At 61.9% G+C, this 100,724-nt stretch carries 87 protein-coding genes and 1 pseudogene (1 of these 88 cut by a window edge); 73 read left to right on the top strand and 15 right to left on the bottom strand.

What is annotated here, in order from left to right:
• Nucleotides 1-222 precede the first annotated feature (222 nt).
• From H7C19_RS13800 to H7C19_RS13760, 9 genes are all read left to right on the top strand, one after another.
• A complete protein-coding gene (locus H7C19_RS13800) occupies nt 223-615 on the top strand; it encodes a cupredoxin domain-containing protein (protein WP_185143228.1) in 393 nt (130 codons plus the stop codon).
• Nucleotides 616-648: 33 nt separating this feature from the next.
• On the top strand, nt 649-1,170 hold the full coding sequence (locus tag H7C19_RS13795) for a hemerythrin domain-containing protein (protein ID WP_185143227.1): 522 nt from the start codon (nt 649-651) through the stop codon (nt 1,168-1,170).
• Between the two features lie 272 nt (nt 1,171-1,442).
• Complete coding sequence (locus H7C19_RS13790) at nt 1,443-1,988, top strand: DoxX family protein (RefSeq protein ID WP_185143226.1); 546 nt, start codon at nt 1,443-1,445, stop codon at nt 1,986-1,988.
• 87 nt (nt 1,989-2,075) lie between these two features.
• Entirely contained in the window at nt 2,076-2,561 is a 486-nt protein-coding gene (locus H7C19_RS13785) for a hemerythrin domain-containing protein (protein ID WP_185143225.1), read from the top strand.
• A gap of 190 nt (nt 2,562-2,751) precedes the next feature.
• Nucleotides 2,752-3,396, top strand: coding sequence for a molybdenum cofactor guanylyltransferase (gene mobA, locus H7C19_RS13780; RefSeq protein ID WP_185143224.1), 645 nt, complete (start codon nt 2,752-2,754; stop codon nt 3,394-3,396).
• A complete protein-coding gene (locus H7C19_RS13775; RefSeq protein WP_185143223.1) occupies nt 3,393-3,827 on the top strand; it encodes a universal stress protein in 435 nt (144 codons plus the stop codon). Before mobA ends, H7C19_RS13775 begins: the two co-directional genes overlap by 4 nt.
• A 55-nt stretch (nt 3,828-3,882) precedes the next feature.
• Nucleotides 3,883-4,053, top strand: coding sequence for a cytochrome c oxidase subunit 2A (locus tag H7C19_RS13770; RefSeq protein WP_246469485.1), 171 nt, complete (start codon nt 3,883-3,885; stop codon nt 4,051-4,053).
• 18 nt (nt 4,054-4,071) lie between these two features.
• Nucleotides 4,072-4,542: a cytochrome c oxidase subunit II gene (locus H7C19_RS13765; RefSeq protein WP_185143222.1), complete on the top strand. Its 471-nt coding sequence runs from the start codon at nt 4,072-4,074 to the stop codon at nt 4,540-4,542.
• A gap of 11 nt (nt 4,543-4,553) precedes the next feature.
• A complete protein-coding gene (locus tag H7C19_RS13760) occupies nt 4,554-6,188 on the top strand; it encodes a b(o/a)3-type cytochrome-c oxidase subunit 1 (RefSeq protein WP_185143221.1) in 1,635 nt (544 codons plus the stop codon).
• Nucleotides 6,189-6,303: 115 nt separating this feature from the next.
• On the opposite strand, the gene H7C19_RS13755 is transcribed toward H7C19_RS13760, so the two are convergent.
• The 3 genes from H7C19_RS13755 to H7C19_RS13745 all read right to left on the bottom strand — a co-directional run bounded on the left by H7C19_RS13755 (nt 6,304) and on the right by H7C19_RS13745 (nt 8,418).
• Nucleotides 6,304-6,675, bottom strand: a complete 372-nt coding sequence (locus tag H7C19_RS13755) for an ArsR/SmtB family transcription factor (protein WP_185143220.1) — start codon at nt 6,673-6,675, stop codon at nt 6,304-6,306.
• Nucleotides 6,676-7,101, bottom strand: a complete 426-nt coding sequence (locus H7C19_RS13750) for an SRPBCC family protein (RefSeq protein WP_185143219.1) — start codon at nt 7,099-7,101, stop codon at nt 6,676-6,678.
• A gap of 153 nt (nt 7,102-7,254) precedes the next feature.
• Nucleotides 7,255-8,418, bottom strand: a complete 1,164-nt coding sequence (locus tag H7C19_RS13745) for a conserved virulence factor C family protein (RefSeq protein ID WP_185143218.1) — start codon at nt 8,416-8,418, stop codon at nt 7,255-7,257.
• Nucleotides 8,419-8,876: 458 nt separating this feature from the next.
• Here H7C19_RS13745 and H7C19_RS13740 point away from each other — a divergent pair, with 458 nt between their 5' ends.
• The 4 genes from H7C19_RS13740 (at nt 8,877) to H7C19_RS13725 (ending at nt 14,201) form a co-directional block, all read left to right on the top strand.
• Nucleotides 8,877-9,851: an MBL fold metallo-hydrolase gene (locus H7C19_RS13740; RefSeq protein WP_185143217.1), complete on the top strand. Its 975-nt coding sequence runs from the start codon at nt 8,877-8,879 to the stop codon at nt 9,849-9,851.
• Complete coding sequence (locus tag H7C19_RS13735; protein ID WP_185143216.1) at nt 9,848-11,467, top strand: ABC-F family ATP-binding cassette domain-containing protein; 1,620 nt, start codon at nt 9,848-9,850, stop codon at nt 11,465-11,467. Before H7C19_RS13740 ends, H7C19_RS13735 begins: the two co-directional genes overlap by 4 nt.
• Before the next feature lie 331 nt (nt 11,468-11,798).
• Nucleotides 11,799-12,878, top strand: coding sequence for an NAD(P)H-dependent flavin oxidoreductase (locus tag H7C19_RS13730; protein ID WP_185143215.1), 1,080 nt, complete (start codon nt 11,799-11,801; stop codon nt 12,876-12,878).
• A 255-nt stretch (nt 12,879-13,133) separates the two neighbouring features.
• Nucleotides 13,134-14,201, top strand: a complete 1,068-nt coding sequence (locus H7C19_RS13725; RefSeq protein WP_185143214.1) for a C40 family peptidase — start codon at nt 13,134-13,136, stop codon at nt 14,199-14,201.
• 620 nt (nt 14,202-14,821) lie between these two features.
• Here H7C19_RS13725 and H7C19_RS13720 read toward each other — a convergent pair.
• Nucleotides 14,822-15,958 carry an MGDG synthase family glycosyltransferase gene (locus tag H7C19_RS13720; RefSeq protein WP_185143213.1) on the bottom strand — a complete coding sequence of 379 codons (1,137 nt, stop codon included), beginning with the start codon at nt 15,956-15,958 and terminating at the stop codon, nt 14,822-14,824.
• Between the two features lie 178 nt (nt 15,959-16,136).
• Here H7C19_RS13720 and kapB point away from each other — a divergent pair, with 178 nt between their 5' ends.
• The 11 genes from kapB (at nt 16,137) to H7C19_RS13665 (ending at nt 30,466) form a co-directional block, all read left to right on the top strand.
• Entirely contained in the window at nt 16,137-16,508 is a 372-nt protein-coding gene (gene kapB / locus H7C19_RS13715) for a sporulation phosphorelay system protein KapB (RefSeq protein ID WP_185143212.1), read from the top strand.
• A 116-nt stretch (nt 16,509-16,624) separates the two neighbouring features.
• Entirely contained in the window at nt 16,625-17,218 is a 594-nt protein-coding gene (locus tag H7C19_RS13710; RefSeq protein WP_246469484.1) for a TetR/AcrR family transcriptional regulator, read from the top strand.
• A 92-nt stretch (nt 17,219-17,310) separates the two neighbouring features.
• Nucleotides 17,311-19,425 carry a YhgE/Pip domain-containing protein gene (locus tag H7C19_RS13705; protein WP_185143211.1) on the top strand — a complete coding sequence of 705 codons (2,115 nt, stop codon included), beginning with the start codon at nt 17,311-17,313 and terminating at the stop codon, nt 19,423-19,425.
• 100 nt (nt 19,426-19,525) lie between these two features.
• Nucleotides 19,526-19,702 carry a YjfB family protein gene (locus H7C19_RS13700; RefSeq protein WP_185143210.1) on the top strand — a complete coding sequence of 59 codons (177 nt, stop codon included), beginning with the start codon at nt 19,526-19,528 and terminating at the stop codon, nt 19,700-19,702.
• Between the two features lie 882 nt (nt 19,703-20,584).
• On the top strand, nt 20,585-22,843 hold the full coding sequence (locus tag H7C19_RS13695) for an Ig-like domain-containing protein (RefSeq protein WP_185143209.1): 2,259 nt from the start codon (nt 20,585-20,587) through the stop codon (nt 22,841-22,843).
• A 241-nt stretch (nt 22,844-23,084) separates the two neighbouring features.
• On the top strand, nt 23,085-24,932 hold the full coding sequence (locus H7C19_RS13690) for a sensor histidine kinase (protein ID WP_185143208.1): 1,848 nt from the start codon (nt 23,085-23,087) through the stop codon (nt 24,930-24,932).
• Nucleotides 24,913-25,956: a response regulator gene (locus H7C19_RS13685; RefSeq protein WP_185143207.1), complete on the top strand. Its 1,044-nt coding sequence runs from the start codon at nt 24,913-24,915 to the stop codon at nt 25,954-25,956. The genes H7C19_RS13690 and H7C19_RS13685 overlap by 20 nt, the downstream gene beginning before the upstream one ends.
• Nucleotides 25,957-26,203: 247 nt before the next feature.
• Nucleotides 26,204-27,604, top strand: a complete 1,401-nt coding sequence (locus H7C19_RS13680) for an ABC transporter substrate-binding protein (RefSeq protein ID WP_185143206.1) — start codon at nt 26,204-26,206, stop codon at nt 27,602-27,604.
• Nucleotides 27,605-27,685: 81 nt separating this feature from the next.
• Nucleotides 27,686-28,570: a carbohydrate ABC transporter permease gene (locus tag H7C19_RS13675; protein WP_185143205.1), complete on the top strand. Its 885-nt coding sequence runs from the start codon at nt 27,686-27,688 to the stop codon at nt 28,568-28,570.
• Nucleotides 28,567-29,391 (top strand): carbohydrate ABC transporter permease, encoded by an 825-nt coding sequence (locus H7C19_RS13670; protein WP_185143204.1) that lies wholly within the window; start codon nt 28,567-28,569, stop codon nt 29,389-29,391. Before H7C19_RS13675 ends, H7C19_RS13670 begins: the two co-directional genes overlap by 4 nt.
• Nucleotides 29,392-29,431: 40 nt before the next feature.
• Nucleotides 29,432-30,466, top strand: coding sequence for a Gfo/Idh/MocA family protein (locus H7C19_RS13665; RefSeq protein WP_185143203.1), 1,035 nt, complete (start codon nt 29,432-29,434; stop codon nt 30,464-30,466).
• Between the two features lie 113 nt (nt 30,467-30,579).
• On the opposite strand, the gene H7C19_RS13660 is transcribed toward H7C19_RS13665, so the two are convergent.
• Nucleotides 30,580-30,852, bottom strand: coding sequence for a hypothetical protein (locus H7C19_RS13660; RefSeq protein ID WP_246469483.1), 273 nt, complete (start codon nt 30,850-30,852; stop codon nt 30,580-30,582).
• A 170-nt stretch (nt 30,853-31,022) separates the two neighbouring features.
• Nucleotides 31,023-31,376 (bottom strand): hypothetical protein, encoded by a 354-nt coding sequence (locus H7C19_RS34280; RefSeq protein WP_221469240.1) that lies wholly within the window; start codon nt 31,374-31,376, stop codon nt 31,023-31,025.
• Between the two features lie 399 nt (nt 31,377-31,775).
• Here H7C19_RS34280 and gltB point away from each other — a divergent pair, with 399 nt between their 5' ends.
• Complete coding sequence (gene gltB, locus H7C19_RS13655) at nt 31,776-36,380, top strand: glutamate synthase large subunit (protein ID WP_185143202.1); 4,605 nt, start codon at nt 31,776-31,778, stop codon at nt 36,378-36,380.
• A 525-nt stretch (nt 36,381-36,905) separates the two neighbouring features.
• Here the strand turns inward: gltB and H7C19_RS13650 are convergent.
• Complete coding sequence (locus H7C19_RS13650) at nt 36,906-37,277, bottom strand: helix-turn-helix domain-containing protein (RefSeq protein WP_185143201.1); 372 nt, start codon at nt 37,275-37,277, stop codon at nt 36,906-36,908.
• A 288-nt stretch (nt 37,278-37,565) separates the two neighbouring features.
• On the opposite strand from H7C19_RS13650, the gene H7C19_RS13645 reads away from it, so the two are divergent.
• The 25 genes and pseudogenes from H7C19_RS13645 (at nt 37,566) to H7C19_RS13530 (ending at nt 65,124) form a co-directional block, all read left to right on the top strand.
• Nucleotides 37,566-38,033 (top strand): hypothetical protein, encoded by a 468-nt coding sequence (locus H7C19_RS13645; protein ID WP_185143200.1) that lies wholly within the window; start codon nt 37,566-37,568, stop codon nt 38,031-38,033.
• Nucleotides 38,034-38,248: 215 nt separating this feature from the next.
• Nucleotides 38,249-39,364 carry an LCP family glycopolymer transferase gene (locus H7C19_RS13640; RefSeq protein WP_185143199.1) on the top strand — a complete coding sequence of 372 codons (1,116 nt, stop codon included), beginning with the start codon at nt 38,249-38,251 and terminating at the stop codon, nt 39,362-39,364.
• A gap of 294 nt (nt 39,365-39,658) precedes the next feature.
• Entirely contained in the window at nt 39,659-40,684 is a 1,026-nt protein-coding gene (locus H7C19_RS13635; RefSeq protein WP_185143198.1) for a glycosyltransferase family 4 protein, read from the top strand.
• A 370-nt stretch (nt 40,685-41,054) separates the two neighbouring features.
• Nucleotides 41,055-42,224 (top strand): glycosyltransferase, encoded by a 1,170-nt coding sequence (locus tag H7C19_RS13630; RefSeq protein WP_185143260.1) that lies wholly within the window; start codon nt 41,055-41,057, stop codon nt 42,222-42,224.
• A gap of 30 nt (nt 42,225-42,254) precedes the next feature.
• Nucleotides 42,255-43,586 (top strand): UDP-glucose dehydrogenase family protein, encoded by a 1,332-nt coding sequence (locus H7C19_RS13625; protein WP_185143259.1) that lies wholly within the window; start codon nt 42,255-42,257, stop codon nt 43,584-43,586.
• A 77-nt stretch (nt 43,587-43,663) separates the two neighbouring features.
• Complete coding sequence (locus H7C19_RS13620; RefSeq protein ID WP_185143197.1) at nt 43,664-44,422, top strand: YveK family protein; 759 nt, start codon at nt 43,664-43,666, stop codon at nt 44,420-44,422.
• A complete protein-coding gene (locus H7C19_RS13615; RefSeq protein ID WP_185143196.1) occupies nt 44,391-45,086 on the top strand; it encodes a CpsD/CapB family tyrosine-protein kinase in 696 nt (231 codons plus the stop codon). The genes H7C19_RS13620 and H7C19_RS13615 overlap by 32 nt, the downstream gene beginning before the upstream one ends.
• Nucleotides 45,087-45,099: 13 nt before the next feature.
• Nucleotides 45,100-46,119, top strand: coding sequence for a polysaccharide pyruvyl transferase family protein (locus H7C19_RS13610; protein WP_185143195.1), 1,020 nt, complete (start codon nt 45,100-45,102; stop codon nt 46,117-46,119).
• Nucleotides 46,067-47,137: a glycosyltransferase family 2 protein gene (locus tag H7C19_RS34275; RefSeq protein ID WP_221469239.1), complete on the top strand. Its 1,071-nt coding sequence runs from the start codon at nt 46,067-46,069 to the stop codon at nt 47,135-47,137. The genes H7C19_RS13610 and H7C19_RS34275 overlap by 53 nt, the downstream gene beginning before the upstream one ends.
• Nucleotides 47,028-47,813, top strand: coding sequence for a glycosyltransferase family 2 protein (locus H7C19_RS34760; RefSeq protein WP_313731631.1), 786 nt, complete (start codon nt 47,028-47,030; stop codon nt 47,811-47,813). Before H7C19_RS34275 ends, H7C19_RS34760 begins: the two co-directional genes overlap by 110 nt.
• Entirely contained in the window at nt 47,810-48,898 is a 1,089-nt protein-coding gene (locus H7C19_RS13600) for a glycosyltransferase family 4 protein (protein WP_185143194.1), read from the top strand. Before H7C19_RS34760 ends, H7C19_RS13600 begins: the two co-directional genes overlap by 4 nt.
• Complete coding sequence (locus tag H7C19_RS13595; RefSeq protein ID WP_185143193.1) at nt 48,895-50,091, top strand: glycosyltransferase family 4 protein; 1,197 nt, start codon at nt 48,895-48,897, stop codon at nt 50,089-50,091. The genes H7C19_RS13600 and H7C19_RS13595 overlap by 4 nt, the downstream gene beginning before the upstream one ends.
• Nucleotides 50,048-51,310, top strand: a complete 1,263-nt coding sequence (locus tag H7C19_RS13590; RefSeq protein WP_221469238.1) for a hypothetical protein — start codon at nt 50,048-50,050, stop codon at nt 51,308-51,310. The genes H7C19_RS13595 and H7C19_RS13590 overlap by 44 nt, the downstream gene beginning before the upstream one ends.
• Nucleotides 51,291-52,334, top strand: a complete 1,044-nt coding sequence (locus tag H7C19_RS13585; RefSeq protein ID WP_185143191.1) for an acyltransferase family protein — start codon at nt 51,291-51,293, stop codon at nt 52,332-52,334. Before H7C19_RS13590 ends, H7C19_RS13585 begins: the two co-directional genes overlap by 20 nt.
• Nucleotides 52,335-52,354: 20 nt before the next feature.
• Complete coding sequence (locus tag H7C19_RS13580; protein WP_185143190.1) at nt 52,355-53,626, top strand: hypothetical protein; 1,272 nt, start codon at nt 52,355-52,357, stop codon at nt 53,624-53,626.
• 58 nt (nt 53,627-53,684) lie between these two features.
• Nucleotides 53,685-55,151: an MOP flippase family protein gene (locus tag H7C19_RS13575; RefSeq protein WP_185143189.1), complete on the top strand. Its 1,467-nt coding sequence runs from the start codon at nt 53,685-53,687 to the stop codon at nt 55,149-55,151.
• Between the two features lie 2 nt (nt 55,152-55,153).
• Nucleotides 55,154-56,662, top strand: coding sequence for a right-handed parallel beta-helix repeat-containing protein (locus tag H7C19_RS13570; protein ID WP_185143188.1), 1,509 nt, complete (start codon nt 55,154-55,156; stop codon nt 56,660-56,662).
• Between the two features lie 464 nt (nt 56,663-57,126).
• Entirely contained in the window at nt 57,127-58,017 is an 891-nt protein-coding gene (gene galU, locus H7C19_RS13565; protein WP_185143257.1) for a UTP--glucose-1-phosphate uridylyltransferase GalU, read from the top strand.
• A gap of 12 nt (nt 58,018-58,029) precedes the next feature.
• Complete coding sequence (locus tag H7C19_RS13560) at nt 58,030-58,701, top strand: sugar transferase (RefSeq protein WP_246469482.1); 672 nt, start codon at nt 58,030-58,032, stop codon at nt 58,699-58,701.
• 31 nt (nt 58,702-58,732) lie between these two features.
• Nucleotides 58,733-59,707 (top strand): GDP-L-fucose synthase, encoded by a 975-nt coding sequence (fcl, locus tag H7C19_RS13555; RefSeq protein WP_185143255.1) that lies wholly within the window; start codon nt 58,733-58,735, stop codon nt 59,705-59,707.
• Nucleotides 59,704-60,666, top strand: a pseudogene (gmd, locus tag H7C19_RS13550) (GDP-mannose 4,6-dehydratase); the annotation flags it as partial. The gene fcl and the pseudogene gmd, both read left to right, overlap by 4 nt.
• Before the next feature lie 76 nt (nt 60,667-60,742).
• A complete protein-coding gene (locus H7C19_RS13545; RefSeq protein WP_185143186.1) occupies nt 60,743-62,068 on the top strand; it encodes a glycosyltransferase WbuB in 1,326 nt (441 codons plus the stop codon).
• Nucleotides 62,055-62,687 carry a putative colanic acid biosynthesis acetyltransferase gene (locus H7C19_RS13540; protein ID WP_246469481.1) on the top strand — a complete coding sequence of 211 codons (633 nt, stop codon included), beginning with the start codon at nt 62,055-62,057 and terminating at the stop codon, nt 62,685-62,687. The genes H7C19_RS13545 and H7C19_RS13540 overlap by 14 nt, the downstream gene beginning before the upstream one ends.
• Nucleotides 62,684-64,108, top strand: a complete 1,425-nt coding sequence (locus H7C19_RS13535; protein ID WP_185143184.1) for a sugar phosphate nucleotidyltransferase — start codon at nt 62,684-62,686, stop codon at nt 64,106-64,108. Before H7C19_RS13540 ends, H7C19_RS13535 begins: the two co-directional genes overlap by 4 nt.
• Before the next feature lie 62 nt (nt 64,109-64,170).
• The gene (locus H7C19_RS13530; RefSeq protein WP_185143183.1) at nt 64,171-65,124 is read left to right on the top strand and encodes a GNAT family N-acetyltransferase; all 954 of its coding nucleotides are present in this window, start codon (nt 64,171-64,173) and stop codon (nt 65,122-65,124) included.
• 110 nt (nt 65,125-65,234) lie between these two features.
• Here the strand turns inward: H7C19_RS13530 and H7C19_RS35700 are convergent, their stop codons facing one another.
• The 5 genes from H7C19_RS35700 to H7C19_RS13505 all read right to left on the bottom strand — a co-directional run bounded on the left by H7C19_RS35700 (nt 65,235) and on the right by H7C19_RS13505 (nt 71,881).
• Nucleotides 65,235-66,239: an acyltransferase family protein gene (locus tag H7C19_RS35700; protein WP_185143182.1), complete on the bottom strand. Its 1,005-nt coding sequence runs from the start codon at nt 66,237-66,239 to the stop codon at nt 65,235-65,237.
• A gap of 209 nt (nt 66,240-66,448) precedes the next feature.
• Entirely contained in the window at nt 66,449-67,603 is a 1,155-nt protein-coding gene (locus H7C19_RS13520; RefSeq protein ID WP_185143181.1) for an SGNH/GDSL hydrolase family protein, read from the bottom strand.
• An 11-nt stretch (nt 67,604-67,614) separates the two neighbouring features.
• Nucleotides 67,615-68,973 (bottom strand): DUF4910 domain-containing protein, encoded by a 1,359-nt coding sequence (locus H7C19_RS13515; RefSeq protein ID WP_185143180.1) that lies wholly within the window; start codon nt 68,971-68,973, stop codon nt 67,615-67,617.
• 20 nt (nt 68,974-68,993) lie between these two features.
• Nucleotides 68,994-70,577, bottom strand: coding sequence for a hypothetical protein (locus tag H7C19_RS13510; protein WP_185143179.1), 1,584 nt, complete (start codon nt 70,575-70,577; stop codon nt 68,994-68,996).
• On the bottom strand, nt 70,574-71,881 hold the full coding sequence (locus H7C19_RS13505; RefSeq protein ID WP_185143178.1) for a DUF4910 domain-containing protein: 1,308 nt from the start codon (nt 71,879-71,881) through the stop codon (nt 70,574-70,576). The genes H7C19_RS13510 and H7C19_RS13505 overlap by 4 nt, the downstream gene beginning before the upstream one ends.
• A gap of 220 nt (nt 71,882-72,101) precedes the next feature.
• Here H7C19_RS13505 and H7C19_RS13500 point away from each other — a divergent pair, with 220 nt between their 5' ends.
• From H7C19_RS13500 to H7C19_RS13395, 22 genes are all read left to right on the top strand, one after another.
• Nucleotides 72,102-72,890 carry a cytidylyltransferase domain-containing protein gene (locus tag H7C19_RS13500; protein ID WP_185143177.1) on the top strand — a complete coding sequence of 263 codons (789 nt, stop codon included), beginning with the start codon at nt 72,102-72,104 and terminating at the stop codon, nt 72,888-72,890.
• Nucleotides 72,887-73,807 carry an aldo/keto reductase gene (locus H7C19_RS13495; protein ID WP_185143176.1) on the top strand — a complete coding sequence of 307 codons (921 nt, stop codon included), beginning with the start codon at nt 72,887-72,889 and terminating at the stop codon, nt 73,805-73,807. The genes H7C19_RS13500 and H7C19_RS13495 overlap by 4 nt, the downstream gene beginning before the upstream one ends.
• Before the next feature lie 20 nt (nt 73,808-73,827).
• Nucleotides 73,828-75,258: an aminotransferase class III-fold pyridoxal phosphate-dependent enzyme gene (locus H7C19_RS13490; RefSeq protein WP_185143175.1), complete on the top strand. Its 1,431-nt coding sequence runs from the start codon at nt 73,828-73,830 to the stop codon at nt 75,256-75,258.
• A gap of 95 nt (nt 75,259-75,353) precedes the next feature.
• On the top strand, nt 75,354-76,145 hold the full coding sequence (locus tag H7C19_RS13485; RefSeq protein WP_185143174.1) for a YveK family protein: 792 nt from the start codon (nt 75,354-75,356) through the stop codon (nt 76,143-76,145).
• On the top strand, nt 76,120-76,755 hold the full coding sequence (locus tag H7C19_RS13480) for a CpsD/CapB family tyrosine-protein kinase (RefSeq protein ID WP_185143173.1): 636 nt from the start codon (nt 76,120-76,122) through the stop codon (nt 76,753-76,755). The genes H7C19_RS13485 and H7C19_RS13480 overlap by 26 nt, the downstream gene beginning before the upstream one ends.
• Nucleotides 76,756-76,891: 136 nt before the next feature.
• The gene (gene pseB / locus H7C19_RS13475) at nt 76,892-77,866 is read left to right on the top strand and encodes a UDP-N-acetylglucosamine 4,6-dehydratase (inverting) (protein WP_185143172.1); all 975 of its coding nucleotides are present in this window, start codon (nt 76,892-76,894) and stop codon (nt 77,864-77,866) included.
• A complete protein-coding gene (pseC, locus tag H7C19_RS13470; protein ID WP_185143171.1) occupies nt 77,863-79,056 on the top strand; it encodes a UDP-4-amino-4,6-dideoxy-N-acetyl-beta-L-altrosamine transaminase in 1,194 nt (397 codons plus the stop codon). The genes pseB and pseC overlap by 4 nt, the downstream gene beginning before the upstream one ends.
• On the top strand, nt 79,053-80,171 hold the full coding sequence (gene pseG, locus H7C19_RS13465) for a UDP-2,4-diacetamido-2,4,6-trideoxy-beta-L-altropyranose hydrolase (RefSeq protein WP_185143170.1): 1,119 nt from the start codon (nt 79,053-79,055) through the stop codon (nt 80,169-80,171). Before pseC ends, pseG begins: the two co-directional genes overlap by 4 nt.
• Nucleotides 80,150-80,803 carry a formyl transferase gene (locus H7C19_RS13460; RefSeq protein WP_221469237.1) on the top strand — a complete coding sequence of 218 codons (654 nt, stop codon included), beginning with the start codon at nt 80,150-80,152 and terminating at the stop codon, nt 80,801-80,803. The genes pseG and H7C19_RS13460 overlap by 22 nt, the downstream gene beginning before the upstream one ends.
• A 5-nt stretch (nt 80,804-80,808) precedes the next feature.
• Nucleotides 80,809-81,858 (top strand): pseudaminic acid synthase, encoded by a 1,050-nt coding sequence (gene pseI, locus H7C19_RS13455; protein ID WP_185143169.1) that lies wholly within the window; start codon nt 80,809-80,811, stop codon nt 81,856-81,858.
• Nucleotides 81,859-81,860: 2 nt separating this feature from the next.
• The gene (locus H7C19_RS13450) at nt 81,861-82,379 is read left to right on the top strand and encodes a VanZ family protein (RefSeq protein WP_185143168.1); all 519 of its coding nucleotides are present in this window, start codon (nt 81,861-81,863) and stop codon (nt 82,377-82,379) included.
• A complete protein-coding gene (locus H7C19_RS13445) occupies nt 82,376-83,509 on the top strand; it encodes a glycosyltransferase family 4 protein (RefSeq protein WP_185143167.1) in 1,134 nt (377 codons plus the stop codon). Before H7C19_RS13450 ends, H7C19_RS13445 begins: the two co-directional genes overlap by 4 nt.
• Nucleotides 83,510-83,515: 6 nt before the next feature.
• Entirely contained in the window at nt 83,516-84,451 is a 936-nt protein-coding gene (locus H7C19_RS13440; protein ID WP_185143166.1) for a glycosyltransferase family 8 protein, read from the top strand.
• A gap of 42 nt (nt 84,452-84,493) precedes the next feature.
• A complete protein-coding gene (locus H7C19_RS13435) occupies nt 84,494-85,648 on the top strand; it encodes a polysialyltransferase family glycosyltransferase (RefSeq protein ID WP_185143165.1) in 1,155 nt (384 codons plus the stop codon).
• Between the two features lie 20 nt (nt 85,649-85,668).
• Entirely contained in the window at nt 85,669-86,835 is a 1,167-nt protein-coding gene (locus H7C19_RS13430) for a glycosyltransferase family 4 protein (RefSeq protein ID WP_185143164.1), read from the top strand.
• Between the two features lie 15 nt (nt 86,836-86,850).
• Complete coding sequence (murJ, locus tag H7C19_RS13425; RefSeq protein WP_185143163.1) at nt 86,851-88,422, top strand: murein biosynthesis integral membrane protein MurJ; 1,572 nt, start codon at nt 86,851-86,853, stop codon at nt 88,420-88,422.
• 34 nt (nt 88,423-88,456) lie between these two features.
• Entirely contained in the window at nt 88,457-89,635 is a 1,179-nt protein-coding gene (locus H7C19_RS13420) for a glycosyltransferase (protein WP_185143162.1), read from the top strand.
• A 42-nt stretch (nt 89,636-89,677) separates the two neighbouring features.
• On the top strand, nt 89,678-91,066 hold the full coding sequence (locus H7C19_RS13415) for an O-antigen polysaccharide polymerase Wzy (RefSeq protein ID WP_221469236.1): 1,389 nt from the start codon (nt 89,678-89,680) through the stop codon (nt 91,064-91,066).
• Nucleotides 91,038-92,780, top strand: a complete 1,743-nt coding sequence (locus H7C19_RS13410) for a glycosyl hydrolase family 28-related protein (protein WP_185143160.1) — start codon at nt 91,038-91,040, stop codon at nt 92,778-92,780. The genes H7C19_RS13415 and H7C19_RS13410 overlap by 29 nt, the downstream gene beginning before the upstream one ends.
• A 139-nt stretch (nt 92,781-92,919) precedes the next feature.
• Nucleotides 92,920-94,776 carry a hypothetical protein gene (locus tag H7C19_RS13405; RefSeq protein ID WP_185143159.1) on the top strand — a complete coding sequence of 619 codons (1,857 nt, stop codon included), beginning with the start codon at nt 92,920-92,922 and terminating at the stop codon, nt 94,774-94,776.
• Nucleotides 94,777-95,042: 266 nt separating this feature from the next.
• The gene (locus H7C19_RS13400) at nt 95,043-95,966 is read left to right on the top strand and encodes an ABC transporter ATP-binding protein (RefSeq protein ID WP_185143158.1); all 924 of its coding nucleotides are present in this window, start codon (nt 95,043-95,045) and stop codon (nt 95,964-95,966) included.
• Nucleotides 95,959-96,765 (top strand): ABC transporter permease, encoded by an 807-nt coding sequence (locus tag H7C19_RS13395; protein ID WP_185143157.1) that lies wholly within the window; start codon nt 95,959-95,961, stop codon nt 96,763-96,765. Before H7C19_RS13400 ends, H7C19_RS13395 begins: the two co-directional genes overlap by 8 nt.
• Nucleotides 96,766-97,169: 404 nt before the next feature.
• Here the strand turns inward: H7C19_RS13395 and H7C19_RS13390 are convergent, their stop codons facing one another.
• Together H7C19_RS13390 and H7C19_RS13385 are read right to left on the bottom strand one after the other, a co-directional pair.
• Nucleotides 97,170-97,595, bottom strand: coding sequence for a bactofilin family protein (locus H7C19_RS13390; protein ID WP_185143156.1), 426 nt, complete (start codon nt 97,593-97,595; stop codon nt 97,170-97,172).
• A gap of 5 nt (nt 97,596-97,600) precedes the next feature.
• Entirely contained in the window at nt 97,601-98,575 is a 975-nt protein-coding gene (locus H7C19_RS13385) for a peptidoglycan DD-metalloendopeptidase family protein (protein ID WP_185143155.1), read from the bottom strand.
• Nucleotides 98,576-98,784: 209 nt separating this feature from the next.
• On the opposite strand from H7C19_RS13385, the gene cls reads away from it, so the two are divergent.
• The gene (gene cls, locus H7C19_RS13380; protein WP_185143154.1) at nt 98,785-100,212 is read left to right on the top strand and encodes a cardiolipin synthase; all 1,428 of its coding nucleotides are present in this window, start codon (nt 98,785-98,787) and stop codon (nt 100,210-100,212) included.
• 97 nt (nt 100,213-100,309) lie between these two features.
• Here the strand turns inward: cls and ligD are convergent, their stop codons facing one another.
• Nucleotides 100,310-100,724, bottom strand: the final stretch of a protein-coding gene (ligD, locus tag H7C19_RS13375) for a non-homologous end-joining DNA ligase (protein ID WP_185143153.1). 482 nt of this gene lie beyond the right edge of the window; only the last 415 of its 897 coding nucleotides appear in the window; the start codon falls outside the window, past its right edge — the gene reads right to left on this strand; its stop codon occupies nt 100,310-100,312.

The raw sequence follows: 100,724 nt of genomic DNA, 5'->3' as shown, positions 1-100,724 counted from the left end.
GTCGCATGCACGCTCCGTTCGATGCTGTAACGATACTTTTTATCGTTACAGGTCGCATGCACGCTCCGTTCGCCGTTGTAACGATACTTTTTATCGTTGCAGGGCTAGCCCCCGACTTATGTCCGTTCTGTGGCATCGCCGCGCGCTGTGACGGATGTCACAGTGGGGCCGCCTGTCTCGCCGGTATGATGGACGCATATCGAATCCGAGGAGGATGCAGACATGAAGAGATGGGGATACGCAAGCGCGACGCTGCTCGCGGCGGTAGTGATCGCGTCCGGCTGCGGCGGAGGCGGCAAGGCGAAAGACGACGCTTCGGGGCCTGCTGAGAGTCCGACTGTCGACGCGGGAGCGGCGAACGTCATCACGATCAACGCCAAAAACTTTGAATTCGACCAGAAGGAAATCAAGGTCAAGCACGGCGAAGAGGTCACGATCAAGCTGGTTAACGGCCAAGGCAACCATGCGATCCGGATCGACGGCTACGACAAAGAGATCAAGGGCAATCAGGCCGTCACGTTCAAGGCCGATCAAGCGGGCGAATTCAAATTCGCATGCTCGGTGATGTGCGGCAAGGGCCACGCGGAGATGACCGGCAAGCTCATCGTCGAATAACGCCCGCGCCGGGCGGAGAGGAGGAGGAGGCAGATGGGCGGACAGCAAACGATCGACCGAATCCTGGCATCCGGGGGGAGCGCCGCCAGCCTTGCCTTGAACGAGACTGTCGTCCGGGCGAAGCTGGAGCGCGACCTGCTCGAGATGGAGCTGCAAGACCTGTACGCGCAGGCATGCACCGTTCGTCTGGATGAGGACGCGGCGCGGCTCAACCGGGAGATCCGGGAGCTGCGCGAGGCGGTCCGACATTTCCTGGCCGAATGGAGCGCCCACGTCGCCTGGGAGCAGTCGGAGCTGTTCCCGTGCGCCGCCTGGTGCCTGGCCGAGGAGCCGAGCCTGTTCGCGTCGATGAAGGAGGACTACCGACGGGCGGAGCGGTTCGTCCGCGACTTCCTGCATGCGATGGAGCAAGCGCCGCTTCCCGTCTCGCGGGAGCAGGCGAAGAAGCTGGCCGCCGGTCTGCTGCAAGCCTATGCCTGCCTGAAGAACCGGCTTCGCGAGGAAGAAGAGATCGTGATGTCGTTGGAGGACCGGGTGAATGTCTTTCGCGAGTGAGCGCCGGTTTGCTTTTTCGCAACAAGTGCCTATATTCACAAAGTATTCACCGGCCGTGTGACGAATCTCACATTCAGCGCGGTGCGAACGCTCCATACTGAAGGTGCAAGGCGATCTTCAAACGGGAGCTGCAAGGCGATCTTCAAACGGGAGCTGCAAGTCGATCTTCAAGCGGAGCTGCAAGCGATCTTCAAGCGGAGCCGCAAGACGAACTTCAAACGAATGTTGCAAGGCGATGTTCAAACCCCCATTTCCGAAGGGAGATGACCCTCATGGTCATGAGATGGTTCAAAGAAAACGTATGGGCGGCAGTCGCGATCACGCTGTTGCGGATCTATGTCGGCTGGCAATGGATCGATGCGGGCTGGCACAAGCTGACCGGAGGCTTCAATGCGACGGGCTTCCTCAAAGGCGCGACGACGAAGCCGGTGACGGACCATGCGACGCAGGCGGTGATCTTCCCGAACTACACCTACTTCCTGGAGCACTTCGCGCTGCCGAACGCCAAGCTGATCAACGTCCTCATCCCGCTCGGCGAGTTCCTGATCGGCATCGGGCTGATCGTCGGGGGACTGACCTTGACGGCCGCGTTCTTCGGCATGATGCTGAATCTCCTGTTCCTCTTCGCAGGCACCGTAAGCACGAACCCTTGGCTGCTGCTGCTCGCCTTCGTCATCTTTACGGCCGGCGCCAATGCAGGACGCTTCGGACTGGACGCCTATCTGCTGCCTTGGCTCGCCAAGGGCTGGACGAAGCTGACCGGCCGCGAGACCAAACCGAAGACCGGCGGCATGAACGGCAAGATTCTGCCGCATTGAACCGGCCGCACCGCTCGAACCGATCGCACCGATCGAATCGAGAGCCGCGCGCCAGCTGTTTCCAAGTTCATCGAGGAGAGTGTGCCTATGAGACCGAGCAACCCGCCGCTGCTGGAGTGGTACCTGTCGCACGATCAATGGCGCGAAGAGCATGAAGCGCTCCGGGACCGCTTGCTGGAGCTGTGCCGTATGATGAAGTGGAATCCGGCCAACTACGACTACCCCGATTGGGAGGCTCACCATCTCGCGGTGAGGGAGAAGTTCATCCCGTTTATGCGCGATTGGCTGCGGCACCTGGCCATGGAGCGGCGAACGGTCTATCCCGTAGCCAGGACCGCGATCTGCGGAGGACGAATCGGACCGGTGTCCGTCCTCGAGCAGGACGAACGAATCGCGGGGCAATTCTACGATGCGTATCTGCAAGCCGCCGGGCGGGACGCCTCCCCGGAGGATGCGTTGTCCCACCTGCTGCAGGTGCTGATCATCGTCGCGGAGCACTTTCGCGTCGAGGAGGAGCTCGTCATGCCCGCCGCGGAACGGCTCATGGAGGAGATCGAGTACAGCGGTTCGTAAAGGCCGGCCGACGGCAGCGAATCGCGACTGGCGAAAAAGGCGTTGCAACGACCGTCCGGGGGCGCTATGCGTACCGGCGTTTGCGGAAGGTCGGGCCGGGGCATACCGGCCATGCGGACGGGGCAGGATGGAAACCGGGGCCTTCCGTGCCATGCAACGGAAGGTCTCCGCGCGATGAGGGGGGAGAGGCATGACGAACCCGGCGATCACGGGCGCGATTCTGGCGGGAGGCCCCGGCACCGGCATGCCGGGCGTGTTGAAGCCGCTGCTCCGTATGGATGGCGAGACGCTGATCGAGCGGCAGGTTCGCCGCATGAGGGAACTATGCGCCGAGATCATCGTCGTCACGAACGCGCCGAAGCCGCTCTTCGCCGTTCTGGACGCCGACGTACGGATCATCACCGATTACTTTCCCGATAGCGGGCCGCTGGGCGGCATGCACGCGGCGCTGCGGCTCGCCAAGCATCCATGGGTATGGATCGCGGGGAGCGACATGCCGTTCGTCTCGCCCGAAGCGGCTAGCCGGCTGCGGCTCGGCCGGACGGAGCCCTGCCGGGCGGCGATTCCGCTCCTGGACGGCCAGCCGGTCGTCCTGCACGGCCTCTACGATGCGCGGTGCGCCGAGACGGCCGGCCGTCTGCTCGCCGGCGGCGAGCGCGGGCTGGAGGCGTTCCTGGGCCGACTGCGTTGGCAGGGCGTACCGGCGGACGCGTGGCTGGACGAAGCCGGCATGCGGCATTTCGCGTACAAGATCGACAAGCAAGCCGATTATGAGCGGGCGCAGGCGTTGTTGGCGCAAGAGAGAACCTCGCCCAAGGAGGAAACAGCAAGATGAGCTATCATCGCATATTGGCCGCCTTCGACGGCTCGGAGCTGGCGGAGAAAGCCCTTCGCCATGCGGTCGACCTGGCGGAGCGCAAGCCGGGCACCCACTTGACCGTCGTGCACGTCCGGCAGCGTCCCGTCGTCTTCGGCGCAGCCGGTTACGGGTTCGTTCAGCCCGAGGGGCTCGAACAGGAGATCGCGGCTCACGAGTCCGCGCTGCTCGCCCGGATCCAGCAGTGGACCGAGCCGCTGGCTTACGCGGAGATCGCCGTGCTGACGGGGCTGCCCGCGCCCGCGATCCTGGCGCACGCCGCGGCGCGCAACTGCGATCTCATCGTGATGGGCAGCCGCGGACTGACGACGCTGAAGGAGATCATGCTGGGCAGCGTCAGCCACCATGTCGTGCAGCGGGCCACCGTGCCCGTGCTGGTCGTGAAATAACCGGGGCCGGGCGCGGCGTCGATCGATCATTCTAAGCTGGACAGGAGGAATCGGTATGCCGGATCTGCATCCTCGAACGGAACAGCCGGAGGCACGGCGCGAGACGGGCAAAAACGCGGAACATGAGCCCGTCCTTACGGGTACGTTCGTCTCCGTGCTGCTGGTCGGCGCGGTCATCACGGCCTGCTGGCTGGGCGTGCTCTACTTATTCATTTCGCGCAATTAAGGAGGGGGATTGGCCCGGATGCATCTTCACCGTCTCGAGAAAACCTGGCTCGGCATCGGCATCACCATGCTGGCCCTATTTCTGGCCATACTCGGCACGATGGCGTTCAGCATGGGGATGGCGCCGCCGAGCGAGCATCATCATACGGTCGATCCGCGGAAGGTCGCCGAGACGGCGCCTTTCGACCGGCCGGGCATCACGCAGGTCGGCGACAAGCACTACGAAGCCGTGATGGTCGCCTACGCCTTCGGCTACGAGCCGGAGAAGCTGGAAGTGCCGGCAGGCTCGAAGATCGACTTCACCATGACGAGCTCCGACGTCGTCCACGGCTTCGAGATCGTAGGGACGAACATAAATCTGATGGTGCTGCCGGGCGAGGTGAGCCATATCAGCCACACGTTCGACCAACCCGGCGAGTACTTGATCCTGTGCAACGAGTATTGCGGCACGGGCCATGAATATATGAAAACGACCATCGTCGTCAAGTAGGAGGAAGAGGCATGATACCGACTTTCGACCGCAAGGACGGCAAGCTGGTGCTCGCCCATGTGCTGTTCGCGTTCGCGGCGCTGCTGGTCGGCGGCATCGCCGGCCTGCTGCAAGGCTTGGTGAGAGGCGGCATGGTGACGCTGCCCGCGAACATCGGGTATTACGAGCTGCTCACCGCGCACGGCGTCCTGATGGCGCTGATCTTCACGACGTACTTCATCATCGGCTTCCTCTATTCGGGCGTGTCCCATACGCTGGGCGGACAGCTGCGCCCCGCCGCGCGGAAGCTCGGCTGGACCGGATATCTCGTCATGTCGGCCGGCACCGTTCTCGGGGTCATCGTCATTCTGTCAGGCAAAGCTAGCGTGCTTTATACCTTTTACGCGCCGATGAAGGCGTCCCCCTGGTTTTACGTGGCCTTGGCGCTCGTCGTCGTCGGCAGCTGGCTCAGCGGGTTCGGCGTCTTCTGCCAATACCGGCGCTGGCGCCGCGAGCATCGCGGCAAGCTGTCCCCGCTGTTCGCATTCATGGCTGTCGTAACGCTGCTCATGTGGCAGATCGCCACGATCGGCGTAGCGGCGGAGGTCGTCGTGCAGCTGATCCCATGGTCGTTCGGCTGGGTCGATTCCGTCAACGTCGTGCTGAGCCGCACGCTGTTCTGGTACTTCGGCCATCCGCTCGTCTACTTCTGGCTGCTGCCCGCCTACATCTGCTGGTATGTAGTCATTCCCAAGATCATCGGCGGCAAGATCTTCAGCGACGCGCTGGCCCGGCTCGCCTTCATCCTGTTCCTGCTCTTCTCGATACCGGTCGGCTTCCACCATCAGCTGATGGAGCCCGGCATCGGCGGCTTCTGGAAGTTCCTGCAGGTCGTGCTGACGTTCATGGTCATTATCCCTTCGCTCATGACCGCGTTCTCGATGTTCGCCACGTTCGAGATGAACGGCCGCGCCAAAGGCGCGAAAGGCTTGTTCGGCTGGCTGCGCGTATTGCCCTGGAAGGACGTTCGCTTCTTCGCCCCGTTTATGGGCATGCTCGTCTTCATCCCCGCGGGGGCCGGCGGCATCGTCAATGCGAGCAATCAGATGAACGCGGTCGTGCACAACACGCTCTGGGTCACCGGACACTTCCACCTGACGGTGGCGACCAGCGTGGCGCTGACCTTCTTCGGCATCGCCTACTGGCTCATTCCCACGGTGACCGGCCGCGTCCTGACGCCCCGGCTGAATCGGCTGGGCATCATCCAGACGCTCGTGTGGTGCGTCGGAATGCTGTTCATGTCGGGGCCGATGCACATCGTCGGACTGATGGGCAGCCCGCGCAGGACCGCATACACGACCTACGGCGACCATCCGGATGCGATCCTCTGGATGCCGTACCACGTGGCGATGGCGATCGGCGGCACGATTCTGTTCGCCGGCGTCCTCCTGATCGTCTACAACGTCATCGCCCTGATGCGCGCGCCGAAGGGGGAGACGGTCTATCCGATCGGCGAGGTCGCGGAGGCCGCCGAAGCGACGCCGCGCTATCTCGAGCGCTGGAGCGTCTGGATCGGCATCGCGGTCGCTCTCATCCTGTTCGCGTACACGATCCCGCTCATCGACATGTTCCGCGGCGTCACCTCGCCCGGCTTCGTCACCTGGTAGAGGTGGCCCGGCGCCCGGCGTTGCCGCTCCTTCGCGTCCGGTCGCCTGATCGGCAGCCCTCCGGAAAGACAAGCAACCCTGCCCCGGCGTCAGCCGGGACAGGGTTGCTTCTTGTCTATTCGCGCCGTTCGTCCAGCGGCCGCGGACCTTTCGGCAAGCTTGCCGGATCGTCGCTCTCCACCAGCAGCTTCAAGGCGGCGAGCTTGTTGTTCCAGTAGCGCTCGAAGTAGCCGAGCCAATCGCGGAGCTCCTGCAGCGGCTCGGGCTGCAGGCGGTAGCGCGTCTCCCGGCCGACCTTCTGCTCCGCCACCAGTCCGGCCTCGGAGAGGATGCGCAGGTGCTTGGAGACGGCGGTACGGCTCATCGGGAAATGGCTGCTGAGCGCTGTCACGGGCATCTCTTGCTCCGACAGCAGGCCGAGCAGCTTGCGGCGGGTCGGGTCGGCGATGGCTTGGAAGACGTCGTGCTTGGGCGCCGCCTCCGCCATTTAGCCCTCGACGTAGCCGCGCAGCTTCGCGCCGATGCCGGTCCAGCCCTGAGCCATCCGGTCGCGCACGATGCGGTGGGATTCGCCGAATTCGGTCAGGACGTCCTCGCTCCAGCCGCCGTGGATCAAGGTGAATTCGGTGCGTCCGCCGTCCAATTCCTTTAATTCGAACGTGAGCGTCCAGTCTTTGCCCCAGTTGAATCTCAGGCGGCTCGGCGGATCCAGCTCCGTCACCTTGCAGGGCGACATGCCGAACGGGCCGGCGTTCAGCTCGAACTCGCGGCCGACGACCGGCTCGAAACCGATGACCGGCATGAACCATGCGCCGATGCTCTCCGCCGTGGAGACGGCGTTCCACACTTTTTGGATCGGGGCATTGAATTCGAGCGTCTGACGGATATCGGGAAGGGTTGCGTTTTGCGACATGCGAAGGACCTCCAAAAGTTAAAATGAGAAACCAAATGGTTTCGTGTTGATTATACGAAACCATTTGGTTTCATGTCAATGGCCGCCGCCGATCCTTTAATTGGAGTGCCAGACTTGCAGCCGCATCCGCCGCCGTTAAGGGCGATCGCGTGCTTACTTGGCGCCTTGTCCGTCCTGTTGCTCGCGCATCCGCGTCATTTGCTGCCACACCGAGCCGGCCGCTTCCTCGCCGCTCCGGATACGCGCGACGGCCATCTCCGCCTGCAGCTTCACCTCGAATTCCTGCTCCGTCGCCGCGACGCGCTCCAAGGCTTCAAGCGCCGTCTCGTCGCCGGCTTCGTAGAGGAACCGGGCCGCGCGCCAGCGCACCAGCTTGTTGCCGTCGCCGAGCGCCTTTACCATCGGTCCGATCGCGGCGGGGTCGCCGATATCGGACAGCGTGTCGCCCGCCGTCCGGCGCACGGACGCCGACGAGTCCTGCAGCGCGCCGAACAGCGGCGGCAGCGCCTCCGGGATGCGCAGGTCGCCGAGGTAGACGACGGCGAGCCGGCGCACCGATACCTGCGTGTCGCGCACGGCCTGCGCGAGCAGGGGCAGATGCGTCGACTCCGGCTTCAGCCGGGCGAGCGCCGCGTAGCGCGTCTCCCAATCGGGCGCTTGCAGCCGCTCGGCCAGCTCCTCCAGCGTCAGCTGCGCCGGCGGTTCCGGCGGCGCGGCTTCCTCGCCCGCCTGCGCGCCCATCGCCTGCGCCTGTTCGATCAGCGACCGCAGACGGTCGTCCGGGTACGCCGCGTTCAGCTCCCGCTTCACTTCCTCCAGGATGTCCTGGGGGTCGCCGTAACGGACGCCGAACTCCTCGAGCTTCCGCTCGCGGATCATCGAGGAGCCCGCCGCTTCGGACACCGCCTTCGCGAACTTGTCGGGCAGCGCGGCCCGGGCTTCCTGCCCCCCGCTCTGCACGCGGATCTGCATCGGGATGCCGCGGTACATCTGCACGAGCACCCGCGCCTCCCCGAAGCCGTAGGCGTCCGGAGACGCACCCGCGGCGTCCGCGACGCTGTCGGCCCCGAACAGATCGCGGACCGCCCCGAGAATGACGGCCCAATCGGCGTTCGGCTTGCGGTCCACCGCGATGAAGTCGGCGGCGCGGAATACCGCCTTCACGCCCGCAATGCCCAGCAACCGGTGGTAGAACGGCGGAACTTGGTCCCGTTGGGCCAAGGTATACGTATAGCGCTCGTGAGACGCGAGCTTCTCGTCCACGTTCAGCTTCATGGAATTCGGACTAGGCGTCGGTTCAATCGATAACAGCTTCATAGGTCATCCTCGCTCTCCGGGAGTCTTTTCCTTTCATCATACCGAATGGATCCTTTCGCGTCACGTCCGTCCCTTCCCGAAGGCTCTCCGATCGGAACGCGTCTCCCGACTCCGGCAAGCCGGCGAAGCCGCTCGCGCCAGCCTCGCGCCGAACGTCGCGGACGGCCAAAAACGGGTACATATTCAAATGGACCAACGCGGCCGCCAAGCCGCCGCGTTCATAGCACGAATTAAGACGGATGAAGCCGCTAACCCGGCTCCGCTTCTTCCCCAAAGAAGGCGCGGCCAGGCTTGCCGGAGCGATTCGGAGAGGGTGCGTTCGCGCCTCCTTTTCCGAATCGTCTCCGATAAAACCGTATTCGCCGCTTCAAAAAAGAGGCGCAGGCGGTTGTTACTTGTTTGGTACAATCGCGCTTTTCCTGCTATAGTATGAAGGAGTACATCCACGGAGGGGTTTCATGCGCAAAAGTCGCTACGGCAACCTGGATTCCATACGCGCCGGGAGCGCGGGTAGACACCAGTTCGCACGATGGCGCCAAGAACGGCTGCAGAAACTGATGAACAAGGAATACCAGGATTGTGTTCCCAGCGTCGCTCCCGACTTGTCCTTTTTGCAGCACAACCGCCAAGAGCCGTCCATTACCTGGATCGGCCACTCCACGTTCCTGATCCAGATGGGCGGCCTGAATATCGTCACCGACCCGGTCTGGGCGCGCCGAATGGCGCTGCAGAAGCGTCTGGCGCCGCCCGGCGTAGAGTTGTCGGACATGCCGTCCGTCGACGTCGTGCTCGTCTCCCATTCCCACTACGATCATCTCCATTTCGGCTCGCTGCGGCGGCTGAGAGGCCCCAAGCGGCTCTTCGTGCCCGCCGGACTCAGCCGGAAGCTGGAGCTGCGGGGATTCCGCCAGGTGCAGGAGATGCACTGGTGGGAAGACATTTCGCTCCACGGCGTCAAGTTCTCGTTCGTGCCGGCGCAGCATTGGACCCGGCGCAATCCTTGGGACATGAACAATTCCCACTGGGGCGGCTGGGTGATGGAGATCTACGGCGGCCCGACGATTTATTTCGCCGGGGACAGCGGGTACTTCCGCGGCTTCGCGGAGATCGGCCGCCGCTTCGATATCGACGTGGCCCTGATGCCGATCGGCGCCTACGATCCCGAGTGGTTCATGGCCGCCCAGCACGTCAGTCCCGAAGAAGCCCTCAAGGCGTATCTCGATCTCGGCGCGGACTTCTTCGTCCCGATGCACTACGGGGCGTTCAAACTGTCCGACGATACGCCGAAGCAGGCGCTCGAGCGGCTAGAGTCCGAACGATCCCGTCTCGGCATTTCCCGCGATAAGTTATTTTTGCTGCATCATGGCGAAACCATGCGTTTCACGCAGAGCCATGTCACCGATAATGAAGCAAAGGATGGATTGGATTCATGATTACAGTTAACAACGTCAGCCTCAGATTCGGGAAACGCCCGCTGTTCGAGGATGTCAACATCAAGTTCACCCCGGGGAACTGCTACGGCCTGATCGGCGCCAACGGCGCCGGCAAGTCGACGTTCCTCAAGATTCTGTCCGGCGAAGTCGAGCCCTCCAGCGGCGAAGTCTTCATCACCCCGGGCGAGCGCATGGCCGTCTTGAAGCAGAACCACTTCGAGTACGACGAGTATACCGTGCTCGAGACCGTCATCATGGGCTACGAACGCCTGTACAAGGTGATGAAGGAGAAAGACGCGATCTATCTCAAGGAAGACTTCTCCGACGAAGACGGCATGCGCGCGGGCGAGCTCGAAGCCGAGTTCGCCGAGATGAACGGCTGGGAAGCCGAGAGCGACGCCGCGGAGATGCTGAACGGCCTCGGCATCACGACCGACCTGCACGACAAGAAGATGGCGGAGCTCGGCGGCAACGAGAAGGTCCGCGTCCTGCTCGCCCAGGCGCTGTTCGGCCAGCCGAACATCCTGCTCCTGGACGAACCGACCAACCACTTGGACCTCGAGTCGATCAACTGGCTGGAAGAGTTCCTGTCCCGCTACACGGGCACCGTCATCGTCGTATCCCATGACCGGCACTTCCTGAACCAGGTCTGCACGAACATCGCCGATATCGACTTCAGCAAGATCCAGATGTACGTGGGCAATTACGACTTCTGGTACGAGTCGAGCCAGCTCGCCACGCAGTTGATGCGCGACCAGAACAAGAAGAAGGAAGACAAGATCAAGGAGCTCCAAGCGTTCATTCAACGCTTCTCCGCCAACAAGTCCAAGGCGAAGCAAGCGACGAGCCGCCGCAAGATGCTCGACAAGATCTCGCTGGACGACATTCGTCCTTCGAGCCGGAAGTATCCGTTCATCCAGTTCAAGCCGGAGCGCGAAGCGGGCAAGCAGATCGTGACCGTAGACAACGTGACGCTGACCGTCGAAGGCGAGAAGGCGCTGGACGGCGTCTCCTTCGTCGTGAACAAGGGCGACAAGATCGCGCTCGTGGGCCCGTACGGCCAAGCGAAGACGGCGCTCTTCCAGGTCATGATGGGCGAAGCGACGCCGGATTCGGGCTCGGTCAACTGGGGCGTAACGATCACGCCGGCCTACTTCCCGAAGGACAACTCCGCCTACTTCGACGGCGTCGAGACGTCGCTCGTGGACTGGCTGCGCCAGTACTCCAAGGATCAGGACGAGTCGTTCATCCGCGGCTTCCTCGGCCGGATGCTGTTCTCCGGCGACGAAGCGCTGAAGAAGGCTTCGGTGCTGTCCGGGGGCGAGAAGGTGCGCTGCATGCTGTCCAAGATGATGCTGACCGGCGCGAACACGCTGCTGCTCGACGAGCCGACCAACCACTTGGACCTCGAGTCGATCACCGCGCTGAATAACGGCCTCGTCGATACCGAAGAGACGATGATCTTCACGTCGCATGACCATCAATTCATCCAGACGATCGCCAACCGCATTATCGAGATCACGCCGAACGGCTTGATCGACCGGATGACGACGTACGACGAGTACCTCGAGAGCCCGGAGATCAAGGAGCTGCGCGCGCGCATGCTGCCGGCTTAACCGGCGTTTCTCCGGCCCCGTCGCGCTTCGGCGCGGCGGGGTTTTTGCCGTTCGCGAACCGGACTCGACCGGGGGGAGGAGGGCCTGCGCGGATGCGCCCAACTTTGTAACACAATTGTAATATTGGAGCTGTTTCAATCCCCGCCGATTTGTACAAGGTATGAATGACCCCCCTTTTCAATATAATCATTTCCTTGGAGCTCCAGGCCGACGGCCTCGGGCTCGCTTTTTTTGAGACGCGGGGTCATGCCGCGCAACTCTCGGACGCTACCGCGCGTCTAAGGGACAACAGCCAGAAACGGGATGACGGAGAAGGAAAGCGGGTAGCGAGATGAAAACGAAGTTAAGCACGGTCCTCTGCGAGCGATTGGGAATCGAATATCCGATCGTGCTCGCGGGCATGGCGGGAGGACCTTCCACGCCGGCGCTCGCCGCCGCGGTGTCCCGCGCGGGCGGGCTCGGTACGCTGGGCGCCGCCTACATGGCGCCGGCGGACATCCGCGAAGCGATCCGGACCGTCCGGCAGCTGACGGATCGGCCGTTCGCGGTCAATCTATTCGCGGTCGACCTTAGGGACGACAATTCGAATATCGAACAAGTCCAACGGCAGTTGGACCGGGCCAGGGCGGACTTGGGATTGCCGCCCGCCGCGGAGGGGCCGCTCAAGACCGCGGACCGCTTCGAAGAGCAGCTGGCGGTCGTTCTGGAGGAACGGGTGCCCGTCCTGAGTACGGCCTTCGGCCTGCTCCCGGCATCGGCCGCTCTGGCCGCGCGTTCGGCCGGCATGAAGATCCTGGCGATGGCCACGACGGTGCGCGAAGCGGTCTTGGCCGAGCAGGCCGGATGCGACGCGGTCGTGGCTCAGGGCGGGGAAGCGGGCGGTCACCGCGGCACCTTCGATGTCGCGGAACATCCGATGGGGGCGAACGTAGGCACGTTTGCGCTGATTCCGCAAGCGGTCGACAACGTCCGCATCCCGGTGATCGCGGCCGGAGGCGTCATGGACGGGCGCGGGCTGGCCGCCGCGATACTGCTCGGGGCCCAAGGGGTTCAGATGGGGACGAGGTTCCTTGTCGCCGCCGAGTCCGGGGCGCACGAGGCATACCGGCAGGCGCTGCTGGACAGCGACGAAGAGAGCACCGTCCTTACCGCAGCGTTCTCCGGCCGTCCGGCCCGGGGCATCCGCAACGCGTTCATCCGGCAATGGGAAGACGGAGGCACGGCGCCGCTTCCGTTCCCCACGCAGAATACCGCGACGAGAGATATCCGGAACGCCGCCGCCCGGCAGAGCCGTTCGGACTATATGTCCTTATGGGCGGGGCAAGGAACCCGTCTGCTGAAAGAAGGCCAGCGCGCCGAGGAGATCGTCGCCGAGACGGCCCGTCAAGCCTTGTCCTTGCTGGGCGGATAAGGGAGGCCGTTCCGGCTTGGGAAAGCGCCCTTTGGGTTGGTAAATAATTGAAAGCGGGGAGCGAAAGTCCTTCGGGGACAACGCTCCCCGTTCTTTTTGCCTATTCGCGTGCGGAACTGTCTTCCTAGAGAGGAAAGGCCGACTAAGCCGTCCGTCTGATGGAAGGGGCGGGCGTCCGAACTATAATGGACCCGTGGGATTGTTTGTTTCGACAAATTTCCACAAAATCCATCGTTAGGAGGATGTCTTATCCCCATGAAACGCGGAGTTATCGGTCTCTTGTCCTCGTTGTTGTTCGCTTCCGCCATCCCGGGTCTCGCCTCGGCCGCAACCGCGAGCGCGGGCACGGCGGACGTCGTCGCGACGGTCAGCTTCCGGGACCAGCCCAGCACCTCATCCAACGTCATCCGTTATCTGAAGCAAGGCGATCCGATCACCCTCTTGCAGAAGGTCAACGATTACTGGTATAAAGTCGAAGATCGCACCGGCAGCGTGGGGTACGTCTCTTCGAGCGCCAAATACATCCGCGTCGGACAAGCTCCAGCCAGTCCTGCGCCGGGCGGGAACGCCTCCATCGTTAGCTCCGTCAACTTCCGCCAAACGCCGTCGGCCAGCGGCGCGCAGATCCGCTTCCTGAAGAAGGGCGAACGCGTCACCGTCACCGGCCAGCCCAACAGCTACTGGTACGCCGTGACGGACGCCAACGGCGTGTCGGGTTACGTGAGCGCTTCGTCGCAATACATAAAGCTGGAAGGCTTGGCGACGCCGACACCAACGCCAACGCCAAAGCCGATACCGACGCCGAAGCCGACGCCCGCGCCAACGCCGATGCCAAAGCCGACGCCAACGCCGACGCCGGCGCCAACCCCCGCTCCGTCCGCCAACGCGAGCGCCGAGAAGGCGATCTCGGCCGGCATGAAGTATCTGGGCACGCCGTATGAATTCGGCTCGGATCGCAACTCCACCAAGACATTCGATTGTTCGGCCTTCATCCGCCAAGCGTTCAAGGACGGCCTCGGCATGACGCTGCCCGCCGATTCCCGGCAGCAGGCCGCCTACGTGAAGGGCAAAGGCAACGCCACGACCGACTGGCATAAGCTGAAGCGCGGCGATCTGATGTTCTTCATGGATTACAAGGGGACCAAGGCATCCAACTACGCCGGTAAATCGCCTTTCGGCGAGCGGGTCTCGCACGCGGCCATCTATCTCGGCAACGGTCAAGTGCTCCATACGTACTCCAAGGCGTCCGGCGGCGTCCGCGTGGACAGCATCGAAGGCAAGCATTGGGAGTACCGCTTCCTATACGGCGGCAGCGCGCTCTGATCGCAGGGCGATCGCCGATGAATCAAAAGGAAGGGCCGGACAGCGGTATGCTGACCGGCCTTCTTGTCGTTTGAGGATGGAGGCGGGCAGCGTGACTAGAAAAGTCGACATTGAGATGCAATGCGCGATTGCATGCGGGGAGATCGTCGATAAAATCGACCAACGCGCGCTTCCAGGCGGACGAATGCAGGGAGATGGTCGATAAAATCGACCAACGCGCGCTTCCAGGTGGCCAAGTGCAGGGAGATGGTCGAAAAAATCGACTAACGCGCGCTTCCAGGTGGCCAAGTGCAGGGAGATGGACGATAAAATCGACTAACGCGTGCTTCAAGGTGGCCAAGTGCAGGGAGATGGTCGATAAAATCGACTAACGCGCGCTTCAAGGCGGCCAAGTGCAGGGAGATGGTCGATAAAATCGACGAACGCACGCTTCAAGGTGGCCGATTGCAGGGAGATCGTCGATAAAATCGACGAACGCGCGCTTCCAGGCGGCCGAATGCAGGGAGATCGTCGATAAAATCGACTAACGTCAACGTTTGCTGTCACGTACCGCCGTCCAGTTTCCTAACCGAAACAAGCCTCCCGCATGCGAGCGAGAGGCGTTTCTTTTCCGCGATAAGTCACTCGACGGCTGTGAGATCGTCCTTCAGCAGCGCGAGGATCGCTTCGGCGCACTTGGTCGGATGGTATTCGGCGTTGCGCAAGGCGAGGAGCGTGTCCCGGTGCTGATATGCCGCGTACGGCACCTGGATGAGCTTGAACCAGCGGTCGATCGTCTCGGTAGAGGTGAGGAGCTCGCCGAAGCCGTGCGCGACGAAGTAGTCGAGGTTCTCCTCCTCCTGTCCGGGGATCGGCTCGTAGAACAGCATCTGGATGCCCTTCGCCATGCCTTCGGTGCAGGTCATGCCGCCCGGTTTGGTCACGAGGAGATCGGAGACGTCCATCAGCTTGCTGATCTCCTTGGTGAACCCGAGCACCTTGACGTTCGGATGCTGGAAGCGCGGATCGGCCAGCAGCTTCTCGCGCGCCTTCTCGTTGCTCCCCATGCACAGGATGAGCTGAACGCGGTCGGCGAACGTCGTCATGTACTCGACCATCTGCTCCCCGGCCATGAGTCCCCAGCCGCCGCCCATGATGAGCACGGTGGGCATGTCCGACAGTTCGAACTGGGACAGGATCTCGGCCCGGTCGTGCGGATGCCAGAAGTTCGGATGGACGGGAATGCCCGTCACCTCGACCCGGGAAGGGGGCACGCCTTGGGAGACGAGCTTGTTCAGCACCGTCGGGGAACTGACGAGGTACGTCGTGACCTCCGGGTTCGTCCAGGTGGCATGCGCATCGTAATCGGTAATCAGGGTATACAAAGGGACATCCAGTCCCAGCTGCTTCAGGCGGCTTACGACCGCGTTCGGGAACGGATGGGTGCAGACGATCATGTCGGGCTTCAGCTGGCGCACCACGTCGGAGACCTGATTGTAGAACAGGCGGTGCAGCGCGAACCGGGTGAGCCGATTGAGCGATTTATGATAGTGACCCTTGTATAGTTTGCCGACAAGCTTCGGTTGTTTGCTTACGGTCTTGCGGTAAGCGGACAAGATCAGCGGCCCGATGACGGGATTGAGGAACGTCCCCAGCTCGATGACGCGGGTCTGGACGCGCGGAGACAGCTGGCGCAGCCCGACGGACAGCGCGTACGCGGCCTGCGTATGTCCGGTGCCGAAGCCTTCCGAAAGCAGTAAAATTCGTTTTTTACGCATCGCAAAAGATCCCCCACTTTACCTACTTCCATATTACGCGGTTCGAAGGCCGGGGACAAGTGCGAGGGGGATTTTTTACAAGGAATTGACAGCCTTGGCCGATTGCTGTGTGTGCCCGTGCAAACCGGTAGCCGCATGTTGTAGAATGCAGGTAGATCAAGGACGGGAGGCGCATGAAATGGAGACGGAGCAATCGATCGTCAGGGCGGAGTACAAGACGGGACAATATATCGGACGGGTCGTGGAGACGGACGGCCGCCGGACGCTGGTGGAGGTGCTAGCCGTGCTGCGGCATCCGACGCAGGGAGACCTGCACAGCTCCTTCAATCCGGACGCGGCGCTGTTCCACGAGCGCCGGGCATCGGCTTATCGGGAGAAGGTGTGGGCGCTGTCCCACGAGGTCAAGCCGTACGGCGGCGAGATCCCGGAATACCGGGAGTCGCTGGCCGCGGCGTTCGGCGCGGAGGCGGAGCGGATCGACCGGATGAAGCGCTGGGCGGAGCGTTGTCAGACGCAGCTGGACAGTCTGAAGGCGGACTACGGCATCTAACTATTGAAACGAAAGCCGCGATGTGTTATCGTGTGTTAGAACGAACTGACCGAATTGTTATTTTGGTCAGTTCACGACAGTCTTCCGCGACGCGGGCAACGGGAGGAGAGCCGCTCATGACCCTCATGGAGCGCAGAACGCCGGATCGGCGCAAACAGGTGATCGAAGCGGCTTCCCGCTCGTTCGCCGCGTTCGGCTACAAGGCGACGACGATGGATCAGGTCGCGAAGGCCGCCGGCGTCGGCAAAGGGACGATCTACACCTTTTTCGCCAACAAGGAAGAGCTGTTCGAAGAGATTCTGAAGGATCTGATCCGCGAGCTTCGCGCGGTAGCCGAGGAGACCGTGGATCATTCGCTGCCGTTCGCCGACAACCTTATGCAGGTGCTGCAGCGCGTGCTCGGCTATCGCGACCGCCATGCGCTGATCGTCAAGCTATCGCAGGAGGTGCGCGATCTCGGGACTCCGATGGCCAAGGAAGGACTCGAGACGGTAGAGCGGTCGATCATCGCCTACATCGCCGGCCACCTGCGGGAACCGATGGACAAGGGCGAGATCCAGCGGGCCGATCCGACGCTCACCGCGTACATGATGCTGAAGATGTATTTGGCGCTCACGTCAGAGGGCAGCCACCTGCACGAGCCCTTAAGCGCGGAGGAAGTGCTGACGAACTTCCGGTTCTACTGCATCGAAGGTTTGGCGGTCCGTTGATCGCTTCTTTTTTTGCTCTGAATTGACCAAATGAGGGAAATGGTCAATAAGTATTGAAGCAAGGCGGATAGGGATAAAGGAGAGAGATGAACATGGCAAAATCAAGCAAAGCTCCCGGCGTCGTCGCGGGGGAATTCCGGCGGCTCTCGCGCAGCAAGATGGCGATGCTGTCGATCGTCGGCCTCATGGTCATTCCGCTGCTCTATAGCGGGATGTTGATCGGCGCCTTCTGGGATCCGTACGGCAAGCTCGGCGATCTCCCCGTGGCGGTCGTGAACGAGGATGCCGGCGCGACGATGAAGGACCGGCAGCTCGCGATCGGCAGCGATCTGGTCGACGAGCTGAAGAAGAAGGACGACTTCAAGTGGGCGTTCACGAACGCCAAGGATGCGATGGAGGGGTTAAAGGATCACCGCTATTCGCTGGCTTTCGTTATTCCCGAGGATTTCTCGAAAAAGACGGCGACGCTGCAGGACGAGACGCCGCAGCAGGCCGACATCCAATACTACGTCGACGACGGTTGGAACTACCTGACTTCGCGGATTGGAGAGCAGGCTTCGGAGAAGCTCAAGACGGACGTGGCGCACGAAGTCACCAAGGCGTACGCCGATGCCGTCTTCTCCTCGGTCGGCGAAGCCGCGAACGGCTTCGGCGAAGCGAGCGACGGGGCGTCGAAGCTTGCCGACGGCGCGAAGGACGCCAAAGACGGCGCGCAGCAGCTGCACGACAACCTGGCGAAACTGGCCGACGGCACGATTAAGCTGCAGCAAGGGGTCGGCCAGCTCGCGGGCGGCGCGGCCAGCTTGACGAGCGGCGCGCAGTCGGCCGCGAAGGGCGCGGCTTCGCTCGCGGACGGTCTGAAGCAGTTGGGTGCCGGCGAAGCGCAGCTCGAAGCCGGCGCGGCGCAAGCCGACGCGGCGGCCGGTCAAGTGGCCGCGGGCGCCGGGAAGCTGGCGGAGAGCGGCAAGACGCTGGCCGCCGGTGCGGAGCAGACGCAGACGGGCGTCGCCGCGGTCGCGGACGGCGCCGGGAAGCTGGCGGCCGGGCTGAAGCAGTACGCCGAGGCGCACAAGGACGATGCGGATGCCGCGGCGCTGCAGCAGCTGCTGGCCTCCGCGCAAGCGGTAGCCGCGGGCGCGGAGCAGGCGCACCAAGGCGCGGCCGCGGTAGCCGACGGCGCAGGTAAGCTCTCCGCCGGTCAGCAGGACCTCGCGTCCGGCGCGGCGCAGCTGCAAGCCGGGACGGCGAAGCTGCGGCAGGGGCTCGGCACGTTCGGCGCCAAGCTGGGCGCGGCGCAGATCGGCGCGTCGGATCTGGCCGCAGGCGCCGGGAAGTTGGCGGCGGGCGCGGGCACGCTGCAGCAGGGCTTGACCGACGCCGGCAAGGGCGTGGGTACCGTCAAGAGCGGCGCGACGCAGCTCGCCGACGGTACGGTGAAGCTGCAGGATGGACTCAAGCAGCTGCAGGACGGCTCGGGCGAGCTGTCGAGCAAGCTGGGCGATGCGTCCAAGCAAGCCTCCGACCTGAAGTCGGGCGACAAGCAGACCGAGATGTTCGCCGATCCGATCGGCGTCACCGAGCACAAGCTCACGGACGTGCCGAACTACGGCACGGGCATGACGCCGTACTTCCTCGCCCTCGGCTTGTACGTCGGAGTGCTCATGTCCACCGTCATCCTGCCGCTCCGCGACGCGGCCGGCGTAGTGAAGAGCGGCTGGTGCTGGTACCTGTCCAAGCTGCTGCTGTTCGCGCCGATCGTCGTGCTGCAGACGGTGCTCGTGGACACGGTGCTGATCGCCGGCCTCGGCTTGAAGGTGCCGCACGTGGCCGCATTCTACGGCATCACCGCCGTCATCGGGCTGACCTTCATGGCGATCGTGCAGTTCCTGGTTACATTGGCCGACACGATCGGGCGGTTCCTCGCGATCGTGCTGCTCACGCTACAGCTGGCCTCCAGCGCCGGCACGTATCCGACCGAGCTGCTCCCGGCTTGGCTGCAGCACATCAGCGGCTGGATGCCGATGACGCACGCGATCGAAGCGCTGCGAGTGGCCTTGTCGAACGGCCCTGCCTCGCGGATCGGCGAGCAGCTGCTGCTCATGGCCGTTTACGCCGTGGCGTTCGCGGCGTTCACGGTCGTCCTGTTCGCCGTACGCCGCCGCCGTGCGGCATCGGACGAAGGTTCCCTCTATCTCGCGCAGGGATAATGTGGTAGTCTGGGCTTGTTCGATCAAAACGTATCGCCCTCTTCTGAGAAGACGGCGAAACCGTTTTTGTTTTCCTAATACCGCATGAGGAGGTCTGTTGATGAGCGCCATTAGCGGAGTGACCGCGGTTGCGACCGCCGCACTCAAGCAAGAGGTCGGCATCGCCGTGCTGGCCAAAGCGAAGGATCAGTCGGAACAGCAAGGCCAAGAGCTCGTCCGCATGATGCAGCAGAGCGTTCAGCCGCATCTGGGCGGGAACGTCGATCTCTCGGTTTGACCTTGCGAGCGGACGGAAGCGCCCCACCTGCAGAAGTTTCTGCGGGCGGGGCGCTTTCTGTTTGTCGGGGAAAGGAAGCGCGAAGGGCACCTCTGGGGGAGGCGTGCTCGGCGCTGTGTAGCTTGAAGTAACCGCCTATTGCGGTTATCGCGCCCCGCTCAGCCCAATGTAGCCTCGAGATAACCGTATGTTGCGGGTATCGTGGTCTGTTCGGCCGTGTTTAGCCTCGCGATAACCGTATGTTGCGGGTATCGTGGTCTGTTCGGCCGCGTTTAGCCCCGAGATAACCGCTTTTGGCGGTTATCGTGCCCCGCTCAGCCCTATGTAGCCGGAGATAACCATCTTTGGCGGTTAACGTGGCCTGTTCGGCCCTGTTTAGCCTAGAGATAACCGTTTGTTGCGGTTATCGTGGTCTGTTCGGCCGCGTTTAGCCCCGAGATAACCGTCTTATGCAGTTATCGCACCCCGCTCGGCCCTGTGTAGCCTCAAACTAGCCTCCTTTTGCGATTATCGCGCCCCTCGCCTCTCGCCTCCAGACTATCACGCACTCGAATATACGCCGCAAATCCGACTTGCACGGTTACTTCTACCCGCCCGCCATTCACAGTTAACGCGCCCCCTCGATACTCGCCCCTCGGCTCCTCCCGCGCCCGAGTGTCCGACACCTTTGCTCCCGTCTTTTCCAGCCTTCCAACCCGAAGTTCAATCACATCCCCTCGGCACATAGCCGCTTTCCATGAGGAAGCGTAGTCTTGATGAATTGCGACTTATGTCCCGTTTTTTCGTCATTTTCTTCATTTTCCCAGCGCGGATGCCGTTACTAACGTTAGGACTGACCCTGGAAATCCAAAGAATTCGTGCCTTAGGAGGAACACTCGAACGATGATCAGCATCCGCAACGCAAGGAAACAGCCCGCTAGCACACGTCCCTCTTCGATCTTGACGCGCCTGACGGCGGTCTTCTTGTTCGCGATTCTGCTCTGGCTCCCGATCGGGGAATCGGGCATCGCCTCCGCCGCGACGACGGTATCCAGCGTGCGACTGGACGAGCTGACGCCGGACGAGAAGACGCTGTACGTCGAAGACGGCTCCCTCGCCCTGCTGCTGTGGGCGAACTTGAGCGTGGACGGCTCCGCCAGAACGGACAATGTCACCAACGACGCGACGTGGATCTCTTCCAATTCGGCGGTCACCGTCAACAAAGGCGTCGTGACGGCAAACGGCGAAGCGACCAACGTCGTCATCACGGGCAAATATCAAGGCTACTCCGCCAGCGTGACGCTGAACGCCCGCTACCGCTACTCCGGCTTGACGCTGAAGCGCCACGGCCTGACCGAAGCGGCGCCGGACAAGCTCGACGTGCAGCTCGGCGAATCGCACAGCCTGGACGCGTTCGGCGTCGACGGCGGCGCGGAGACGGACCTGACCGCCAAGGCGAGCTGGACTTCTTCGAACGAAGCGGTCGCGACCGTCGACAAAGGCGTCGTCACGCTTGTCGCCGCCGGCAAGACGACGATCACCGCGAAGTATCAAGGCCGAACGGATAAGATCGAATTTAACGTAACGCTGCCCTACAAGACGCTGGCGATCCAGTCGTCCGACGGCAAGGCCGGCCCGTTCGAGATGCAGGTCGGCGAAGCCGATCAGCAGCTGAAGGCCATGGCGACCAAGTCCGGGGGCGGCAAGGAGAACGTCGCTTCTCTGGCCACCTGGAAAAGCAGCAACGAAGCAGTAGCGACCGTCGACGAGAAGGGCAAGATCAAGGCGGTCAGCCCAGGCACGGCTACGATCACGGCAACGTACATGGGCTCGGTCGGCACGGCTACCCTGGCAGTACGCGCGCCCTATGAGGCGCTGCAGCTGTCGCCTAACGAAGCCCAATACCTGTCGCTTCAAGGCGAGCCCTTGCCCGTGACGGCGAAGGCCGTGAACGGCGCGTCGACGGATCCGGACCTGATCGGAGCGGTATGGGAATCGGCCAATCTGCTCGTCGCCTCGGTGAGCGGTAACGGCGGCACGGCGACGATCACGCCGCGCGGCGAAGGCACGACCAAGATCAAGCTGACCTACAAGGGCGTCTCCAAAGAATTGTCCGTGACGGTCTACCCGACGATCGAGAAGATGGAGCTCGGGAAGACGAAGCTGGACGTCTATGTGGACGACAAGGGCGATCTCCCGTCGGTCAAGGGAACCTCGATTAACGGCGGCGCCGTCGATCTCGGCAAGGCCGTGACCTGGACCTCTTCGGACGAAGGGATCGTCAGCCTCGACGAAGACGGCAAATGGAAGGCATTGGATGTCGGCACGGCCACGCTGACGGCGAAGATCGTGAACGGCGCCGGCGGCGAGATCGCGAAGTCGCTGGAAGTGAACGTGACCAAGAAGGCGCTGACGCTCATCGCGGACAACGACAACGTGAGCATCGTCATCGGCAAGGAGGTCGACCTGCCCAAGATTCGGGTCGTCTATGAGGACGGCAACGAGGAAGACGTGACGGACAAGGTCACTTGGAAGTCATCCTCGACCAACCTGGTCGTGAGGGAGAAGACGCTGAAAGGTCTGCTTCCCGCCAAGGTAACGCTGACGGGCACGTACTCGAACAAGACGGTTCGCGTCCAAGTAACGGTGGAGGAAGAGTACGCGAGCTTCGTCATCGAACCGGCCGCCGTCTCGCTGACTTTGAACAAGTCCCAGTCGATCAAGGTGACCGGCAACACCAAGTCGGGCAAAAAGGTAACCCTCAGCACCCGCGTCGAATGGCAAGCTTCATCGAATACGCTCCTCACGGTGAAGGGCAGCATCGTCAAGTCGCTCGCCGAGGAAGGCAGCGGCAAGCTGACCGCCTCCATCCAAGGCAAGCAGTTGGAGGTTCCGGTCACGGTCAAGGCGAAGCTGAGCAAGCTGACCGTGTCGGAGCCGTCCCTGACGTTGGCGCCCGGCGCGTCGGAGAAGGTCGTCGTGACGGCCGTCTACGAGAACGGCAGAACGCTCGACGTCACTTCGTACTCGGCCTATACGGCGCCGTCCGCCAAAGTCGCCAAAGCGACGAACGGCACGGTCACGGCGGTTGCCAAAGGCAGCGTCACGATCAAGGCGGCCTACGGCGGCAAGACCGTCAGCATCCGCGTGAAGGTCAAATAAAAACGGCCTCCGCAAACGCGCTTCGAACATCAAATCCCGCCGAATCGGCGGGATTTTTTGATCATCCGGCATTTATAAGTTTCACGCCTATCCCAATTCGCATGACCTCCGATAAAAACGTGTCGCCGCGTAAGAAGACGGCAAAGCCGTTTTTACTTGCGCGGTCGCGAACTTGGTCCGCACGGACAAGCATGATGTACCAGCGGCCCAAGGGATGAAATAAGGCGGAGGTTCCGTTAGAATGGACTCAAATGCCGCGGAAGCGCTTCAGCAGCCGAGAACCGACAGAGAGGGGGAGCGCCGCATGGACTGGATCGTCAAGCTGATCATGAACCGCAAGTTTTTCACCAAGATCTTCATCTCCATCTCGATCGTATCGTTCATCGGCGTGTTCGGCATGGCGTTCGTCTACCAGCGCTACTTCAAGGAAGTGCTGACGAACAACGAGATCTACCGGGTGCAGCGCTCCATCGACCAGACGGCGCTCAATCTGGACAACCAGCTCTACCGGATCGTGAACAATGTGCACTACTTCTTCGAATACTCGGGCAACGGGAACCGGCTCATGGCGACCTCCACCGCGGACGGGACTTCCGAAGCGCGCCGGGACCGGACTTGGGCCGAGAACGCGCTCGGCGCCTTCCGCCTGCAGTATTCGAGCGAGCTCGAATCGGTGTTTTTCCTGCTCCGGGACCACGCGGACGGGGACAAGGAGACGCTGTTCTACGATTCGGAGCTGACGCCCGTGCCCGAGATGGATTACCGCGCCCAGAGCTGGTACCGGGACTTCATCGCGGGGCGGAGCAACTTCTGGTCGCAGCCGACGGAGGAGCTGCTCTTTTTCCAGGACCGCTCTTTGAAGACGATCTACCTCACGCTGAGCCGATATGACGCCCAAGGGCGGGACGGCATCCTCGTCGTGCGCCTCAACGGCAAGATGTTCAGCGACGCCTTCCGCCTGCTCGCGACCGCCGACCTGAACCTTGAGCTGCGCAACGCGGCAGGCGAGATCGTGTACGCGTCGCCCACTTCGCGCGAAGACGTCGATCCGGTACGCGATATCCGGATGGAGTCGAACCTCGGCCAGTCGGGGTTTCAGGTACAGGCGCACATCAAGCAGACGTTCATCGACCAAGCGGTTCGCAAGGTCCGGAGCATTCAGCCCTACATTATCGTCGCGATCGCGCTGATCACGCTGTTCATCTCGCTGATTCTGTCGCTGTCGCTGGTCCGGCCGGTCAAGAAGCTGCTGCGGCTCATGAAGAAGGCGGAGCTCGGCGATCTGGACGTGCGGTTCAACGGCAAATTCGCCGACGAGGTCGGGATTCTGGGCAACGGCTTCAACCGGATGCTGGAGAACATGACCCAATCGATCGACAAGGCCCACGACGCCGAGATGAAGAAGCTGAACGCGGAGATGAAGCAGAAGGATGCGACGCTGCTCGCGATGCAGAACCAGATCAATCCGCACTTCCTGTACAACACGCTGGAAGTGATCAACTGCCAGGCGATCATCCACGAGGTGCCGAGCGTCAGCCGCATGAGCAAGGCGCTAGCCGACTTCTTCCGCTATTCGATCGGCCACCCGAAGGCGGAGGTGCCCCTGGCCGTCGAAGCGGCCCACGTGCGCACGTATTTGGACATTCAGCACGAGCGCTACCCCGAGCTCGAGATCGATATGGACGGCTTGGCGGCATACGGCCGTTACCCGATCGTCAAGCTGACGCTGCAGCCGATCGTGGAGAACGCGTTCAAGTACGCCTTCACGGGGCAACGCGACTACTATCTGCGGCTCTATGCCGAAGACGTGGACGACCGCAGCTATGTCATTCATGTCGAAGATAACGGAGAAGGCATGGAGGAGGAACGGCTGCTGCGGATGAACGAGCTCCTGCAGGTCGCAGGCGAGGGGAGCGGCGCCGGAGAAGACGCGCCGTCGGGCATCGGCCTGCGCAACGTGCAGAACCGCATCCGGCTCCGCTACGGCGCGCCGTACGGGCTGAACGTGCAAGAATCGATGTCGGGCGGCGTGGACGTAGCGATCCTGCTGCCGAAGAGGGGGAACGGCGATGAAGATCTTGATCGTTGACGACGAGCCGGTGATCCGCAAAGGGGTCATGAAGCTGCTGGAGAACAGCCATATCGCGATCACGGAGATGCGGGAGGCGAGGAACGGCGAAGAAGCGCTGCTTGCGATCGCGGAGAGCAAGCCCGACCTGATCGTGACCGATATCGAGATGAACGTGATGGACGGGCTGGACCTGATCGAGCGCATCCGGGAGATGCATGCGGATATCGAGCTGATCGTCCTGACGGGCCACGCGGACTTTCACTACGTGCAGCGCGCGCTGAGGCACCAGGTGGCGGACTACCTGCTGAAGCCGATTACCCAAGAGAGCCTGAACCAAGTGCTGTCCAAGACGCTGCTCAAGGATCCGGCCAAATGGACCTCGCTCATGGACTTCGACAGCATCCGGGCGATGACGGGGATCGTCGGGGCGTTAGCCCGCGACGTCATGGGCGAGCACGAGCGCGAGTCGCGGGAGCATCTGGGGCAATGGTTCGGCTTCTGCGCGGACAAAGGCTATTCCTGGACGGAGCTGAAGCGGATCATGGGACACTTCGAGCTGCTGTTCCGTTCGGAGCTGTACTTGCTGCTCAAGGGATACCCCAAGGCGCAAGCGGCGGAGGAGCTGCGCGTGGCCGGCTCCGTCGATGAGATGCGCGCCAATTGGGAACAATATCTGGACGCGCTGATCGCCTCGATCTCGGACAAGCGGTCCCCGCGCAACAAGCGCGTCGTCGACGAAGCGGTCCGCTTCATCGAAGCGCGCTACGGGGACAAGGAACTGAACCTTCAAGCGATCGCGGCGAACGCCAAAGTGAGCCCGGCGTACATGAGCAAGATGTTCCGCGAAGTCATGGCGAAGCCGATCACCCAGTACTTGAACGACTATCGCTTGGAGAAGGCCAGCGCCTTCCTGCTCGCGCAGACGGACGCCAAGATCGCGGCCGTAGCCGACGCGTGCGGGTTCAACGACTACCCTTATTTCTCGAAGGTGTTCAAGAAGCATTACGGCGTCTCCCCGCTGGAATATAAAGAGAAGCATTAGACGCCGTCGCCATAACAATGTCATGAACCTTGACATCAAGGTTCATTTTTTTATGGAATGCAAGCGATTTAGTTTTTTGAAGACAAGATTCGGTGTCAGGATACATTGCTGAAAGCCTTTGCAAGTCTTAGAATTTGGATTGTTACCTCAAGTGACATGTCAGGTTTAACGGGGGATCGGCTAGCGCAGCCGAGTTGGAAAAAGGATAGAGAAGTCCATAGGACAACCAGAGAAGGAGTGTACGCTTGTGGCTAAAAAAATCATGCAAATCGCGGTCGCATCCGTTCTGACCGCTTCGCTCGCGGCTTGCTCGAGCGGAAACGGCGGGAGCAACGCCTCGAATTCGCCAAGCCCGTCGGCATCGTCTTCCGCCTCCGGCGGGGCATCCGGCTCGGTCGGCACTTTGGCCGATTGGGGCCAGACGATCAAGAGCAAGTACGACGGCACGGAGATCAACCTCGCCTTCGCGAGTCACCCTTCGACCGACTCCTTCCAGAAGATGACGAAGGAATTCGAAGCGTTGACCGGCATCCACGTCAAATGGGAGGTCATGGAGGAAGGCTACCTGAAGAACAAGCAGCTGCTCGACTTCACCGGTCGCACCGGGACGTACGACGTGCTCATGGTCGACGGCTTCTGGATGAGCGAATACGGCGCGAAGAAAGTCGTCGAACCGCTCGACAAGCTGATCGCGGACAAGACGCTGACGCCGGATTGGTTCGACTACGAGGATATCGTCCCGGCTTACCGGAACGGCATCAGCAAGTACGAAGGCAAGACGTACGGCATCCCGACGGCGGGCGAGACGCGGTTCATCGCCTACCGCAAGGATCTGTTCGACAAGTACGGCAAGCAGCCGCCGAAAACGATGGACGAGTTCCTCGAGCTCGCGAAGTTCTTCAACGGCAAGGAAGACGGCCTGTACGGCGTGTCGATGCGCGCCCAGCGCGGCACGCACGCGGCCTCCGGCCTGCTTAGCCTGATGTACAACTTCGGCGGGGGCTTCATTGACCAGAAGACCGGCAAGGCGACGATGACCGATCCGAAGACGATCCAGGCGATGCAGTTCTACGTCGATCTGCTCCAGAACGCGCCGAAGGACGTCGCCTCCTATACGCACGAGGAAGCGCTGTCCGCCTTCACGACGGGCAAAGCGGCGATGTGGCTCGACGCCACCGCGCTCGCGAACCGGATCCTCGATCCGAGCGGCTCCCAAGTCGCGGACAAGGTCGGGTTCGTGCCGACGCCGGAAGGCCCGGCAGGCCGCGCCAGCGCGCTCGCCGGCTGGAACATGTCGATCTCCTCGCTGTCCAAGAAGCAAGAAGCCGCATGGGCCTTCATCGTGTATATGAACAGCAAGGAAAAAGCGAAAGAATACGTGCAAGGCGGCGGGGTTCCCGTACGGACCTCGGTCTACAAGGACGAGGAGCTCGCAGCCAAGAACATCTCGTATCCGGTTCAGCTCGAAGCGCTTAACGACGCGAACGTGCTGGTCGAGAAGGGCATCTCCTGGATCCCGCCGAGCCCGAAGCTGGGACAGATCCTCGACCGCGTCGGCTACTACGTCAGCGCCGCCATGTTCGACAAGATGACCGTCCAGGAAGCGGCGGAAAAAGCGCAAAAAGAAGTGGAAGACATCACCGGGTAAGTCGGGCAAGACGGTCCGGATCGGCCGGACGGCGCCTCGCGCGCCGTTCGGCCGGCCGCTCCGGAAAGGAGATGAAACGAATTGCTGCGCAACTACTTGCATAAGCGGCCCCACCTGGTCTACATCATGCCGGCGATTCTCATCCTCGGCATCCTTACTTTTATCCCAACCGTATTCCTGTACGGCCTTAGCCTCACGAACTACGAGCTGGGCTATCAGGACTTCAAGTTCGTCGGCCTCGACAACTTCATCCGGCTGTTCTCGGGTCAGGATGCGGAATTCTGGTATTCGATGCGGATCAGCATCGGCTTCATGGCGATCGTCACCGTCGTGGAATTGCTGCTCGGCTTCTGGCTCGCCGTCCTGCTGGACCGGGAGTTCAAGCTGAAGCCGCTGGTGTTCGCCTGTCTGATCATCCCGATCGCGATGACGCCGAGCATCACGGGACAAATTTGGAAGCTCATGCTGAACGCGGAGAACGGCGTCGTCAATTACCTCCTTCACTTTTTCGGAGGCAAGGTGATCTGGCTGTCCGCCGAGAATGCCTTCCTGTCCACCGTCCTGGTCGACATCTGGCAGAACACGCCGTTCGTCGCATTGATCATATACGCGGGCATGCGCTCGCTGCCTTCGGAACCCTATGAGGCGGCGGCGATCGACGGTGCGAACCGGGTGCAGATCTTCCGCTACGTGACGCTGCCCCTGCTGCTGCCGATGATCCTGCTGGCCGTCGTGTTCCGCGCGATCGATTCGCTGAAGACGTTCGACATTCCCTATTCGCTGACGCAAGGCGGCCCGGGCAGCTCGACCGAGTTCCTGAGCATGCACGTCTACCGGCTCGGATTCGCGCAGACCGGTTGGGTCGGCCGCTCGGCCGCGGTGTCGGTCATTCTGCTGATCCTGATTACGGTCATTAGCTGGCTGCTCATTCGGGCTTACCGGAAAGGGGTGGAGAACCGGGGATGAATACGCACGGCAACAAAAAAGTCGGATTCGGAACGGGCATCGTCCTCCTCGTCGTGTGCTTGCTCTGCATGTTCCCGATGTTCTGGATGATCCTCGTCAGCCTCAAGTCCAAAGCGCTCACGTACGATCCGAGCGTCTGGTTCTTCTCCCCGACGCTGGAGAACTACAAGGCCGTCTTCGAGAACCGGGACGCGGTCGGCTACTTGAAGAACAGCGCCATCGTCGTCGTCCTGACCACGATGATCTCCATCTTTATCGGCGGCATGGCCGCGTACGGGTTCGCGCGGTTCGAGTTCAAGAAGAAGGAGAACCGCGCCTTCTGGGTGCTGAGTCTGCGGATGCTGCCCCCGATGGCTTCCGTCATTCCGCTGTTCGTCATGGCGAGCCTGGTCGGGGTGCTCGATACGCATCTGGTCCTCATCGTCGCTTATATGCTGTTCAACATCCCGTTCACCATCTGGATGATGCGCAGCTTCTTCGAGGAGATCCCGGTCGCCTTGGAGGAAGCGGCGTTCGTCGACGGGGCGTCCCGGTTCCGGGTATTCGTGCAGATCATTCTGCCGCTCGCCGTGCCCGGACTGATCGCGACCGCCATCTTCTGCATCATCAACTCGTGGAACGAATTCGTATTCGCGCTGTTCCTGACGAGCGCGCACGCCAGCACGCTCCCGACGACCGTCACCCTGTTCCTGTCGGTGTCCGGCGTCGCGTGGGGCGAGATGTCCTCCATCGGAGTCGTCACGATCCTGCCGATGCTCGTCTTCGCCATGATCGTTCAGAAATACATGATCCGGGGGCTCACCTTCGGGGGCGTCAAATAATCATTCATTCACTTCTTAATGGGGAAAGGCGATGGACAACATGTCGAAAATCAAAATGGGGATCGTCGGCGCCGGCACTTGGGGCGAAACGCATGCCTTCATCTATAACGATCATCCGAACGCCGAATTCGCGGCGATCTGCGATCTGAACGGGGAGCGCGCGCGGGCGCTGGCGGCCAAGTTCAACTTGCCGGCGTCCGCCGTGTTCACGGATCACCAGGAGATGCTGCGCGCGGCGGATATCGACGCCGTCGCGATCGTCACCCCCGACTTCGCCCATACCCGGGTCGCCGTCGATTGCGCGAACGCGGGCAAGCACTTCATCATCGAGAAGCCGCTGACGACGACGAAGGAGGAAGCCGACGAGATCGTGGCCGCGGTCGAACGCAACGGCGTGCGTATGATGGTCGACCTGCACAGCCGGTGGAGTCCGCTGTTCGCGCTGCCGAAGCAGTCGATCGCGGACGGCGAGATCGGCGAACCTTACAGCGCCTACTATCGCTTAAACGACATCAAGTGGGTCGCCACCGACCTGCTGCCTTGGGCCGCCAAGTCCTCGATCCTGTGGTTCCTCGGCTATCATAGCGTGGACGTCCTGCGCTGGCTGTTCGACGACGAGGTGGCGCGCGTCTACTCGGTCTCCCGCGCGGGCGTGCTGAAGGATCTGGGCGTCGATACGACGGATATCTACCAGACGATCCTCGAGTTCCGCAAGGGCGGCATCGCGACGATGGAGAACGGCTGGATCACGCCGAACGCGAACCCGAACGTCAACGACATGAAGCTGAACATCACGGGCACGAAGGGCATGTTCAACGTCGATCCGACGCACAGCCAGATGCTGGAGCGGTTCACGGAGACGAAGGCCGACCGTCCGGATCTCCTGGTGCGACACTTCATCCACGGCAAGCCGAAGGGCTTCGCCTACGAGAGCATCCGCCACTTCGTGGATCAGTTGATCAGCGGCGAGCCGTTCCTGGTCACGATGGAGGACGCCTACAACACGACGATGGTCATCCTCGCGATCATGGAGTCCGCGCGGACGAGAATGCCGGTCGAGGTGCGCTACGGCTAAGCGGATCGGCATTCGGCGGATCCGCGAGAATCGCGCCGCATACCAAAAGGCTGAGCAGAGATCGATCTCTGCTCAGCCTTTTGTTTATGGGGGCAAGAACCGCCGGCATCCCGTTATCGGGCGGCGTAATCCTTGTTCGCTTGATCCAGCATGCCCTGCCAATCCTCGAAGTCCGTTTCTCTCTTCACGTGGCGGTCTAGAAGCTCGCCGGCGACGTTGCGGACCTCATCGAGCGAGCGCGCCGCGAAGTTGCCCTTCGCAAGGAAAGCCTGGAAGCTGTCGAAGGACGAGTGCTTGGTCATGAAGGACGCCGGAAACAAGGCTTCCAAGGTCACTTGCTGTTGATCGTTCTCGCTTGCGTTCTTGCCCTGTAGTTCTTGAAGCAATGCTTCGAAGGAGAGGGGTTTGTTTTTTTTCAGCACGTTCACTCCCGAATGTATAGTGGTTCTCTCAAAGATAACACATGACCCGCAGAATGGCTAATCCTGAAAGGGATCGGGCCCCTAAATGGGCATGCTATGCCATAGATGGAATCCGGACGCGTATGCTTGCATGATTATGCATAAATATTCACGCTATCGCCCAAACGCCAGCGGCATCTCCCGCAACCGTTCCCCTTGGCGACGGCTTGATCCGGAACTTCGCGATTCGCGTCCAAGACGATTTGCTTCCGGCAGGCGGGGTTCCGCAGCCTCGAACGAACCGTGGGGAGCGCCCGTTTGGCACGCTCGGCGAAGGGGGACGCGCGCTGCCGATCGGAGAGAACGGCACCTTCGGTCCGCGCCGGCGGCAGGGTTGACCTGCGATCCTCCTGCCGTCCGGACCGCCGCTCCATTCCCGAGACCGCCCGGACAAGCCAGAGCAGGACTGCGTTCTCGGGAATGCGCTGCCGCAAATCGGCCAATCTCATCGGTATTTCCGGATACGTATCCGGCTAGGCATCGCGGGCGGACATCTCGCTCCGGAAGGCGGAAGGAGGGAGAACATCGATCCTCGGTTCGTCTAACGCGTAGCCGCGCTAAAGCAAAACAATAATTATCGGCTTCATAAAAATATTAAATTGCCATAAAACGCGCGTTGGTGTTAAAATGATATAATAATTTGAATGAATAATTATAAGTTTTCGACGGATTTTCCGCCGGTTTCGAGAATTCATCGGTCCATTCCTCGCCGTATCCGACGATGACGTCCCTTCATTCATCCCTTATTGTAGCAGAACGCGTGCCCTATCGCATCCGCCTGCCATGACCGACCGTCGTCCCCGAGCTATCCGATAACCACATTTTTCTTATAGAAAGGTTGCGCTTCAATGAAAGATATCGTGAACGGATTGCCCCCGAAGCAGGGACTCTACGATCCGCAGTACGAGCGGGACGCCTGCGGGATGGGATTTGTCGCCCACATCAAAGGCCGGAAGTCGCACGAGATTATCGAGCAAGCGCTCAGCCTGCTCATTAACATGGAGCATCGCGGCGGCCAAGGCAGCGAGCCGAACTCCGGCGACGGCGCCGGCATTCTGCTGCAGATCCCGCATGCGTTCTTCGCGAAGGAAGCGGCCAAGCTGGGATTCTCGCTGCCCGATGCGGGACAGTATGCCGTCGGCATGGCGTTCCTGACCCAGGACGAAGGGAACCGCGCGAAGCACGAAGAGATCTTCGCGAACATCGTCGCCGAGGAAGGCCTGTCGGTCATCGGCTGGCGTACGGTGCCGACGAACGACGAGAAGCTCGGCGTCTCCGCGAAGCGCGTCAAGCCGTTCGTCCGCCAGGTGTTCATCGCACGCGCGGCCGCGCTCTCCGACGACCTCGCGTACGAACGCAAGCTGTACGTCATCCGCAAGCGCGCGGAGAAGGCGATCCGCTACGCCGACATCCCGGACGGGGAGATGTTCTACTTCCCGAGCTTATCGAGCAAGAAGATCATCTACAAAGGGATGCTGACGACCGAGCAAGTCGGCAGCTTCTATACGGAACTGCACGATCCGGAGCTGGTGACGGCCATCGCGCTCGTCCACTCGCGGTTCTCCACGAATACGTTCCCGAGCTGGGAACGCGCGCATCCGTTCCATTATCTCATTCACAACGGCGAGATCAACACGCTGCGCGGCAACGAGAACTGGATGCACGCCCGCCAGACGCTGTTCGAGTCCGAGCTGTTCGGCGGCGATCTCGAGAAGGTCAAGCCGATCATCAATCATGACGGTTCCGACACGGGCAAGTTCGACAATACGTTCGAGTTCATGTACCTGGCCGGCCGTCCGCTGGCGCACTGCGCCATGATGATGGTGCCGGAGCCGTGGCAGAACGACGAGCACATGGACGACGACAAGCGGGCGTTCTACGAGTACCATAGCACGCTGATGGAGCCGTGGGACGGCCCGGCCGCCATGGGCTTCACCGACGGCGTGCAGATCGGCGCCGTGCTCGACCGCAACGGCTTGCGCCCGGCGCGCTACTACGTGACGAAGGACGACCTGATCGTCATGGCTTCCGAAGCCGGCGTCATCGAGATTCCGCCGGAAGACATCGTGCTGAAGGACCGGCTGCGTCCGGGCCGCATGCTGATGGTCGATACCAAGGAAGGCCGCATCATCTCCGACGAGGAGCTGAAGAAGGCGATCGTCTCCGAGCATCCGTACCGCGAATGGCTGAACGACCACCTCGTCGACCTGGAGGATCTCCCGGAAGCTTCGGAGCTGCCGGAGCCGGATCACGCGACGGTCCAGAAGCGCCAGCTCGCCTTCGGCTACTCGTTCGAGGACGTGCGCAAGATCATCGAGCCGATGGCGACCGCCGGCGTCGAGCCGCTCGCTTCGATGGGCTACGACGCGCCGCTCGCGGTACTGTCCGAGCGTCCGCAGCGGCTGTTCAACTACTTCAAGCAGCTGTTCGCCCAAGTCACCAACCCTCCAATCGACGCCATCCGCGAGGAGATCATCACCTCGACGTACACGACGATCGGGCCGGAGCGGAACCTGCTGAATCCGGAGCCGGAGAGCTGCCGCCATATCCGCCTCGTGTCGCCGATCGTGTCCAACGAGGACTTCGCGAAGCTGCGCCACGTGCACCGTCCGGGCTTCAAGTCGATTACGCTGCCGATCTTCTTCCCGTCGAACGAGGGGGAGGAAGGGCTGCGCCAAGCGCTGCAGACGCTGTGCGAAGCGGCCGACCGCGTCATGCGGCACGGCCATAACATCCTGATTCTGTCCGACCGCGGCATCGACGCGGACAACGCGGCGATCCCGTCGCTGCTGGCCGTATCGACCGTTCACCATCACCTGATCCGCCAAGGCACGCGGACGAAGGTCAGCATCCTGCTCGAATCCGGCGAGCCGCGCGAAGTGCATCACTTCGCCCTGCTGCTTGGCTACGGCGTGAGCGCGGTGAACCCGTACCTGGCGTTCGAGACGCTGGACGACCTGATCCGCCAAGGCATGCTGCGCAACATCTCGCACGAGAAGGCGGTCAAGAACTACCTGAAGGCCGCGAACAAAGGCGTCGTCAAGGTGCTGTCCAAGATGGGCATCTCGACGATCCAGTCGTACCGCGGCGCGCAGATCTTCGAAGCGATCGGGCTGCATGCCGACCTGATCGACCGATACTTCACCTGGACCCCGTCCCGCATCGGCGGCGTGGGCCTCGGCACGGTAGCGGATGAGACGCTGAAGTCGCATCACCGCGCCTTCGAGAAGCAAGAAGGAGCCGTGCGCGAGCTGGATTCCGGCGGCGACTACCAATGGCGCAAAGACGGCGAAGACCATCTGTTCAACCCGAAGACGATCCACACGCTGCAGATGGCGACCCGTTCCAACGACTACGGCTTATACAAGAAGTTCGCCGCGCTCGTGCAGGGCGAATACGAAGAGATTCGCACGCTCCGCTCGCTGCTGGACTTCAAGTTCGATCAGCCGCCCGTGCCGCTCGAGGAAGTCGAGCCGGTCGAATCGATCTTCAAGCGGTTCAAGTCGGGGGCGATGTCCTTCGGCTCGATCAGCAAGGAGGCGCACGAGTCGCTCGCCATCGCGATGAACCGGATCGGCGGCAAGTCGAACTCCGGCGAAGGCGGAGAAGATCCGGCGCGCTTCATCCCGGACGCCAACGGCGATTCCCGCCGCAGCGCGATCAAGCAGGTCGCTTCGGGCCGCTTCGGCGTCACGAGCTACTACCTGTCCAACGCCGACGAGATCCAGATCAAGATGGCGCAGGGAGCGAAGCCGGGCGAAGGCGGCCAGCTGATGGGCCGCAAGGTATATCCTTGGGTCGCCGAAGTGCGCGGCACGACGCCGGGCGTCGGCCTGATCTCGCCGCCGCCGCATCATGATATCTACTCGATCGAGGACTTGGCGGAGCTGATTCACGATCTGAAGAACGCCAATCCGCGGGCGCGCATCAACGTGAAGCTCGTCTCCGAGGTCGGCGTGGGCACGATCGCGGCGGGCGTCGCCAAGGGCCGCGCGGACGTCATCCTCGTCAGCGGCTACGACGGCGGCACCGGGGCTTCCCCGATCGGCTCGATCCGCCATGCGGGCTTGCCGTGGGAGCTGGGACTCGCGGAGACGCATCAGACGCTGATCCTGAACAACCTGCGCGACCGCGTCGTCGTAGAGACGGACGGCAAGATGATGACCGGCCGCGACATCGCGATCGCCGCGCTGCTCGGCGCGGAGGAGTACGGCTTCTCGACCGCTCCGCTCGTCGTGCTCGGCTGCATCATGATGCGCGTCTGCCAGCTGGATACGTGCCCGGTCGGCGTCGCGACGCAGAATCCGGAGCTGCGCAAGAAGTTCATGGGCGACCCGGAATACGTGGTCAACTATATGCACTTCCTGGCTCAGGAGTTCCGCGAGATCATGGCGCATCTCGGCTTCCGCACCGTCGAGGAGATGGTCGGCCGCACGGATCTGCTCGACACGAAGAAGGCGATCAGCCACTTCAAGGCGCAAGGCGTGGACTTGACGGATCTGCTGCACATGCCGAAGCTGCCGGAAGGCTCGTTCCGCTACAACACGAAGAAGCAGAACCACGGCCTCGAGGAGTCCCTCGACATGCAGCAGCTGCTGCAGGCGGCGGCTCCGGCCCTGGAGAGCAAAGAGCGCGTGCGCGGCACGTTCCCGATCAAGAACACGAACCGCGTCGTGGGCACCATCGTCGGCCACGAGGTGACGAACCGCTACGGCAAGGACGGCCTGCCGGAAGACACGATCAACTTCCACTTCGTCGGCACGGCCGGCCAGAGCTTCGGCGCCTTCGTGCCGAAGGGCATGACGCTGACGCTGGAAGGCGACGCGAACGACTATATCGGCAAGGGGCTGTCGGGCGGCAAGCTCGCCGTGTTCCCTTCCGCTAAGGCGACGTTCAAAGCCGAAGACAACATCATCGCCGGCAACACGGCGCTGTACGGCGCGACCGGCGGCGAAGCCTACATCCGCGGCGCGGCCGGCGAACGGTTCGCGGTCCGCAACAGCGGCGCGAACGTCGTCGTCGAAGGCGTCGGCGACCATGGCTGCGAGTACATGACGGGCGGGCGCGTCGTCGTCCTCGGCAAGACCGGACGCAACTTCGCGGCCGGCATGTCGGGCGGCATCGCCTACGTCATCGACTGGAACGGCGACTTCGTGAACCGTTGCAACTTCGAGATGGTGAGCCTGGAGGCGCTGGAGGACGAGAAGGAGATCGCGGAGGTGCGCGGCCTGATCGCGAACCACGTCCGCCACACCGACTCCGAGCTCGGCGAGCGCGTGCTGCAGGCATGGGCGGACGTTCTTCCAAAGTTCGTCAAGGTCATTCCGAAGGATTACAAGCGGATGATGGAGCAGATCGAGAAGGTCAAGCAGCAAGGCCTGAGCGGCGATCAAGCGCTGCTGGCCGCCTTCGAGGCGAACATGCGCGATCTGTCCCGCGTCGGCGGCAACTGATCGATTCGCCAAGCTTCGCAACAATCCCGGGTTCGGCCAACTGGCCGAATCCGGTTTTTTTTTTGCGCAACGGATATTCTTGCAAACTCTTTCTCTCCGATGGGGAGAATCGTGCCGGAAAAGAGAATCTTTTCTGACTGGCAGACATTTCGAGAAAATAGCATCTCATTCGACAGAACCTACTAGAAAAAATTGCTGCGGACATCCATCACTCGACACCCTCCGCAAGTCCCATACTCTATAATAAATTTAGTTGAATTAGGTATCCTTTTCCAGAGAGAGGGTTTGGGTGCGGAGATGGCGAGGGATTTGAGTTTGAATTCATCCGAAGAGCAGCGGCCGATCGAAATCGACATACATAAAATCCTGACTGAACTCGGCATCGATCGCGAACGATGGGAAGAAGAACGGGCGAAAGGGTCGGGCGATCAAAAGATATCCTCGTAAATGAAAGCGCAAAAAAAACCTCTAATCAGAGCGTCTGAAGACGCCGTTTGGAGGTTTTTTCATGCGATGGCGGGTCCCTCAGTTCATGGAACGCTCCGCTCGGATAAAAGCGATGAATCGCTTGGCTTCTTCCGGCGTCAGCTGCCTTCCGTCTACGGTGAGGGCGAACTTCTCCAACAGCCGATCCGCATCCGACAGCTCCAGCTGGTCCGCGAATTGGCGAACGTCGTCATCGAGCGTCATGTGGGGCTGCTGGGTCCTGCCGACGAGATAATCGATCGAGACGTGGAACAGATCTGCAAGCTTCGTCAGCGTCTCGGTGTCGGGCTCCCGCCTGTTCTTCTCGTAGTGAGACAGGGCCGCACGCGATATGCCCAGGGAAGAAGACAATTCTTCCTGCGTAAGACCGCGTTGATCCCGTAGGTACGCGATACGGCTGCCAATATTCATCAATATTCCCTCCTTTGCCTCTTCTGTCTTCATCATAATATGGAAACGATACGTTTGCATCAATTGCGACAAAACGTCGCAATTTGCGCACAAAAGCCAAGATTCATCGCAAGCAACCGTTTTCTATCTATTCTAGGTCAGAAAAAGGAAGTTTATTCCTTCGTTTTGTCACATCTTCGGGGAATGCTTGTATCGCGAGAAAAGGCTTGACATCTTACAAACCGTATCATATTGTTAGGGGAAATATGATACATTATGTATCAAAACTGTCGTTTCGGAGATGCCCAGATGAGAGAAGATGAGCTGGTCGCACAACGGAAGTATGTCCCGATGGCTTTGTACGAGAGCGTCATCGCCGAGATGCGCATCATCGAGGTCGGGGGACGCGCCGTCGATACCAAATCGCATAACGTGCTGCTGCTGAATCTGAATCCGGACGGCTTGCGGTTCAAGACGACGCTGATCTTGAAGCCCGAAGGCGATTGGCGGGTCGCGCTGCGCTTCGGCATGGAAGGGTACCTCTTGGAAGCGCGAGGGCGCGTCAGGCGGGCGGAACGGGAAGGGCAATGGTGGGAGTACGGGGTGGAGATGGATCGCAATCCGGCGATGAAGCTTCTCTTGACACGGGCGCTCAATCTGAGACTCGCCCGTTGTTCTCCCGCGATTCGGAAGATTCACGCCCTGTATGGCAGAACGTCGTTCGGAACGGAGAGAACGCGCGGAACCGGTCCTCGTCCGGGCGGCGAACAAGCCTAGGCGCCGGTCCTGCCTGCAGTCGTATTGAATAGGAAGGTAGACGAACCGTCGCGTCGGCCGAATGTGACAACACCCCGGGAACCCAGGGGTGTTTGTCGTTTCGGAGAAGATACGTATACAAGATTGACTTGTTACATAATGTATCGTAGAGTGAAGGTGAATAATGCTACAATATGTGTCATTATAAAATATTCAAATAGGTTGGAGGGTTCTTCATGCGGCGAAAACGGGCGTTGAAAATCGTTTTGCTGGCCATTGCGGTTTGCATGCTGCTTGTCGGGAGCATGGGCGGCTACCTCTGGTATTCCTTTTCTCGCGCCGCGGAACGGATGTACGAACCGCTCCCGCAGGCGGTCGACCGCCTGCCGTCCGGTATGGCGGCGAACAGCGATCCCGCATCGTCCGTCATCGCTTCGAGCAAGATCGCCGGAACGGGATTCGGCGCCGCTCAAGCGGCGGATGACGGCGCGGGGGAAGCCGTCGCAGGCGCTCTTGCGGATCGCGCCCAGGCAGACGGGCCTCCTTCGGAAGTCCCTGCGGTCATCCCCGCCGATCAGGTCGCCAGGCTCCGGCATCCGGACCTGAAGAATCAGGATCCGTTCTTCCTTCTGGTGCTGGGAGTAGACCAGAGGGAGGGGGACCGGGGTCGCAGCGATACGATGCTTCTGCTCGGCATCAACCCCCGAACCGCGTCCGTGAGCATGCTCTCGATTCCGCGGGATACGAGATTAATGCTGCCGCAGCTGGAACGCGAGGAGAAGATCAATCATGCGTACGCCTATGGAGGGACGGGGCTTGCCGTGCAGGCCGTCGAACGGCTGCTTGGCATTCCGATCGCCTATTACGTGAAGACGAACATGGAAGGGTTCGTCGGCATCGTAGACGCGGTCGGCGGCGTGACGATCGCGGACAACGATTTGGCGTTCTCCAATCTCGGATACCGCTTCCCGCTGGGCAAGCTCGAGCTGGACGGCCAGATGGCGCTGGCCTATGCGCGAATGCGATACGACGACCCCCAAGGCGATTTCGGGCGTACGGGGCGGCAGCGGCAAGTGCTCAAAGCCATCGCGCAGCGCATGTCCGGCGTCGGGCAGGCAAGCAAGCTGCCCGGGCTGCTGAAGCAGCTGTCCGGCTTCGTCAAGACGAATCTGAAGCGGGACGAGATGATTCGCATCGCGGCCGGTTACCATGCTGCGTTGAACCACACGGACACGTTGAAGCTGAACGGCCGGAGCCAGACGATCGGCGGTTTGTATTACTGGGTCGTAAGTCCGGCTGAACGTCAGCGGGTCGGCGAGGCGCTGTGGCAATCCCTCTCGCCTCCCGCGTGAGGGGCGATATCCGACAAAATGGTTGACAAACCGACTAGAAAGCGGTAATTTAGGCATATAGATACAAAATGTAACTAAATGCCTTCTAAAAAGATACAAAAGGTATAATTAAGGTGGTGTCTAGGGTGGAGCAAGGCCGTTTCTACTGTTTGAATTGCAGGCAATTGGTGGATATCAGGCAAGCGGAAAAGGTGTTCCTCACTGGATATTTCAGAACGATCTATCCGCTCGGCCATTGCGCTTCGTGCGCGGCGAAGACGACTTATCGGCTGGTAGTGGGGAAAGGAGAATCGCATGACCGTCTTTATGCTTCCGATCCAGAGCGACGGGAACAAATACATCGAACTGCTGGTTCGTTCGCTCGAACGGCAGGGCTTGTCTGTGCGGGCGTTCAACAAGAAACGGATCTGGCGGATGAAGCGGGGGGACTCCTTTCATATTCATTGGCCAAGCTATCATTATACGGGGCGCAATCGGTGGATCACGGGCGCGAAAGCCGCCGTCTTCCTCTCGCTGCTGCTGATCTTGAGAGCGAGAGGGTTACGCATCGTCTGGACCGTCCATAACGTATGGCCGCATCGAAGCGGAGAGACCCGGTACGATCGCCGGATGCGAACCTGGCTCTGCGCGCTGTGCTCGCACGTCATCGTCATGGGCCCATCCGTGAAGGACGAAGTCCGGCATGCCTTCCGCGTGAAGGAGCGCAAGATCGTCTGCATTCCTCACGGACACTACAGGGATGCGTATGCGAGCGCGGGACTCGACGTCCGGGAACGGCACGGCATTCCGGCGGACGCCTACTTGTTCGCGTTTATCGGACAGGTCTCGCCTTACAAGGGAATCGATCAGCTGTTGCGCAGCTTTGGGCAGATCCAGGATGCGCGAACGCACCTCCTGATCGCGGGGAGGCCGTCGGCCGACTTCGATGCGGCGGTGCTGGCCGATGCAGGCGATCGGGTGCATCTGTCTCTGACGTTCGTGCAGGATGACGAGCTCGCCGACTATATCCGATGCGCGGACGCGATCGTTCTGCCTTACAAGAAGATAACGACGTCGGGCTCGGCGATTCTCGCGCTCTCCTACGCGACGCCGGTCGTCGCGCCGGACGTCGGGGTACTGCGCGACTATCTGACGCCGGATACGGCGCTGTTGTACGATCCGTCGGACGACGGCGGGCTCGCGTCCGCGATGGCGGAGATGCGCGCGCAGCCCAGCCGCTACAGCGATATCCGCCGATACGAAGAGAAGCTGCGGGAGCTCGATTGGACGCGGGTATCCGCCATGATGTCGGGCCTCTACGGCAAGACCGAATCCGAGTGACGTTCGCCGCGGCGCGCGCTTTTTCGCGCCGCGGCTTTTGCGGTCATACAATGAGGACGGCGAAGCCGTTTTTACTTGGTCATTCAGAATTTATAAGTTTCAAGCCTATCCATTTCTGTATGACCGCCGAGAAAAACGTCTCGCTTGAGCCGGGCATGAAGAAGAATGAAAATTGTTCATGTCCTTTCAAGAACATGCTTGACTTGTTACATTTTGTATCTTAAAGTAGCGTTAAGGTATACAATTGGTATCAAACATGCTGAACTTTAGAGAGAAAAAAAGCAGCGGAATAGGGTGATGGGATGAGGCGTAAGCAGCGCAGCGCTTCTCGCGCGGAACGGAGCGGCCGATGACGCGCTTCGCGAAGAGAATGAACATTATGTTCGTCAGCCACACGTATATCGGGGGACCGTTCGTCGTCGGCTCCCACCATTTGGCCCGCGAACTGTCGCAGATGGGACATCGCGTCCTACACTTAAGCACTTCGGTCACGCCCGCGCACCTGCTGAAGATGAAGCAGCAGACGATCGTCGACCGGTTCAAGCAATGGCGGAACTCCAGAACCCGCGACGAAGGGATCATCCACTGCGTGCCGTTGTCGCTGGTGCCGTGGAATATCGCCGGACGCGTCTATCAGCGCACGGGCAAGAACCTGTTCGTCCAATCCATCGCTTTTCCGAACGTCAGCCGCTTGCTCGATTTCCACGGATTCTCGGACGTCGACCTCCTGCTGATCGATCAGCCTTGCTTCGTCGGCATCGAGAAGTACGTCAACGCCAAGGTCGTCATCTACAGACCTACGGACAACTACAAGGACATGTCCGGGGACCGCACGGTGGAGACGGCCGAGAAGGAGATTATCAGCCGCGCCCACGGCATGGTCGCCACGTCGGAGCCCGTCCTCCTGAACGTTCGGCGGCACAAGCGGGACGTCCCCGCCATCGTCATGGAGAACGGCGTCGAGTTCGCCCACTTCACGCAGGCCGGCCGGGAGCCGGACGAACTGAAGCGGATTCCGGGGCCCCGCGCGATCTATGTCGGCGCCGTAGACGAACGGCTCGATCTCGCGTCGATCCGCCATCTCGCGGCATCCCGTCCTTCGCTAAGCATCATCGTCATCGGACCCTACGTCCCCTCTTCGATCGAATCCTTCGCGTTTACCGACAACGTTTACTTCCTCGGGTCCAAGCCCTATGCCAGCCTGCCCGCGTTCCTGCATCGCGCCGATCTGGCGCTGCTTCCCTTGTCCGACCACAAGGCGAACGGGGGCAGAAGTCCGATGAAGCTGTATGAATACGCGGCCGCCGGACTGCCTACGGTGGTCCGAGAGACGCCCGAGCTGGCCAGGAGGGGCGAGGAATTCCTCTACTTCTACCAGGATGAGCGGGGGCTCGTTTCGCAAGTGGACGATCTGCTGCGCAAGCTTCATGCGGACGAGGTGCCGAAGAACCGGATCGTCGAGGCCGCGCGCAAGCAATCCTGGAAGGCCAAGGCGCAGCAGATCATCGAGTTCGGCGCCCGCCTGGCTTCTCCCTATTAAACCTATCAGATGGCAAGGAGTGGGGACATGATGAGAATGGCGGTCGTCGGTACCGGATACGTCGGCCTCGTATCAGGCGTATGCTTTGCGAATCTGGGCCATGCGGTGCTCTGCGTAGACAAGGATCGCGAGAAGATCGACATGCTGAACGCCGGCGAGATCCCGATCTACGAACCGGGACTTCAAGCGATCGTTCAAGCGAACCGCGAGGCGGAACGGCTGGCGTTCACGACGGATCTGGCCGACGCGGTCGGCCGTTCGGATCTGGTGATCTTGGCCGTCGGCACCCCGTCGCTGCCGAACGGAGAAGCCGATCTCGGCTATATCGCGCAGGCGGCGTTGGAAGTCGGGGAGGCGATGAACGACTACAAGATCGTCATCGTCAAGAGCACGGTCCCCGTCGGGACGAACGAGAAGATTCGCGCCATCTTGTCCCGCGCGTCCGCCTATCCGTTCGACGTCGTCTCGGTGCCGGAATTTCTGCGCGAAGGCTCCGCCGTCCAGGATACGCTGCAGCCGGACCGGATCGTGATCGGGGCGGACAGCCACGAGGCGGCATCGATCGTCACCGAGCTGCACCGCCCGCTGACGGACCAGATCTTCGTGACGGATATCCGCAGCGCGGAGATGATCAAGTACGCCTCCAACGCCTTTCTCGCGACCAAGATCTCGTTCATCAACGAGATCGCCAACATCTGCGAGAAAGTAGGGGCGGACGTCACCCAGGTCGCCGCCGGCATGGGCCGGGACCGGCGGATCGGACCCTCGTTCCTGAGCGCGGGGATCGGATACGGCGGCTCGTGCTTCCCCAAGGATACCCAAGCGCTCATCCAGATCGCCGGCAACGTGGATTACGACTTCAAGCTGCTCAAGTCCGTCGTCGACGTCAATCGCGACCAGCGCAACAACGTCATCCGCAAGATGGAGAGCTTCATCGGAGACTTGTCCGGCCGGACGATCGCCGTCTGGGGGCTCGCGTTCAAGCCGAACACGGATGACGTCCGGGAAGCGCCCTCGCTCGATATCATCGCGGAATTGATCCAGCGAGGGGCGATCGTGCGGGCGTACGATCCGGTCGCGACGGACAACTTCCGCAAGGCCTACGATCATCCGAAGATCGTCTGGTGCGCGGACGCGCTCACGGTCGTCGACGGCGCGGACGCGCTCTGCCTGCTGACGGAGTGGCCCGAATTCGCCGAAGCGGATCTCGAGCGGATCGGGGAGCGCATGAAGCAGGCCGTCCTGTTCGACGGCCGGAACGTCTTCCGCAAGGAGCGGCTCGAAGAGGCGCACTTCCGGTATTACTCGATCGGGCGGCCGCATCTCAACCGCTTCAGCGCCGCTTCCCTGCCGCGCGCTTAGCCCGGCGGCGAACCCGAATCCGGCGCTTCGCCGTCGTCTCATCCCATTCGAATCTGAAGAAGCGGAGGAAAAACCGCATGACGCTTATGGAATATGCGTCCATCGTTCGCAAGCGGTGGATCATGATCGTCTCCATTCTCATCTTAGGCAGCGCGGCGGCGGTCGTCGGGGGTTCCGCGCTCAGCAAGCCGACCTACCTGGCGACGAGCAAGCTCCTCGTGAACAAGACGGCCGCGGAGGAAGGAGGACAGGCCGTCAATCAGGCCGACCTCCAGCTCAACATCATGATGATCAACACGTACAAGGAACTGATCACCACGCCTCCGATTCTGCAAGAAGTCGTTCGCTCGCATCCGGAGCTCGGCTTAAAAGCGGGCGAACTGGCGGACGCGCTGCAGGTCGTCTCCAAAGCGGGCAGCCAGATCATGAGCTTGTCCGTCAAAGACCGCTCCTACGAGCGCGCTTCCGGCATCGTGAACGCCGTGGCGAGCGTCTTCCAGCAGAAAACGACGAAGCTGATGGGCACCCAGAACGTGACGATCCTCAGCGAAGCGGGACCGGCCGACCGGCCCGCGCCGAACCAGGTCGGCACCGTCCTGCTGCTGCTAATCGGACTCGTCTGCTCGGCGATCCTCGCGCTGCTGCTCGCGTTTCTGCTCGAGGCGCTGGACGGCAGTCTGAAAGCGCCAGCCGACGTGGAGAAGACGCTCGGTTATCCGGTGCTGGTCAGCATTCCGGAGATGAAGAAGGGCGGGCTGAAGACGGTGCCGCATACGGCGGAAGCCGCAGCCTTCAAGAGGGTAGGTGACGATCAACGTGTCCACGTTAACGGCTAAACGAAGCTTGATCACCCATTTGCTCCCGTATTCGCAGGTAGCGGATCAATTCCGGACGCTGCGCAATCTGGTCGAGAGCGCGCCCGGCGGCCGGGCGAAGGTCATCGCCGTCACCTCCGCCGAACCGCAGGCGGGCAAGACGACGACCGCCGTCAACCTGGCGATCGCCTGCGCGCAAGGCGGTCGCGCCGCGCTGCTGATCGACGGCAGCTTGCGCAGGCCCGCGCTCCAGGATATCTTCTCCGAGCCGAACCACCTCGGACTCTCGTCCGTCCTGCAGCGCGCCGCGTCCTTGACGGAAGCGATCCGGGACGTGGGCATCCCGAACCTGTCCGTCCTGACGTCCGGTCCTCCGCTCGCGAAGTACTCCGATCCGCTCGAGTCGGAACGGATGACCGAGCTGCTCGCCCAAGCCAAAGCGCGCTTCGATATCGTCATCGTGGATACGCCCGCGCTGCTCGCCGCGACGGACGCCACGACGCTGGCCGCGAAGAGCGACGGCATCCTGTGGGTCGTGCACGGACCCTCCTCCAAGCGGGCCAGCGAGCTGGAAGCCAAGAAGCTGGTCGAGCGGATGAGCGTGAAGGTGATCGGGTGCGTGCTGAACGACGCCAAGCCGGCGCGCAAGCGGCCGGGCAGGCGGTATGCGCCTTCGCGCGGCTAGCGGGAGGACGGGGATGGATACCCGCGCGCTTCATCCGATGGAAGAGCTGAAGCGGAAGCTCGCGATCGTCAAAGAGCGGATTCCGCCGGGCTCGCAGATCGTGTACTTGGACTATCCGGTCCACGAGAACGTCGGCGATCTGCTGATCATGCTCGGGACGGAAGCCTTCTTCGCGGAGAACGGCATTCGGGTGCGCGGGCGCTATAGCTGCATCAATTACCGAAGCCGCATGCGCATCCCGCCCGGCTGGATCATCGTCTGCCACGGCGGAGGGAACTTCGGGGATCTGTACCCGCGCTATCAAGCGCTCCGGGAGACGGTGGCGCGGCGCTATCCGGACCATCGCATCGTCGTGCTTCCGCAAACCGTTTATTTTCAAGATCCGGAGCGGCAGCGGCATTCGCTGGAAGCGTTGAGCCGGCACAAAGACCTTCATCTCTACGTGCGGGACGAGGTCTCGTACGAAGCGGTGAAGGGCCATTTGGCCAACGTCTATCTATCGCCCGATATGGCCCATCAGCTCTATCCGATCCGGGCGGAGGGCGCGGGCGACCGGGTGCTGGGCCTGCTGCGGACCGACGGGGAAGCGGCGGCCGCGGACACGGCCGGCTACGGGCTGGACCGCATCGCCGACTGGCCGGAGCTGCTGTCCCGCGGGGAGAAGCTGGCGCTGCGCTGGCTGGTCAGAGCCTTCTCGCTCGACCGGCGGCTCGGCAACGCGCTGCCGCTCCGTCCCTTATGGTACCGCTATGCGCGCCGTTTGGTCGGCAAGGCTGTCCGCCTCTACGCGGACAGCGGACGCATCGTCACCTCCAGGCTGCACGGCCATCTGCTGGCTTGCTTGATGAACAAGCCGAACGTGCTGCTCGACAACAGCTACGGCAAGAACGGCAGCTATTACCGCTTATGGACGCGCCGGCTGGAGCACGCGGCTTCGGCCGTCTCCCCGGCGGCAGCGAACGGAGAGGAGAAGGGCGCGAATGAGCTTGAGACATGGCGTGACGCTCGCGATCTGTACGCGCAATCGACTTGACGATCTGCTCCGGTGCATCGCCTCCGTCATTCGGCAGGCGCCGGACTTTCCGGTCGAGGTTCTCTTGATCGACGACGGCGACATGCCGGAGCCGCTGATCGCCAGCCTTCGAAGGGAGCTCGGCCATCCGCCCTTCCGGTTCGCCTACCGTCGGAAGCAACAACCCGGGCTGCTCCTCTCTCGCATCGAGGCCGTCCGGCTTGCGTCTTGCGACTACGTGCTGTTCGTCGACGACGATGCGGAGCTGGAGGACGGCTACCTGGCGCGTCTCGCGGAGACGTACGACAGGCACCCGGACGCGGCGGGCATCGGCGGGATCGACGCGGCGCTGCGCGGCAGCTTCAAGTGGGACCTGTTCACCCGCCTCATCCTCTACGATTCGGGCCGTCCGGGCCGGCTGTCGCCGAGCGGCTGCGGCGGTTCGATGACCCGATGGAGCGCGCAGAGCGAGCCGTTCCCGTCGGAATACGTGCTGGGCTGCAACATGTCGTTCCGCAAAAGCGCGCTGGCGGGACTGCCGCACGCCGAGTGGCTGACCGGCTACAGCCTCGGAGAGGATTTGTACCTGGCCGCCTGGGCCCGCCGGACGGGAGAGATCTGGATCGATCCGCGGCTGCGGGTCCGCCATCATCACGCTCGGACGGCCAGGGACAAGGAAGCGGCGGTCGCCTACACCGAAGTCGCGAACCACTATCATCTGCTGCGATGGAGAGGGGCCGCGGCATGGCGGTTCGGCGCGCTGCTCTGGACTTCCTTCGGCCTGCTCGGCAGGTCGCTGGTCAAGCGGTCGCTGCGGGGGAAGGCGTCCGGTTACGCGCGGGGGATCCGATTCGTCCTCGCCGAAGATTGGAGGAGGTTGTTCCGTGAAAGTATCTCTGATCTTGGCGACGGTGGAACGCTACGCCGAGGTGGAGGCGTTCCTGGAGAAGCTGGACCTGCAAACGCACAGGGACTTCGAGCTGATCCTGGTCGACCAGAACGAAGACGAGCGGCTCCTTCCGCTGATTCGGAAGTATGAATCCCGCTTTCCCCTTCTCCGGCTGCGATCGGAGCGGGGGCTGTCCCGTGCGCGGAACGTCGGCATCCGGCGCGTCACCGGGGACATCGTCACCTTTCCCGACGACGACTGCTGGTACGACCCCGGCGTCCTGGCGCAGGCGGTAGCGCTGTTCGACCGGCATCCGGCTTGGGATATCGTCACGGGAAGATCGGTGGACGCCGGGGGACGCGACGCGAACGGCAAGTTCGATCTCTCCGAAGGCTACGTCGACAAGCGCAACGTCTGGCGGCGGGCGGTGTCGTTCACGATCTTCCTGCGCCGGGCGGCGGTGGAGCGGATCGGCGACTTCGACGAAGAGATCGGCGTCGGCGCGAGCTCCATCTATCTCTCCGGCGAAGAGACCGACTACCTGCTGCGGGCGCTGGACCATTGCAAGGTTTACTACTACCCGAACTTTACGGTAAACCATCCGAATCCGCTGCTGCATTACACGCCGCAGATCATCAACCGGGCGTACCGGTACGGCTGCGGGTTCGGCAAGGTCGTCCGGAAGCACAATTACACGATCCGATTCAAAGCCGCCGCGCTGGCCAGACCGTTCATCGGCATGATGATCTTCTGCACGGCCGGGCAATTCCCGAAGTCCCAGTATTATTGGAACTCTTTCAAGGGACGATTGAGAGGTATGCTATGAACGTCTATGTCAACGCACGGTTCCTGTCGCAGCCGATCACGGGCGTTCAGCGTTACGCGGTCGAACTGGTCAAGCAATGGGACCGTCTCCTCGACGAAGGGGAGATCGATCCCGGACGCTGCCGATTCACCCTGCTCGCGCCGCCGAACATCCTGCACGAACCCGAGCTTCGCCGGATGAAGATCGAGCGGGTCGGGAGGCTGAAGGGCCACGCCTGGGAGCAGTTCGTGCTGCCGTACCGGGCGAGGGACGGCCTGCTCGTGAACCTCTGCAATACCGGTCCCTTGGCGGCGCGGGACCAGATCGCGACGATTCACGACACGGCGGTCTACGAACATCCCGCCTCGTTTACGTTCGCTTTTCGCAACGCCTACAAGATCATCCAGAACGGCCTCGGCAGACGGGCGCGGAAGATCATCACCGTCTCCCAATTCTCCAAGTCCCAGCTCATGCAGCATTGCCGCGTGAAGGAGCACAAGATTCATGTCGTATCGCTGGGCAAGGAGCATATGCAGGAGGTTCAAGCGGACGCGGGCGTCTATGCGAGACACGGCTTGAAGCCCAAAGCCTACATCTTGGCCGTCAGCAGCATGAACCCGTACAAGAACTTCGCCGGCATCGCGCGGGCCATCGAACTGCTGGGGGAGCGGGATTACGAGATCGTCATCGCCGGCGCCAGGAATGCCAAGGTGTTCGGGCCGATGGACATGCGGGGAGCGGAGAAGATCAAGTGGGTCGGCTATGTGACGGACGAAGAGCTAAAGGCGCTGTTCGAAGGGGCCGCCTGCTTCGTCTTCCCCTCCTACTACGAAGGCTTCGGACTGCCGCCGCTCGAAGCGATGGCGTGCGGGGCGCCGATTCTCGTATCGGCGGCCGCATCGATGCCGGAGGTATGCGGGGACGCCGGCTTGTACTTCGATCCGCACGATCCCGGGGATATCGCGCGTACGATCGAGATGGCGATGGGAGACGCCGAGCTGCGCCAGTCGCTTCGGGAGAGCGGGTACCGGCGCGCGGCCGCGTTCAGCTGGGACCGCTGCGCGCGTCAGACGCTAGATGTCATTAAGGAGGCGGTTCAGCGATGAAAGTGGCCATTGTCCATGATTGGCTCGTCGTCTACGCGGGCGCGGAGAAGGTGCTCGAGCAGCTGCTCCTGCTTTATCCCGACGCCGATCTCTTCAGCATCGTCGACTTCCTCCCCGACCAGCATCGCCACTTTATCTGCCACAAGCCGGTCCGCACTTCATTCATTCAGAATTTGCCGTTCGCCCGCACGAAGTTCCGCCACTACCTCGCGCTCATGCCGCTCGCGATCGAGCAGTTCAACCTGGCGGGATACGACCTCATCCTCTCCAGCTCCTACGCGGTGGCCAAGGGCGTCATTACCGGCCCCGATCAGCTGCATATCTCGTACGTACATACGCCGATTCGGTACGCTTGGGATCTGCAGCACCAGTACTTGAACGAATCCGGCTTGACCCGGGGGCTGAAGGGCGGCGCGGCCAAGTGGATGCTGCACCGGATGCGGATGTGGGATGCGCGGACGGCGAACGGCGTGAACGCGATCGTAGCCAACTCCAGGTATATCGCCAGACGCATCTGGAAAGTGTACCGGCGCGAAGCTACCGTCATCTACCCGCCCGTCCATGTCGATCAATTCACGCTGTGCGACCGGAAGGAGGACTATTATTTAACGGCTTCCCGCATGGTTCCCTACAAGAAGATCGATCTGATCGTCGAAGCGTTCTCCGCCATGCCGGACAAGAAGCTGATCGTCATCGGCGACGGACCGGAGTTCGCCAAGATCAAGGCCAAGGCCAAGCCCAACGTCACGCTGCTCGGGTATCAACCCGCCGAGACGCTGCGCCGGCATATGCAGCAGGCGCGGGCGTTCGTCTTCGCGGCGGAGGAAGACTTCGGCATCGCTCCCGTCGAAGCGCAATCGTGCGGAACGCCGGTGATCGCGTACGCCAAGGGAGGCGCGCTGGAGACGGTCCGGGGGCTGGACCGCGAAGAGCCGACGGGGGTCTTTTTCGAGCGGCAGACGGCCGAGGCGCTGATCGGCGCCGTCGAGGCGTTCGAGACGAACGAGCACCGGATCCAATACCGCAGCTGCCGGGCCAACGCGATGCGCTTCTCGGACGCCGAGTTCCGCGAGCGGTTCGCCCGGTACGTCGATGACCAGATCGTCAAGTTCACCCTTAACGGCGGAGATGGTTCTTATGAATATGAGGATGTTAAATCCCAGGCTGCTGTTGGTTCTAGTCGTTACCGTTAGCACGGCGGTCTGGATCTTCTACAAGCCCTTGTTCGCTTACGAGAAGTACGTTTCCGCGAACGCCATGTTCAACTATCTGCTCTTCTACGCGCTCATTTTCGTCTGCTGCTTTTTCACGGAGAAGCTCAGTCTCGCCCGTCCCGGGGAGGCGCCGCTGGATCGGTTCAGACGCGCGCACGAGAAGGGGAACGCGCTCCGGCGCGAAGCGGTCGCGCTCGCGGCCGTCGCCTTCGCGGCGCAGCTGCTCTGGATCGCCCGCATCGTGGCCTATGCAGGAGCCGGGCCCGTCTTCCGGCTGGTCTTCGTCGAGCAGAACATTCTGAAGTTCAAGGAGCAGATCGTGAACGTCACGGGCATCTCGGGCGTCACGACGCTGACGCAGCTCGGCATGCTCGCCTCGTCCCTGTACGCGATACATGTGTTCGGGCTGAAGCGCAAGGGGAGCGTCTGGCTGTGGGCGTTCATCCTGTTCCCCGGCACGCTGCGCGGGCTGCTGTTCTCCGAACGGATCGCGCTGCTCGAAGTGATCGTCCCGATCGTCGTCGTCGCCGTGCTGTTCGGGCGCATCCGGGTCACGTTGACCAAGGTCGTGCTGGCGGTCGCCGCCGTCGTCCTGTTCTTCTCCGCGGCCGAGGGATTGCGCAGCTACCAATTCTACGCCAAGAACGGCTTCGCGCAGGAGGGCGTATACGGGTATGGGCTCGGCCGGTTCCTGGACTATATCAGCTCCAGCGTCAATCATTCGATGGCGATGGTGGACTTGTCCGGGAGGACGTTCGGCTTTCCTACGCTGCTGTTCAACGGATGGATCAACTTTCTCTACACGGTGGTGCCGGAATCCGCGGTCCGCTCCTTCCTCCATATGAACGACGCCCTGCAAGCCTACAAGAACGTCAAAGCCAGTCCCTACTCGGCGGCGGATTATACGAACATGGGCTACTTCGGCGAGATCTTCGCGGACGTCGGCTACCTGTACGTCGTCTATGCCGTCCTCTACGGTTGGTTCCTCGGCATGGCGTTCAAGGGCGTCCGGCAGTACGAGGTCGGCTGGATGATGATCTACCCGACGGTCTTCTTCTCGCTCCTGGAGAGCTACCGCGTCCACTACCTGTTCGACAACCGGGTGTTCTACCCGCTGCTCTATCTCGTCTTGCGTTACTTGTTCCTATCCTTCCAACAAAGCCGAGGGAGGCCGCTGTATGCCGCCAAGACGCATTGACTGGCTGGACGTCGCCAAAGGAATCGGCATTCTCCTCGTCGTCCTGGGCCATACGGGCTCCACGTCCCGCGCGGCGACGAATTACGTCTTCTCGTTCCATATGCCGCTCTTCTTCGTCATCTCGGGCTATTTGTTCACGGCCGGGAAGTACGACTTCAAGACGTATGCGGCGAGAAAAACGAAGTCGCTGCTCGTCCCCTATCTCGTCTTCGCCGTCCTGAGTTACGGGTTCTGGCTGGGAGCGGGCCGAAAGTTCGGGGCCGACGCCGATCTGGACATTCCGCTGCTGCAACCGCTGCTCGGTATCTTCTACGCGAACGGACACGGGCATTGGCTGATCTTCAATACGCCGCTCTGGTTCCTCCCGTGCCTGTTCCTCGTCGAGATCGGATTTTTCGGCCTATCCAAGCTTATCCGCCGGGAGCGCTATCTGTGGCTTGCGCTCCTCGCGCTGTCGGCCGCCGGCTATCTCGACAGCTTGTACATGCCGGTTCGCCTGCCTTGGGGCGCGGACGTGGCGCTAACGGCGATCGTCTTCTACGGCATCGGCCACTTGGCCAAGCGCCACGCGCATTCGCTTGACGCGTTCTCCGCCGCGCCCGTGCGGGCGGCCGCGCTGGCCGCCTGCGCGCTGGCCGGGTATTTCCTCAGCGAGGCCAACGGGAGAGTCGACATGAACCTGAACCGCTACGGCAACTATGTCTACTTCTATCTGGCGGCGTTCGCCGGGGTAGCGGCCCTGTTCCTCCTGGCGCAGTTCGTTCGCCGGTCGGGCGCGCTGCGGTTCCTGGGGGAGAACTCGCTGTTCATCATGGCGACGCATATGCTCCTGCTGTCCTTCGTCAAAGCGATCGTGGTCTACGTCTTGCATCTGGCGCTGGCGGATACCCGAACGGCCGCGTGGGCGATCGCCTATGCCGCCGGGGTGCTGCTCGTCGCCAGTCCGCTGGTGTACGTCGCGAACCGCTACTTCGGGTTCGCCATCGGGAAGAGCGGGAGCGGGAAGCCATCGCTTCCGGTTTGAATCTCATAGGAGGGATACGCATGACGACGGCAGATTACCGGATCGAAGTCCGCAAAGTCGAGGTCTCAGCCCATCGCAGGATTCAATACGAAGTCGCCTACGGCGCCAAGGTCAGCCGGTTCTTCTCGGGAGAGCCGTTCTTCGTCGAGTACGACCGCGATATCGTCGGCGTGCCCGAAGGCATTCTGGTCATCCCCTTGCTGGCGAATCTCTGCCCGGTCGCCTGGATCGCGGGAGCGGACGTCTACGTGGAGCGGCTCGACCGGGGATTCTACGAGAGCCTCCGGCAGGCGAGGGCCTCGTTCGCGAAGCTGTATCCCCGTCTGAGGTTCGGCGGGGAGCTTCACGTGGGGCAATTGACGGACGATCCGGCGCCCGAGTCGCCCGAGCGTTCGGCGGCTTTCTTCAGCGGAGGCGTCGACTCGCTCGGCACCTTCATTCGCAAGAAGGATGAGAAACCGTACTTCATCACCATCTGGGGCGGAGATATCGGCTTCGGCTATCCGCAGATCTGGCACGAGGTCCAATGGTACAACGAGATGTTCGGACGGTTGAACGGCATCGAGAGCCTGTTCGTCAAGTCGAGCCTCCGCACGTTCCTGAACGAGGAGCTGATCGCCTTCAACTACGGGCGTTTCACGCACGGCTGGTGGCCGGGCATCCAGCACGGCATCGGCATGGTCGGCCTGTGCGCGCCGCTCGCCTACCGGCTCGGCATTCGCCGGCTGTACGTCCCGTCGGCGCTGCCCCCGAAGCTGGCGGAGGCGATCCCGGACGGCTCGAACACGATGATCAACAACCGGATTCAGTGGGCCGGGACGCGGGTGCAGCTCGAAGGGGAGGAGCTGACCCGCCAGGACAAGGTCGGCTTGATCGCGGATTACATCCGCGCGACCGGCCAAAAGTTGAATATCCGCGTCTGCTGGTCGAATCAGTCGTACGGCAACTGCTGCCGCTGCGAGAAGTGCCTCCGGACGGCGTCCGCGCTCGCCGCCGAAGGGATCGATCCGCGGGAGGCCGGGTTCCCGGTGCGCGAAGATACCTTTGTCTACTTAAGGGAGCAGCTTCCGCAGTGGCTGCCGTCCAACGCTCTCCGGGTGGAGTATTGGTCCGAGATCCGCGACCGCGGCATCGCGAACCGGGCGTCCCTCCGCGAGGAGGACCGGGCGTTCTTCGAATGGCTGCAGCGGCTGGACCTGCCGGCGTTCAAGAAGAAGCGAAGCGTCATGAAGACGCTCAAGGATCTCATCCCCCATCCGCTGTTCCTCTATATCAAGAAGAAAATCATCTGACTTCCGGCGTCCGGGAATTCCGGGCTCCGCGATCGCGGATGAAGAATGAGGGTAGCCTATGTCGTTAAGAGTACGAGGAATAAACGCGGCCAAGTGGTCGAGTCTCGCCACGGCGGTCTCCACCGTCATTCAGCTGGCCCAAGTGGTGACGATCTCCCGGATGCTCTCTCCGGAAGACTACGGACTCATCAGCATGATCATGGTCGTCGTCATGGTCGCGATCGCGATGAGCGACTTCGGGATCTCCAACGCCATCATCCATCGTCAGCGCGTGACGAAGAACGAGCTCTCCAGCCTGTATCTGCTGAACCTGGGCGCAGGCGCGGCGATCGCCCTCGCGGTGTGGCTGCTCGCTCCCGTCGCGGCCTATTACTATCAGGAGCCTCAGCTGGTCGGCCCCATGAGGTGGATGGCGCTGCTCTGCTTCTTCCCCGCGATCGGGCAGCAGTTCCAGGTGCTCTTCCAAAAGGAGCTGCGCTTCGCGTATTTGGCCAAGGTGGACATCGCCTCCTACGCCGTAGGCTTCGCGACCGTCTTCATCGGCGCCTACCTGGGCTTCGGCGTCTACGCGCTCGTCGGATCCTACTTGGCGAACGCCCTGTTCAAGGCGCTGTGCCTCGCGGTCGCGGGGTGGCGCATCTGGCCGCCGGGCTTGCGCTTGCGCATGGAGGATCTCAAAGGGTATCTCAGCTTCGGGGTCTATCAGATGGGGTCGGGCATGATTCAGTCGTTCATGACCAATATCGACTATCTCATCCTGGGGCCGATGATCGGCGCGGAGAAGCTGGGCTACTATACGTTCGCCTACCAGCTGTGCATCATGCCGATGCAGAAGCTGAGCCCGCTCGTCTCCCAGATCTCTCTGCCGCTGCTCGCGAAGATCCAAGACCAATCCTCGCTGCTCCGCAAGGGCTATCTGCAGATCACGGAGATGATCAGCTACGTGACGGGTCCGATCTATCTGGGATTGGCGGTGACGGCGCCGTATCTCGTTCCGTTCGCCTTCGGCAAGCAATGGACGGACAGCATTCTGATGGTTCAGATTCTCGCCATCATGTTCCTGGTCCGCTCCGCGGTCATCCCGACGCACAGCCTGCTCCTCGCGATCGGCCGGGCGAACACGCGATTCTACTATTCGATCCTGTGCTTCGCGATTCTGTTGCCGTCCCTGTGGCTGGGCGCCCGGCTGAACGGCGCGCTCGGCGTCGCCTACGCTTACTTGATCGCGCAAGCGTTGATCGTGCTGGTGAACTATTACCAGTCGATCCGAATCGCCATCGGGAATTGCTTCGCGGCATACTGCCGCAGCATGATGCCCGGCGTCCTCTACAGCACGCTGATGGCGATCGGGGTATTCGCGCTCGGCGCGGCGGTGAGCCGCCTCGATTCCGATCTGCTCATCGTCGCCCTGCAGCTGGCCTTCGGGGTGGTTCTGTACGGGGCCTTGATCTACGGCTTTAACCGCAGCTTGGTCCAGGACGTCAAGCAGCGGCTGCGCGCCAGGCCATTCAAGAAAGGGACGTGACCATGAACCTCCGTCAAGGAAGATCCCTGCGAAGCGGACGAACGGCCTGGAGCGCGTATCTCTACGGGACGCTGGCCTTCCTCGCGATCGCCGCCGCGGCGGCCGCGGCTTACGCCTACTTCGATCGCTCCCGTCTCTCCCCCGGGGAGGGGCGGGAGCAGCTCTCGTACGCACCGGACCTCTCGCGCATCCAGCCGAACGCGCTGCCGGTCGTCTCCGTGGACGACAAGACCGCCCAGAAGTTCGTCGTGACCGCATACGGGGCCAGAGGCAACGGCAAAGCCGACGATACGGCGGCCATCCAAGCTGCGGTCGACAAGGCGGGCGCGAGCGGCGGGGGCGTCGTCTACCTGCCTAAGGGCGTCTATCTCGTAAGCAATACCATCGTGCTGAAGAAGAACAACGTCGTGCTCGAAGGCGTCGGATGGGAAGCGGAACTGCGCATGACGAAGCATCCGCTGCGGGTCGTCGAGATCCGCGGCGGCGTCCGCAACGGCGTCCGCAATCTGCAGATCTCGCTAGGGGCGAAGGGCGGCGTGCGCAACGATCAGGACGAAGGCATCTACGTCTCGACGAAGGCGTCCGAATTCCTCATCGAGAAGGTGCTGGGCAACGCCAAAGGGATCATGGTCCGGGGGCAGGTGCGCAACGGCATCATCCGGAACAATACGATCCGCGATACGCTGGCGGACGGCATCCATATTACGGGCGGTTCTACGGATATTCTGATCGAGAACAATACGCTGTCCGGCACGGGCGACGACGCGATCGCCGTGGTGAGCTACAAGCAGCAGGGCCTGGCCTGCGAACGGATCACGATCAAGGGGAACAAGATCGCGCAGTCGGCGTCGCGGGGAATCGCCCATGCGGGCGGCAATCAGGTCGACATCCTCGACAACGCGATCGAAGACACGTCGTCCAGCGGCATCCTCGTCGTGCAGGATACCCACTACGATACGTTCCCCGCGAGCCGGACCCTCGTCCGGGGCAATCGCGTGACGCGCGCGGGCTCCCGCAATGCCAAGGTGGGCAATCCGTTCGGCATCGAGATCGCGAAGGGGGCGAGCGAAGTGTCCATCATCGGCAACAGCGTGACGGAGAGCGCCGGGCGGGGCTTAAGCGTGACGGCCGACGAGACGCTGATCCACGACAACACGGTCGCGAAGAGCCGGGGCTCCGGACTCGACCTGCAAGCCGACGGCTGCACGGTGACGAACAACCGGTTCGAGGAGAACGGCGAGTATGGCCTCGTGGCGACGAACGGGCATCGGCTCGTGATTTGGGGCAACCGCTTACAGGACAACAATGCCGATGCGCGGCCGAACGTCGACAATCTGCTGCTCCAGAATTGCGACGATGCGACGGTCGTGAACAACGAGTCCGTCGAGACGAGGAATCCGGCGCGCGTGGAGCGGTCTTACGAGGTCACCGGAACGTGCGCCCGGCTCGTCTTCGACCGCAACGTCACGACAGGCACGATGTCCAGCGAGCAAGTATCCTGCAAGGCCTAGCGTCCATGAGGCGAATGACGCGCCGGGTTGACGAATAGACCGCGGCATGCCGGGCAAGGGGACCTTCGCGAAGAAGGTTTTTTTGTTGGGTGAACCGGGCGGGAATCCGGGCATAGACGGAGAGCCCTATCTTCGCGCGTTCAAGCGTTGGCGATCCGCGTTTTGTCGCAGCTGTCGAATGAATGCGGTTGCTGCCGGCAAACCCGGTTATTTCAATACAATATGGAGCATATCGTTTGAAAAAACGCTTGACATGATACAAAATGTATCTTATTGTAAGGAGTGTATTCGATACATAGTGTAGCAATAGGGTGACTTGAGTCCCATCCAATAATCGCGGAACAAGCGGAGCCGCAGACGATTCTCCTCCGGACGATTCCCGCGGGGACGAACGTTTGTTAAGCGCCGCTTCAGGTATATAAAAGTTCCGAGAATCATTCAAGGGATAGGTGATGGAGATGGAGATGCGCAAGGTTCGCAAGGCGATCATCCCGGCTGCGGGGCTAGGAACCCGTTTCCTTCCGGCAACCAAAGCGATGCCGAAGGAAATGCTGCCGCTGGTGGACAAACCCACCATTCAGTACATCGTGGAAGAAGCGGTAGCGGCCGGAATCGAAGACATTCTGATCGTGACCGGCAAAGGCAAACGCGCCATCGAAGACCACTTCGATTCCGCGTTCGAGCTGGAACAGAACCTGCTCGGCAAAGGCAAGCTGGAACTGCTCCGGGAGGTCCAGCACCCTTCGAAGATGGTCGACATTCACTACATCCGGCAAAAAGAGCCGCGCGGCCTCGGGCACGCCGTATGGTGCGCGCGCAAGTTCATCGGCGACGAGCCGTTCGCGGTGCTGCTCGGCGACGATATCGTGCGGGCCGAGGTTCCCTGCATCGGTCAGCTCATGAACCAATTCGAACGCACGCAGAGCTCGATCGTGGGCGTTCAGACGGTACCGGACCAGGACGTTCACCGGTACGGCATCATCGATCCCTATCAGCAGATGGGCCGTCTGTACGGCGTGAACCACTTCGTGGAGAAGCCGGAACGCGCGCAAGCGCCCTCGAACTTGGCGATCATGGGCCGATACGTCTTGACGCCGCGAATCTTCGAGTTCCTGGAACGGATGGATATCGGCGCGGGCGGCGAAGTGCAGCTGACCGACGCCATCCAGAAGCTCAACGAGGTCGAGGACGTGTACGCTTATCAATTCGAAGGCGTCCGCTACGACGTCGGCGAGAAGCTCGGCTTCATCCTCACGTCGCTGGAGTTCGCCCTGGATCACGCGGAGCTGCGCAATCCGCTGCTCCGTCAGATGGAACAGCTGTTGTCGCAATATCACCGCAACGTTGTCGGGTAGGGGTGAACGGCGATGAGCATGCCCTTGCGCGAATTGGAGTTGGAAGTACAGCGGCAGCGCGCCCAAGAACCGTCCCTGGACCGGACAGAGTGGAGCAAGCGGGCTTTTGATATCGTCATGGTCTTGGTCGGCATCGTCCTGGTCTCGCCGATCATGCTGGCCACGGCGCTCATGATCAAGCTGGAAGATCCGCGCGGACCGATCCTCTTCAGCCAGACCCGGATCGGCAAGAACGGCCGGATGTTCAAGATGTACAAATTCCGCTCGATGGTGACGAACGCGGAGGAGCTGTTCCAAGAGCTGGCCGCGACGAACGAAGTGAGCGGAGCGATGTTCAAGATGCGGGACGACCCCCGCGTCACGCGCGTCGGCAAGTTCATCCGCAAGACGAGCATCGACGAGCTGCCTCAGTTCTTCAACGTGCTCCGGGGCGAGATGAGCCTGGTCGGGCCGAGACCGCCGCTGCTGCGGGAAGTGGCTCTGTATCGCGAGCGCGATTTTCAGCGGTTGACCGTCGTCCCCGGCTGCACCGGACTGTGGCAGGTGAGCGGGCGCAGCACCGTCGGCTTCGAAGAGATGGTGGAGCTGGATCTGGCGTACATCCGCAAGCGCGGCTTCTGGTACGACCTGCGGATCATCGCGCGCACGTTATGGGTGATGGTCCGATCCCGCAACGCGTTCTGATTGACTACGACGGACAGGTGAGGAATGCATGATGGACAAATTCGCGAATATATTCGTCGCGGGGCACCGGGGATTGGTCGGTTCGGCCATCCTGCGGGCGCTGACGCGAGAGGGCTTCCGAAAAGTGGTCTGCCGGACCTCGGCCGAGCTGGACCTGCGGGAAACGGCGGACGTCCGCCGGTTTTTCGAAGAACGGCGCTTCGATTACGTATTTCTCGCCGCGGCCAAGGTGGGCGGCATCGTCGCGAACAACGACTATCCCGCCGACTTCATCCGCGACAACTTGATGATCCAGACGAACGTCATCGAGGCCTCCCGCCGAACGGGCGTCGGCAAGCTGCTCTTCCTCGGCAGCACGTGCATCTACCCCAAGCTGGCGCCGCAGCCGCTCCGGGAATCGTATCTCCTGACCGGGGCGCTCGAGCCGACCAACGAGCCCTACGCGATCGCCAAAATCGCCGGCATCAAGATGTGCCAATCCTACAACCGGCAATACGGCACGAATTATATCTCCGTCATGCCGACCAATCTGTACGGGCCTCACGACAACTTCGACTTCGCGCAATCCCATGTCCTGCCCGCCCTCATTCGCAAGTTCCATGAAGCCAAGCTGCAAGATTCGCCTTACGTCACGGTCTGGGGCACGGGCACGCCCCGACGGGAGTTCCTGCATGCGGACGACTTGGCCGATGCGTGCCTGTTCCTCATGGATCGCTACGACGCCGGCGACATCATCAACGTGGGCACCGGAGAGGACCTGCCGATCTCGGAGCTGGCTTCGCGCGTCGCGAGCGTCGTCGGCTATCGCGGCGACATCCGATACGATACGCAGAAGCCGGACGGGACGCCCCGCAAGCTGGTGGACGTGTCGAAGCTGACCGCGCTTGGCTGGACTGCGCGGACCGGTCTGGACGACGGTCTGCGCCGCACATATGAATGGTATTTGCAAAATTCGGCTGAGGCTTCGTCACGTTACGGGCTTCCGGAGAGGCAGGGGTCAAGATGAAAAGCGCGCTTATTACGGGAACGACCGGTCAGGACGGATCTTATCTGGCGGAATGGCTGCTCAGGCAGGGATACAAAGTCTACGGCCTGAGGCGGCGCACGAGCTCGCCGAACTTCGACAACGTAGAGGCGATCAAGGACGAGATCGAATGGCTGTCCGGGGACCTGACGGACCTGGCGTCGCTCATCGGCGCCGTCCAGCAGTCCCGGCCGGACGAAGTCTACAATCTCGGGGCGCAATCGTTCGTCGAGACCTCCTGGCCGCAGCCGCTGCTGACCGGCCAGATCACGGCGATCGGCGTGACGAACATGCTCGAAGCGGTGCGGATCGCCCAGCCCGGCGCGAAGTTCTACCAGGCGTCGAGCAGCGAGATGTTCGGCAAGGTGCAGGAGACCCCGCAGACGGAGACGACGCCGTTCTACCCGCGAAGCCCGTACGGCGCGGCCAAAGTGTTCGGGCATTGGATTACGGTGAATTACCGGGAGAGCTTCGACATGTTCGCCTGCTCGGGCATCCTCTTCAACCACGAGTCCCCGCGCCGGGGCATCGAGTTCGTCACCCGCAAGGTGACCGACGGCGTCGCCCGGATCAAGCAGGGACTGCAGCACGAGCTTCGCATGGGCAATCTGGACGCGAAGCGGGATTGGGGCTTCGCGGGCGACTACGTCAAGGCGATGTGGCTCATGCTCCAGCAGGAACGGGCGGACGACTTCGTCATCTCGACCGGGGAGACGCGCACGGTCCGGGAGCTGCTGGAGGTCGCGTTCGGCCATGTGGGCTTGAACTACGAGGACCATGTCGTCATCGATCCGAAGTTCTTCCGTCCCGCCGAGGTCGACTTGCTGCTCGGGGATTGCACCAAAGCGAGGCAGGTGCTCGGCTGGAGGCCGGAAGTGAGCTTCGAACAGATGATCGGGATGATGGTCGATGCGGATATGCAGAAGGTGGAATGGGAAGCGGGCCGGGGGCAGAGCAAATTCCAGCAAGCGAGTGCTGCGGCAGGGAGAAGACGCGGAAGCGGAGTGGTGGTGTCGCATGAAGCGTGGACCGGTCAAAGTGTTGTTGTACAGCATTAACTTCGCCCCGGAACTGACGGGCATCGGGAAATACAACGGGGAGATGGTTCGCTGGCTGACGCGGCACGGGTACCAAGTGCGCGTCGTGACGGCGCCGCCCTATTACCCGCAATGGAAGATCCAAGCGGGATACGCGGGCGCCAAGTACGCTCGCGAGGCTTGGGAAGGCGCCGACGTCTGGCGGTGCCCGGTCTGGATACCCGGGCGCCTCTCCGGCGCCAAGCGGCTGCTGCACCTGATGTCGTTCGCTTTGTCCAGCGTGCCGGTGCTCCTCCGCCAGATGGCTTGGCGGCCGGACGTCATCTTCGCGGTGGAGCCGCCGCTCGTCGCGGCGCCGCTCGCGGGCTTGCTCGGCAAGCTGTTCCGGGTCCGGACGTGGCTGCACGTGCAGGACTTTGAAGTCGACGCCGCGTTCGAGCTCGGCCTTCTGCCCGACCGCAAGGGTCTACGCAGAACGGTCGAGGGCCTGGAGCGCTGGCTGCTGCGGCGGTTCGACGCCGTCTCCAGCATCAGCGGCCCCATGCTGCGCCGTCTGGCGGCCAAAGGCGTCCCGGAGCAGCGCATTCGGTCCTTCCCGAACTGGGTCGATATCGGCGCGATTCATCCGCTGCCGGAGAACGCGCCGAACGCGTATCGCGAGCGGCTCGGCTATTCGGCGGAGCAGACGGTCGCGCTGTATTCGGGCAACATGGGCGAGAAGCAAGGGCTAGAGGTGGTGCTTCAAGCGGCCGAGCGGCTGCAGGACGACCCGCGCATCCGGTTCGTGCTGTGCGGGGACGGCGTCGCCAAGGCGAAGCTCGAGCGGCTGGCGCGGGAGAAGGGCCTCGCGAACGTCGCCTTCCTCCCGCTGCAGCCGATGGAGCAGCTGAACGAGCTACTGGGCATGGCGGACGTCCATCTGCTCGTGCAGAAGCGGGGCGCCTCGGATCTGGTCATGCCGTCCAAGCTGACCGGGATGCTGGCGAGCGGGCGCGCGGTGCTCGCCACGGCCGAGGAAGGGACGGCGGTGCATGCCGTCATGGCGCAAGCGGGCGCGGGAATCGTCGTCCCGCCGGAGGATGCGGCGGCGCTCGCGGCAGGACTGGAACAGCTGGCGGCGGACGCGGAGAGCCGCGCCGGCTGCGGCGTCGCTGCGCGGCGATACGCGGTCGAACAGCTCGGATACGAGTCGGTCATGCAAGCCTTTCACCAATCTCTAACAGCGCTGGGAGCAGGGAGACGCAATGAACAAGAACGTACCGAACAGGAACGCAACGACAAACCGCATACGGTTGGATCAATATAGCCAGACCGGCTACTCGCGCGGCCGCGGCGGGGCGGTCGTCCTGCTCTGGTGGCTCGTGCAGGCGACGCTGTTCCGCTGGTCGCCCCAGCCGCTGTACGACTACCGCAACCGGCTGCTCCGCTTGTTCGGCGCCCGGATCGGGTCCGGCGTCAAGATTCGCCCGACGGCCCGAATCACCTACCCCTGGAAGGTCGCCATCGGCGATCATTCCTGGATCGGCGATCACGCGGAGCTCTACAGCCTGGATCGGATCCGGATCGGCAATCACTGCGTCGTCTCGCAGAACAGCTATCTGTGCACGGGCAGCCACGACCCGACCGATGTCGCGTTCCGGCTGATCGTTAAGCCCATCCGCATCGAAGACGGGGCGTGGATCGCGAGCGATGTCTTCGTCTATCCGGGCGTAACCGTAAGGGAGATGGGGGTCGTCGCGGCCAGAAGCACGGTGCTGCAGGATATCCCGGCCTCGGAGATTCATGCGGGGACGCCGGCCCGGTTCGTGAAGCAGCGGTTCCCGCTGGAGGAAGAGGACGCGGGCAAGACGGGAACGGCGGAAGCCGCGTCCTTCGTATCGCTGGAAGAAGCCAAAGAGAAAGCAAGGAGGGCGGTGCCGGGATGAAGATCGTGCTGATGTCCGGCGGATCGGGCAAGCGGCTCTGGCCGCTGTCCAACGATATGCGTTCGAAGCAATTCCTGAAGGTGCTGAAAAATGACGAAGGCCAAATGGAATCGATGGTGCAGCGGGTATGGCGGCAGCTCGAAGCCGCGGGGCTCGCGGGAGATACGCTCGTGGCGGTCGGCGCCAAGCAGGCGGAGCTCGTCGGCAACCAGCTGCCGGACAGCCTGTTCGCCGTCGTCGAGCCGGAGCGCAGGGACACGTTCCCCGCGATCGCGCTGACGGCCGCTTACCTGTACTCCATCGTGGGGACGGATCTGAACGAGGTCGTCGCGGTGCTGCCGGTCGATCCTTACGTGGAGCAGGACTTCTTCGCGAAGGTGAAGGAGCTCGAAGCGGTCGTCCGGGACACCGAGGCGGAGCTGGCGCTGATCGGCGTGAAGCCGACCTATCCTTCCTCGAAATACGGCTATATCATCCCCGCGCGGGACGCGTCGCCGGCGGCGGTCCGGCCGTTTCAGGCGGACGCTCCGTCCGGCGGCGGCTACCGCGAAGTCGCGAGATTCGTAGAGAAGCCTACGGAGGAGGCGGCGGAGACGCTGATCGCGCAGGGCGCGCTGTGGAATTGCGGCGTGTTCGCGTTCCGGCTGCATACGGTCATTCAATTGCTGATCGACAAGGGGTACCCGATCCAATTCGAAGAGATGCTGAAGCAATATCATCGGCTGCCGATCAACAGCTTCGACTATGAAGTGGTCGAGAAGCTGCGCGACATCGTCGTCACGCCGTACGACGGCTATTGGAAGGACCTCGGCACCTGGAACACGCTGACGGAGGAGATGAACGTGAACGTGATCGGCCGCGGCCTGGTCGACGACCAATCGGTCAACACGCACGTCGTCAACGAGCTCGACATGCTGGTCACCGTTATCGGCTTGTCCGACGTCGTCGTGGCCGCGAGCCCCGACGGCATCCTCGTGGCGGACAAAGCCAAGAGCCCGAAGCTCAAGGAGATGCTGAAGCATATCGAGCAGCGTCCGATGTTCGAGGAGCGCCGCTGGGGCGACTGCCGGGTGCTGGACTACAAGCAGCTGGAGGGCGGCCAGGAGGTCGCGACCCGCGCCGTGCGGGTAAGTGCCGGACAGAGCCTCAGCTATCACCTGCACTTGAACCGGGACGAGTATTGGACCATCGTCTCCGGCACGGGCCGCTTCGTGAAGGATCAGCAGTTCAAGCAGATTCGCGCGGGCGACGTGCTGCACATTCCCGCCGGCACGCCGCACAGCATGCTGGCCGAGACCGACCTCGAGTGGATCGAGGTGCAGATGGGCAGCGGGCTCGCGTCGGACGATATCATCCGTTTGTATTACCAGTGGGACGAAGTGGAGCGGCACTGCGAAGTCCGGGGATCGTCCGCAGGCTGAACCGGATCGGGTTCGGGGCGCGCGGTTGCCGATATCCTAATGGAGCTAAGGGGTAGACGAGGATGGACAACAAAGCGAAATACAGGGCATTGTGCCGCGCGAACCCGGACATTCCGGTGATCAACCAGGACTGGTGGCTGGACGCGACGGTCGGGGAGCACCAATGGGACGTGCTGCTCGTGGAGCGGGGCGGCGAGGTCGTGGCCAGCCTGCCCTACTTCAAGACGCGCAAGCTGATCTTCGACGTCATCGACATGCCCTATCTCACCTTGATGATGGGCATCTGGATCAAGTATCCGAGGAATCAGAAGTACGCAACGCGTCTGTCTTACGAGAAAGAGATCTATCTCGAGATCATCGAGCGGCTGCCGAACGTCGACTACTACTATCAGCACTTCCACTGGAACATCACCAACTGGACGACGTTCTATTGGAGAGGCTTCCGCCAGACGACCCGGTACACCTACCTCTTCGAGGACATCTCGGATCACGACAAGCTGTTCGCGGGCTTCAAGGAGAAGACCCGCAACGAGATCCGCAAGGCGGAGAAGATCGTCAAGGTCGTCGAGAGCGACGACATCGAAGCGTTCCACCGGCTGAACAAGATGACGTTCGACCGGCAGCAGGTGCCGATGCCGCACTCCCTGGACTTCATCAAGAAGGTGGACGAGGCGTGCAAAGCCCGCGATTGCCGGAAGCTGATGTTCGCGCTGGACGAGGACGGGCAGATTCATGCCGCGGTCTATATCGTGTGGGATTCGGAATGCGCTTACTATCTGCTGGGCGGCGGGGATCCGGAGCTGCGCAACAGCGGCGCCGCTTCGCTCCTGCTGTGGGAGGCGATCAAGCGGCTGTCCGCCGTCACCAAGAAGTTCGACTTCCACGGCGGGATGCACGAGCCGGTGGAGAGCTTCTTCCGGGCGTTCGGCGCGGTGCAGAAGCCTTACTTCCAGATCTCCAAGATCAACGGCAAGCTGTTCAAGTTCGCCTACTATCTTAAGCAAGCGGTGAGGTAGGGGAAGGGCAGGGAGGGCGCTTTAGGGGCGGGAAGCCCTTGCAGGCGCCTTTTTTGGCGTGGAGGGTCCTTGCTGAGATGCCGAGCGAGTATAAAGTCTAGCCTGGATTCTTAACAACCAACGATCTTTCTACTGTGTACGGAAAATATTTTTTTGATAATGAAGATTGCTAATACACTTAACGAAATCAATAATAAGGTAAACAGCGTGCATGTTAATAAAAGAGTAATTTGATTTAGATCGTTCAGTATAATGAACTTATCTACAATCTTCCCAAGCGCCATTTGAAAATAATAATGAACGAAGTACAAACCAAAACTAACATTTGCCATATATTTAAATTTTGTGTTTATAGCGTAATCATATTTTGAAAAATAGCCAAGTATTACAAAGCATAAGACAATCTTATTCCACATTGTTAGAAATCTTCCATCTCCTAAATCCATGAATAAAAACAAAGTGGATAGTATGATTAAGATAACGTTCAACAACGTGAGAAGTATCACTTTGGATTGAATTAATGGAATTAGCTTTTTTTTATGATGGCTTACAAACATACCCAAAACGTAAATTGAGAACAAGTTCACGAAACTTTGAAGTACGTTCGTAAAATTTTTCGGCACTATAGTTGAAATGATGATAAATATAGGTAGCATGTAGTAAAAATATTTCCACTTGTCCAGTTTGATTAATAATGGAGATATTAGATAAAAAAGCGAAATAACGGGTAAAAACCAAAACGGCACAAGATGATAACCGGTAATATAGAGATACAGTACTTGGATCATTTTTGGAAAACGATAAATAAAGTGTTCTTTAAATGTCGGAGACCAAATCATTTGATATATTATCGCTGGAATCGAAATAATTATATAAGGCAATATGACATTGTTGATTTTTGATAACATGTACTTTTTATACTGGTATTTCGCTGATAGATGCTGAAACAGAAAGCCGGATATAAATAGGAACAGTACAGTGCCATTTTCGAATAAGGAAGTCATAAAGGATGAAGTTAAAGGATCTAAATATGGATAAAAAATAATGAACCCGTGGCCGACGAGGATAAACAAAATGGCTAAACCTCGAAAGTTATTGATGTAATTTAGAAACATGTAATTTCACGCCCCGTTTTATTCTGATACTAAATGCATCACGACAGAGATACCCCCCCCTTTCCTATGCTGTCATTAGATCATATGACTGGATTCGACGATTACCATGAAAAGGGCCGTTGCTATTCTCTCCTGAGCGCCTGTGCTGCCGGGCGGCGGTTCGCATCAGATCGACAGCCGTTCCAGCTGGCCCCAATCCGCCAGCGGCATCACGGCTCGCGGGAGGCGGGAACGATAATTCCTCGAATCGCGGCATACGATTCCTCGACCGGCTGATCCGCGGAAATGACGAAGCGAACGGTATGCCGCCCAGGCGATAGATCGCCTGCCAGAAGACGCGGCCAAGTCGTAGGGAACGGGTTGTACGTATTCATGGTTCCCTTCGGCTTGCCGTCGATGAAGACGTCGAGGACGGCCCCGCGGTCCTGGGCCGCGATCGAGACGCCGAATGCCGTGCCTTCGAACGTCGCCTCCACATAACTCCCCGGAGTTCGCCCCGTCATCGCGCCGGCGGTCGGAGTAAAGCCCTCGGCTTCGCTCCAGTCTGCGTTGAGACGGGCGGTGCGGTACGATGCCGACTCTGGGTACAGCCGATCGTCCCTGAAGACGGAGATCGGGCGATCTTCCCGCTCCGCTGCGACGATCGCGCCGTAGATCTGCTCCGCATACAGCTCGTAGCCTTTGCCGTTCGGATGCACGCCGTCCTTGGTCAGACGGGTGACCGGGAGACCGGACGCGGCGAAAGAGGCCCGCATGTCGACGCGGATCAAGCCGTAATGGTCGGAGATCGCTTGAATGACGTTCGGGATCTCCTCGTCCTTCATGCCGTTCTGAATGAACGGGACGATCTCCGCGGCAGGGTAATCCGCCTTCAATCGCCGAACCAGGCTCTCGTAGATCGCGGCGAACGTGCCCGTGCTCATCGCGCGCTGGTCGTTCTGGCCGAAGCTGAGGAAGACGAGGTCGATCGGAGGCGGCTTGGGCGGCGTATTGTAGGTCAGGTAGTCCATCCAGCCGCCGAACACCGTGCCGCCCGCAGTTGTAATCTTGTAGACGAAGGGGGTAATGCCATAGCCTTCGATCAGCTTGGCGTTCAACTGGGCCATCCACGTCCGCGTCGATTGAGACGCGCCTTCGCTCTGGCCGATCTCGTCTCCGATGATCAGGTAACGGACGACCTGCGCTTGCTCGAGCTTCTGATATAGCGTAAGCGGCTTCTGCTCGGAGACGACGGCCGGGACGAACGCCTCGGCGGCTTGGGACTCGCTCCGGATGCGTTCGTATTCCTTCGCGAAGGCGGCCGCGCCTCCACCGGCCGCCACGGCGACGCCGAGTGCCAGGAGGATGATCTTCCTTTTTTCCATGCCCGATCCCTCTATCCTCTCGCCTGCATCTCTAATACATAGGCGGCCTCCGCCTCCGCCTCCGAGCCGCTTCCGGCGATCCTGCGCAGCAAGCTGTGCGCCTTCAGCATCTCCGCCGCTTCCCGCAGCTCCCGGCAAGTGACGTTCATCCCGCCGATGGCGTTCATCTTGTCCGCGACGCCGATCAGATCCCGCTCTCCGTCGCTGAAGGCGAGGAGCCAGGTGATGGCGGACACCTTGCGCTGCTCCGCCTTGCTCCGCGTGCCTCCGGTGTACGGGTACAATCCGCGCTTGTCCAGCTTCGGCTCTCCGTGGAGATGCGTGCACGCGTAGATCTCGTTGGCTTCGAGCGTCTCGATGACGTCCGCGTACATGGCGACCGAATCTTGCAGGGAGCGCTCCGACAGCAAGGATCGGTCGTCCAGGGACGTATGGTATTCGGGATATTCGCCGTACATCGTCCGCATTAAGCTCCCGACGGGGAGGCGAAACGCTTCGCTGCAGTACTGCCGCTCGTCGCTGCCGAACGGGTTCCATTCCACGGTCTTGAACGGCTTGCCCGAACGCTCGAGGGCGTGAAGCGCCGCCTTGTCCGCCAGCGTGTCGCCGCGTTTGCTGCGCTTGTAGGTAAACCCGCCGTCGTGGCCCGCGCACGTCACGACGTAGCCGGCCGCCACCCGTCGCTTCAGGTCGTCGCCGTGACGGCTCAGGTACAAGAGGGACCCGATCGTCTCCGGGACGTAGAGGAATCGGTAGCTGTACTTGAGATCGCCCTGCCGCTCCAGCAGATACCGGTAGACGAACGTCTGGACGAGCGGGCCGGACAGTTCGTTGATCGCCATCGACGGGTGGCATACATAGGTCGAGAGCAGAATCTCCTCATCGGTGCGGCCCTGGATGAACCCTTCTCCGATCGTCATGCGGCCGTCCGCCAAATCGGCGTCGATGACGACTTCGTACCAGTCGTCCGTGAATTCCGGCAGCCGACGGTGTTCGACGCAGAACCCCCAATCCTCCCGGTAATAGGAGATGACGTAGGGGATCGCGTCCGGCAGGTCCTCGCGCGTGTGCAGATGCGCCATCAGCTGCTCCCGCGAGACGAAGCCGCGGAACGGGGCGCTGTAGCCCATCAGGTGCAGGTTGTTCCGGCTAAAGTCGATCAGAACGCGTCCGCTGCCGTCTTTGACGTACGCGGCTCTCACGTTCCATTCCTTCGGCACGGTCCAGTCGAAGCAGACGGTGCCGGTCGGGTATTCGGTCTGGGCGATCGGGGCGTACTCGTTCAGGATGCGCAGCGTCTCCCGCACCCCGTCGCCCGTGATACTCCGGTTAATCGGGTACAACCGGTCAAACAGTTCCATCATCTGCATGGTCGGTCTCCTCCATTGCCCTAGAAGTCGTGATCTCCGCCAACGATGCCGGAGCGGCTCTCGCACAGGTAATAAGATTTTACGTACGGGTTCGCCGAGGTGGCGACGTACCAACCCGTCCCTTCGCCGAGGAAGGCGCGAAGCTCGGGATCTTCGCTCAGGCGCAGCTCGCGGATGCCATTGGGGGCCAATCGGACGGGGCGGGCGAGCACCTCCGCGTCTTGTTCGCGGTAGAAGGCGAGCGTCAAGTCCGCGAACCGGTCGTAGCCTTGCTTCGGGCAGCTGTTGACGAGCCAGACGACGGCGTCCGCTTGATCGGTCAGGACCGGTCCCCAATGGAAGCTGCCCGTCTTGGCTTCGAGCGCGGGATTGCAGACCTCCATCGTCTTGCAGATGTTGCAAGGCAACGCGTCTTCGCCTTCGCCGTAATCGAGTCCGATCTTCAGGCGGGTCGGCAGCCGCTGGCCGGCGGCGGGACGGGCGATGAGGTTGGCGCCGATAGGCTGCGCCGTATCGATGCCGAGCGATTCGCACAGCGGGCGGAGCCCGATCGTATGGAATCCGGCGTCGTCGGGCCGGATCGTGTGCAGGCCCTTCCGGGCGCCGAGCAGCGCCCCTTCCGCATCGTACAGCTCGACGTCCACTTCGAGCTCCGACGGCGAATAGATCGGATAGAAGTGGATGTTCGTGTAGCGGTAGTCCGATGCGGTGACCGGCACGTACAAGCTGGCGGGATGATAGCCCTCGGGCGACAGCGGCCAGTAGTCCGCGTCCGTCGCGCTGCCGGAGCAGTCGTAGTAGGTGTGCGTGACGCTGAGCGCTTGGCGGGAGCGCTGCGCGTTCCCCGCGACGATCCGGGGGAAAACCCAGTCGACGTCGAAAGCGATCTTCGCGGTACCCGGCCGGCCGCGGAGGAAGGCGCGCAAGTCGACGTGGCGGTCCGGGTAGACGACCGTCGTCTCGTAGGGCGCGAGCAGGGGGATGTCCAGCGCGGAGGCGAGCGATTCGCCGAACGCGTTAAAGAACGTCATGGCGACGCGGCCGCCGACGACGGGCTCGAATCCGTTGACGAAGGCGAAGAACGGCTCCCGGTCTTCGTCCGCATAGACGTTGAAGCCCGCTTCGGGCACGGAGGTCTCCCGGTTGGCGCTGCGGTCTTCCGCGTCGTTGAACACGCGCTGGGCGGTATGTACGACCGTGCCGAATTCGGGACCGTAATAGTTGACGATCACCGCGGGATAGGGATAGACGAGATCCCGGGAAGCGAAGAATTCGATCTCCAGGCTGCCGGTGAAGGTCTCCTCCGCCCAGCCGGCATCCGCCAGCAGGTCGTCCAATTCCGCGCGGTAGGCTTTGGAATCGGCGATCCGTTCGGCGCGCCGGAGCAGCATGTCACCCGCCGACGAGCGGAGCGTGAGGACCGAATGGATCTCCGGAATCTTGCGCTTCACCATCCAGTACCCGAGAAAGCCGATCCGCGTCGTCAGTCCCGGCTGCCGGAACGCCGGGAAGATGGCCGAGGAGCGGAAGACGGGCTTGCGGGCGACGGGGAGGGGCAAAGTCGCGTTCGCGGTATGCCCAAGGTGGCTATGGTAGCTTCTCATTGGACCGCCTCCAATTGCGGAATCCGGCCGGCCTCGCGGGCCAGTCCATGCCGGATCAGTTCATCGACGAACGCGCGGACGAAGGAGAATCGGACGCCTGCCAGCTCGGCGATCTCCAGACAGCTGCGCCGTCCGTTCATCAGAATCTGGATCTCTTGGAGCGCTTCATAGCCTTTGCGGTCGATCAAGGGATCGATGTAGAGATCGTACTTGCTCAGGTACAGCGGCCCGTCGAACAGGCGGACGGGGACGCAGTCGGTCTCGAAAGTGCCAACGATATCCTTGAGCATCGCGAGCGATTCCTCCAGCTTGCCGAAGTCGCAGCGGTCCAGGTCGTCCCAATCCGTATGGTAGTAGGCGAAAGGATGGCGGCTGAGGCAGACGGTGGGAATCTCGAAGCCGGGGCCGTCGTAGAACATCTCGTCGTTGCCGTAGAGGCTTCGGTAGGGCGCGTCATGGCGTCCCGCCTCGTAGCCTTGCAGCACGCTCCGGGCGATGCGGTCCGCGTAGCTGTCGCCCCGGAAGGAACGCGAATAGCTGACGGGGAGCGGGTTGGCCATCATGTCGAGGTAGTAGCCATAGCGCAGCCGGTCGACGTTCTCGCCGTATTGCAGCAGCACGGCCGCGGCGTAGTATTCGGGACCGAGAATCAGCCGGTACGTATACTCCCGTTCGGGGAGAGAGGCCAGGTGGCGGAACAGCTCGACGAGGACGGCGATACAGGCGATGCCGTCGTTCACTTGGGCGGGATGGCAGGTGTGGGCCCCGAAGAAGACGGTCTCGGGCGACCGGCCGGGCAAGGTCCAATCGATCATGTCCAGCGTCCCGTCCTCGAAGGCCGTGTCGATCCGCACGAAGTACGTCTCGTCGGTCATCGTCCGCACCGTGCTGGCCGGAAGGCTGAACGCCCATTGCGTCTGCTTGAGATGGTACTGCCAACGGTTCAGATAGATCAGCCGGTCCTCGTGCACGGGATGAACGTGGACGTGCTTCAGCAGCTCGTCGCGGGTCAGCGTCCCGGTGAAGGGGACGGAATAGGAGTTCAAGTAGAGCGGATTCCAATCGAAGTCGGCGATGCGTTCCCCGTTTTCGCGCGCGATATAGGCCTCGCGGACGACCCATTTGCGGGGCACCGTCCACGTCAGGCAGGGCGAGCCGCTCGGGACGGACAGAACCGGAAGGCCTAGTTCGTTGGCCAGCTCCCGGACGAACAAGCTCGTATCGTCGGATACGGTCACCCGGTTCAGCCGGTAATAGCGTTCGATGAGCAGCCGCATGCGTTCCCGTGCTACAGATTCTTTCAAGGCGAAACCTCCCTTTTGTTCATGAATCAGAGCGGTGGCGCGCGGCCGTTTTTCTTCTGATTCACGCGGCGAAGCCGTTTGGACTAGGTCCTGCGTATCGCTGTCGTTTCTCGCTGGTGATACAAATCGTAATTTTAGTGATACATATTGTAACCTCAATAATTTTAATTTATACTAATCGCTACAGAGAGTCAATCCCGTTTTAGGAGGAATCGGATCCATGCAGATCGTTGCGGTCATCCAGGCCCGGACGGGGTCGAGCCGGCTCCCGGGCAAAGTCATGCGCACGCTGGACGGGATTCCGGTGGTCCGCCTCATGGTCATGCGTCTGTCGAGGAGCAGGCGTCTTAGCCAAATCGTAGTCGCCACCGGGGATACGGCGGCCGACGACGCTTTCGCCGCCTCTCTCGCGAAGGAAGGCATCGAGGTATTCCGCGGCAGCGAGCACGACGTGCTCGAACGTTATTACCAGGCGGCGAGGAAGTTCCGGGCGGACGTCGTGGTGCGCGTCACCGGAGACTGCCCGTTCATCGACCCGGAGATCGTGGACCGGGTGATCGACCGCTACCTCGAGGCGCAGCCCGGCGTGCGATACGCGTCGAATCTGAATCCCCCGACCTATCCGGACGGGCTGGATACGGAAGTGTTCGCGTTCGAAGCGCTGGAGCAGGCTTGGCGCGAAGCGCGCTGGTCCTCCGAGCGGGAGCACGTGACGCCCTTCATCCGCAGCCGGCCGGAACGGTTCCCGCAAGCGAACGTGACGAGCGACGGGGATTATGCCGGCTACCGGTGGACGCTGGACGAGGAACGGGATTATCGCTTCCTCCAGGCGCTGTCGGAAAAGGCGAGGGCGGCCGGGTGGCCGGCGGCGGACGCGACCTTCGCGCAGCTGCTTCATCTAATGGAGCGTCACGAAGACCTGCGCGGGATCAACGGCGGCATCGGGCGGAACGAAGGCGAGGCGAAGTCGCTGCGCGAAGACCGGCGGCTGGGGGAGGCGAACGGATGAGGGCGCCGGGAAAGGTGGAAACGGCGGGAAAGGCTGCGTCGTTCGGCATTGGAACCGCCCAGTTCGGCATGAACTACGGCGTCTCGAACACGCGCGGGCAGACGTCGGAGGGCGAGGCGGAGGAGATTCTCCGGACGGCCGCGGAGAGCGGCGTGCGCGTGCTGGACACCGCCGCCTTGTACGGCGCCAGCGAGGAGGTGCTGGGCCGGCTGCTTCCGGCGCGCCATGCGTTCGCAATCACGACGAAGCTGCCGAACCTGCTGTCTCCGGACGGCGTCTTCGACCGCGACGCCGCGGACCGGCTGCTCGCGTCCTCGCTCCGGCGGCTGCGGCAGCCCCGCGTGTACGGGCTGATGCTTCACCGGCCCGACGAACTGTACGGGCCGGAGGGCGAGGCGATCATGGCCTGGCTGCTGCGCTGCCGGGAGCAGGGGCTCGCCGAGCGGATCGGCGTCTCGGTCTACGCCGAGGACGACCTGCCGGCCTTGCTCGCGCGCTATCCGATCGGGATCGTCCAGGCGCCGGTCAGCCTGCTGGATCAACGGCTGCTGCGAAGCGGCGCGCTGTCGGCCTGCAAGGCCCAGGGGGCGGAGGTGCACGTCCGCTCGGTCTTTCTGCAGGGGCTGCTGCTCATGGAGCCGGCGGACCTGCCGCCTTACTTCGCCGAGTTCGACGAAGCGCTCGGGACTTACCGCGCGTTCCTGGAGCGGCACGCGCTGCGGTCCGTCGAAGCCGCGCTGGACTTCGCGCTCCACCTGGAAGAAGCGGACGCGGTCGTCTGCGGCGTGAACGACCGCGCGCAGCTGTGCGAGCTGCTGGGCTTCGCCGGACGCGCGCCCAGACGGCTGAATTACGAGAGACTGGCCGCGGACGACCCCAGGCTGCTGAACCCCTCTCAGTGGCAGATCCATTCCTAAGGAAGAAAGGTGATCGAATCATGACGGCATCCAACGCATCGAATCTCGCAAAAGCGGCAAGCGCGGCAACCGAAGAAAGCGCAGCGGCAAGCGCCGAAAACGCAAAAAAAGAAGCCAACGCGGCAAATGCGACAGGCGCAGCAATCCCGGCGAGCGCAGCCGAAGAAAGCCGCTACGCCCAATCCGAGCGGCTGCTCGATCAAGCGCTGCGGACGATTCCGCTGGGGAGCCAGACCTTTAGCAAGAGCATGACCCAATATCCCCGCGGCGTCTCTCCCTACTTCATCGCGAGAGGTCAGGGCAGCCGCGTCTGGGACGTCGACGGGAACGAATACGTGGATTACGTGAACAGCCTGGGCGCGGTGCTGCTCGGCTATGGCGATCCGGACGTGAACCGGGCGGTCGCGCAGCAGTTGGAGAACGGCGTCTCCTTCAGCCTGGCGCACCCGCTCGAGGTTCAGGTGTCCGAGAAGCTGGCGGAGATGATCCCCTACGCGGAGATGGTACGCTTCGGCAAGAACGGCTCGGACGCCACCGCGGGCGCCATCCGTCTCGCCCGCGCCTACACGGGACGCGAGCGGGTCGCGGTGTGCGGCTATCACGGCTGGCAGGACTGGTACATCGGCTCGACGGCCCGCCACTTCGGCGTGCCGAACGCCGTGCGCGAGCTGACCCACACCTTCGCCTACAACCGGCTGGACACGCTCGAGCGGCTGTTCCTGGATCATCCGGACGCGTTCGCCGCGGTCATCCTCGAGCCGATGAACGCGGAGGAACCGGAACCGGGCTTCCTCGAGGGGGTGCGGGAGCTGTGCCGCAAGCACGGCGCCGTCTTCGTCCTCGACGAGACGATCACGGGCTTCCGGTTCGCGGAGGGCGGCGCGCAGCAAGCCTTCGGCGTCACGCCGGACCTGGCGACTTTCGGCAAAGGCATGGGCAACGGGCATCCGATCTCCGCGATCGTGGGCCGCAGAGAGATCATGAAGGGAATGGAGGAGATCTTCTACTCCTTCACGTTCGGGGGAGAGACGCTGTCGCTGGCCGCCGCGCTGGCGACGCTGACGAAGCTCCAGCGCGAGCCGGTGATCCCCGCGCTGCATGCGCTCGGCCGGCGCATTCAGGACGGCGTTCGCGGGCTTATCGCGCGATACGGCCTGGAAGAGGCGCTGTCCGTTGGAGGCGCGCCGGTCTGGTCGTCCGTGCAGTTCAAGGATACGTCGCGCTATACTTCCTGGGAACTCAAGACGCTGTATCTGCAGGAGATGCTGGCGCGCGGCGTCCTGACGCTGGGCAACCACAACGTCAGCTACGCGCACTCGCCGGCGGACGCGGATCGCCTGCTGTCGGCCTACGAGGAAGTGTTCGGAATGCTGAAGGAGGCTTGGACGTCGGGCGATCTGAAGGCCCGATTGCGATGCCGGCCGCTGGAGCCCTTGTTCAAGGTGAGATAGGCGAATGATGGCCTCGGGAGACTTGACATGTTACTAATTGTATCGTAAAGTGAGGGGTATAAAAGATACTAAATGTATCAAAGGGAGTGACAGCTATGGATCCGCGCGAAGCCGCCGGCGAACTGCACGAGCCGGAGTTGAAGGCCTACATTCGGCTGCTGATTCGAAGGGCATGGATCATCGGATTGTTGGCCGTCCTGTTCTGCGGAGGGGCTTACGCGCAGCACAAGCTGTATGCCGTGCCGAGTTACGAGGCAACGACGAAGGTCATCGTCAAGACGTCCAGGCCCGTCGAAGGCGTAAGCGGCGTGGACGTTAATCAGATCACGTCGGATATCATGCTAATCGATACTTACAAGGAGATTCTCATGACCTCCTCCATGATGGAGAAGGTCGTCGCCAAGCATCCCGAGTTCGGTCTGACGGACGAGGAGCTGCGCGGCAAGCTTCAAGTCGGCTCGACCGAGAAGTCGCAAGTCATGACCCTGTCGGTGGAGGATTCCTCGGCGATCAAGGCCGCGGCCATCGTCAACGCCGTGACGGAAGTGTTCCGCGAGGAGATCCCGAAGATCCTGAACGTGGACAACATCAACATTCTGAGCCAGGCCAAGCTGACCGACCGCCTCCCGGACCGTTCGCTCAGCCTGACCAAAAAGCTCATGGCCGCCGTCGCGCTCTCCCTCGTCTGCTCGATCGGGCTCATTTTCCTCCGGGAATATTGGGACGACAAGATCCGGACGGAGAAGGACGTATTCGCTTACCTCGGCAAGCCTACGCTGGCGCGCGTCTCGCGGATCAAGGCGTCGGAGCTGAGAGGTTCGGCCGGCGCTTCCCAAAAAAATGTGGCAGGTGACTCGCTCCATGTCGGCGTCAACCAACAAGCATAAGCTGATCGCGGCGGCGACGCCCAGTTCCCGGCATGCCGAAGCGTACCGCACCCTGCGGGCCAATATCCAATTCGCCTCGCGCGACCGGGAGATGCGCGTCATCCTCGTCACGTCCGCCGGCGAAGGCGAGGGCAAGACCATGACGGCAGGCAATCTGGCCGTACTGTACGCTCAGATGGGCAAGCGGACGCTGCTCGTCGACGCGAATCTGCGCAAGCCCGAGCTGCACCGTTATTTCAACGTTTCTGCGCGCCAAGGCATAACCGACCTGCTCTCCGAGGAATCGGATTGGGAACAGGCCGTCCAGACGGACGCCTATCCCGGCCTGTCGCTGCTCGCCGCAGGCTCGCCGACGGCATTCCCCTCGGAGATGCTGGCTTCGGAACGGTTCGCGCGGCTGCTGGAGCGGCTGCGAACGCGCTTCGACATGATCATCGTCGATTCCGCATCCGTCCTGGGCAGCTCCGACACGCAGTTCATCGCCGCCCTGAGCGACGGGATCGTGCTCGTCGTTCGTCCCGGGCGCGTGACGAGAGCGGAAGGACGGCAGGCGATCGCGAAGCTCGAGCTGGCGGATGCCGACGTGATCGGGGTCGTATTGAACCGGTAATTTTCCGAGAATATGTTGTTTGTTGATACAAAATGTAGAGGAAAAGCTTGACTTAAGTTGCTACAATATGTATCATTATAGATAGAAAAGCAATTCCTTGCATGTCAATTTGGAAGGGCAAAGGGGAAGACGGACGATGGACGTTCAGGGCAAAGTCGTGCTGGTCACCGGGGGAACCGGTTCATTCGGAAGGAAGTTCGTGCGCAAGATGCTCGACTTGGATGTTCGCAAGGTCATCGTATTCAGCCGGGACGAACTGAAGCAGTATGAGATGAGCCAGGAATTCACGGATCCGAGAATGCGGTTCTTTATCGGCGACGTACGGGACCTGGAGCGTCTGAATCGCGCCTTCGACGGCGTCGATATCGTCATCCACGCAGCCGCGCTCAAGCATGTGACGGCCTGCGAGTACAACCCCATCGAAGCGGTCCGCACGAACATCCTGGGCGCGCAGAACGTCATCGACGCGGCGATCAACCGGTCGGTGCACCGGGTCATCGCGCTCAGCACGGACAAGGCGGCCAACCCGATCAACCTCTACGGAGCGACGAAGCTGGCTTCCGACAAGCTGTTCGTGGCGGCGAACGCTTACGTCGGCGACAAGCCGACCCGATTCTCCGTCGTCCGCTACGGGAACGTCGTCGGCAGCCGGGGGAGCGTCATCCCTTTCTTCCACAAGATGCGGCAGTCCGGGCGGGTGCCGATCACCGACGAGCGGATGACCCGTTTCTGGATCACGTTGGACCAAGGCGTCCAGTTCGTCCGCGACTGTCTGATCCGGATGAAGGGCGGCGAGATCTTCGTGCCGAAGATCCCCAGCGTCAAGATTACGGACCTGGCCCGGATCATCGCGCCCGACTGCCGGATGGAGTTCATCGGCATCCGTCCGGGCGAGAAGCTGCACGAAGCGATGATCACGGAAGACGACGCCCGCAAGACGGTGGAGTTCGACGATTACTTCATCATCACGCCCGAGTTCCCCGGCTGGCTGGAAGGCCAGGAAGGATACGGCGGCGTCCCGCTGCACGAGCGGTTCAGCTATAGCAGCCACACGAACACGCATTGGCTGACCGACGAAGAGATCCGGCAGTATCTGGGAGAGTACGCATGAGCGCGCGGCCTTACCGGAGAGAGACCTGGCTGCCCTACGGGCGGCAATGGATCGACGAGCGGGACATCGAGGCCGTGACGGCGGTCCTTCGCGGGGACTACCTGACGACGGGGCCGCTCGTGCCGGAGTTCGAGTCGAAGTTCGCCCGAGCGGTAGGCGCCGCGTACGCGGTCGCCTTCTCGAACGGTACGGCCGCGCTCCACGGCGCCTGTCAGGCTGCCGGCATCGGACCGGGCGACGAAGCGGTCACGACGCCGATGACGTTCGCCGCATCGGCGAACGCCGTGCTGTATCTAGGCGGGAAACCGGTGTTCGCGGATATCGATCCCCGCACGTACAATCTGGATCCGACGGCCGTCGAACCGCTGCTGAACGAACGGACCAAAGCGATCGTTACCGTCGACTTCACGGGCCAGCCGTCGCGCCTCTCGGCGCTCAAAGCGATGGCGGAAGCGCGCGGCATTCCCCTCATCGAGGACGCCGCCCACGCGCTGGGCGCCTCGTACCGGGGCCGGCCGGTCGGCTCCGCGGCGGACATGACGATGTTCAGCCTCCATCCGGTCAAGCACGTGACGGCCGGCGAAGGCGGCGTCATCGCGACGAACGACGAGCGCTATTACCGCAAGCTGACGGACTTCCGCAACCACGGCATCGTACGGGACCGCGCCCGGCTGGAGGCGAAGGACGCCCCCGCTTGGTATTACGAGATGCAGTCGCTCGGCTTCAACTACAGGCTGACCGACTTTCAAGCCGCGCTAGCGGACAGCCAGCTCGACAAGCTGGATCGCTTCGTGGCGAGGCGGAGAGCCATCGCGCGCCGGTACGACGAGGCGTTCGGCGGCCTCGACGAAGTCGTGACGCCGTACCAGGACGGAGAGGGCGAGTCGTCCTGGCATCTCTACGTGCTGCAGCTGAACCTGGAGCAGCTCCGGGCGGGACGCGACGAAGTGTTCGAGAGGCTGCATCGCGAGAACGTCGGAGCGAACCTGCACTACATCCCCGTCTATCTGCATCCTTATTACCGCGATCTCGGATACGCGCGCGGACTGTGTCCGAACGCCGAATGGCTGTACGAGCGCATCCTTACCCTTCCGCTCTTCCCCGCGATGACCGACGAGGACGTCGATGACGTCATCCGCGCCGTTCGAAGCGTCATCCGCGCGTGCGTCCCGGAGACGTCGGCGCGATGATTCGGATCGCGATCCGGGCGGACGCCTCGCTGCAGATCGGCACGGGACACGTGATGCGCTGCCTGACGCTGGCCGACGCGCTGCGCCGGTCCGGGACCGCGGACGTCGCGTTCGTCTGCAGGGAACTGACAGGGAACCTCATTCCTTACATCCGGGACCGGGGCTACCCCGTCCACGCGCTGCCGCCCGCGGCGGATCTCGGCGCGGCCGTCCGTTCGGAGGCGGGACTCCCGCCGCACGCGGGCTGGCTGGAGGCGAGCTGGCGCGAGGACGCGGCGCAGACGATCGCGTGCCTGCTCGCGCAGGCCGAGCGGCCGGATTGGCTCGTCGTCGACCACTACGCGCTCGATCGGCGTTACGAATCGGCGTTGCGGCCCTATGCGGGCGGAGTGATGGCGATCGACGATCTGGCCGACCGGCCGCACGACGCGGACCTGCTGCTCGACCAGAACCTGAGCGATCGGCCCGAAGCGAGGTACGCTTCGCGGGTAGACGCGGGGACCCGCCTGCTCCTCGGCCCCCGGTACGCGCTGCTCCGGGAGGCGTTCGCCGAGCGGCGGCCGACCGTGCGGCGCGGCGGCAAGGCCGAGCGGCTGCTCGTCTCCTTCGGAGGCGCCGATCGGACGGGCGAGACGCTGAAGGCGCTCGCCGCCTTGGAGCCGATGGCGGAAGCCGGGGCGCGGCTGACGGTCCTCGCGGGCCAGCTCAATCCGATGCGGGAGCGGATCGAGCGTTTGTGCGGCCGGCTGCCGCAAACGCGGTTCATCGCGCATACGGAAGACGTGGCCGCCTTGATGGCCGAGCACGATCTCGCCGTCGGTTCCGGCGGCTCGACGACGTGGGAGCGGGGCTGTCTGGGACTGCCTGCGGTCATTGTGGCCACGGCCGACAACCAGGTCGCGCTGGCCGAGCAGGCGGCCCAGGCAGGGATGATCGCTTATCTGGGGTTCGCGTCCGACGTGAGCGAACGGCGATTGCGCGAAGCCGTCCGGCGTCTCGCGGAGGACGAGGACGCGCTGCGGCGCATGTCCGACGCGGGCATGGCGGCCGTAGACGGGCTCGGAGCGGCAGCAGTGGCAAAGGAGATGAGAGCATGGGCAGAATCCCGCAAGTAACGGTGGTGTCCGACCGCCGCAACTGGATAAACGCGTATCTTCAAGTCTGGCTCCCTGCGCTCAAAGCCTACGCGGAGGACATCGTCTGGATTCACGACGCGGCCGAGCTGGAGCCGGGAGACGTCGCGTTTTTCCTCGGGTGCGAGCAACTGGTCTCCCCGGAGCGGCTGGCGCTCCATGCGAACAATCTGGTCGTTCACGCCAGCGACCTGCCCAGAGGCAAAGGCTGGTCTCCCTTGACCTGGCAGGTGCTGGAGGGCAAGGACGAGATCCCGGTCGTGCTGTTCGAGGCGGCGGAGAAGGTGGACAGCGGGCCGATCTACGGCCGGCGGACGATGGCGTTCCGCGGCACGGAGCTGATCGACGAGATGCGGAGGCAGCTGGCCGCGGCGACGTTCGAGCTGTGCGAGGAATTTCTGGCGCGGTACCCGGACGTGCTGCGCGAAGGCGTCACGCAGCAAGGGGAAGCGACGTTCTATTCCCGCAGAGGGCCCGCGGACAGCAGGCTCGACCCCGACCGTTCGATTCGGGAGCAGTTCCGGCTGATGCGGGTGGCGGACAACGACCGCTATCCCTGCTACTTCGAATTGGATGGGCAGACGTTCTTGGTCAAAGTCGAGAAAGGCAGGTGAGGAACATGGCAGAGATCCGACTGGGCGACCGTCCGATAGGGGCGGGACATGCGCCCTTCATCATCGCGGAGATGTCGGGCAATCACAACCAATCGCTCGAGACGGCGCTCCGGATCGTGGAGGCCGCGGCGGCTTCCGGCGCGCACGCGCTGAAGCTTCAGACGTATACCGCGGACTTGATGACGTTGCCGCTCAGCGAGGGAGACTTCTACATCGGGGACGCGGACAGCCTATGGCGGGGAGAGTCGCTGTACGCCCTGTACGAGAAGGCGCATACGCCGTGGGAATGGCACGCGCCGATCTTCGAACGCTGCCGGGCGCTCGGCCTCATCCCGTTCAGCACGCCGTTCCACCCGAAGGCGGTCGACTTCCTGGAATCGCTGGACGTCCCTTTCTACAAGATCGCTTCCTTCGAGAACAACGATCTTCCGCTGATCCGCCGCGTGGCCGCGACCGGCAAGCCGCTGATCGTCTCGACGGGGATGGCGACGATCTCCGATCTCGAAGAGACCGTGACGACCGCGAGAGAGGCCGGGTGCCGGGATCTCATCCTGCTCAAGTGCACGAGCGATTACCCGGCCTCCCCGGCCGACAGCCACCTGCATACGATCCCGCATCTGCGCGATCTGTTCGGCTGCGAGGTCGGGCTGTCCGACCATACCCAGGGCATCGGGGCGGCCGTCGCCAGCGTGGCGCTCGGCGCGACGGTCATCGAGAAGCACTTCACGCTGTCCCGCGCCGACGGCGGCGTGGATGCGGCGTTCTCGCTCGAGCCGGACGAATTGCGCAGCCTGGTCATAGAGACGGAGCGGGCCTGGCAGTCGCTCGGTTCGGTGCATTACGGCCTCAGCGACAAGGAGCGGCAGTCGCTGAAGTTCCGGCGCTCCCTCTATATCAGCCGGGACGTCGCGCCCGGCGAAATGCTGTCCGAGGACAATGTCCGGATCATCCGGCCGGGATACGGTCTCGCGCCCAAGCATCTCGACCTGTTCCTCGGCAAAGCCTTGTCCAAGGGAGCGCGCGCGGGAACGCCGCTCAGCTGGGATCTGCTCTGACGATGGGGAAGGCGCTATCCGGGCTGCTGCTTGCCGCATGGATGCTGGTCATCTTCCTCTTCTCCTCCCAGACCTACGAACAACAGACGCTCAAGCCCTGGCTGGGGCAAGTGCTGTCCGAGGAGCGGATGCGCCGTTACTTCTCCTGGGTCCGCATCCGGTACGGCGGTCACCCGATCAGCATCGAGGCGCTCGGAACGGCGGCCTTCACCGAATTCTTCATCCGCAAGGCGGCCCATCTGACCGAGTACGCGGTGTTGGGCTCGCTGCTGCTGCTCGCGCTGCGTTACGTCTTCCGCCGCAAGCGAGCGCTGGTCCCGCTCACCGTCGTCCTCTGCTTCCTGTTCGCGGCCGGCGACGAGTACCATCAATCGTTCGTGAGCGGCCGGACGCCGATGGCGGCGGACGCGCTGCTCGATACGCTGGGCGCCGTCGTCGGCATCGCGATCACCCTGCTTGTCATCGCGTTGTTCGGGCTCGTGCCCGGCAAGCGCGTCCCCGCGAAGGAGAGAGTCGGATGAAAGTATTGTTCTTGACGAATATTCCGTCCCCTTACCGGGTCGATTTCTTCAACCGGTTGGGACGCCTGTGCGACCTGACCGTTTGGTTCGAGGCGAGGAACGAAGCCAACCGGGAATGGGAGACGGACGAACGCCGCTTCGGCTTCCGCTACAAGTTCCTGCCCGGAAGGACGTTCGGGCTGGACAAACATACGAATCTATCGGTGCTGCGGGCCTTGCGGGCGGAGCGCTTCGACGTCTACGTGATCGGCGGATACAGCTCGCCGACCGAGATGCTCGCCATCCACTGGCTGAAGCTGCGCAAGCGCCCGTTCCTACTCAGCTCGGACGGCGGATTCCCGGCCAGCGAGCCCGGGCTGCTGCGGAAGTTCAAGTCCTATCTCATCTCCTCCGCCTCGGGCTGGCTGTCCTCGGGCAGCAACTGCACGCGGTATCTGACGCACTACGGCGCCCAGCCCAGCCGCATCTACGAATATCCGTTCTCGTCCGTCTCGTTCTCCGAGGAGGAGCTGGCTCCGCTCGCGCGCGAGGAGAGGGCTAGGCTGAAGCGGGAGGAGGGATTGCAGGAGACGGTCATCCTCGCCGTGGGACAATTCGTGCCGCGCAAGGGTTTCGACGTCCTGCTGGAGGCGTTCGCCCGGATGCGGAGGGGGGACGTCAGCCTGCTGCTCATCGGGGGCGGTCCCGAGCGGGAACGCTACGAGACGCTGATCCGCGAGCGGGGACTCGCGAACGTCCGGATCAAGCCGTTCATGTCTAAGTCCGAATTGATCCCCTACTTCAAAGTAGCGGATCTATTCGCGATGCCGACCCGATACGACGTCTGGGGTCTCGTGGTCAACGAGGCAGCCGCCTTCGGCCTGCCGATCGTCTCCACGCGGATGGCCGGCGCGGCTCTCGATCTCGTCGCGGAAGGAGAGAACGGCTATCTCGTCGACGCGGACGACGCCGCCGCGCTGGCCGACCGCTGCGAGCGGCTCGCCGGAGACGAGATCCTCCGGCAGCGCTTCGGGCGGAAGAGCCGGGAGCTCTCCCGGCTCTATACGATGGAGCGCATGGTGAACCGCCATGCGGACTTATTGCATGCTTGGATCGACGGCTCGCCCCAATACGAACTCGCGAGGGAATGAAGACGGATGATCGAGATCGAGACGATATCCATCGTCGCCAGTACGGATAATTTGTACGTTCAGCATCTAGCCGTCGCCTTCGCGTCGCTGCTAGTCAATCTAAGCCAAGGCTTCCGCGCCCGGTTCTTCGTCATCGACGGCGGCATCGACGAGGCCGAGCGGAGCCGGCTGGAGCAGACGATGCACGCGTTCGGGGCGGAGGTCGAGCTCATTCAGGTGAACCAGTCGGCCTTCAGCGATCTGTATATCGCGGACGGCAGGCACATCACCCAAGCCACCTACTACCGCCTGGCGATTCCCGAGCTGTTCCGGGACAGGGAGATCGATCGCGTCATTTATCTCGACTGCGACCTGCTCGTCGTGGACGACATCTCCGAGCTGTGGCAGACGGACATGAAGGACCACCCCATTGCGGCGGTCGAGGATCTGGGCGGGCACGAGCGGTTGGCGGACCTTTTCATGCCCGCAAACGCCAAGTACTTCAACTCCGGCGTCCTGCTGATCCAAATCCGGGAATGGAACCGGCTCCGCATCACCCATGACGTGCTGTGCTTCCTGCGCGAGAACCGGCACAGGCTTATATACCATGATCAGGACGGCCTGAACGCCGTGCTTCACGACAGGTGGCTGGAGCTGCACCCGAGGTGGAACGTGCAGCGCAACATGTTCGGCAAAGAGGCTTCCGCCTTGTCCGGTCGCGACCGCGAGCGGGTGCGCCTAGCGACGAGGGATCCGGCCGTCGTGCACTTTACGGGCACTTCGAAGCCGTGGCAGTTCGACAACGCGCACCCCCGCAAGCGCGACTACTATCGATATCTCTCCATGACCGAGTGGAGGGCCTTCCGGCCGCCCGTGGGTCCGAAGCTGCTGCTAAGGCGGCTGATCAAGGGGCTGCTGCCGGAGGCGGTCGTCGCGGCGCTCTCCAAGCTGGGTTTCCGATAGCGACAACCGGTTCCACCAGTCCGCCAAAAGGAGAAGACGGCAATGGTCATGAAGGCGACGCCCGATCGCGGCCGCAATCGCGAACGCGGCGGCAAGGTTCTGTTCGTATGCACGAAACCTTACCAATATTTGATGGCCCGGCTGATCAAGGAAGGACAGCGCCTCGGGCGATGCGACATCGTCATCATCGACCACTTTCACGAAGCGGCCGACTTCAGCGTCAAGGTCCGGGAATCCCGCGTCTGGGAGCAAGTGTTCTACATTGAAGACGATCGGGTGGATCAATACAAGCTGGGGCTAGGCCCGGTCCGCAAGTTCTTCTTCTACCAGCATTGGCGCAAGCTGCTGCCGCCCGTCCTGGCCGATATCGCAGACTATGACGAGGCGTTCGTCGCCCACGACTTCGTGGCCGTCGAGTACGCGATCATCCGCAACTTCGCGAGCGCGGGCAAACGGGCTTCCCTCTACGAGGAAGGATTCGGCAATTATATCAACAACAGCACCCATACGAAGTGGCATATGAAGCTGTTGAAGAAAATCGCGCCGATGCTCGGATTGCCGGGCGGCTACTTCGGCAGCGTCAGATGGATCGAAGCGATCTGGCTGCAGCGGCCCGGTCTGATCCTCGCAGACCGACGCAACCCGCTGCGGCGCAAAGCGCGCCATCTGCCGCTCGCCTTCAGCGCGTTCCTGGAGCTGCCGGAGATCGCGAAGGAGTGCTACGCGCTCTACCCGGAGCTCGCGGAGATCGATGCGCTGGTCGCCGGCCAGGAGGTCATCTCGGTCATCCTCACCGATCCGTTCCTGGACGAGATGCCCGATCGACCCGGTTACGTCCGCGAGATGCTGGGCAAGGTCGCGCAGGCGACCGGAGACGACCGTTCGCCGGTATTCCTGAAGCAGCATCCGGGCGAGAAGCTGGCCGTCGACGCCGACGAAGGGCGGTTCGCGATCCTGCCGAAGCAGCTTCCGAGCGAGCTGCTCTACCTGATCATCGTCAAGCACAAGATCCGCAAGCTCAACCTGTTCTCCTTCGGGAGCACGGCGATCTTGAACCTCTACGACTTGTGCCGGACGGACAACAGCATGGATATCTTCATCTTCGACAGCTTGATGCTCAAACCGGACGTGAAGGTCATCTCCGACCGGTTCTGCGAGCTGGCGGAGCGGCATCACATCCAGTTCCGGCTGGTATAGCCGGGAAGGAGGGACGCGTCATGATCCGGATCTTGTTCATTCAGCCCTACGCCAGCCACGTCGGCGGGGTCGACTCGGTGCTGCTGCAGCTGATCGCCGGGCTCGACCCCGAGCGGTACCGGTCGTACGTGCTGCTCAGCGGACCGTCTCCCTACGTCGCCAAGTACGAGGCGCTGGGGGCCGAAGTGCTGTTCGGTCCCCTTGCCGTGTTCGGCAAGCCGACGGACGCGGCCTACTATTTCCGCAATCTATGGATCCTGCTCCGCTCGCTCCGCGCGATCCGGGCGATCGTTCGCACCTATGGCATCGACCTCATTCACTCGCACAAGATGGAAGCCATCGGGGCCAACCTGGTCGGCAAATGCCTGGGCATCCCGACGGTCCAAACGGTCCACGAGCTCGCCCGAAAGCCGCTGTTCGCCTATCGGTTCGTCGCTTGGCTAGACCATGCGTTCAACGACAAGGTCATCGTGCTGTGCGAGCGCAGCAAGATCATGTTCCGCTGGTTCAACCGGGAATCCGACAAGCTGACCAAGATCTACAACGGCATCGCCGTCCAAGAGGCGCCGGTGGCCGCGCGAACGGATCTCCGAGATCAGTTGGGACTCTCGCCGGACGACCGGATCGTCATCGCCGTCGCGCGCCTGTCGCCGATGAAGGGGCTCGAGTACCTCATCGAAGCCGCTTCGGCGCTGAAGGAAACGGAGCCGCGACTGAAGTTCGTGATCGTCGGCGACGTGGCGTTCGAGCACGAGATGCCCTACAAGCAAACGCTGCAGAAGCGGATCGAATCGCAAGGCTTGGAACGCACCGTCTTCATGCTAGGCCTGCGCCGGGACGTGCCCGAGCTGCTGCGCGAGAGCGACGCGCTCGTTCTGCCCTCGGTGTACGACATCTTCCCGACCGTCATCCTCGAAGGCATGGACGCCGGCCTGCCGGTCATCGCGACGGACGTCGGAGGCGTCCCGGAGATGGTGCGGGAAGGGACGGGACTGATCGTGCCCCCGCAGGACAGCGAGGCGTTGAGGGCGGCGATCGTCCGCTTGTTCTCGCTCGAGTACCGGCAGATGGGCCGTCGCGGAAGAGAAGTGTTCCGCCGGGAATTCACGAGAGACCAATACGTGCAGCGTACGACCGAAGTCTACGAGGAACTGCTCGCGCGCAGGCGCGCGGTCTCAACAAGCTGAAGAAGAGGGAATGCCATGAACGCGAAAACCATCTATTCCGGCGCCTTCATCCTATTCGCCGGCAATCTCTTGAGCAGCGTGCTGGGGTTGGGGCGGGAAGTGCTCTCCGCCGCATATTACGGCGCCAACGTCGATATGGACGCCTATCTGTTCGCCAATACGATCCCCTCCATCGTGCTGTCTTTCTTCGGGGGCATCCTCATGGGCGGCTTCATCCCGCTGTTCATCAAGAAGCGCGTCGAGAACGAAGAGGAAGCTTCGAACCTGTTCAGCAACGCCATGAACTGGGTCGTCGTCATCGTCCTGCTCCTCACGGCGGGGCTCTACGCGCTCAGCGATCAAGTGGCTTCTCTCTTCGCCATCGACGCCGCCAGCCATCAGACGATCGAGCGCCTCTTCTGGATTCTGCTGCCGAGCATCCTGTTCTTCGGCCTCTCCTATGCCCAGTCGGCCGTCCTCAACAGCATGAACCACTTCACGATGCCCGCGCTGCTCACCGTGATGAACAATCTCGTCGTCATCGGCTTCATGGTCGCCTTTCACCGTTCGCTCGGCATCTACTCCGTCGCCATCGGCTTCGTCATCGGCACGGCGCTTCAAGTCGTCGTCCAGTGGCCGGTCATGCGGCGCATGGGCGTCCGGTACCGGCTGCACCTGACCTGGCGCGACGAGCATCTGAAGCGGCTCGTCGCGATGTCTCTGCCGATCATCGGCCTCGTGACCATCGATCAAGCCATCGTATTCGCCACGCGGTACTTCGCGGCCTACCTGGATCCGGGGAGCGCGTCCTCGATCAATTACGCCAACCGGTTCGTCATGCTGCCCGTCACGCTGTTCGGCACGGCGCTGATCAGCGCGACGTATCCGACGGTCGTCACGCTGATCGCCGAACGCCGGAAACGGGACTACAACGAGATCGTAACGACGACGGTCAAGAGCTTGTCGCTGCTGCTCGCGCCGATCATGCTCACGTGCATGGCCTTCGCGCCGCAGCTGATCCAATTGCTGCTCGAACGCGGAGCGTTCGACCAGAAGGCGACGGAGATGACGTCGATCGCTTTCCTGGTGCTGTCCATCGGCATCCTGGTCATCCCCGTCCGGGAATTTTTCATGAAGCTGTTTTTCGGCCAGGAGAAGATGAAGGTCCCGATCTTCACCTCGCTCATCTATATGGCCGTCTTTATCGGCTCCTGCTTTGCGCTCATTCCCCGGCTCAAGCATATGGGGATCGTCCTCTCGACCGCCGTCGCCATGGTGGCTTCGCTATCCTTCCTGATCTTGCAGTATATCCGGATGGATAAGGGCAATCGGATCGGGCTCCCGATCGGCTACGTCGTGAAGATCGGATCGTCCGCGATCTTGTCCGCCGTGGCGGCGAGGCTCGGCTACCAAGCGATCATGACCGTTCCCGCCGCGCAGCACGCGGGTCCCGTCTTCCTACTGCTGTCGCTCTGCGGCAGCCTGCTCCTGTACTTCTTGCTCGTGAAGTGGCTCGGCATCCAAGAGATCGGGTTCGTGTACGACAAGCTGTCCGCCAAGTTCAACGTGAGAAAAAGAAGGAGCCAGGCCGCCGTTAGCAAAGGATAGCGGCCGCCCGGGCTTCGTGGAGGGAACGACTGGCATGAACGTACTCTTTCTCTCGTGGGCCTATCCCAAGAAAAACACCCCGTATCTCGGCATCTGGGCCCACCAGCAAGCGCTGGCCTTGACGGCCCGCGGCGTCGACGTCGAGGTGGTGAGCGCGGTGCCCTACGTGCCGCATATCGCGGGGGTGCTCTCCGCCAAGGTGCGGGATTACGCGCTCATCCCCGATACCGTGAACCTGGACGGGGTGAAGGTGCACCATCCCAAGCTGCTCCGTACCAAGCCGAATTCGTTCCTGGACCGGTTCCTGTTCCGCATGCTGGGGATTCAGACGAGATGGCTCGCGAGCAGTCTGGCCAAGAAGCTGGACTTCGGGAAGTACCAGGTGCTGCACGCGCACAATCTGTTCCCGGACGGGGCGATCGCCTATCAGCTGCATCGCCGGTACGGCATTCCGTACGTCTTGACGCTGCATGACGTCGACCGCTTCAACAGCTTCTCGGAGGAAGGGTACAACCGCGTGCTGTCGAGAGCGGTCGTCGCCGAGGCCAAAAAGGTGTTCGTCGTGAGCAGCAGGGTGAAGCGAAACTTGACGCCGGACGTGCCGGAGCAGCGGCTCGAGCTGCTCTTCAACACGTTCTGGACCCAGGGTCACGCGACGAAATCCCGCCGGCGGCGAATCGTGCTCATCGCGTCCATGATCGAGCGCAAGGGCGTTCACTACCTGCTGCAGGCGTTCTCGCGCGTCGTCCGGACGCATGCCGACTACGAGCTGATCCTCATCGGCGGGGGGCGGGAGCTGCCGGCGCTGATGCGCATGGCCGAGCAGTTGGGCATCGATGGCCAAGTCACGTTCACCGGCATGCTGTCGCACGGCGAGGCCATGGAGCGTCTCTCGGAAGCCGCGGTGTTCTGCTTGCCCAGCTGGGACGAAGCGTTCGGCATCGTGTATGCCGAAGCGATGTCGTTCGGCATTCCCGTCATCGGCTGCAAGGGCGAGGGGATCGAGGATATCGTGACGCACGGCGACAACGGTCTGCTGGTCGAGCCACGCAATGCGGAGGCGCTTGAAGCCGCGCTGCTGGCGCTGATCGAGCACCCCGAGGACGCCGTCCGGATCGGCCTTCGCGGCCAGGAGAGCGTGCGGTCGCTCCAGCCCGAAGCGTTCGGCCGGAAGCTGGCGGGAATCTATGAGGAAGTCGTAGGCGGCGCGTAAGCGCTCTGCGGCGGGAAGGAGCGAACGATGCTGCGGCTGTACATGATCTTCGTATTCGTCCTTGGCAACGCTGCGCTGGCGTACGCCAATACGGCGGAGTGGAAGCAGGGCGGCCTGCTGCTGACCACGTTTCTGCTGAACTTGATCTGCATCGCGATCGGCTTCTACGGCGCCACGCGCACGAAGAAGTTGAACCTGGACACGATCATCTGGGTGTTCGTCTATATGTTTTTCTTCCTCGCGCCGGTGGTGCAGCTGAATTACGGGCCGGTCTTCCCCAATACGATGCCGATCCGGGCGGAAGACGTCTGGATGGCCAATATCGTGGTCTGCCTCTGGAACTTCACGTTCCTGCTGTTCCGATCCAAGCGGCAGCAGGACCGGCAGTCCGGAGGCGACGTTCCGAGCGGCGCCCCAAGCAACGGTCTCGAACGCATCCACGACCGGATCCGGACCGCCTACTTCCTCCTGGCGTTCGTGATCTTCGCCTTCACGGTGGCCCTGTTCAAGCTGGATTACTTCATGGGGCTGGCGGACTACAGCCGGGTCGTCTCGAACAAGTCGGCCGTGCTCCTGTTCTCCATCTCCTGCCAAGGCATCGTCTTCGCCAACTGGATATTCACGTTCGACCGCAGGCGCAGGAACAAGACGGCGTACAACACTTTCAAGCTGTACATCGCCACGATCGTGATGGTTCACCAACTGAGCCCGTTCAACACGACGCGATTCTATATCGGCTTCTGCCTGATCTTGATCGTCTATCTCTTCTACTACATGAAGCTGAAGCCGAGCCACTTCATCTGGATCATCTTCACGGGGCTCCTGTTCGTCTTCCCGTTCCTCAACATGTTCCGGTACGGCATCTCCGGCTACGAGACTCCCTCGCTCTATCACTTGATGTTCGATCAGCTGACCGAGCTTCACTTCGACGCCTTCGCCAATCTGGCCGCGACGATGAAGTATTGCGCCATGCACGGGTATTCCTACGGCTATCAGATGCTCGGGGTCTTGCTCTTCTTCGTGCCGCGGGAGATCTGGAGCGGGAAGCCGATCAGTTCGGGCGAAGCGATCGGCGACTTCGTCTCCGGCCAATATACGCTGAATTTCAACAACCTGTCCAACCCGCTGCCGAGCGAGTTCTTCACCAACTTCGGCTGGACGGGCGTCGTCATCGGCGCCGTCCTTCTCGCCTTGTTCGTGAACAAGCTGGAGGCGGGCGTGAGCAAGAACCGGTATACGCACGGCCTGATCGCGGGCTACTTGTTCATCCTGCTCCGCGGCGACCTGATGAACGCCTTTGCCTATTGCTTCGGCACTTATGTCGTCATGGTGCTGGTGCCGTACGGCTGCTCCAGGCTGCTGAACGGCAAACGAAACGAATCGAAGGAGAGGAGATTGAGCCATGATAGACGAATCGAAGTCAGATCCTGACCAGCCCGCTTCGGACCTTCAGGCGAGCCGGAGGAAATTCCTGATCGGTGTGGCGGCGACGGGCATGGCGCTGGTCACGGGCGGGCTGCTGCACCGGAACCTCCTGCCAGCGGATGAAGTGGAGGCGGCACCGGCCAGCGTTCCGAAGGAGGAGATCTACGCGAGCCTCGCCGACTTCGGCGCCGATCCGTCGGGCAAGACGGACAGCACCGGCGCGTTCCAACGCGCTTTGAGCTTCATCGAGAAAGCGGCCGTGCAGAATCCCGCGGCCTCGGCGGCCGGCGACAACACGCATCGAGGGCGGGTCAAGCTGTACGTGCCCGCGGGCAGCTACGTGGTGACGAAGCCGGAAGCGCTCATGCGCAAATCGTACGAGCTGAAGACGCTCGGCCTCGTCATTCAAGGCGCGGGCAGGGGCGTCACTCAGATCGTCTACCGCAACAAGACGCCGGGCTGCTATCTGCTCCAGAATCAGGACGCCTGGATGTTCCTTACGATCGCCGATATCGAATTCATCTCCACGGAACCGGTCAACAACTTCATGTATTCCTTCTCGGAAGGCGGCGCGCAGAACTACACGTTCGAGCGCTGCCTGTGGAACGGCAAGTGGAACGAAGTCTTCCGTCTCGAAGGCGCGAACAACAACAGCGAGATGACTTGGTTTCACTGCAACTTCGCGGGCGAGATTAAGCGGGGCGTCTACGCGCCGAACAAGGGAGGATCGGACCAGTTCCTGAACTATAACTTCTTCGCGTGCCAATTCGAGGTCGATCAGGGCGATTATCTCGTGTTCGAGAGGGGCGGGAACATTAACGTCTGGGGCGGCAGCCTCATCCACACGAGCGCGAAGGAAGGCGGAACCTTCTTCAAGCTGTCCGGCGACAACCATGCCTTCGGGGTGCAGCGGTTCCTCTGCGTCGGGGCGCGGTTCGAGCATCGCAATGCCCAGAGCCGGCTGATCGAGTGCGAGTGGAGCGACGGGACGGTCTCGTTCGTCAGCTGCGACACCGCTTCGCAGGCTTATCGCCTGGCGCCTTCCGTGAACGCCGTCTTCCGGTCGCAGAAGCAGAAGATGCCGAGCATCTCGTTCCAAGGGTGCGTGCTGGCCGGCAAGCACGCGTACCGCTACGGCAACGAGTCTTGGGGCGTCCCTCACAATATCGTGTACGAGAATTGCGAATTCGCGCAAGGGTTGACGGCCGACTCCTTCCTCGTGATCGCGAACGAAGAGACGCCGGGAGACAAGCGCGCGGGCGGACAGCCCGTTGTCCGCTTTCGCAACTGCCGGAGCGCGATCGCCGACCACGAGACGGCTTTCTTCGATTCGGACCAAGGCTTCCAGCACAGCAATCGCGCGCAGTTGTCCAAGAAGCTGGTCAGCATACGCGGCGCGGAAGGCGGATTCCCGATATCGGGCGGCAAGGAGCCGTTCCGCCTGCCGGTCGGCTCGGTGATCCTGAACGTCCGCTTCCTCTGCCGCAAGGGAGCGATGTCGGGCATGCAGGCGGCCGACTACTGGCTGGAGACCTCGGAAGGGACGCCGACCCGTCTCGCCTCGGTCCTCGCCACTCCGGGCAGCGGCGGCTTCAACGTCGTCCAGGATCTGTTCTTCGAATGCGATTCCGAAGCCAAGGCCAAGCTGCGGCTCTGCGCGGGCCAAGGCGTCACGCAAGTCAACAAGGCGGCGTATTGCCTGATCGAATATATCGGTTGAACCTTCCCCGCGGCTAGGCGTCCTCCCCGCATCGCCGTTTGCAACCAGCTCCTGCGTGTTTTTGTAACCATTTTTTGGACTTGCTTATATAATATAGAGAATTTCCGGTGGGGAAATAGGCAAGGGAGGCGGGAGGACGGTGGCGGACGGAACCGTATCCATTAATGACGGAGGAATCACGAGCGCCAAAATCGCCGACGGCGCGATTGCCGACGCCAAGATCGCCAATGGCGCGGTCACCAACGCCAAGGTCGCCGACGGTGCGATTACGAACGCTAAGATCGCGGATGGCGCAATTACGAACGCTAAGATTGTGGACGGCCAGATTACGGAGGGTAAGCTTGCGAACGCTTCCGTCACGACAGCCAAGATCGGTGACGGTCACGTGACCGGGGCGAAGCTGGCCAAGGGGACCATCACGCAGGACAAACTCGCATTCGCCGTGCCGAGCGGCGGAGCGAGCGGCAATCCGGACAAGACGACCATCTATCTGCAGACGTATCTGGATGCGGGGCAAACGGTCGCCCAAGCATTCGCTTCCGCGAACGCGGCGATCCTGGCGGCGATCGAGACGACGCCGTCCAACGACAACCGCGTCGGGCGCGTTAAGCTGAAGCTGCCGGGAGGACGGCTCATCATTAACGATCCGAACGTCTTCCTGCAGTTACCGCCTACCCGGACATGCGGGCTCCTGATCGAAGGGGCGGGAGACTTCGCGACGGAGATCGTATTCCAGCCGGGCGCGGCCAATCAGGCTCTGATCACGAACACGGACAATTGGCTGTTTCTCACCTTTCGGGACATGAACTTCGTGGGCGACGTCTCCAAGGCTGCGGGGCTCACCTTCATGGACTCCTTTTCGTCCGGCGGCGCGCAGAATTACTTGTTCGAACGCGTGAACTGGACCGGAACCTGGAGGTACGGCCTGCATCTGACGGGCAGCAACGTCAACTCGGAGATGAGCTTTTTCCACTGCGGCATCTCGGGAACCTGGGAGACGTTCTTCTGGGCGGAGACGTCGGACCAATTCGTCAACTATAACTTCTACGCCTGCCAATTCGAGGTGTCGGAGGGCAACTTCTGCCGCTTCACCAAGGGCGGCAACGTCAACGTCTGGGGCGGCTCGCTCATTCACTCCGGGGCGAACGGGGGGACGTTTTTCCTCATGGAGGGAGGCGCGCATGCTTACAGCACGTGCCGGTTCCTCTGCCAGGGCACGCGGATCGAGCATCGGACGGACAAGAGCAAGATGATCGATTGCGCGTGGCCGAGCGGCTCGGTCAAGTTCGTGTCCGTCGACAACACCTCGACGACGGGACAGCGGGCCGCGAATTGGACATTCGCCCGCTTCGCGCCCGGCAACGACAACATGCCGGTCGTCAGCTTCGACGGCTGCATGTTGATGGGCAAAGCCGAATTCGTCTTCTCCACCAATACGTTCGACCATATGCACAACGCCGAGTTCGCCAACTGCGAGTTCAGCCAATACGCGAACGCGACCGACATGATCGTATATACCGGGACGGCGAACCCGGGCGGGCAGCCGGTCGTGCGGTTCCGCAATTGCCGGTACCAAGGCACGAACGCGGTCACGGCCATCTTCGACACCAACGTCGGCTCGTCCGTCGGGAACCGGGCGGCGATGGAGACGAGGAGCGTGTCCATCAAGACGGCGTCGGGCCAGCTTCCGGCACGGGGAGGCTACGAGGACTTCAACCTCCCGCTCAACGCGATCGTCACCCGCGTCGTGCTGTTCTCCCCCGCGGGAGCGGTGACCTCCGGCAACGCCGCGGACTTCAAGGTGCAGACCCGCGAGACGACGCCGCAGGTGTTGGCGTCCGTCCAGGCGACGCCCCATTCCGCAGGCTTCAAGTCGGATACGACGCTCTTCTACGTCTGCTCCTCCGACGCCAAACGGCAGTTCAGGCTCCTCAGCGGGGCGAGCGTCGATCAATTCAACGGGAAGGGCTACTGCATCGTGTACTACATGTCCTGACAAAGGATAGGCAGGCGGGTTGCCGCCTGCCTTGTTCACCATTTAGAATGTATAAGTTTCACTTCTCTAAAATGGTCTCCGATAAAAACGTCTCGCCCCTCTTCTGGGGACGGCGAAGTCGTTTTTACTTGTATGATCGAGGACAAGCTCTCTGACATAGCCTAAAGTTCTGCTAAAGACTAGCCTTAAGTTTGGGTACATTGTTAATGATGCTGGTATACTAGTACTGGTTACGGCATCCATCATTCGTTTTCGGAGGGGAGTTCATGTCTCAAGCACCTGTCGTACGGCTGCAAAACGTATCGAAGCGGATCGGCAGCCGCACGATCATCGACCGTCTCACCCTGGAGGTCAACCCGGGGGAGGTGTTCGGGTTCCTGGGGCCGAACGGCTCGGGCAAGACCACGACCATCCGCATGATGGTCGGATTGATCACGATGTCCGGCGGAGACATCTCCATCGCGGGACACAGCGTGAAGTCGGCGTTCCCCCAAGCGGTATCGCACGTCGGCGCGATCGTCGAGAATCCGGAGATGTACAAATTTCTGACAGGTTATCAGAACCTGGTTCACTTCGCGCGGATGAACCGGGGCATCACGAAGCAGCGCATCGACGAAGTCATCGAACTCGTCGGTCTGCAAGGGCGCATCCACGACAAAGTGAAGAAGTACTCGCTGGGCATGCGCCAGCGGCTGGGCGTCGCCCAAGCGATCCTGCACCGGCCGTCGCTGCTCATCCTCGACGAGCCGACGAACGGCTTGGATCCGGCGGGGATCCGGGAGCTGCGCGACTATCTGCGACGCTTGTCCCGGGAAGAGGGGACGGCGGTATTCGTCTCGAGTCACCTGCTGTCCGAGATGGAGCTGATGTGCGATCGGGTCGCCATCATTCAGAAGGGGCAGCTCATCGATATCCGCTCGCTTCGCGGCGAGACGGCGGAGACGTCCCAAGCGATGGAAGAAGTGCTGTTCGAGGTCGACCATCCGGACGCCGCGATCGGCGTGCTGGAAGGGCGCGGCGCGGCGAACGTCGTGGAAGGCGGCTTCACCGTCACCGCGGACCGCGAGACGATCGCGGATCTGAATCGCAGGCTTGTCATGGCGGGCGTTCGCGTCTACGCGATCCGCACGAAGATCAAGTCGCTGGAAGACCAATTCCTCGAAGTGACCGGGGGGGAGACCGTTGGCTAACTTTTGGAATCTCGTCCGGAACGAGAATATGAAGATCTACCGCCGCATCGCCACCTGGATCATGATGGGATTCGTCGTTCTGGTGCCGGTGCTCCTCACCGTCCTGTTCTCGATCTTCTCCCAAGGAGAGAAGCTGAACAACTGGGAGATGATGCTCCTGGAGTCGCAGATTCTGTTCCAGCTCATCACCATCTTCGCCGTCGTCAAGGCGGCCGAATCGGTGGCCGGGGAGTTCACGATGGGCACGATCAAGCTGCTGCTCATCCGACCTTGGAGCCGCTCTTCGATCCTGCTGTCCAAGTTTATCTCGGTCGTGCTGTTCGCGCTGTTCTTCTCGGTCGTCGGCTTCGCCGTCACTTGGCTCATCAACGTCGTCGTCTTCGGCTACGTATCCGATCCGGCAGGGCTCATCCCGCCGAATTCGCCGCTTACGGGTTCGTCTCCGTGGGCTTACGCGCTGATGTCGTATCTCGATCAGTTCATCGCGCTCGTCGTGGTCGTCACCTTCGGCTTCATGCTCTCCTCGGCGTTCCGCAGCAGCGGCCTGGCGATCGGTTTGTCGATCTTCTTGCTGCTGTCGGGCAGTATTGTATCGGGCTTGCTCGCGATAGCGGATAAACCTTGGGTCAAGTACGTGCTGTTCCCGCATCTCCGCTTGACCTCCTACTTGGACGGAGGGAGTCCGGTGCCGAACTATCCGACGACCTTCGCCTTCTCGCTCGGCGTGCTCGCCGTATACTTCATCATCTTCAACATCGTCTCGTGGACGGTATTCACGAAGCGCGACGTGGCGGGTTAAGCGGTAAGCAGGAGTACGGCGTCCTTCGGGACGCCGTATTTTTTTGGCGTTAGGGGCGAGCTGCACGGCGGGGGGAATCGAGTGCGGGCGGCGTCGATGCTTGATGCCGATGCAGGTTGCCGATGCCTGATGCCGACGTCTTATTTGGCGTTCAGGGGGGCGGTTGCGAGGAAATAAGGCGGGTTTTCCGTCTTATTCTCCCGGCATATCCGAAAGGAGATTGATAGTAACACAATGAGGGTTAAGCGGCATATTCATCTGCTTAACCCTCATTGCATTTTCAAGAGAAAAGAGAAGAGTTGCATATCCCCAAAAAACGGCTAGCTGAACCGCACCTGGATGCCTGGCCCTATTGTTGTAATCATTGCCATCACCAAGCCATTACCACATCCCCGCCGTTGTCGTCACCCGGCCTGCCGCGCCTTCTTATCCGCCTTGTCGCGCTCCGCCGCCGGGTCGACGGCAACGGCCGTCTTGGCCTCGCTGCGCTCCATGTGGCTGACGCCGTTCAGTTGGCCGCCCTCGTGGATGACGAGCACGCCCGCGGTCAAGTTGCCGTTCAACTGGCCGCCGGAGAGGATGGTCAGACGTCCCTTGGTCACCACGTCCCCGTACACTTTGCCCGCAATCGTCACGTCGCGGGCGGCGACGTTCGACCTCGCCACGCCGCTCGCGCCGACGACGACGTCTCCCCGGGTGTCGATCTCGCCTTTGAATACGCCTTCGATGCGGATGCCGGCCTGCGACTTGAGCGCGCCCTCCATCTCCGTGCCTGCGCCAATCAAGGTGTCGGTCGTGCTGGGCGACGGTTTCTTCTTCTTTTTGAACATGACAATTAATCCTCCTTCACCAGACGCAGATAAGGGAGAGGACTGACCGGCTCGCCTTGGACGACGACCTGGAAGTGAAGATGCGGTCCCGTGCTCCTCCCCGTGTTGCCGAGCTGCCCGATCAAGTCCCCGCGTTCTACCTTCTCGCCTTCCTTGACGCCGATCTTCCGCAAGTGCATATACCACGATTCGACGCCGTTCCGATGGGTAAGGATAATGTAGTTCCCCCGCTCGGAGTGAAAGCCGGTCTCCTTCACCGTGCCTTCGCCCGCCGCATAGACCGGGTCGCCGGTTTCGCCCGCGATATCGATGCCGGCATGGTAGGTTGACCGCCCGGTGAACGGGTCCGTGCGGTAGCCGAAGCCCGATGTCAGCCGGCGGGACACGGTCGGCCAGCCCGAAGGGACGGAGGCGGCTTCGAGCCGCTTTTCCTCGGCTTGCTGCATGGACGCCTCCATCGTCAGCGTCATCGTGTCGATCAGGGCGGACAGTTCCCCGAACTCGTCGGGCACCTGAGACGCCAGCAAGGACAAGCCGTCCATCGCCGCGCCGTCCGCATCGGATGCCAGACCTTCCGCGCTGGCTGCGGCATCCATCGGCAGCTTGGCGCTGCTCCCGTACTTGTCGATGAACGTCTTCAGTTTGTTCTCCAGCGCATGCAGCTGCTCGATCCGCGCTTGCGTCTTGGCCGCTTCGGACGTGAGCCGGTCCAGCTCCTTTTGCACCGCGGCGATCTCCTCCGTCTTCGATTCGACCGTCTGCTCCAGCGACTGCGACTCGCTCGCGAGGCTGGCCTCCAGCTCGTGAATGCGCTGCAGCGATTGCATCTCGGACCAGACGAAACATCCGGCAACGGTAAGTACGGCTGCGGCAGGCAGGGCGACAACCGTCTTGCGGGAAAACTGAAAGCGACTTACCGGCCGATCGGCCTCGCGGATCAGCAGGAGCGACCATCTGGATCTTCTCTTCAGCTTTGCCATCGTCTCTCCTTCCGGCCGGGGCCTTATGTATAGGTTGCGAGCGGAACGTCCTATTTGCTATTTATTCTTGAAAAGGTATGATCATACCAAAGGATTTTTGCGCAAGGTACCGGCCGCACGCCGGGGTATGCAAGGCGCGTTCCACGACCAAGCTAGTAGACGGGGGAAGAGACAGAACCCGGAAGGTCGATTCAAAAGGGGGATACCAGGTGTCGTGGTTGTTGCTCGCGCTGCTCGTGTTCGTCTTTCAGGCGGGCACCATTCTGGTGCTCGAATACCGCCGTCCGGCGAATGCGATGGCGTGGTTGTTCATTCTGTTTTTGTTCCCGATCGTCGGCTTCATTCTCTATTACTTCCTGGCGCACGAATACCGCAGACGGCAGAAGGTCAAACGCCGAGGCGGATGGGACGAGCAGCGCAGGGCGGAGATTCTGGAGAAGAGCCATATCGTCAATCAGGCTTCCGATCTGCCCAGCGAGGCGTTCACGCACCAGGACAGGCTGTTCCGCACGCTTCGCAAATCGGGGGCGGCGCCCATCACCGGCTGCAACAAGTCGCGGGTGCTGACGAACGCCAAGACCGCCTACGTGGCGATGATGGAAGCGATCCGCGGCGCGCAGCACCATATCCATTTCGCTTCTTATATTATCCGGGACGACGATACCGGCCGGATGTTCCGGCAGGCGCTCATCGAGAAGGCGAAGGCGGGCGTCCAGGTCCGCCTGCTGTACGACGGCATCGGCAGCTACAAGCTGAAGCCGAGCTACTTCGAGCCGTTGACCGAAGCGGGCGCGGAGTTCGCGTGCTTTTTCCCGCTGCGTCCGACGTTCATGAAGAAAAGAATGAACTATCGCAATCACCGCAAAATACTCGTGGTCGACGGGACCAAGGGGTTCGTGGGCGGCATCAATATCGGCGACGAATACCTGGGGAAGCATCCGCGCCTCGGATTCTGGCGGGATACCCATCTGGAGCTTGAAGGAGATTCGGTGTACGGCCTGCAGGAGGTCTTCCTCAAGGATTGGGAGCTGGCGAGCAACGAGCGTCCGAGCGATCCGCGCTTCCTGCCGATGCACGAATGCGCGGGGGACGAGCCGGTGCAGATCGTCGCCGGCGGTCCGAACCGGAGGGCCGACGCGATTCACGAGACGCTGTTCGCCTCGCTGGCGGCGGCGAACGAGCGCATCTGGATCACGACGCCGTACTTCATACCGAGCGCCGGCCTGGCGATGGCGCTGAAGACGGCCGCGCTGAGCGGGGTGGATGTGCGCTTGATCGTGCCGCTCATCCCGGATACGCACCTCGTGCATGCGGCTACGATGTCCTACGTGGACGAGATGATGAGCAGCGGCATCCGGTTCTGGCAGTACGAACGCGGCTTCATTCACGCCAAGGTGGTCATCGTGGACCATTTGCTGGCTTCGGTAGGCACGGCGAATATGGACTTGCGCAGCTTCTTCAGCAACTTCGAGACGAACGCCATTCTGTATCATCCGGATGCGATCGCGACGCTGGAGGAGGATTTCCTTCAGGACTTGAAGGACAGCAGGGAGCTGGAGCTGTCCACCTTCCGCAAGCGTCCGCGCAAACGCAAGGTGGCGGAGGCGCTCTGCCGCATGCTGTCGCCGCTGCTCTAGGCCCGGAGGGCGGCTTAGGTTAAGCTGCATCCCGTATACGGCAGCCGCCGTCAGGGCGGCATCCGTCTTCGGCGGCCCTGTCAGGGCGGCACGACGACTACAGCGTCTTGATCTGCCGCAGGACCGCTTCCAGGTTCTGCGGCTGCAGCTGCGCGATCAGGTCGCCCCGATCATTCACGCGCTGAACGATGTTCAGCAAGTGAAAGTCGGTCGGCTTCGGATTCCGGCCGATCTCCGCCCACGTGAGCGGAGTGGAGACCGGCGCGCCGGGCCTGGCGCGCGGCGTATACGGGGCTGCGAGCGTACGGCCCGGGTGATGCTGCAGATAATCGAGGTAGATCAGCGTGCCTCGCTCCTTCTTGAAGCGGGCGACCGTGAACAAGCCTGGATATTTGGCGGCCAGATATTCCGAGACGAACTTGCCGAACGACCGAAGTTGGTCATAGGTCGGACCTCGGACGATCGGCATGACGACCTGCACGCCCGTCGCCCCGGACGTCTTCGGCACAGCT

The organism is Cohnella nanjingensis, assembly GCF_014212125.1.
Taxonomy (GTDB): domain Bacteria; phylum Bacillota; class Bacilli; order Paenibacillales; family Paenibacillaceae; genus Cohnella; species Cohnella nanjingensis.
The sequence above is the reverse complement of the archived record's forward strand: the minus strand, read 5'-3'. Positions and strand labels throughout refer to the sequence as shown.

Coding starts and splice junctions, on each gene's coding strand:
- H7C19_RS13785 (WP_185143225.1), top strand. CDS start 2,076: ATGAGACCGAGCAACCCGCCGCTGCTGGAGTGGTACCTGTCGCACGAT.
- pseB (WP_185143172.1), top strand. CDS start 76,892: ATGGACGTTCAGGGCAAAGTCGTGCTGGTCACCGGGGGAACCGGTTCA.
- H7C19_RS13760 (WP_185143221.1), top strand. CDS start 4,554: ATGATACCGACTTTCGACCGCAAGGACGGCAAGCTGGTGCTCGCCCAT.
- H7C19_RS13435 (WP_185143165.1), top strand. CDS start 84,494: ATGGTCATGAAGGCGACGCCCGATCGCGGCCGCAATCGCGAACGCGGC.
- H7C19_RS13600 (WP_185143194.1), top strand. CDS start 47,810: ATGAACGTCTATGTCAACGCACGGTTCCTGTCGCAGCCGATCACGGGC.
- H7C19_RS13685 (WP_185143207.1), top strand. CDS start 24,913: ATGAAGATCTTGATCGTTGACGACGAGCCGGTGATCCGCAAAGGGGTC.
- H7C19_RS13460 (WP_221469237.1), top strand. CDS start 80,150: ATGGGCAGAATCCCGCAAGTAACGGTGGTGTCCGACCGCCGCAACTGG.
- H7C19_RS13750 (WP_185143219.1), bottom strand. CDS start 7,101: ATGTCGCAAAACGCAACCCTTCCCGATATCCGTCAGACGCTCGAATTC.
- H7C19_RS13775 (WP_185143223.1), top strand. CDS start 3,393: ATGAGCTATCATCGCATATTGGCCGCCTTCGACGGCTCGGAGCTGGCG.
- pseC (WP_185143171.1), top strand. CDS start 77,863: ATGAGCGCGCGGCCTTACCGGAGAGAGACCTGGCTGCCCTACGGGCGG.
- H7C19_RS13570 (WP_185143188.1), top strand. CDS start 55,154: ATGAACCTCCGTCAAGGAAGATCCCTGCGAAGCGGACGAACGGCCTGG.
- H7C19_RS13670 (WP_185143204.1), top strand. CDS start 28,567: ATGAATACGCACGGCAACAAAAAAGTCGGATTCGGAACGGGCATCGTC.
- H7C19_RS13420 (WP_185143162.1), top strand. CDS start 88,457: ATGAACGTACTCTTTCTCTCGTGGGCCTATCCCAAGAAAAACACCCCG.
- kapB (WP_185143212.1), top strand. CDS start 16,137: ATGGAGACGGAGCAATCGATCGTCAGGGCGGAGTACAAGACGGGACAA.
- mobA (WP_185143224.1), top strand. CDS start 2,752: ATGACGAACCCGGCGATCACGGGCGCGATTCTGGCGGGAGGCCCCGGC.
- H7C19_RS13730 (WP_185143215.1), top strand. CDS start 11,799: ATGAAAACGAAGTTAAGCACGGTCCTCTGCGAGCGATTGGGAATCGAA.
- H7C19_RS13630 (WP_185143260.1), top strand. CDS start 41,055: ATGAACATTATGTTCGTCAGCCACACGTATATCGGGGGACCGTTCGTC.
- H7C19_RS13700 (WP_185143210.1), top strand. CDS start 19,526: ATGAGCGCCATTAGCGGAGTGACCGCGGTTGCGACCGCCGCACTCAAG.
- H7C19_RS13575 (WP_185143189.1), top strand. CDS start 53,685: ATGTCGTTAAGAGTACGAGGAATAAACGCGGCCAAGTGGTCGAGTCTC.
- H7C19_RS13800 (WP_185143228.1), top strand. CDS start 223: ATGAAGAGATGGGGATACGCAAGCGCGACGCTGCTCGCGGCGGTAGTG.
- H7C19_RS13410 (WP_185143160.1), top strand. CDS start 91,038: ATGATAGACGAATCGAAGTCAGATCCTGACCAGCCCGCTTCGGACCTT.
- H7C19_RS13695 (WP_185143209.1), top strand. CDS start 20,585: ATGATCAGCATCCGCAACGCAAGGAAACAGCCCGCTAGCACACGTCCC.
- H7C19_RS13650 (WP_185143201.1), bottom strand. CDS start 37,277: ATGAATATTGGCAGCCGTATCGCGTACCTACGGGATCAACGCGGTCTT.
- H7C19_RS13490 (WP_185143175.1), top strand. CDS start 73,828: ATGACGGCATCCAACGCATCGAATCTCGCAAAAGCGGCAAGCGCGGCA.
- H7C19_RS13415 (WP_221469236.1), top strand. CDS start 89,678: ATGATCTTCGTATTCGTCCTTGGCAACGCTGCGCTGGCGTACGCCAAT.
- H7C19_RS13665 (WP_185143203.1), top strand. CDS start 29,432: ATGTCGAAAATCAAAATGGGGATCGTCGGCGCCGGCACTTGGGGCGAA.
- H7C19_RS13610 (WP_185143195.1), top strand. CDS start 45,100: ATGGATACCCGCGCGCTTCATCCGATGGAAGAGCTGAAGCGGAAGCTC.
- H7C19_RS13450 (WP_185143168.1), top strand. CDS start 81,861: ATGGGGAAGGCGCTATCCGGGCTGCTGCTTGCCGCATGGATGCTGGTC.
- H7C19_RS13430 (WP_185143164.1), top strand. CDS start 85,669: ATGATCCGGATCTTGTTCATTCAGCCCTACGCCAGCCACGTCGGCGGG.
- H7C19_RS13510 (WP_185143179.1), bottom strand. CDS start 70,577: ATGAGAAGCTACCATAGCCACCTTGGGCATACCGCGAACGCGACTTTG.
- H7C19_RS13635 (WP_185143198.1), top strand. CDS start 39,659: ATGACCGTCTTTATGCTTCCGATCCAGAGCGACGGGAACAAATACATC.
- H7C19_RS34280 (WP_221469240.1), bottom strand. CDS start 31,376: ATGAGATTGGCCGATTTGCGGCAGCGCATTCCCGAGAACGCAGTCCTG.
- H7C19_RS13495 (WP_185143176.1), top strand. CDS start 72,887: ATGAGGGCGCCGGGAAAGGTGGAAACGGCGGGAAAGGCTGCGTCGTTC.
- H7C19_RS13725 (WP_185143214.1), top strand. CDS start 13,134: ATGAAACGCGGAGTTATCGGTCTCTTGTCCTCGTTGTTGTTCGCTTCC.
- pseG (WP_185143170.1), top strand. CDS start 79,053: ATGATTCGGATCGCGATCCGGGCGGACGCCTCGCTGCAGATCGGCACG.
- galU (WP_185143257.1), top strand. CDS start 57,127: ATGCGCAAGGTTCGCAAGGCGATCATCCCGGCTGCGGGGCTAGGAACC.
- H7C19_RS13445 (WP_185143167.1), top strand. CDS start 82,376: ATGAAAGTATTGTTCTTGACGAATATTCCGTCCCCTTACCGGGTCGAT.
- H7C19_RS13770 (WP_246469485.1), top strand. CDS start 3,883: ATGCCGGATCTGCATCCTCGAACGGAACAGCCGGAGGCACGGCGCGAG.
- H7C19_RS13735 (WP_185143216.1), top strand. CDS start 9,848: ATGATTACAGTTAACAACGTCAGCCTCAGATTCGGGAAACGCCCGCTG.
- H7C19_RS13585 (WP_185143191.1), top strand. CDS start 51,291: ATGCCGCCAAGACGCATTGACTGGCTGGACGTCGCCAAAGGAATCGGC.
- H7C19_RS13390 (WP_185143156.1), bottom strand. CDS start 97,595: ATGTTCAAAAAGAAGAAGAAACCGTCGCCCAGCACGACCGACACCTTG.
- H7C19_RS13765 (WP_185143222.1), top strand. CDS start 4,072: ATGCATCTTCACCGTCTCGAGAAAACCTGGCTCGGCATCGGCATCACC.
- H7C19_RS13595 (WP_185143193.1), top strand. CDS start 48,895: ATGAAAGTGGCCATTGTCCATGATTGGCTCGTCGTCTACGCGGGCGCG.
- H7C19_RS13790 (WP_185143226.1), top strand. CDS start 1,443: ATGGTCATGAGATGGTTCAAAGAAAACGTATGGGCGGCAGTCGCGATC.
- H7C19_RS13385 (WP_185143155.1), bottom strand. CDS start 98,575: ATGGCAAAGCTGAAGAGAAGATCCAGATGGTCGCTCCTGCTGATCCGC.
- H7C19_RS13400 (WP_185143158.1), top strand. CDS start 95,043: ATGTCTCAAGCACCTGTCGTACGGCTGCAAAACGTATCGAAGCGGATC.
- H7C19_RS13560 (WP_246469482.1), top strand. CDS start 58,030: ATGAGCATGCCCTTGCGCGAATTGGAGTTGGAAGTACAGCGGCAGCGC.
- H7C19_RS13625 (WP_185143259.1), top strand. CDS start 42,255: ATGAGAATGGCGGTCGTCGGTACCGGATACGTCGGCCTCGTATCAGGC.
- murJ (WP_185143163.1), top strand. CDS start 86,851: ATGAACGCGAAAACCATCTATTCCGGCGCCTTCATCCTATTCGCCGGC.
- H7C19_RS13710 (WP_246469484.1), top strand. CDS start 16,625: ATGACCCTCATGGAGCGCAGAACGCCGGATCGGCGCAAACAGGTGATC.
- H7C19_RS13620 (WP_185143197.1), top strand. CDS start 43,664: ATGACGCTTATGGAATATGCGTCCATCGTTCGCAAGCGGTGGATCATG.
- H7C19_RS13480 (WP_185143173.1), top strand. CDS start 76,120: ATGTCGGCGTCAACCAACAAGCATAAGCTGATCGCGGCGGCGACGCCC.
- H7C19_RS13740 (WP_185143217.1), top strand. CDS start 8,877: ATGCGCAAAAGTCGCTACGGCAACCTGGATTCCATACGCGCCGGGAGC.
- H7C19_RS13645 (WP_185143200.1), top strand. CDS start 37,566: ATGAGAGAAGATGAGCTGGTCGCACAACGGAAGTATGTCCCGATGGCT.
- fcl (WP_185143255.1), top strand. CDS start 58,733: ATGGACAAATTCGCGAATATATTCGTCGCGGGGCACCGGGGATTGGTC.
- H7C19_RS35700 (WP_185143182.1), bottom strand. CDS start 66,239: ATGTTTCTAAATTACATCAATAACTTTCGAGGTTTAGCCATTTTGTTT.
- H7C19_RS13590 (WP_221469238.1), top strand. CDS start 50,048: ATGTTAAATCCCAGGCTGCTGTTGGTTCTAGTCGTTACCGTTAGCACG.
- H7C19_RS13515 (WP_185143180.1), bottom strand. CDS start 68,973: ATGCAGATGATGGAACTGTTTGACCGGTTGTACCCGATTAACCGGAGT.
- H7C19_RS13720 (WP_185143213.1), bottom strand. CDS start 15,958: ATGCGTAAAAAACGAATTTTACTGCTTTCGGAAGGCTTCGGCACCGGA.
- gltB (WP_185143202.1), top strand. CDS start 31,776: ATGAAAGATATCGTGAACGGATTGCCCCCGAAGCAGGGACTCTACGAT.
- H7C19_RS13745 (WP_185143218.1), bottom strand. CDS start 8,418: ATGAAGCTGTTATCGATTGAACCGACGCCTAGTCCGAATTCCATGAAG.
- H7C19_RS13580 (WP_185143190.1), top strand. CDS start 52,355: ATGACGACGGCAGATTACCGGATCGAAGTCCGCAAAGTCGAGGTCTCA.
- H7C19_RS34275 (WP_221469239.1), top strand. CDS start 46,067: ATGAGCTTGAGACATGGCGTGACGCTCGCGATCTGTACGCGCAATCGA.
- H7C19_RS13755 (WP_185143220.1), bottom strand. CDS start 6,675: ATGGCGGAGGCGGCGCCCAAGCACGACGTCTTCCAAGCCATCGCCGAC.
- pseI (WP_185143169.1), top strand. CDS start 80,809: ATGGCAGAGATCCGACTGGGCGACCGTCCGATAGGGGCGGGACATGCG.
- H7C19_RS13705 (WP_185143211.1), top strand. CDS start 17,311: ATGGCAAAATCAAGCAAAGCTCCCGGCGTCGTCGCGGGGGAATTCCGG.
- H7C19_RS13545 (WP_185143186.1), top strand. CDS start 60,743: ATGAAGCGTGGACCGGTCAAAGTGTTGTTGTACAGCATTAACTTCGCC.
- H7C19_RS13530 (WP_185143183.1), top strand. CDS start 64,171: ATGGACAACAAAGCGAAATACAGGGCATTGTGCCGCGCGAACCCGGAC.
- H7C19_RS13795 (WP_185143227.1), top strand. CDS start 649: ATGGGCGGACAGCAAACGATCGACCGAATCCTGGCATCCGGGGGGAGC.
- H7C19_RS13640 (WP_185143199.1), top strand. CDS start 38,249: ATGCGGCGAAAACGGGCGTTGAAAATCGTTTTGCTGGCCATTGCGGTT.
- H7C19_RS13500 (WP_185143177.1), top strand. CDS start 72,102: ATGCAGATCGTTGCGGTCATCCAGGCCCGGACGGGGTCGAGCCGGCTC.
- H7C19_RS13520 (WP_185143181.1), bottom strand. CDS start 67,603: ATGGAAAAAAGGAAGATCATCCTCCTGGCACTCGGCGTCGCCGTGGCG.
- H7C19_RS13690 (WP_185143208.1), top strand. CDS start 23,085: ATGGACTCAAATGCCGCGGAAGCGCTTCAGCAGCCGAGAACCGACAGA.
- H7C19_RS13485 (WP_185143174.1), top strand. CDS start 75,354: ATGGATCCGCGCGAAGCCGCCGGCGAACTGCACGAGCCGGAGTTGAAG.
- H7C19_RS13440 (WP_185143166.1), top strand. CDS start 83,516: ATGATCGAGATCGAGACGATATCCATCGTCGCCAGTACGGATAATTTG.
- H7C19_RS13535 (WP_185143184.1), top strand. CDS start 62,684: ATGAAGATCGTGCTGATGTCCGGCGGATCGGGCAAGCGGCTCTGGCCG.